Genomic DNA, 115,343 nt, shown 5'->3' with positions numbered 1-115,343 from the left:
CTGGAAGGTTTGCGCGTGGTCGATGCCTCCATAATGCCCTTAATTATTACGGGCAACCTGAATGCGACCACCATCATGATCGGTGAAAAAATCGCCGACTGCATCCGTGGTCGTCAACCGCTGCCGCGCAGTACCGCAGACTACTATGTTGCAGGCGATGCACCAGTGCGTAAGGCACCTGAGCGGTCAACCTGATCGCCTCCCTGACCTTAAGCCGGACAACTGTCCGGCTTATTTCTTTTTTCTGCACTTATCACCTGCATTAATCAGAATAATAGTAAGCGTCTCATCCAGACCGTCTTTTATTTTTGCCCGTGTTTTCTACCATGGACACTTTCACGAACATGGACACTACCGTGGACAGAAACACGCCTTACATCAGCAGACCCTGGATCACTACTGCACTCAGTCTGCGTTTTAACGACGCCCTGGCTTACCGTGAAATCGCTGAGCAACTGAACATCAGTACTTCCGCCACGCATAAAATGTTCAAGCGTTTCCGCCGCACGGGTATTAACTGGCCATTGCCGCTGGAATACACGCCCGAGCGCCTGGAAGAGGAACTGTACGCTTTCAATCTTGAAACAAACCTGCCTGTCAAAAAACGCCGCCCGGAATGGCCACTGGAGTTCAAAATTCGCATGGCGGAGCTGAGCATACAGCCGGGGGCCTGCGTGGCAGAACTGGCGCGGGAACATGGCGTTAACGATAATCTGGTGTTTAACTGGCGTAACCTTCATCGACAGGGACTGCTGGACCCTGCCAGCAGAGCCACCCTCATTCCGGTCACAGTGGAGCCTCTGTCGCCGCCATCCAGGCACAACGGGGCCGTATCGGCAGACCTGACACCGGTCATCAGTTGCAAGCTGACACTGCCGGGCGGCAGCCTGAGCCTGACCGGGCCATTGACCCCAGAGCTTCTACGCGTACTGGTCAGCGAACTCAGGGAGGGTGAGTCATGATCAACTTTCCGGTTGGCTCGCGCATCTGGCTGGTCGCCGGAGTGACGGATATGCGCTGCAGCTTCAACGGGCTGGCGGCGAAAGTGCAGAACACGCTACGCACGAACCCGTTCAGCGGTCATCTGTTTATCTTTCGGGGCCGACGGGGCGACCTGATAAAGGTGCTGTGGGCCGACCGGGACGGCCTGTGCCTGTTCACAAAACGCCTGGAGCGCGGGCGCTTCGTCTGGCCCGAGACCCGCGGCGGTAAAGTCCACTTGACGCCGGCGCAGCTGAGCATGCTGCTGGAGGGTATTAACTGGAAACATCCGCAGCGGACGGAACGCCCTGGTCTGCGGATATAACCTGCTGTAAAGTGGAGGCATGGACACCTCATACCCTGATGAAAATGCCCGCCTCAGGGCTCTGCTGCAGGAACAGCAGACCACCATCCGCAAAATGGCGGAGTATAACCGCCTGCTCTTGCAGCGGGTGGCTGCGTACGCCAGCGAAATCAACCGTCTGAAGGCGCTGGTCGCTAGGCTGCAGCGCATGCAGTTCGGCAAAAGCTCCGAAAAGCTGCGGGATAAAACGCAGCGTCAGGTGCGCGAGGCTGAGGAGCGCATCAGCGCCCTGCAGGAGGAAATGGCGGAGGTCCTGGGTGAGCAACATGACCCGGCACTCCCGCAGCCGCTGCGCCATACTTCCGCCCGTAAACCACTGCCGGCCTCACTTCCCCGCGAAACCCGCATTCTGCCGCCCGCCGAAATCGCCTGTCCGGCGTGCGGCGGCAACCTCATAGCGTTGGGCTGCGACGTGTCGGAGCAACTGGAGCTCATCAGTAGCGCTTTTAAGGTTATTGAAACGCAGCGTCCGAAGCTGGCCTGCTGTCAGTGCGACAATATCGTTCAGACCCCGATGTCCTCAAAACCCATAGAGCGCAGCTATGCAGGTCCCGGTCTGCTGGCACGCATCGTTACGGCGAAGTTCGCCGAGCACACGCCGCACTACCGCCAGTCGGAAATATACCGTCGCCAGGGCGTGGAGCTGAGCCGTGTCACGCTAGGGCGCTGGTCCGGTGCGGTCAGCGAGCTTCTGGAGCCGCTGTACGACCTGCTGCGGCAGTGCGTGCTGATGCCGGGTAAGGTGCATACAGACGATATCCCTGTGCCAGTGCAGGAGCCGGGCAGCGGTAAAACCCGCACGGCCCGCCTGTGGGTCTACGTCCGGGATGACCGCAACGCGGGTTCACAGCTCCCGCCTGCGGTATGGTTCGCATACTCACCGGACCGGAAAGGCGTTCATCCACAACAGCACCTTGCCGGGTACAGCGGTGTCCTGCAGGCGGACGCGTACGGTGGCTACAACGCACTGTATGAAGACGGTCGCATAACGGAAGCGGCCTGCATGGCCCATGCCCGGCGAAAAATCCACGACGTTCACGTCCGTACCCCGACCGATATCACAACCGAAGCGCTGAGGCGCATCGGTGAGCTGTATGCCATCGAGGCGGAGATACGCGGCAGTCCGTAAAGCGCAGAGCGTCCCGCTGATGCAGTCGCTGTACGACTGGATACAGGTACAGATGAAGGTGCTGTCGCGCCACTCTGATACGGCGAAGGCGTTCGCGTACGTGCTGAAACAGTGGGACGCGCTGAACCTGTACTGCAGCAACGGTTGGGCCGAGATAGACAACAACATCGCGGAAAACGCGCTGCGCGGCGTTGCCCTGGGCCGGAAAAACTGGCTGTTCGTCGGTTCAGATGAGGGCGGAGAGCGTGCTGCTGTACTGTACTCACTGATCGGCACGTGCCGGCTTAACGGCGTGGAGCCGGAAGCATGGCTGCGTTACGTCATCGGTCATATCCAGGACTGGCCGGTAAACAGGGTGCGTGATTTGCTGCCGTGGAAAGTTGATCTCGCATCTGCTGTATTAGCTCAGAGTTGACCTTAAAACTCTATAGCATGCTTCGAGTAGAGTTCATCAATGGCTCCAGGCCATCCGGGCTGGATGGTCATCAGCATGACAGAAAGTGGTGTGTGCATTAACATCACCGGGGCGGCGCAAACACCTGCGGTTGCCTTATCTGTCGATATCCAAACTGATCTTATCGTACCTGACCTTTGCCGCTGATGCGATTGGTGGTTTGAGACAATGGTCCGGAGAGACAATGCCGTGCCACACGCATTTTTTTGCAAAGAATTCCCGGTAGCAACCTTCCGGAAACTCAGCTATTAACGTCCTCGATCGCGTTTCAGGACGCATTAACCGGGCGTTCGTGACCACAATGCGTCTCTGTTTACTTACCGGAGATCGTTATGTTACGGCCCCTTTTTTGCTTTCTTTTTTCTCTTGTCTTTAGCATCACATCGTATGCCAACACGGCTTTTCGGCAGCTAAATATCCACGAGGATAATTCCCGTCCTCTCGATATCGCTATCTGGTACCCCACAGTGGCAACCGGCTCGCCGGAAAAAATAGGTGACAATATAGCCTTTTACGGCACCTCTGTGCTGCGCGACGCTGCACCGGAAGCGGGCGAGCATCCGTTACTACTGCTTTCTCACGGCTATGGTGGCAACTGGCGCAATCTGAACTGGCTGGCAACGGAAATGGCGGCTCAGGGGTATATTGTGGCGGCGGTCGACCATCCCGGCACGACAACACTTAACAAACGGCCGCAGGATGCGAAGGAACTCTGGCGCCGGCCGCAGGATCTCCGACGGGCGATGGTGAAAATTATCTCAACTCCCTCTCTTGCCGGAAAAGTTGATACGCAGAGAATCGCTGCCGCCGGACACTCTCTCGGCGGCTGGACGGTGCTTGAACTGGCTGGGGCACGCTTTGACTCCGCACGCTTTCAGAATGATTGCCGGGCACACGTCAGGCTGGCTGGCTGCAAGTTAATACAGACGCTGGGTATCGATGAAGCTGACGGGCGGCTGAACGCAGACGAAGGTGAGCCGGCAATCAAAGCGGTTGTCTCACTCGATCTGGGGCTGGCCCGTGGATTCACGCCAGAATCACTTTCTCAGATTGCAGTACCGGTGTTGATTATGGCGGCTCAGGCGGACAGTGATGAGCTACCCGCCAGGCTGGAATCGGGCTACCTGGCTCAGTATATCCCTGCCGCAGTAAGGCGGATAGTAAATGTCGAAGGGGCCACGCACTTTAGTTTTATGCAGCAGTGTAAACCGGGTGCGATGGCATTAATCGCAGAAAAAGAACCGGGCGATGAGATTGTCTGCCAGGATGGCGGCTCCCGGAGTCGCGCTGCGATTCACCGTCAGCTCGCCCTGGATATCAGCGCCTTCCTCAATCAGGCTCTCGAGTTTCAGCCGTGGCCCGGCGGTAATCCGTCGGAGTCACACCGCTGATACGAAGAAACTCGCGATGAAAGTTTGATTTGGTAGCAAAACCGGCCTCCAGCATCACTTCCGTTACCGGCAGGTCTGTATTCCGTAGAAGCTGCTGTGCATAGTCAATGCGCAAGCCGTTAATCCACTGCGAGACATTGCAGCCGCACGTCAGGTTCACCGCTTTTGAAATCTGGCGGGCGGGGACCCCGGTTTTTCTTGCCAGCGTATTCAATGTCAGGTCGGGATTCAGATACAGATTCTGCTCACTTATCAGCGCGTTGACCCGCTGATAAGTCGGGACAAATGCTTCACTATTGTTCTCTTTACGCTCTTCGGGTGGCAATACAGATTCCCCGGCCGGAAATGACGGACGGCCGCTACCGACAATGGCAAAACAGACAAATGGCAACAGAATAGCCTGCGAGGTTGCGACCAGCTGCGGTGCCTGCTGGCCCTGACAAAAATGGAAGTTGAGTGCGATGGTCAGATCGGTCAGTCCGGAAAAACAGAGAAAGCATCCTGCGATAAAAGCAAGTGATGAGGTTGAAGTGCTGTCGCTAAGTCGTCTGAAAATGAACGTATCGCTTCCCGACAGCGCCGTTCGAATCAGGGCACAACCATAGCCGATATAGAGCAGCATCAGTACTACATCCGTGGTTGCCGGAGCAGTAAGGTTCAGCACCAGAGCGAGTGTCGGCGGTCCCACAAAAGTGGCGACTTTTTGCTGTAAGCGCTGTCCTGTAACGCAGGCAAAGCAGTGCCAGGCAAGCGGTGGCAGGGTGATCGCGATGACAGACTGCAGCTGGCGCAGCAGAATAAGATCGAACTGCCAGCGCAGGGCTGACATCATGACCAGCAGCGAACAGCCCGCAATAAAGGTAGCGCTGTTGCGATAGCCTGTGGGGCGTTGCCGGCAAACCTTCAACAGTAAAATAAGTAAAATAGACAGGGTGAACCAGGGAAAGGGAATGGCCAGCATGTGATACCTGTACGCAAAGCATTTATATCAAGGAATATGTTGTGCCATAAACAGGCACAAAAAAACACTACCAGGCATATAAATCGTCAACAATTCAACATGTCCCCCTCTTTCTACGCTTTCCAGACTTATGAATTCGTCATTTTGAATAACGTAAGAATCTGTGTGCTCCCCCCAGCCTGAAATTAATATCCAAAACAGTGCATCAGCTTAAGTCTGAGAAAACACATATCTGCGTATGTATATATACGGTCTAAATGTGACGCTTACGAATAATAAGCATGATTGCTCTGATTTATGTCAATTCAACTTACAATATCGCGCTGTGCTTTTAACGCCAGTAGTGGTATAAAGTGTGGGTGTTTATTACCGGAGGCTTTACCCGTCCACTGAAGAGAAGCAATAACGTGGATGCATTGTGAAATTATGAGCAGGATGTTCATTCCCCGTTTTACCGCCCTTTCGTTCCTCGCATTACTCAGCGTTAACGCCCTCGATCAGCACTGGCGCAGCGCGCTTTAGTCCCCTTTCCGCTCGTTTATTCCTTTCTGCCGTGGCATCACGGTGGGTTAATTACGACGCTAGTTGTGGAGAAAAAACCATGCGCGCATGGGGATTATTAGCACTCGCTATTGTTGCGGAAATCATGGGTACCCTGACCATGAAATGGTCCAGCCTGAATCAAAGCCAGAGCGGCTATCTGATTATGCTGGGCATGATTGCCTGTTCGTATATCTTCCTGAGTTTTGCCATCAAACGTATCGCACTGGGGGTCGCTTATGCCCTCTGGGAAGGTATGGGCATTATGCTGATCACGCTGTTTAGCGTGCATCTGTTTGATGAAACCGTATCGCCGCTGAAAATCTGCGGTCTGGTCACCTTGATTGTCGGCATTCTGCTGATGAAAACCGGCAGCAAGAAGGAGGCCGATCATGACCCTGCCTGATCTGATTCATTTTGCCTGGCTGGCACTGGCTGTCCTGCTGGAAATTGCCGCCAATATCATGCTCAAGTACAGCAACGGTTTTAAAAAGCCCCTGCCCGGCATCGCGTCGTTGGGCTGTGTGCTGCTGGCATTCAGTGCGCTGTCGCAGGCCGTGAAAGGTATCGATCTTTCCGTGGCTTACGCGCTCTGGGGCGGGTTTGGTCTCGTCGCCACCGTTGCTGCAGGCGGCATTCTCTTTGGTCAGCGCCTGAACCGCAAAGGCTGGGCGGGCCTGGCTCTGCTGTTGCTGGGCATGGTTATACTGAAACTGGCCTGAGAACAGGGGACGCAGACGTCCCCTTTCCGCCCTTTACCCGTACGTCTGCAATGCCGTCCTGCCCTGCTGTTTATGAAAATACGTCCCTCTTATCCCCAGTGGCAGGCACGTCTGAGAAAGGGATTGACCTTTGCCATCGACAGTCACTTCTGAGCCACTCAAAGGTGTGTGTATTATCACGCAGATCGATTATTCATCATAATGTCAGAATCCTCTTACTTTTATCATTGCAGGTGGACTTGATCCGACTGTTAGGGCTTAGTGATGCCTTTGGATCCAGTATAAATAATTGATTAACGAGGTTTTACCATGTCTGCAACGCGAGGATGGTCCACGGAACTGGAAGGGTTACGGGGGATTGCTTCTCTTTGGGTACTGCTGGGACACATAAGCTTGCTTATCCATTGCCATATCACTCTACTCTCTTCTCCGGGGATTGGTGTGGATCTGTTTATCCTGCTTTCGGGCTACCTGATGGCAAAAAACTATGTCGAACGTCAGGAAAAAGAGCCGTGGCAAAGCCCGGAAACCATCAAGAAATTCTGGCTACGGCGTTTTTTTCGCATCGCCCCGCTTTACTATCTGCTGCTGGCGGTCGCGCTCATCTCTGGCCCCTGGTTTGGCGAGATGCGCGACACGATCGCACACGTTTATTCGGGCACAGCGACCGATGCCTCGCGCTATGCCGATCAGTCACTCATGAATGTCGTGACGCATTTCTCTTTCCTGTTTGGCGTACTGCCCGCCTATGGCTTTAACACCACGCTGCCCGACTGGAGTATCGGGCTGGAAATGCAGTTTTATCTGCTGTTTCCCTTTATCATGCTGGCGGTTATGCGCTTCGGTTATGCTCCGGCATTGCTGTGCATCATGGCGCTGAGCTGTGCCGGCCGTTATCTGCTGCCTGACTATTACGAAGCTTTTGAAATGCCGTCCATGATTCTGATTAAACTTAATATGTTTATTTCGGGCATGCTGCTGGCGGAGGCCGTACGGCGCAAGTCCCTACTCTATGTGGTCTTTGCCCTTGCTGGCCCGGTGGTCAGTGTGTTTATCGGGTTAGGCGCGATCAAACTTCAGGTGGTGATGGAAGCCTTGATGATTATCGGCATGGCGGCGGTGCTGTGGCAGTATCAGGAAAACAGTCTGATGGCGCGCCTCATTCAGCTTCCACGTAAGGTGTTAAACAACCGCCTGAGTACATGGCTGGGCGATGTCTCTTTTTCCGTGTATTTGCTGCATCTGTTGATTGTGATTCCGGCTATCGCGCTGTTGCTGAAACAAACGGATATTGCTTACCAGAGTGATGTCACGCGTTTCCTGATTGTCTGTGCCGTATCTCTGCCGCTGACGTATGGCCTGGCCTCTTTGCTGTACCAGTATGTTGAGAAACCGGGCATCAGACTGGGCAAAAAAGTGCTGGCTCCCAAACCTGCCCTGTAATACCAATATGGCTCGCCAGGGCGAGCCATTTTTATCCTCACATCATAATGCGTTGCCTACATCATGCTGCTTTTCCCTCACATGCTCATCCGGTGATTCCGGCGTATCGGCAAGGCTACTGTACGTTTTCAGTCCGACGAGATGCGTCGGATCGTGCCTGCTGTGTACCAGGCTTTGTGCGGCAGAACCAAACGAGACAATCAAAAACATCCAGGCCACTGCTAATGATTTCCGCATTGTGCTATCCCATGCTGTGAATGGAGTCGCTATGGTGAAGAAATCAGGGTAAGGGAGTGTCTGATAAACTTAAAATTTTCGTCAATATTGTTACCTGCCTCACATATTTTCAGTCACCCAGGGGACACACATGACGGTCGCGGCCCTGTGCGGGCTCGGGATAATCGCCCCTCACACTTCAGCAAAAAGACAGGCGCGTCCCCCTTACGCATCGCAAAAACGTGCTGAGCTTAACGTTTTTCGGGTCCGGATTCGGCCCAGGCTGTACGGCGCATCAGGGTTAGGGAGGAATCACCACTTATATTTACCTATCATCCCAAAAACACATCCTTTCGCGATGTAATACATAAAGAAATTCTTTGTTTTTCATCATTCATCCCCCTGTTTCACAATGAAATCCTTTTATATGACCATTTATTGATTAAGATCATTTTCAATGGTGCGAAATAAAATATTAACGATATTTATGTAAATTTTGCATTTTCCATTAATTATTTATGCTTCTGATGCCGATAGAGAACGAAACCGCTCCTTATCAGGAATCTTATTATGAAAATCTCTACACGGCTTGCGACGGGTTTCGGCCTGCTCATTCTCCTTTTGATCCTCTGTACTGCCGTTTCTCTGACCTCCCTGCATCATGCCAAAACGGGCATGGACGATGTCGTGAACAGCAAAATGCGAAAATACCAACTTATTCTGGATATGCGTGGCGGACTGCGCGATCTGGCGATAGCCGTGCGAAATCTGGCCCTGCTCACCGACGACAAAGAAATGCAGCCAGAGTTACAACGCCTTAATACGCAGAAAGCATTGTTCATTCAAAACCGCGAGACGCTTGAAACCATGATGCAGACTCAGTCTACAGCGGAAGAACAGGCTGCCTTGAGTCATATCAGGGAACTTGAAGCACCGATGATGGCGTCCTTCGTGACGGCCGGGCAACTGGGACTAAAAAATGAGCAAACAGAAGCGACGCGCTATCTCATGACGACCCTGCGTCCACTGCAACGCAATATGCTGGATGCGCTTAATAAAACCACCGATATTCTGATGCATAGCAGCCGTAACGCCGTAGAAGTTAACAGCCAGTCCACCAGCCGGGCGTCGGTAACGCTGGTGCTGCTAGCCGTGCTTTCTGTCCTGTTCTCGGTAGCAACCGGCTATGTGATTACGCGTGTGCTGATGCGTCAACTGGGCGGTGAGCCCGCCCAGGCGCAGGCGCTGGCCGCTGCAATTGCGGCGGGTGACCTGACATCCAGCGTTTCGCTGCGTCGCCATGACACCACCAGCCTGCTTGCGTCCCTGGATGGTATGCAGGCGAAGCTGCGCGGGCTGGTCTCAGAAATTAAACAAACGTCGGGCAATGTTGCCCTGGCGGCAGAGGAAATCGCCCAGGGAAATACCGAACTCTCCTCGCGTACTGAACAGCAGGCTGCTGCCTTGCAGGAAACGGCGGCCAGCATGGAGCAGTTAACTGCGACGGTAAAAAGTAATACCGCCGGTGCTCAAACTACGGCCTCAACGGCGCGTGAAACGGCAGAGCTGGCCCGCAGCGGTGAGAGTGATGTCCACCGGATGTCAGAAACCATGAACGATATTTCCCTGAGCGCCGCCAAAATTCGCGATATCACCGGCGTGATAGAAGGCATTGCTTTTCAGACCAATATTCTTGCGCTGAATGCCGCCGTTGAAGCCGCGCGGGCGGGTGAACAGGGACGCGGGTTTGCGGTCGTGGCAGGCGAAGTCCGCACGCTGGCCCAGCGCAGCGCCACTGCCGCAAAAGAGATAAAATCTCTGATTGAGCAGGCGGTGGAGCAAGTGGGAAGCGGCGTCAAAGTGGCCAACGGCACGGGTGAAAGTATCCTGAAAATTGTCAGCATGGTGGGCGACCTCGCGAGTGCGATGGATGAAATTTCCCTTGCCTCCGCCGAACAGATGCAGGGCATTTCACAGGTCAGCGTCGCGGTGAGTCAGATGGACAGCGTAACGCAGAATAACGCGGCACTGGTGGAAGAATCGTCTTCGGCTTCACAATCTCTGTCCGAGCAGGCCCATGCGCTGCGCGGCATGGTAGAAGCCTTCCGCGTGTAACGCACGCCATTGCGCCACGTCATCGCAGGTAAGGTATGACGTGGCACGACGTTATTTTACTTTCTCGACTGACGGGGACGAGGCCAGAACAAGGCGGCCTGCCCCCAGTCCGCTTCGTGTTCTTCTGACTGCCAGACTTCACCCTCGTAGATGGTGAAGGTCTCACCCTGTTTATTGACGCGCGGGCCACTATAACCTGTGGCGGTGCCATTGCGCCTCACGCTGTCCAGCAAACGCTGCCGCTCCGCCCTGTCGGCAGGCCCGGCGCTGAGCCGTGAGGGCAGTTGCAGCATCTCCGCCAGGCTGTAGTGAAAACAATCCAGCGCACAGCGGTTGGCATAGACAAAAACCGGATCGGCCTCACGGTTATGCGCGAGAATACTGTACGGCGCATCCTCGTGGAGCCAGCGGTAACGATCGGCTACGTGCTCAGGACAGTATAACCCGCTGCCGGTCAGCATCCGGTAGCGGTCATCAATGCGTTTCAGTAAGGCGATTTGCTGTTCAGACGACATGCTTCTCTCCGTAACGAAAATCAGAATGCGAAACGCTAATGTGGCGGGATTACAGGGGGAGATCAAGGGCGGGAAGATGACAGTGCCTGGTGCGTTCCGGCTTATTGGCGACCGGGATAGATATTAAGACGCGTCGGGTATAAAAAAAGACCGAACACTATTCCAGGTATTCGGTCCAGGGAAAGGGCTCTCAAGGAGCCGTGCGCTAAAAGTTGGCATTCGTTCAGGCTTTCGCCTTGCCTGTAAAGCGTAGGCCAAGACAGGAGATTTTCCAGCCAGCGCAGCGGCGCTGTGCAAAAAACCGACAGGTTTGTGATCGGCTAAACAATTTTGCCGACAACCCTGCTGTATCGCGTGTTATTTCGCGCACAGCGCCTGAGCACGATCGACGATGGGCTGCAGACTCATCATCTGACCCGGATGGGCTTTATCCGGGGCCTGAATCACGCTGATCGGCTGCGCTTTAACCTGACCGGCCTTGAACTGCGCATCCGCTTTGTCGTTGAGGGGATACTGCATCAGCGTGCTGGGGTTAATCGCAAACAGCGCGCCGTCTTTCTCGCAGGTTAACATCACCTCTTCCCGGTTAAAGGGCCACTTCTCTTTGCCAATTTCGAAGCGGCTGACGGTGATAATTTGTGCCGCCAGCGCCTGGCCAGCCAGTGTGAATAACAGCAATGCAGGGATCGCTTTTTTCAGCAACATAACGTTCCTTTCTTGAATGTCGGTCATTTCAGGTTGGCGACAGCGTAGCAAACACACTCACCAACCCCACTACGCCGCATGCCAGCACAATTTCCAGCTGAGTCATGCGAATAAACTGCTGCTGTGCGCCCAGGCCAGCGACATGAAAACGCGGAACTAATCGGTAGCGGTTCCAGAGCGCAATCATCACCATAAGGCCCACCAGCGCGACTTTACAGAGCAACAGTACAACATAACGGTTAAGCGACCAGTCACCCGGCCAGCCTGCAATCAGCAGGCTGTTTACCAGTCCGGTGACCAGCGTCAGGGCCACAGCCAGATGCCCGTAGCGGGAAAAACGCATCATCGTGCGGATTGCGGTGGTTCGGAAGGCAATGTTCCGTGCCATCTGCATCAACACCAGTAACGGCACCAGGCCACCCGTCCAAAAAGATGCGGCGATCAGATGTACAACGTGATTACCTTGTTGCGCGATGCCAGCTAACCCCTCCCGCATCGCGGCATGGCCGATGAGCGCCAGACAACCACACTGTAGCAGACTGGTCAGCCACCCGATCCACTGCCGCTGCGGGTCACGCATCAGGATAGCGGCTACGCTGCACAACGAAAAGAGGAGTTGCCATTGCCACACCGCGCCCCAGTGTGTAGACAGCACCGCCATCCATACGTCCGGCACGGCCAGGTTGTGCCAGTCGCCACTCATCAATGCCGTCTGCGCGGCCAGCATACACAGCGCAGTCAGGAGTGCCAGGATTGCACTGCCTGTCATCAGGCGTGACAGGCGCGATATCAGCGCCGCCCGTAACGAAACGGGCGCCAGCAGCGTCGTACAAAAATGGCTGCCGACCAGTACTATAACCGCCGTAAAATGCAGTGCCCGCAGCACCACCCACAGTGTCGTCACAGGATTACTTCACGGTGAACGTATAATTTCCGTTTGTTTTATGCCCGTCCACGGACAGCACATGCCAGTTTACCTGATACGCGCCCTGAGTCAGCGGCTGAGCGAAGTTAACCCGTAACTGGTTATGCCGGGCTTTATCGCGGCTGATCTTGCCCGCAATCGTTTTATGCTGAGCATCCACCACCTCAACGCCGCTGAACGCGGGCTCAACATCTTCCGTAAAATTCAGGGTTATCTGCTGCGGCGCGGGCGATATTTCGGCTTTTGCGGCGGGGACAGAGGACGTAAGATGCGCGTGCGCCAGCGCGAACGGACTAAAAGCCAGTGTCGAGGTCGCAAACGCGATCATTGCGCCATGCGAAAGTAATGTTTTCTTCATAACATCATCCTGTTAACGCCTGGTAAGGCCATAAACGTGGCGCAAGAATACGCCGCTGCAATTTAACTGTCGAGGCCAGCAATGCTATCCTTTACCTTGCGTATGGCGGAGGAAAACATTACTTTTGCGCACGCATATCAGGAGAATATCATGAGTCATAACCTTGCCTTGCTGTCGCAGGAAGAGAAAGACAAAGTCAACGTTGATCTGGCGGCGGCAGGCGTTGCATTTAAAGAACGCTATAACATGCCTGTGGTGGCTGAAATGGTGGCCAGTGAACAACCCGAAGCCCTGCGCGACTGGTTTCGTCAGCGCTTGATGCACTATCGCCAGGCCTCTCTGAATCTGTCCCGCCTGCCCTACGAGCCTAAACAGAAATAATGTTACGTGTCATTGATACAGAAACCTGCGGGCTGCAAGGCGGCGTTGTCGAAGTGGCATCCGTGGATGTGATTGACGGCCAGATCGTCAATCCTATGAGCGATTTGGTTTCACCCGACCGCCCTATCAGCCGCCAGGCGATGGCCGTTCATCGCATCACTGAAGCGATGGTGATGGGTAAGCCGCCGATTGAAGATGCCATTACGCGCTACCACGGCAGTGCATATTATGTCGCGCACAATGCCAGCTTCGACCGCCGGATGTTGCCTGAGATGGCCGGCGACTGGATCTGCACCATGACGCTGGCACGCCAGCTGTGGCCAGGCATCAAATACGGGAATCAGGCGCTGCGGCACAGTCTGAAGCTGGAAGTGACGCCGCCCGCAGATTTACATGCTCACCGCGCACTTTACGACTGCTATGTTACGGCGGCCCTGTTGATCCGCATTATGGACCTGTCTGGCTGGAGCGCCGCTGAAATGAGCCAGCGCTCTCAGCCTGCCGCCCAGCGCGATGATGTACTGCCGTTTGGTAAGTATCGCGGCCAGGCGCTGGCCGTTATTGCCCGCAAAGATCCGGGTTATCTGAAATGGATGCTGGAGAACGTCAAAGATTTGCGCCCGCCATTGCGACAGGCGCTGCGTAAATATCTCAGTCAGCTTCCCTGAGGTCAGGCGGGGGCAGACTCCCCTGGGCCAGTGCAATGATAAAGGTCAGCTCCAGCGCGACGCCTTCGTAGGCTTTATAACGCCCTGACTTGCCACCGTGCCCCGAGTCCATATCGGTACAGAGCAGGAGCAGTGTGTCATCCGTTTTATGTTCACGCAGTTTTGCGACCCATTTCGCCGGTTCCCAGTACTGCACCTGTGAATCGTGCAGGCCTGTGGTAACCAGCAGATGAGGACAGGGCCGGGCGTCAATATTGTCGTACGGGCTGTACTGACGAATAGCGTGGTAATACTTCGCCTCATTTGGGTTGCCCCATTCGTCATACTCGCCCGTAGTCAGCGGAATTGATTCATCAAGCATGGTGGTTAACACATCGACAAACGGCACCTGCGCAACGACGCCGTGATACAGGGTCGGTGCGAGATTAATGACCGCCCCCATCAGCAGTCCGCCCGCACTGCCGCCCATGGCATAAAGCCGGTCCGGGTGCCCGAAACCCCTTGCCACCAGTTCATGGGTAACGTCAATAAAATCGGTAAAACTGTTCATCTTGTTGAGCAGACGACCGCCGTCATACCACTGTTGCCCCAGCTCACCGCCGCCACGCACATGCACAAGTGCATAGACAAAACCGCGATCCAGCAAACTCAGCCGGCTGACGCTGAAGTCCGCATCCATGCTGCTGCCATAGGCACCATAACCGTAAACCAGCATCGGATTCTGTCCCTTCTGATAGTACTTGCGGTTATAGACCAGCGAGACCGGCACTTCGGTGCCGTCAGTCACGGTAATCCAGTGATGTTCGCTTTTGTACTCATCCGGATTGAAGTCTTTGACGCTGCTCTGCTTTAAAATACGGCGTTCACCCGTGTCCATATCCAGTTCGAACAGCGTGGCAGGCGTGGTCATGGAGGAGTAGCCATAGCGCAGTTTACTGGTGCGTGGCGTGGGGTTGTAAGCCAGCCAGGTTACGTACGTAGGATCGTCAAATGCGATACCGCTGGTTTCGCCCGTGTGCCAGTTCATTTGCCGCAGGCTGGTGAGGCCGCGCTGGCGTTCCTCGACAACCAGCCAGTCACGGAAGAGCTGAAAGTCTTCCATCACCACATGGTCACGCGCGGGGATTACGGTTTCCCAACGCGATTCGTCGAGGTAACGCGTGCGGTACAGGCCAAAATTTTTGCCTTCACGGTTTGAGCGTATAAAAAACGTAAAGTCATAGTGGTCGAGGCTGTACTCGTGATCGCGTCGCCGTGGCAGAAAGACCTGTGGAAGGGCATCCGGCAAATCGGCGTCCAGCAGCTGAATTTCACTGGTATTGGTACTGTCCAGTACGATCAGGATGAACTGTTTTGAGGTGGTTTTATGAATGCTGAGGTGAAACGTATCATCCTTTTCTTCATAAACCAGCTGGTCATCGCTTTGTGGCGTGCCCAGTTCATGCCGCCAGAGCTGGTAAGACAGCAACGTTTGCGGATGCTTGCGCACATAGTAGAGCGTGCGTGAATCATTCGCCCAGGCAAAGCTGGAAGAGGCATCATTCAGCACCTCAGGATACCAGCTCCCGTTTTCCAGATTGCGAAAGCGAATGCCGTACTGGCGGCGGGAAAGGAAATCTTCTGCCAGGGCCATGACCTGATTGTCCGGGCTGATATGCAGCGCGCCCATAGTATAAAAATCACTGTGTGAAGCCCGCTGATTGGCATCCAGCAGCAACGTCCATTCATCAGTTTCCTGATAACTGGCAGGCTGCCGGTAATAGGCGGCGTATTCGTTACCACTTTCATAACGGCTTTGGTAGCGGTAGCCATTTTTTACGTAGGGAACGGAATGGTCCTGAGGCGGCAGTCGGTCAATGATCTCGTGGAGAATACGGTTTTGTAATGGCTCCTGTGACGCCATGATTTTCTGACCATAGTTGTTCTCAGCACGCAGGTAGTCCAGCACATCGCTGTTTTCGCGTTTGTCATCACGCAACCAGTAGTAGTTATCGACCCGCGTCTCGCCATGCAGCGACATCTCGTAAGGTATTTTTTTCGCGTCAGGTGCTTTCATATCATCCATCCTGCTGAACATCATCAACATTAAGGGTGGCACTAATGTCTTCAGATGCCAAGTCAGGGATAGTGAGTATGAGCGTGTTCAGGGCCCTGTTACGGGCCCGGACATGAGTTAACTGGCCTTCTGCTGATCAATATCCTGCTGGATACCTTTTCGGACATCCTGCGGAATTTTTAGCGCGTCGCCCAGTGCCGACAGGTAGCTGCGCTCCATAAAATGGTCGACATCAATGGCGGCACAGCTGAGAAAATAGAGTTCCAGTGCTTCTTCTTCATTTTTAACATCCGCCGCCAGCCATTCGGGGTCCAGCGGCCGCTGCATGGCCTGCTGGATCAGTTTCTCCGCATCCTGACCATAGCCTGCCTGATGAATGTTCTGCTCAATCGCCGCACGTTCACGGTCATCAATATGCCCGTCGCTTTTGGCGGCAAACACCAAGGCCGTGACCAGTCGTTCTGCGCGCTGATCAACCGGCGTCTGTAACTCACCAAAACCCGGTTCGTCCTGATGGGTTTCACGCACCCGCTGTTTGTATTTGTTCCACAACACCGCGCCCGCTGCTGCCCCGCCGCCGATGATTAAGGCTTTGCCGCCATATTTAGTTAACAGCTTGCGTGATGATTTACTGGCCACCAGCAATCCCGCCAGGCCACCCAGCGCACCGGGGGCCAGCATCTCACTCAGCCCGCCGCCGGATTTGCCGTCACCGCTCTTTTTTGCCAGTACTGATTGAATCTGTTGCAGCCAGTTATTCATTATTTACTCCCGTTACCATCCAGAAACATCATCATTACCAAAAAGATGTCAGGAAACGTCAGAGCAGGAAAAGTAGCGCAAACGAGATGAAATGTGCGCAAGGGGTGAGAACGCAAACGTTTTCGTTTATACTGCGCGCGAATTTTGACTGGTTGACTGCTTAGGTGAAATGATGACGACTCTCGGAACTGCGCTACGCCCTGCTGCCACGCGCGTCATGCTGTTAGGCTCAGGAGAACTGGGCAAAGAAGTCGCGCTGGAATGTCAGCGTCTGGGTGTGGAAGTGATTGCGGTTGACCGCTACGCCAATGCGCCTGCGATGCATGTAGCGCACCGTAGTCATGTGATAAATATGCTGGACGGCGACGCACTGGCCGCCGTTATTGCCCAGGAGAAACCAGACTTCGTGGTGCCTGAGATTGAAGCCATCGCAACAGAGAAACTGCTGGAGCTGGAGCAGCAAGGTCAGCGCGTCGTGCCCACTGCCCGCGCTGCCCGCCTCACCATGAACCGCGAAGGCATTCGTCGTCTGGCCGCAGAGGAGCTGGCGCTGCCCACTTCAACCTACCGCTTTGCCGACAGCAAAGAAAATTTTGTCGCTGCCGCCGCCGGGATTGGTTTTCCCTGCATCGTCAAACCCGTTATGAGTTCATCCGGCAAAGGCCAGAGTTTTATTCGCGATGCCAGCCAGCTGGATAAGGCCTGGGATTATGCGCAACAAGGCGGTCGCGCCGGGGCGGGACGCGTTATCGTTGAAGGCGTGGTGAAGTTTGATTTTGAAATCACCCTGCTGACCATCAGGGCCGTTGACGGCATTCATTTCTGCGCCCCTATCGGTCATCGCCAGGAAGACGGCGATTACCGTGAGTCATGGCAGCCGCAGCAGATGAGCGCCCTGGCGCTACAGCGTGCCCAGCATATCGCGGAAACCGTGGTCAACGCACTGGGTGGCTATGGATTATTTGGTGTGGAGCTGTTTGTATGCGGCGACGAAGTGGTATTCAGTGAAGTCTCTCCGCGTCCGCACGACACCGGCATGGTGACGCTGATCTCGCAGGATCTGTCAGAATTCGCCCTGCATGTCCGCGCGTTCCTGGGGCTGCCTGTAGGGGCCATTCGCCAGTACGGCCCTTCTGCTTCAGCCGTTATTCTGCCGCAGTTAACCAGCCAGAATGTCCGGTTTGCGAATGTAGAAGCAGCACTGGGGGCGGGTTTGCAGTTGCGCCTGTTTGGCAAGCCCGAAATTGAAGGTCAGCGTCGTTTAGGTGTTGCTCTGGCCTGCGCCGAGACAACGGAAGAGGCTGTTGCGCGCGCGGTAGCCAGTGCGGCTGCCGTCAACGTTCAGGGGTAAGTGAGTGCGGTGAGCCTGCGGGCTCACCGTCTGCCCGTTAGCGGGCCCCCGCGACGGCCTCGCTGGCCAGTTGCGTAATACGCTGCCAGTCCCCTGCTTCCAGCGCCTCGTTCGGCACCAGCCAGGAGCCGCCGATACAAAGTACGCTTTTCAGCGCCAGATAATCACGGTAATTCGCTGGTGAGATACCGCCCGTCGGACAGAAACGCACCTGAGGGAAAGGCCCACCGATGGCCTGTAGCGCTTTTACCCCGCCGTTGGCTTCGGCCGGGAAAAATTTAAACTCTCGCAGACCGTAATCCATGCCGGTCATTAATTCTGACACCGTGCTGATGCCGGGAATAAGCGGAACTGGCCCTTCAACGGCGGCCTTGAGTAAGGACTCGGTGATACCAGGGCTGATTACAAACTGTGCGCCCGCTTCCGTCACTTCCTGGAGCTGCTGTGTGTTCAGCACCGTCCCCGCACCGACAATAGCCTCTGGCACCTGTTTGATAATGGCGCGTAAGGCATCCATCGCAACGGGCGTGCGTAAGGTCACTTCCAGCACCCTGACGCCGCCGGCGACCAGCGCCTGAGCCATGGGAACCGCATGTTCCAGCTTGTTAACCACGATTACCGGCACGACCGGTCCGGTTTTCAGAATCTGTTCTGCACTCGTTTTCCAGTTTTTCATCACTTCCCCTGGTAAATAACATTGTGATCACTGCGCCGAAGCCTTTACAGCGCCAGTCCGGTTAACAGCACGACTACCATACAGGATTCTCCGTTTCACCGTCCATCAACGGATAAAATTTTTAAAACAGCAGTTCATTTTTGAGAGATGGTGCAAAAAAAAGCCCGCATTATGCGGGCTGGGAAGGGATTATTCGAATTCATTCCAGGAACGGCCGTCTCGCGTGATCATCGCGACGGACGCCACCGGTCCCCAGGTGCCGGCCTGATAAGGTTTGGAGGAATCACCATCTGCGGCCCAGGCGTTGATGATGGAGTCAACGTAAGTCCAGGCGGCTTCCACCTCGTCACGGCGCACGAACAGTGCCTGAATGCCGCGCATCGATTCCAGCAGTAAACGCTCGTACGCATCCGCCAGATGAGACTGGTTAAAGGTTTCTGAGTAGCTCAGATCCAGCTTGGTCGTCTGCAGTTTGTGTTTGTGATCCAGACCCGGCACCTTATTCAGGATCTCAATGTCCACCCCTTCATCCGGCTGCAGACGGATGGTCAGTTTGTTCTGCGGTAACTCGGAGTAAGAGTCTTTAAACAGGTTCATCTCCGGGTTTTTGAAGTACACCACGACTTCAGAACACTTGGTCGGCAAACGCTTACCGGTGCGCAGATAGAAGGGCACGCCCGCCCAGCGCCAGTTGTCGATATCGACGCGAATGGCCACAAAGGTTTCCGTAGAGCTGGTTTTGTTGGCGCCCTCTTCTTCCAGGTAGCCGGGGACTTTTTTGCCCTGCACAAAGCCGGCGGTGTACTGACCCCGCACCGTTTTCTCACGGACATTCGTCTGATCGATAGGACGCAGCGAACGCAGCACCTTCACTTTCTCATCGCGTATGCTGTCGGCACTGAGATCGGAAGGCGGAGACATTGCTATCATGGTCAGCACCTGTAACAGGTGGTTCTGGATCATATCGCGCATCTGCCCGGCTTTATCGAAATAACCCCAACGGCCTTCAATACCCACCTCTTCAGCCACGGTAATCTGCACGTGATCGATGGTGCGGTTATCCCAGTTGTTCACGAAGATGGAGTTTGCGAAACGCAGCGCAAGCAGATTCAGAACCGTTTCTTTCCCCAGATAGTGGTCAATACGGAATACCTGACTCTCATCGAAATACTCGCCTACGCTGTCGTTGATTTCTTTTGACGTTTCCAGCGACGTGCCGAGCGGTTTTTCCATCACCACGCGCGCCGGTTTCGCATTGAGCTTGGCCATGCCGAGGCCCTGACAAATGGCCCCGAAGGTGCTGGGCGGCATGGCGAAATAGTTAATCGTGGTGCGGTTTTTCTGATCCAGCATCTTACCCAGTCTTGGGAAATGCGAAGTATCGTTGACATCAAGGTTACAGAAATCGAGACGGTTACTGAGCTTATCCCAGAGCGCTTCGTCAATCTTTTCCTTCATGAAGGTTTCTAACGCCTCACGCACCACTTTGGTGTATTCAGCTTTATCCCACTCTGCACGGCCAACGCCGATAATCCGGGTTTCTTCATGAATCTGACCCGCTTTCTCTAACTGATACAGCGAGGGCAACAGTTTACGACGGGCGAGATCGCCTTTGGCGCCGAAAATTACCAGATCGCATGCCTGGGCTATTTGTGTTACCGCCATTTTCCTCTCCTCGTTGCAGGATAGTCCCGGTGGCGATGCATCCTGAGCACCGGGTCCATGTTGTTATTTACTTTCAGCACAATGTACTTTTTTCCCCAGGCCAGGTAAACCAGCCCGCGGCGTCACCCTACTTACTCTGCGCGTAATTCGCGTCTGTGGTAGGTTGACCCGTGCGCTTTCGCTTATTTTTCTGTGTCAAAAATTGTCTGGCTGCAGCTAGTGCGACGCTGATTATGGCAAAAAAAGGGCCAGCCGACTTATCAGACCTTGCCCCGCGGCTGATTCTACAGGGTCACCCCGGCAGCATTGCCTTTCATCTCAGCATTTATCCATTCTAACAGATATTTACTCCCTATCTGGTCGGGATAATGCGCCGGTGCAACACTTGCCGCTTTGCGCTTTTCGCTGTTTACACCGGCTTCGTGGGCCAAACAACAGACGATGCCTTCCCCACCGGCAAACAAACGACCGCAACACTCTGATCTGTTACGCGCGGCCCGGCTGTAACTACGATACAGATGAACGGGCTGTTCAGCCTGCCGCGTTGTGACACGCAGAATGGCTGCGTCACTTGCGTCTGGTCAATTAAGCTGGCGCTAGCGTCGAAGGGGGGATGACTTCCTCGGTGAGTCTCAGTATTGTATCTGACAAAAGCGCCTTTACTGGACGTCTTCCGGGCGCAGTGCCACAGTTCTGACACACTCGAATGTATAATAATACCTCTGTGTGGTAATCAGTATCTGACGGGCTAATACCTTAAAAAGTAACGATTCAGCTCAGTTCCAAAATTCAAAGGAATCTCTATGTCCCGACGTTTAAGAAGAACCAAGATCGTAACCACTCTCGGCCCAGCCACTGACCGCGACAACAATCTCGAAAAAATCATTGCTGCTGGTGCCAACGTTGTGCGTCTTAACTTTTCACACGGTACGCCCGAAGATCACCAGATGCGTGCCGATAAAGTGCGTCAGATTGCGGCAAAACTCGGTCGACATGTGGCCATTCTGGGCGATTTGCAAGGCCCTAAAATTCGTGTCTCCACCTTTAAAGAAGGTAAAGTCTTCCTGAACGTGGGCGACCGATTCCTGCTTGATGCGGCGCTGGGCAAAGGCGAAGGCGATAAAGAACGCGTCGGCATTGACTATAAAGGTCTGCCCGAGGATGTGGTACCCGGCGATATCCTGCTGCTGGATGATGGTCGCGTCCAGCTGAAGGTGCTGGAGGTTCAGGGCGTCAAAGTGTTTACCGAAGTAACAGTAGGTGGCCCGCTTTCTAACAATAAAGGCATCAACAAACTGGGCGGAGGCCTGTCGGCTGAAGCCCTGACGGAGAAAGACAAAGCCGATATTATCACGGCCGCCAAAATCAACGTGGACTATCTGGCGGTGTCCTTCCCGCGTTGTGGTGAGGATATGCACTATGCCCGCCGTCTGGCGCGCGATGCGGGCTGTGACGCGTTAATGGTCGCGAAAGTAGAACGTGCCGAAGCGGTCGCCTCGCAGGAAGCCATGGATGACATCATTCTGGCCTCTGACGTGGTGATGGTTGCCCGTGGCGACCTGGGCGTGGAAATTGGCGATCCGGAACTGGTCGGGATTCAGAAAGCCCTTATCCGTCGTGCGCGCCAGTTGAACCGTACCATCATCACCGCGACACAGATGATGGAATCAATGATCACCAATCCTATGCCGACCCGCGCTGAAGTCATGGACGTCGCCAACGCCGTGCTGGACGGCACCGATGCGGTAATGCTGTCAGCCGAAACCGCTGCCGGTCAGTATCCGGCGGAGACCGTTGCCGCCATGGCAAAAGTCTGTCTGGGTGCCGAGAAAATCCCAAGCGTGAATGTCTCTAAACACCGTCTGGATGTGCAGTTCGATAATATCGAAGAAGCGATCGCCATGTCAGCCATGTACACGGCGAACCACCTGCAGGGCGTGACCGCCATTATTACCATGACGGAATCCGGTCGTACGCCATTGATGACCTCACGTATCACATCAGGTTTGCCGATCTTTGCCATGTCGCGCCACGAACGTACGCTGAATATCACCGCGCTGTATCGCGGCGTGACGCCCGTGTTTTTCGACAGCGATAACGAAGGCGTGGCCACCGCCCATGACGCCGTTAATCTGCTGCGTGACAAAGGCTTCCTCGTCTCCGGTGATTTAGTAGTCGTCACGCAAGGGGATGTGATGGGGGCAACCGGCACGACTAACACCGGCCGGGTGCTGCGCGTCGATTAATACCGCTTTTCATACACATCTGTATTACCATTTAAACGCGGCTGCCTTGCAGTCGCGTTTTTTGTTTTTTCATAAGGAGGCCAGATGGCCCGTTATCAACCCATCCGCCAGTTGACCGGACGCGTGATGCTGTTTCCGCTGGCGATGGTGCTTTATGAGTTCGCCACCTATATTGCTCACGATATGATCCAACCCGGCATGTTGCTGGTCACCGCCGAATTCGACGTAGGCGATCAGTGGGTTTCCACCTCTCTCACGGCCTATTTACTGGGTGGCGTGGTTTTACAATGGCTGCTTGGCCCGTTGTCCGATAAATATGGCCGCAGGCCTGTGCTGCTGTCCGGCATTCTGTTTTTTGCCGCCGCCTGTATTCTGACTACCTGGGTCAGCGACATTGAGCAGTTCGTCAGTCTGCGTTTCCTGCAGGGAATTAGCCTGTGTTTTATTGGTGCGGTCGGCTATGCAGCCATTCAGGAAGCGTTCGAGGAAGCACTGGCCGTGCGCATTATGGCGCTGATGGCGAATGTCGCCCTGCTGGCACCGCTCGCCGGGCCTCTGGCCGGCGCCGCCTGGCTCACGGTCGGAAGCTGGCGCAGCATGTTCTGGCTGTTTGCCGCCTGCAGCGCCGTGGCGTTTATCGTACTCTGGCGGGTCATGCCTGAAACCGCCGGCGATCGTCACCAGTCCATTGCGCTGCCGGTGCTGGCGCGCAATTATGGCCGACTGATAAAAGATCGTCAGGTGATGTTTGGTTCCTTTGCCATCGGACTGGTTTTCATTCCCATTCTGACCTGGGTGGCCCTGTCCCCGGTCATTCTGATGCGTGATGAAGGACTTTCACGAATGGAGTACGCCATGCTCCAGCTGCCGGTATTTATGGCAATGATTGCCGGTAACCTGACCCTGAGCAAACTGGTTGGCCGGATGCCGATTGAGCAACCCGTGAAATTTGCCGCCTGGCCCATATTACTCGGGTTAAGCCTTGCTTTATTTTCCACGCTGATAAACACACACAGCTATTTGTTGATTACCGCAGGATTAAGCCTGTACGCGTTCGGCGGCGGGATGGTGAATGCCGGACTTTACCGGCTGACGCTCTATGCCAGCGATGAAGGTAAAGGCAGCGTCGCGGCCATGCTGGGCATGATCAGCATTTTGACACTGGCTACCGGCATTGAGCTGGCGAAGCACTTCTATTTTAGCGGTGGGGTGATCTGGTTTAGCCTGATCAACTTTATCAGTGGTGTCCTGTGGTTTGGCCTGGTGCTGATGTTTCTGCGGGAACGCAGGCGTCACGCCAAAGTAACGCCCGTCTAAATCAGAAAGGCCGCCATGCGGCCTTTCTTTATTTACGAGGATAAAGCTCGTCTCGCGAGTAGGGTTCGACATCACCCGCTTTTCGGGTTTTAAGCAGTTTCAGTATCCAGGTATATTGTTCCGGATGCGGACGCACAAACACTTCTACCTCTTCATTCATCCGGCGCGCCAGTTGACGGTCATCCGCTTCGAGTAAGTCATCCATCGGCGGACGAACGTAAATTTCCAGCTTATGCCTTGCTCCGTTATACACCGGAAACAGCGGCACGACGCGGGCGCGACAGACTTTCATCAACCGGCCAACGGCGGGTAAGGTAGCTTTGTAAGTGGCAAAGAAGTCGACAAACTCACTGTGTTCCGGCCCGTGATCCTGGTCAGGCAGATAATAGCCCCAGTAGCCCTGACGGACCGAACTGATAAACGGCTTAATGCCATCGTTGCGCGCATGCATACGACCACCAAAACGACGGCGGACACGGTTCCAGACATAGTCCACCAGCGGATCGCTCTGGTTATGGAACATCGCGGCCATTATCTGTCCCTCTGAGGCCAGCAGCATGGCCGGAATGTCCACAGCCCAGCCATGCGGCACCAGAAAAATCACGTTCTGCTTGTCGGCCTGCAGTTGATCAATGATTTCCCGACCGTGCCACTCAACCCGCTGTCGGATCTGTGCCGGATCGCGCATACCCAGCTCGGCCATCATGGCCATGGCTTGCGGTGCGGTGGCAAACATCTGATCGACGATCGCGTCACGCTGAGATTCGCTTAATTCAGGCAGGCAGTAATAGAGATTGATGAGCGCACGGCGACGCGCGCCCTTCGCCAGCTTACCAGCAAACTTGCCGAGCCCTCCCAGAAGCGGATCGCGCACGCGAGGCGGCATCAATGCAATACCCGCCAGCGCGCCAATGGCCAGCCAGCTGCCCCAGTATTTTGGCTTTAAAAAAGAACGTTCAAAAACGGGAATAAATTCAATGTTATTTTTTTTACGGGTTTCCATGCACTCGCCTCAATCAATGACGGGCTAATGATAGTGGCGACGAGTAAATTTGCAATCATCCTGCGCCAGAGATAAAAAAGTCGACGGCCATGCCGTCGACGTTATCAAAGTATTTACTTCATCCCCAACTGCGGTAACCAGCCTTTGACCTGAGCAAGATACTGCGAACGATCTTTGCCCGTCAGACCTTCCATGCGCGGCAGCTTGGCCGTCAGGGGATTAACAGCCTGATTATTAATCCAGATCTCAAAATGCAGATGCGGTCCGGTTGAACGGCCGGTATTGCCGGAGAGCGCAATACGATCGCCACGCTTTACCTTTTGCCCCGGTTTCACCAGCACTTTTTTAAGGTGCATGTAACGCGTCATATACTGACGGCCGTGACGGATGGCCACATAGTTACCGGCGGCACCGCCGTTTTTGGCCACCACGACTTCGCCATCGCCCACAGCCAGCACAGGCGTACCAACCGGCAGCGCGAAATCGACACCTTTGTGTGGTGCAATTCGGCCCGTCACCGGATTAAGACGGCGCGGATTAAAGTTCGACGAGACACGATACTGTTTCACAGTGGGGAAACGCATAAAGCCCCGCGCCAGGCCCGCACCGCTGCGGTCGTAATATTTGCCGTCTTCGGCCCGGAACGCGTAATAATCTTTGCCGCCGCTGCGCAAACGCACACCCAGTAGCTGGCTTTGCGCGCTCTTGCCTTCCAGCATTTCGCGCGACATCAGCACGCTGAATTTATCGCCCGCGCGTAACTTACGAAAATCCATCTGCCACTGCATGGCTTTGATCACGCTGCTGGCCTCTGCACTGCTTAAACCGGCACGCATAGCGCTGGCGGCAAAGCTGCCGCGGACTTCGCCCTGAATCACACTGTTGCGCCATTCACCCTTTTGCATCTGCGACTGCATGCTAAAGCCACCTTTATCGGTGCGCGTATAGGTGCGGGTTTCACGACGCGAGATTTCCCAGGTAAAGGTATCCAGTGCGCCGGCATCATTGAGCGTCCAGCTGAGCTGCTGACCGACCTGCAAATTACGCAGATCTTTATCGCTGGCCACCAGCGCATTAATGTCGCTCATGTCGATGCCATACTGGTTCAGTGCGCTGCTGAGCGTGTCACCAGAGGAGACGGTGTAATCGTGCGTGCCTGCCGTATCGGCGACATCCTGATCGACGTCGTCTGAAGGCAGTTCTTCATCGGGTTCGGGCGTGGTTTGATCGATAGGTTCACTGGCTTCAGGAAGCAGTGTGCGAAACTCGTTTTTGTCTAACTCAATGGCTTTGACGATGGGCGTAACATCATCATTCGGATGGTAAACATAAGGCCGCCAGACTGCGACGGCCAGAGTAACAACGGTTAACGATCCCAGCATAACGCGGTGGGGGCGCGGCAAATTATTAAATGCGAGGGCGACAGAGCGGGCTATCTGCTGCACGTTAAACTATTCCTCTATGCTCCTTTCAGGCAGGTCTCATACTGGCTCGACAGCTGTGAGAGGAATTTCACATAGCTGTCTTTTCCTAAGCTGATGTCTGTGCCCAGTGGATCGAGCGTGCCTTTACGCACCTGCGTTCCACGGGCAACAGCATCGATGACCGCCGGCCTGAATTGTGGCTCAGCAAAGACGCAAACGGCCTTTTTCTCAACCAACTGTGTTCGAATTTGATGTAAGCGCTGTGCACCCGGTTGAATTTCTGGGTTAACGGTAAAATGCCCGGTGGGCGAGAGACCGTAGTGTTTTTCAAAGTACGTGTAAGCGTCGTGAAAAACGAAATACCCTTTATCTTTAACGGGGGCAAGCTGTGAGATAATGCGCTTATCTGTGTCCGCTAATTCTGCCTCAAAATGCTGCAGGTTGGCGTCAAGTTTGGCTTTATCCTGCGGCATAAGTTCCAATAATTTTTCATGGATTGCAACCGCGGTTTTTTGCGCGATTTCAGGTGACATCCACAAGTGCATATTAAACTCACCGTGATGGTGATGATGCTCTGCATCGTGATCGTGCTCTGCTGCCTCATGGTCATCGTGATCATCGTCTTCACTGCCCCGCAGCAGCATCGTTTTTACGCCGGGAATTTGTACTATCTCAAGATTCTTTTTTTCTGGCAGGGCGGCGGCTGATTTGGTCATAAACGCTTCCATTTCTGGTCCCACCCAGACCACTAAGTCCGCGTTTTGTAAGCGTTTTACATCAGACGGACGCAGGGCATAATCATGTTCGGATGCGCCATCAGGCAGCAAGACCTCCACCGGTGTTACCCCGTCCGCAATCGCAGAGGCAATGAAGCCAACAGGCTTAATGGAGGCCACTACATTGGCATGAGCGGGCAAAGCAACGGCGGTAGCAAAAGCAAGCGCAGCCAGGGTAAAACCCACCCCTTTTTTATTATGTAACATAATGCGTCATTCCTTCGTCATCAACAGATTGGATGTGATATTATAACATTCGAAATTCTGCGCAACCTGTAAATCTTATGCCATCACTTGTCACACTTGAAAATGTCTCCATCCAGTTTGCTCAACGCACCGTCCTGTCTGGCGTGAGCCTGGCGCTTCATCCTGGTAAAATTTTGACGCTGCTGGGTCCCAATGGCGCGGGTAAATCGACGCTGGTGCGCGTGGTACTCGGCCTGCTCGCGCCCTCATCCGGTCAGGTGCATCGCAGTGCGAACCTGCGTATTGGTTATGTGCCTCAGAAACTGCACATCGATCCGACGTTACCGGTTACCGTCGAGCGTTTTATGCGTTTGTCACGTGGCGCACGTCATCAGGACATTCTGCCTGCGCTCAAACGCGTTCAGGCCGGTCACCTGCTGACCTCTCCCCTGCAGAAACTGTCCGGTGGCGAAATGCAGCGCGTCCTGCTTGCGCGTGCGCTGCTTAATCAGCCACAGTTGCTGGTGCTGGATGAGCCGACACAGGGCGTGGACGTCAATGGTCAGGTCGCGCTCTATGATTTGATTAACCAGCTTCGTCATGAGCTGAACTGTGCGGTATTGATGGTCTCTCATGATTTGCATCTGGTCATGGCCAAGACAGACGAAGTGCTGTGCCTCAATCATCATATCTGCTGTTCCGGCACGCCCGAGGCTGTCTCTCAGCATCCGGAATTTATTGCCATGTTTGGGCCACGCGGCGCACAGGAACTGGCTATCTATCGTCATCACCATAATCATCGTCACGACTTAAAGGGACGTATCGTACTTCGTAAGGGACCGGGTCCACTATGATTGAATTATTGCTACCGGGCTGGCTGGGCGGCGTCATGCTGGCGCTGGCTGCCGGTCCTCTGGGTTCGTTTGTCGTCTGGCGCAAGATGTCTTACTTTGGCGACACACTGGCGCATGCCTCACTGCTGGGCGTTGCGTTTGGTTTAATGCTGGATGTAAATCCTTATTATGCCGTGATTCTGGTCACGGTTTGTCTGGCGCTGGGGCTGGTCTGGCTGGAACGCCGACCGCATCTGGCCATTGATACCTTGCTGGGCATTATGGCGCACAGTGCGCTGTCACTGGGACTGGTGGTCGTCAGCCTGATGTCGAATGTGCGGGTCGATTTGATGGCCTACCTGTTCGGCGATTTGCTGGCGGTCACCCCTGCCGATCTCGGGGCAATGGCTGCGGGCGTAGGTTGTGTTTTAGCGGTCATGGCCTGGCAGTGGCGCGCGTTGCTGTCGATGACCATCAGCCCCGAACTGGCGCAGGTCGATGGGGTGAATATTCAACGCACCCGGTTAATCCTGATGCTGGTGACCGCGCTGACTATTGGCGTGGCGATGAAATTTGTCGGGGCGCTGATCATCACCTCGCTGCTGATTATCCCGGCTGCGACGGCGCGACGCTTTGCACGTTCACCGGAAATGATGGCCGCAATTGCGGTGCTGATCGGGGTAATGGCAGTGACCGGCGGGTTAACCTTCTCGGCGTTTTATGACACGCCTGCGGGGCCGTCTGTGGTGCTGTGCGCAGCCATACTGTTTATCGTCAGTATGGTGCGCAAACCGGCGCTGTGATTACGCCTCTTTGGTGATACCGAAATGACGGTAAGCATGCTGCGTGGCCATCCGGCCGCGCGGTGTGCGTTGAATAAAGCCCTGCTGAATCAGGAAGGGCTCGATGACATCTTCGATCGTTTCCCGCTCTTCACCAATCGCCGCCGCAAGGTTATCCAGACCCACCGGCCCGCCGGTGAATTTATCAATAATCGCCAGCAGCAGTTTACGATCCATATAGTCGAAACCTTCGCTGTCAACGTTAAGCATGTCCAGCGCGGTCACTGAGACTTCGCCGCTTAAGTTACCGTTTGCCCGCACTTCTGCAAAATCACGCACCCGGCGTAACAGTCGGTTAGCAATACGCGGCGTGCCGCGAGAGCGACGGGCGATTTCAAGGGCCCCCTCCTCGCTCAGCGCCAGGCCCAGACAGGCGGCACTGCGCCCGACAATATGCTGCAAATCTTTCACCTGATAGAATTCCAGCCGCTGCACGATACCAAAACGATCGCGCAGGGGCGACGTCAGTGAGCCCGCGCGCGTAGTGGCACCAATCAGCGTAAACGGCGGCAGATCAAGCTTAATCGAGCGCGCTGCCGGACCCTCGCCAATCATGATATCCAGCTGATAGTCTTCCATCGCCGGATACAGCACTTCTTCAACGACCGGTGACAGGCGGTGAATCTCATCAATAAACAGCACATCATGCGGCTCAAGGTTAGTCAGCATCGCCGCCAAATCGCCCGCTTTCTCCAGCACCGGACCGGAGGTGGTGCGCAGATTGACGCCCATCTCATTAGCCACAATGTTCGCCAGGGTGGTTTTTCCCAGCCCGGGTGGGCCAAAAATCAGCAAATGGTCCAGCGCATCGCCACGCAGTTGGGCCGCTTTGATAAAAATTTCCATTTGCTCCCGCACCTGCGGCTGGCCGACATACTCGGTCAGCATCTTAGGCCGGATGGCGCGGTCGAGGCTCTCTTCTTCGCTAACGCTGGCGGCGGAGATCAGGCGATCGGCTTCAATCATGAATTACCTCAAATAGCGGCGCGGAGCGCTTCGCGAATTAATGTTTCACAATCCGCGTCAGGGCGACCCACTTTGCTGATCATGCGGCTCGCTTCCTGCGGTTTATAACCCAGGGACACCAGCGCTGCAACCGCTTCCGCTTCGGCGTCGTTGGTTTCGGGTTCCGGGCCCGGCGTGGTCAGCGTAAAGGCCGAGTCACCGCCAAACAGATCGCCATGCATCCCTTTAAAGCGATCCTTCATCTCGACAACCAGACGCTCGGCGGTTTTCTTGCCCACACCCGGCAGTTTGACCAGCGCGGCAATCTCTTCTTTTTCCACCGCCGTGACAAACTGCTGAGCGGACATGCCCGACAGAATAGCGAGCGCCAGTTTCGGCCCAACGCCGTTGACTTTTATCAGTTCGCGAAACAGGGCACGTTCCTGTTTGCTGTTAAAGCCGAACAGCAGTTGCGCGTCTTCACGAACCACAAATTGCGTAAAGATTATCGCTTCGTGATTAAGCTCAGGCAGTTCATAAAAACAGGTCATTGGCATATGGACTTCATAACCAACGCCATGCGCCTCCAGCAGGACCAGCGGTGGCTGCTTTTCCAGAATGGTTCCCCGTAAACGACCTATCACCTGATGCCTTCCTTATTCAACGTATGTGGCGGAATTTATACCATAAAAAAGGCTGGATGAATATCCAGCCTGACGGGCATATTGCGGGGATTACCGTTAGCGCTGCCGCAGCCGGCCGCGGGTCAGCACCAGCGTGTTCTCACTCATGCGCGCGGCATTCTGTGCAACATGGCAGTGCGTAATCGCGATAGCCAGCGCATCGGCGGCATCAGCCTGCGGACTGGCTGCAAGCTTCAGTAAAGATTTGACCATATGCTGAACCTGACTTTTTTCTGCCCCGCCGGTTCCGACAACCGTCTGCTTCACCTGACGTGCGGCATATTCGAACACCGGCAGGTCATGGTTTACCGCCGCGACGATGGCGGCACCGCGCGCCTGGCCAAGCTTCAGCGCCGAGTCGGCGTTCTTCGCCATAAACACCTGCTCGATGGCGAAAAAATCAGGCGAAAACTGCGTGATAATTTCGCAAACGCCAGCATAGATCAGCTTCAGGCGCGCCGGCAATTCTGTCGTATTGGTGCGGATACAGCCGCTGCCCAGATAGGTGAGCTGGCGGCCGGTCTGACGAATCACCCCGTAACCGGTGACGCGTGAACCGGGGTCAATCCCCAGGATAATAGACATGACGCGTCTCCAGCCAGCGATGAAAGCGGTACAGCATTACAGCGTTTCCGCCACCTCATCGGAGATCTCACCGTTGTGATAAACCTCCTGCACGTCGTCGCAGTCTTCCAGCATATCGATCAGACGCAGCAGTTTCGGTGCGGTTTCCGCATCCATTTCCGCTTTGGTTGACGGAATCATCGCAACTTCCGCCGTATCCGCTTTCAGACCGGCGGCTTCCAGCGCATCGCGCACGGTGCCCATCTCTTCCCAGGCGGTGAAGACATCGATAGCGCCATCATCATACGCCACCACGTCCTCTGCACCGGCTTCCAGCGCGGCTTCCATCACCGCATCTTCATCCTGGCCTGGCGCGTAAGAAATCACGCCTTTTTTGCTGAACAGGTAAGACACGGAGCCATCGGTTCCCAGGTTGCCGCCGGTTTTGGTGAACGCATGACGCACTTCACCCACCGTACGGTTTCGGTTATCACTCAGACACTCGATCATGATGGCCGATCCCCCCGGACCGTAACCTTCATAGATGATGGTTTCCATGTTGGAATCATCTTCGCCGCCCACGCCGCGTGCAATCGCACGGTTCATGGTATCGCGTGTCATGTTATTAGACAGCGCTTTGTCCATGGCAGCACGTAAACGTGGGTTAGAACCGGGATCGCCCCCACCCAGTTTCGCGGCGGTCACCAGCTCGCGAATGATTTTGGTAAAGATTTTACCGCGCTTGGCATCCTGAGCAGCCTTGCGGTGCTTGGTATTCGCCCATTTACTATGTCCAGCCATCTTGCATATTCTCCGATCTTAACAATCGCACGGGCTATCTGACTTACGATCCGCCTCCCGACAGTGCCTGCCATCCTCACGTCGTTATAAACGTTCCGGTTGCACTGCACTGACGGTCGCGGCTTCGCGATACCGATGATGCCCGACTCTTCAATTTTAACGGCGCCGGTTTATCACCGGCACCCGGTTTAGGGAACGAAGGATGAGCTTCGTCGAATTCGTGAAATTTAACGTTACTGCCGTCTGAAAAACGCGTTACGGCAGGCATTCAGATAAATTCCTCAATCGCCTGGCGGTTACTCCAGGACTTGGTCAGGGCAGCAGCAGCGGCGGGCTCAAGCCAGCGCGCGGCAAGATGCTCGGTGAGCAGCAGGTCGCGCTCTGCGGGTAACGCCAGCCTGAACCAGTGTTCACGGTTATGCGTAATGCCCGGTGCGTAACGGTGGCGATAGTGCGGGAAAATTTCAAACTCGATCTGTTTGTGACAGTCTTCCAGCACTAACTTTTCGTCCGCAATGTTGATGGACAGCTCCTCTGACACCTCACGCTCGGCCGCCTGGCGCGGGGTTTCCCCGACTTCCAGGCTGCCTGTGACCGACTGCCAGAAGCTGGCATCATCACGTCGCTGCAGCATTAACACCCGGCCAGTATCTTGCGCAAAAATCACCACCAGCACCGATACCGGATGTTTATTGCCCATTACTTGTTCTCTGACTTTTCTTTCTTCGGCGCCACCAGAATGCCCAGATCCAGCAACGCGGCAGGATTGGCTTCGCTCGGTGCTTCGGTCATCATGCACGCGGCGGCGGTGGTTTTCGGGAATGCGATAACATCGCGAATGTTATCGGTGCCGGTCAGCAGCATCGTCAGACGATCCAGACCAAATGCCAGGCCCGCGTGCGGTGGTGTACCGTATTTCAGCGCGTCAAGCAGGAAGCCAAACTTCAGGCGCTGCTCCTCTTCGGTGATCCCGAGGATACTGAACACCGTCTGCTGCATTTTGCTGTTGTGAATACGCACGGAACCGCCGCCCACTTCGTAGCCGTTAATCACCATGTCGTAGGCATTTGCCACCGCCTGAACCGGATCGCTGGCCAGCGCCTCTGCGGTCATGTCTTTCGGTGAGGTGAACGGATGGTGCATCGCAGCCAGACCGCCTTCTTCATCTTCCTCAAACATCGGGAAGTCGATTACCCACAGCGGTGCCCAGGCGTTTTCGTCGGTGATCCGCAAATCGCGGCCGACTTTCAGGCGCAGCGCACCCAGCGCATCCGCCACGACTTTCGCGCGATCGGCACCGAAGAAGATCAGGTCGCCATCCTGTGCGCCCGTGCGGTTCAGTATCGCTTCCACGATGTCGGCACTGAGGAACTTGGCCACCGGACTCTGCACGCCCTCGAAGCCGTTGGCACGTTCGTTAATCTTCATCCACGCCAGCCCTTTGGCCCCGTAGATTTCAACAAACTTGCCGTATTCGTCGATTTGCTTACGCGTCAGCGCCGCACCGCCGGGCACGCGCAGCGCAGCTACGCGGCCTTTCGGGTCATTTGCGGGACCCGCAAAGACCTGGAATTCGACGCTTTTCAGCAGATCGCCTACGTCCACCAGCTCCATCGGGTTGCGCAGGTCAGGCTTGTCCGAACCAAAGCGATGCATGGCTTCGGCAAAGGTCATCTTTGGAAACGCCCCCAGATCCACCCCTTTGATGTCCATCCACAGTTCACGAATCAGACGCTCCATCTTCTCACGCACCTGTTCGGCGGTCATGAAGGAGGTTTCAACGTCGATCTGGGTAAACTCTGGCTGACGATCAGCACGCAGGTCTTCATCACGGAAGCACTTAACGATCTGATAATAGCGGTCGAAGCCGGACATCATCAGCAACTGCTTGAACAACTGCGGTGACTGCGGCAGCGCATAGAACTTCCCTTTGTGCACACGGCTGGGCACCAGATAGTCGCGCGCGCCTTCTGGCGTTGCTTTAGTCAGCATCGGCGTTTCAATATCCAGAAAGCCTTCGTTATCCATAAAGCGACGCACAAAGCTGGTGATTTTCGCACGGGTTTTCAAACGCTGCGCCATCTCCGGACGACGCAGGTCCAGATAGCGATACGTCAGACGCGCTTCTTCGCTGTTGGTCTGGTTAGAATCCAGCGGCAGAGGGTCAGCACGGTTGATGATGGTCAGCGCGTGGGCGAACACTTCCACGTCGCCGGTCGCCATGTCGCTGTTTCGGTTCTTTTCGTCACGGGCACGGACGGTACCGGTGATCTGGATACAGAATTCGTTACGCAGTTCAGATGCCAGCTGGAACGCTTCTTGATGATCGGCATCGAAAAACACCTGGGCGATGCCTTCACGGTCGCGCATATCGATAAAGATCAGGCTTCCCAGATCGCGACGGCGATTGACCCAGCCGCAAAGCGTAACTTGCTGACCCACATGAGACAGATTGAGCTGTCCACAATACTCTGTACGCATAACACTATCCTTTTAACTTCGCCGCTGCAGCAGACAGCACCAGGCCGCGTAACCTTATTAGGTGCTGTCGCAAAAAAGGCCGCTATTATAATGGAAAAAGGCTGACAGGATAAGTGGAGCCACGCTAAAGCACGGCATTTCCTGTTCCCTTTTCACCGGGTTGCGTCAATATACTGCCTTACAGGATAATTACCATCACACTCAACGACAGGAGTCAGGCGTGACACTTCGTATCGGTTTGCCGCAATGGCACCACGCACACTGGAAACGCTGGGGAATTGAAACCCTGGCGGACTACGCGCGTTATTTCCAGACCGTTGAGGGCAATACCACGCTGTATGCACTGCCGGATCCCGAAACCGTGTTGCGCTGGCGGGATATGACGCACGAACAGTTTCGCTTCTGTTTTAAATTCCCCAGCACAATCAGCCATCAGGCAGCACTGCAAAACACCGATGACTTACTGACCGACTTTTTTCGCCTGATGCATCCGCTTGCCGATCGCATCGGTCAGTACTGGCTCCAGTTGCCTGCCAGCTTTTCTCCCGCCCAACTCAGCGATCTGTGGCGTTTTCTGGATAGTCTGCCCGCCTCTTTTTCCTATGGCGTGGAAGTGCGGCATGCCGCTTTTTTCGCGAAAGGTGAGGCTGAGCGCGCGCTGAATCGTGGCCTGCTCCAGCGCGGCGTCAATCGTGTGGTGCTGGACAGTCGTCCGGTTCACGCCTCAACGTCACAAAGCGCGGCGGCGCTGCACGCCCGCCAGCAAAAACCGCGCGTCCCGCCGCATGCGCTGTTAACAGGACCGCGCCCGATGATCCGCTTTGTCGGCAGCGATAGTCTTGAAGAAAGCCTGCCGCTGTTTCGCATCTGGCTGACGAAACTGGCTGAATGGCATACGCAAAGTGAACCGCTGGTCTTCATTCACACGCCCGACATGGGCCAGGTCTTTCCGCTGGTGCAGGCCTTGTGGCCTGAACTGCAAAAAATTGATGCCAGCATCGGTCCCGGGCCGGACTGGCCGCAACAGGATTCGCTATTCTGATAGCGACCGGCAGCATCACACCTCTGGCAAAAGTAAAAATAAGGAATCAATAATGATAAGCGCGTTATATGTGGTGATCGGGGCCTTACTGATCATGAAATTTACCCTGAATGTTGTGCGCTTACGGCGACAGCATCATGTGGCTTATGGCGATGGCGGTCATCACGATTTACATATGGCCATCCGGATTCACGGCAATGCCATTGAAACGATCCCGCTGGGGTTATTATTGCTGATTGTGCTGGAGATGAACGGCGCGAATATCTGGATGGTGCACCTGACCGGCATCCTGTTTTTCATTGGCCGGGTGTTGCATGCACAGGGCCTGCGCAGCGATGTCATGAGCAAACGCAAATATGGCATGATGCTGACGTTATTCTCGCTGTCCGGTATGGTAATTTTTAACCTGATTTACCTGCCCTGGCCACTCTTGCTCAGCTTGCGTTAATGTTAACGGCGTAAAGGGTGCAGGCCGCGGCAGTTTCTGCCAGAATAGCGCCCTTTCCGCCGTCTCTTCGGATTTTCGTTATGTCTGATCGCGATCAACTCTTTTCTGCGCCCATTGAAAAACTGGGCGACTGGACGTTTGACGAGCGCGTGGCTGAAGTGTTTCCCGACATGATTCAGCGCTCAGTGCCGGGCTATTCCAACATCATTTCGATGATTGGCATGCTGGCAGAACGTTTCGTCCAGCCCAACAGCCAGGTATTTGACCTGGGCTGTTCACTAGGCGCTGCCACGCTCTCGGTGCGCCGCAATATTCACGTGCCCGGCTGTCAGATTATTGCTGTGGATAATTCGCCGGCCATGGTGGAGCGCTGCCGCCGTCATATCGATGCGTTTCGGGCGGATACGCCGGTTACGGTCGTCGAAGCGGATATCTGCGATATCGCCATTGAGAACGCCTCACTGGTGGTGCTCAATTTCACCCTGCAGTTTCTTGAACCGCCAGCCCGCCTGACGTTGCTGACCAAAATCTGGCAGGGGCTGAATCCCGGCGGCGCGTTGGTGCTCTCTGAGAAGTTCAGCTTTGAAGATCGTGACGTCGGTGAACTGTTGTTCAACATGCATCATGACTTTAAGCGCGCCAACGGCTACAGCGAACTGGAAATCAGCCAGAAACGCAGCATGCTGGAAAATGTGATGCTCACCGATAGCGTAGAAACGCACAAGGCGCGCCTGAAACAGGCCGGCTTTTCTCATGCTGAGCTGTGGTTTCAGTGTTTTAATTTTGGTTCGTTGGTGGCATTAAAATGATCGACTTTGGCCGTTTTTATCAGCAAATCGCCGTGGGTCCCCTGGCAAAATGGCTGGAGGTGCTGCCTGCGCAAATCAGCGAGTGGCAGCGTGAAAATCTGCACGGGCACTTCCGTGACTGGTACAAGTCGCTGGAATATTTACCCCAGCTGGAACCTCAGCGGCTGGACCTGCTGCACAGCGTCAGCGCCGATCGGGACGATATCAGCGATCGGCACCGTCAGGGCATTGAGAAACTGCTGCGCAATCTGATGCCCTGGCGCAAAGGCCCCTATTCGCTTTACGGCACCGAAATTAATACGGAATGGCGCTCAGACTGGAAATGGGATCGCGTGCTGCCACACATCTCCTCGTTAGCCGGACGCACTGTACTGGATGTGGGCTGTGGCAGTGGCTACCATATGTGGCGCATGATCGGGGCAGGCGCGCACCTTGTGGTCGGTATCGATCCCATGCAGCTGTTTCTGTGCCAGTTCGAAGCCGTCCGCAAGCTGTTAAATGACGACCGCCGCGCCCACCTGCTGCCGCTCGGCATCGAACAGCTGCCGGTGCTTCAGGCGTTCGATACCGTGTTTTCCATGGGCGTGCTTTATCACCGCCGTTCGCCGCTGGATCATCTGATGCAGCTGAAAAATCAGTTAGTGAGCGGCGGCGAACTGGTCCTGGAAACGCTGGTGATTGAAGGCGATGTGAATCAGGTGCTGGTGCCAGGCGAACGCTATGCTCAGATGCGCAACGTCTACTTTATCCCCTCCGCCGAGGCGCTGAAAAGCTGGCTGGAGAAATGCGGCTTTGTCGATGTGCGCATTGTGGACTTTGCCGTAACGACCACAGATGAACAGCGCCGGACCGACTGGATGACCAGCGAATCGCTGGCGGAATTCCTTGATCCTGCGGACAGCAGCAAAACCGTTGAAGGTTATCCCGCACCGCTGCGTGCGGTGCTGGTCGCCACAAAGCCGTAATGCTCAGCGGCGAGACAGCGCCAGTTTCGCCGCGAAGCCAATAAAGACGCAGCCCGTCAAACGATCCATGATTATTAACACGCGTGGCTTCCTGAGCTGTGCCGCAAAATAGTGACTGCTGCCAATCAGCACGCTGCTCCAGATCAATCCAGTCACCATATGTGTCAGGGCCATCAGGGTGCACCAGACCGGGACCGAACCGCCCTGAGGGATAAACTGCGGTAAAAATGTTACGTAGAAAACGCCCACTTTAGGATTCAACAGATTCCCCAGTAACCCACGCAGAAAGCAGGCCAGATGCGTTTGCTGCGACGGCGTTTCGGCGGGCAGCGCTGCATTCTGGCGACGCGGATGCCACAGTAACCTGACGCCCAGCCAGAGCAGATAGGCTGCGCCAGCCCACTTCAGCAGGTTATACGCCGTTTCCGATGCCAGCAGCAGCGCCCCCAGCCCCAGCCCTACCGCAATGCCCCACGACAGACAGCCCGTCGCCACGCCCAGCGCGGTCGCACTGGCTCCTCGCCAGCCCTGTGCCGCCGCCGATCGCAAAATTAATGCCGTATCGAACCCCGGCGTCAGGGTCAAAATGATGATCGCAAACAGAAAAGAGAGGAATGAAGTCGTCACAGGCGTACTCCTGATTAGAAGTGCTTAACAATAACAAGCGTTTTTCACGCTGTACAGACAGCCAGGCGCGATTAACTGCTACGCTTTTTAGTGGCGTTATTAGCGGGCCGGTAACGGTCTCAATTGAAAAACCAGGAGCTACGATCATGAGTAAATTTATTTTCTCTTCGCCTCGCAAATATGTACAGGGTGCGGGCGTGCTCGATGAACTGGGAGAGTATGTCACGGAATTGGGCAATCACGCTTTCGTGGTGGCTGACGATGTCGTCTGGGGGCTGATTGGTGAGCGGGCGCAGTCTACGCTGGAAAAAGCAGGCATTACCCTCAGCCGTCAGCAGTTCAATGGCGAAGCCTCCAGTAATGAAATTACCCGGTTAAGTCAGCATGCGCAGCAGCAGGGCTGTAACGTGGTGATTGGTTTGGGTGGCGGCAAAACGCTGGATACGGTAAAAGCCGTGGCCGATGAACTCAAACAGCCGGTAGTGATTGTGCCCACCATTGCCTCAACCGATGCGCCCTGTAGCGCGCTGTCTGTTATCTATTCCGACAGTGGCGTTTTTGAAAGCTACCGTTTCTACAGTAAAAATCCCGATCTGGTGTTAATTGATACCGCCGTGTGCGCCGCCGCGCCCGCCCGCCTGTTCGCGTCCGGCATCGCCGATGGTCTGGCGACCTGGGTGGAAGCCCAGGCGGTGGCCCGTAGCCATGCGAAATCGATGGTCAATGGCGATCCGACTATTGCCGGTCTTGCCATTGCCCGGGCCTGTGAAGAGACGCTGCTGACGTGGGGCTACAGTGCCTATATCGCAGTCTCGGAAAAACGCGTCACGCCAGCGGTAGAAGCGGTAGTGGAAGCCAATACATTGCTGTCCGGTTTAGGCTTTGAAAACGCCGGTCTGGCAGGTGCGCACGCGATTCATAACGGATTCACCGCAATTGACGGCGATATCCACCATCTTACTCACGGTGAAAAAGTGGCCTACGGTACGTTAACTCAGATGGTGCTTGAGCAGCGTCCCGATGAAGAAATTGCCCGCTACATCCGCTTCTACCGTTCGATCAATATGCCGACCACGTTAAAAGAGATGCATCTGGACGGGGTGAGCTGGGAAGATCTGGTAAAAATCGGCGCGCTGGCGAACAGCGAGGGCGATACGCTGAAAAACCTCAATCCTAACCTGGCACCGGAACAGATCGCCCATGCGCTGCTGGGCCTGGATGCGTTCAGTAAAACGGTAAAATAGGGGCTATTCCGTCGCCTCAGTGGGTTTGTCCCAGTACTGATACTTATAAACCGCACTGAGGTGACGCTGCACCGTGCCTTTCTCAAAAACTTCGGTTTCATTCAGGTAACTCAGGGTGCAGTTGCCCTTGTCATCCCAGAACTGGCATTCATCCACGGTACGCAGAGTGCTGACGTCGGTTGATGCCGTGCCGTTGAGGCGCAGCTCCCGCCCTTTATCGTCATAGGTATAGGTGTCTTTTCGCCGGGCAGAGGTGGTGCGGGTGACGAGGCCCTGCGGACTCCACGCGTAACGGTATTCCCCGTTGCTGACGGGATCGGTTCCGCGCGCAATGCTTTTCAGCAAACGATAGTGTTTATCGTAGCGGTACGTGGTGTCCGTGAATCCCGATTTGCCCATGCTGATGAATTTGTCTGAAGCGCTGATAATATTGCCGTTTTTTCCCTTGTGCCAGTTGATGGTGCCTTGTCGGTTATCCACCACCACTTCCTTTCCCTGTTTCAGCACTTTTACCAGATACGCATATTCGGCCACCCAACCTTCCTGCACACGCACCAGATGTTGTTCCATGCTCAGAATGACGTTACGCTCATTTTTGTCATAACTGATATCCGCCACCAGCAGGTCGCCACAGGGATCAAACTGCCCCAGCACCCGCTTTTGCGAATTGACGTCTTTGCCAAACTCCCCTGCGACAACCTGACGTACCGCCCCTTTCGCACTGCCGCCCAACAGAATCCAGTTATTACTGTCAGAGACCGCTTTACTGTTTGATTTGCACGCGGCAAAGGTTAAGGGCGCATGGCATCCCATCACGGTGAGAACAGCGGAAAGCAGAATGCATCGCATGGCAGGGCCTCTGACATCAATGTCGATTAGGGTTAAGCTGATGACCCGCAAACGGGGGAACAGAACAGGGAAAGCAAAGCCGCGTTGACGGCAAACGGCGACACAGAATGCACGCAATGCGTTGTTTCATCATCCACTATAGCGGAATACCGGACAAAAAATACCCCAGCAAATGTGCTGGGGTTTGGTACTTGCAAACATCACGTCATCAATCGGCGTGCTGCGCGGCAAAACTGGTTATGAGTCAGGCCACCCGGGCGGTATTCATTTGCATGACACTTTTCATTGCCTCTACAACATCACCATCGACGCAGTAACGGCTGAACTCATCAATTTCGGCTTCGGAACACATGGAAACACCCGCTTTGCGGTAACGCATCGGTGATGCCACCAGGTGGCTTGCCGAGCTGTGTACCTCACGAATATCTGCATCAAGAAACTTTTGCAGGTTACTTAATCGAACGCCAGCACCTGCCATAATGATAGGACCGCTGCTGTATTCATTAAGTTCCCTCAATAATGCAATTCCGTTTTCCGCGCTCTGCTGCTGCCCGGAAGTGAGGATACGTTTCACGCCAAAATCGGTTAAAACATCGAGCGAACGTTTTGGCCGGTGGCAGAGATCGAAGGCGCGATGGAAGGTCACCGCCATGCCGTCGCACAGCGCCATGATCTGCCGCATCTGCCCCACATGAATATGGGCATCTTCATCCAGCATCCCTAACACTACGCCCGGAAAGCCCAGTTCGCGAATCCGCGCGACATCCGATTTCATTGCCTCGAACTCCCGGCTGGAATAGCAAAAATCTCCGCCGCGCGGGCGGACAATAGGATGCACCGGAACAGAAATGTCACGACGGGCGACTTCCAGCATGCCAGCAGAAGGTGTCAGGCCGCCTTCACGCGGTGCCGCACAGAGTTCAATTCGATCGGCCCCCGCCTGTTGAGCGGTTAAGGCACAATCCACCCCATAGCAACAAATTTCCAGTGTGGTCATTCTCTTCTCCTTTACATGACGTCCTGTTCACGCCAAATTCGTCAGGTATGCTTATCCCTTAGAACAGTTTACGTGGAAAACTAACTATGACATTCAATTTTGACCAACGGATAGACCGCCGTCACAGTGATAGCCTTAAATGGCACAAATATGCGGGCCAGGATATTCTGCCGTTGTGGGTAGCGGATACGGATTTCCGATCGCCTGCCCCCATCATTGAGGCCATTAAAGCCCGCGTTGATCATGGTGTTTTCGGCTATGGCGATAAGCCTCAGGGATTTATCGATGCGCTGATTGCCCGCTGTAAATCACGCTATCGCTGGGAAGTTAAACCGGAATGGGTGGTCGTGTTGCCCGGCGTAGTCTGCGGGTTAAATCTGGCCGTGCGGGCGTTTACCGCGCCGCACCAGGGTACCGTCGCGCCGCATCCCATTTATCCCCCTTTCCGTTCAGCCGCGAAGCTGGCTGAACGTGATCAGTTGAATCTGCCTCTGACGTTGCAGGAAGGCCGCTGGGTCATGGATCTCACTGCAGCAGACGGCCACATGCAGGACAAAACGTTGCTGATGCTTTGCAATCCGCAAAATCCTGGCGGCACGGTTTACCGCCGGGAAGAACTTGAAGCGCAGCTGGCCTTTGCGCAGCACCATGATTTAATCGTCTGCTCTGACGAAATTCATTGCGATTTACTGTTAACGCCGGGGCTGCAACATATCCCCTTTGCCTCCCTGAGTGATGATGCGGCCCAACGGAGCATTACGCTGCTTTCGCCATCCAAAACCTTCAATATTGCCGGGCTGGGCGCTTCCGTCGCTGTGATCCCGGATCCTGAACTACGGGCGCGATTCACCGCCGTGCGCCAGGGCATTGTGCCCTCAGTCGATATTCTGGCCCTGGTTGCGGCGGAAGTCGCCTGGCGGGCCTGTGATGACTGGCTTGATGCTCAGCTTGATTATCTGCGCGGCAACCGGGACTGGCTGGTTTCCGAAGTCAATGCGCTGCCCGGCCTCAAAATGACCTCTCCGGAAGGCAGTTATCTGGGCTGGATCGATGCGCGTGAACTCCAGGTTGCCAGCCCGGCGCTGTACTTTGAAAAACACGGGCTTGGCTTCTCGCCAGGGCGCGACTTTGGTGATGACGGCTTTGTACGGATCAATTTCGGCTGTCCCCGCGCCTTGCTGGAAGAAGCCGTCAGACGGCTCAGACGCGCGGTTGAAGCCCGGGGCTAACGCTGTTCACTGGCCACAATCTCGTCCAGTCGCCATGGGTGAAACTTAATCGTGGTTTCCCCATCGGTCACTGCCAGCGTAGGATTCGGCAGACGCTCGTTTTCCCCTTTCGGTGAGCTGGTTTTGAATGAAATACCCGGCTGTGTGAGTGCCTGATCGGACAGCAGCGCCATGGCACGCATGCCCAGTGTTTCAGGCTCGCCTCGTAATACCACCTCAATATGTTCCCAGCGCTCGTGGCGGTAACGTTTTTCACCCGGCCAGGGCAGCTCAACGACGTCTATCGCCCAGCCGGCAATCATTAACGGTTGGTGCAGCTTAAATAAACATACCGGTCGTCCGTTAATCATCGCCGCCGAGAACTGCTCCCCGAGTTGCAAAAACCCCTTTTGCCAGCGTTCGGCCGTCGCATTCTGATGACACCGCACGGCCACATGATCGACGTCGAGGTCTGTGGGGTTTAATCCCAGACGCTGTGAAAAATTTTGTAACCGTTCTTCGAAAGCCGCTAAATCGGCCTGTAAATCGTCCAGTTCGGGTGGAAATATCATGCTCACCGTAAGCTGTCTCCTCACTTTTTTATGACCAGGGAATGCCGTAACTCATTGTTACTGAACTATCGTAATGAACAAAAGGGTAAGATTCATCTTATTTGGCGGGCGTTTTACGAGAAAAGCAAAAAATTAACGCTTTTAATTCAGATTAATCTTCTGTTTAGATCCACCTTTTCGTTGACAAAAGTAACTTAAGTTACTGTTTTGTATGGTTATCATTAACACAATAAGATAAGTCTTACTTAACAGTGGCATGATTGCAGCCTGCATAACTTTCTATTAAATTTGCATTAACACTATTATAAGGAAAGTTTTTATGACGATGCTCATCGTAGTTGCCATCTTAATTGCACTGATGGGGTTTGCCCTTGCGCGCCACTGGAAGGTACGTGCAGACAAAAGTGTTAAAAACGCGCGCCGCGCGCGTCGTCGCTAATCTCTGCGGGAAACATCTTCGGCTCTGTTTCCCTGCCTTTATCCCGCTACTGACTCACGCTGACAATTCACGTATACTTTTTCCCTCATTTTTTCCTTTTGCCGGGCCAGGACCTGTGGTCATTGCACCCGGCAGAATCATGACGACAGCCCGCTGCCCAAATAGCGTGCTTTTCTCTGCATATGTAAGGTAACCCGGTGAATATTCAGGCGCTTCTTTCCGCAAAAGTCAGTCAGGCAATGGTGCTGGCTGGTGCTCCCTCCGATTGTGAACCTCAGGTTCGTCAGTCGGCTAAAGTTCAGTTTGGTGATTATCAGGCTAACGGCATCATGGCCGTGGCGAAAAAACTGGGCCAGGCGCCACGACAATTAGCTGAAACCGTGATTCAACATCTGGACCTCACTGGTATTGCCAGCAAAGTGGAGATCGCGGGGCCGGGCTTTATCAACATTTTCCTGGATCGTCAGTGGCTGGCCGACCATGCCCGGCAGGCGCTGAATCATCCGCGCCTTGGCGTGAACCCGGTCGAACCACAGACAATCGTCGTGGACTACTCTGCCCCCAACGTGGCGAAAGAGATGCACGTCGGCCATGTGCGTTCCACTATCATTGGCGACGCCGCGGTGCGCACCCTCGAGTTCCTGGGCCACAACGTGATCCGCGCGAACCATGTGGGCGACTGGGGTACGCAGTTCGGCATGCTGATTGCGTTTCTTGAAAAACAGCAAAATGAAAACCACGCGGAGATGGCGCTGGCGGATTTAGAAGGTTTTTACCGTGAAGCCAAGCGCACTTACGATGAAGATCCTGAGTTTGCAGAGCGTGCGCGCGGCTATGTCGTGAAGTTGCAAGGCGGTGACAACTACTGCCGTCAGATGTGGAAAAAGCTGGTTGATATCACCATGACGCAAAACCAGCATATCTACAACCGTCTGAACGTCACCCTGACGCGTGATGATGTGATGGGTGAGAGCCTTTATAACGACATGCTGCCGGAAATTGTGGCCGATCTGAAAGCCAAAGGTCTGGCCGTCGAGAGTGAAGGCGCCACCGTGGTATTCCTGGAAGAATTCCAGAATAAAGAAGGTGAGCCGATGGGCGTGATCATCCAGAAAAAGGATGGCGGCTATCTTTACACCACCACCGATATTGCCTGTGCCAGGTATCGCTATGAAACCCTGCATGCGGACCGCGTAATTTACTACATCGACTCACGTCAGCATCAGCATTTACAGCAGGCGTGGACCATTGTCCGTAAAGCCGGCTATGTGCCTGCGTCCGTTCCACTTGAACATCATGCGTTCGGTATGATGTTGGGTAAAGATGGCCGTCCGTTTAAAACCCGTAGTGGCGGCACCATTAAGCTGTCAGATTTGCTGGATGAAGCCTATGAACGCGCGTACACGCTGGTACGCGAGAAAAACCCGGACATGACGGAAGAGGAAGTCAGCACGCTTGCGGAAGTCGTCGGCATCAGCGCCGTGAAATATGCCGATCTGTCAAAAAGCCGCACCACTGATTACATTTTTGACTGGGATAATATGCTGGCGTTTGAGGGCAATACGGCGCCTTACATGCAATATGCTTATACGCGCGTGCTGTCCGTGTTCCGTAAAGCCGGTATCGACGCCGATGCGATTCAGGCAGAAATCGTGCTGACGGATGACCGTGAAGCCCTGCTGGCAACGCGTTTGCTGCAGTTTGAAGAGGTCATTACCCAGGTGGCACGCGATGGCACACCGCATGTGATGTGTGCCTATTTGTACGATCTGGCGGGCCTGTTCTCCGGTTTCTACGAGCACTGTCCGATTCTGGCCGCAGAGGACGACGTGACGCGCCTGAGCCGTTTACAGATTGCGGCACTGACCGCAAAAACCCTGAAACTGGGCCTGGATACGCTGGGGATCAAAACGGTCGATCGCATGTAATCTGTTAAGGCGCTGAGAGCTGACTGTTCTCAGCGCCTGCCTCAACCTCGCCCTTCCCGCTCTGCCCGTCACCCGCACAATTTTCCTTCATGTAGCGTCATCTTTGCCATTGCCCTCCCTGACTCCACGATACAAAGGCGTTAATTCGTATTTCAGCACCAGAGATGATCGCAGCACGCGCCGTGCAAACCCGCTCAGGCAACCCTGATGTCGCGTATATCAAGGTCCTGTTGGGACAAGATTCTTTTCTTATTCCCGCGCTCTACTATAAGCCCGCGTTTTATCAGGTTTAACGTGTTAACGAGAAAGGAAGAATAAGTTGATGTTAAGAAAAGCGTTTGCCGAGCTGTTCGGCACCTTCTGGCTGGTATTCGGAGGCTGCGGCAGCGCCCTGCTCGCCGCGAATTTTCCCCAAACCGGGATTGGGTTTGTGGGCGTGTCTCTGGCATTTGGCCTCGCCGTACTGACAATGGCCTTTGCGGTAGGCCACATTTCGGGCGGTCACTTTAATCCCGCCGTCACCCTGGGCTTATGGGCCGGTGGCCGCATCGACAGCAAGCCCATCTTGCCCTACATCGTGGTACAGATGGCTGGCGGTATTGCGGCGGCGGGCGTGCTGTATCTGATCGTCAGTGGTCAGGCTGACTTTACGATGGCAGATAAGGGTTTCGCTGCCAACGGCTTTGCGGCGCACTCGCCAGGCGGCTATTCCCTCTGCGCGGCCGTCATCACTGAACTCGTACTCAGCGCGTTCTTCCTGGTGGTTATTCAGGGTGCGACGGATAAACGCGCGCCGGCGGGTTTCGCTCCCATTGCGATTGGTCTGGCATTAACGCTCATTCACTTAATCAGTATCCCGGTAACCAATACCTCGGTGAATCCGGCACGCAGTACCGCGATGGCTGTTTTTCAGGGAGGCTGGGCGTTACGGCAGCTGTGGGTTTTCTGGCTGGTACCGATAGCGGGTGGCGTTGCAGGGGGATGGCTTTACCGCTTTCTGCTGCAAAAAGACGCGTAGCCTGAACCGCGTTATGACATCGGGAGTGATCGGGCAGACCGACAGCATCAGTCTCTTGATGATGCTTGTCAGTCTGCCATGAACAGGGCGAAAAAGGCTTAGTGGTAGTTGACCGTCACCGCTGTGCTGACGACCTTCAGCCCCGGCGGCAAACTTCCGCCACCGGCGAAGCCAAACACCATATGTAACGTTTCACCGGCGGCGACCTCAGCCAGACCGCGTGTGCTGCCGCTGGCACCGTCCAGTTCGGTACAACGCTGTTCTGCACAGAGCCGGACCTGTAAACCGGAAGGCACCGGTTGGGTAAACTGATAACGCCAGTTCACCACGGTGATCGCCCCACTGACCTGACCTGGCGGGGTCAGCGGCTGCGACGACTGCCAGCTTCCCCTGTTCGCCATCAGTGGACCCGCCGCGCTGGCGCTCCAGGCACCGTCAGCGGCCTGAGCAAACAGCGGAAGCAGCAGCGAAAACAGCATTAGCGATCTCATTGTTTGCCACCGATGGTTGCGGTCATGCGAATCTGACGGTTATCGCTTAATTCCATATTGGACAGCACCACCAGCTGCGGCATGTTACGGCGCAGGAAGCGTGCCAGTAAGGCGCGTAACGGATGATTGACCAGCAGGACAGGCGGCGCGCCCATCATTTCCTGCCGTTGCAGGGCCTCCTGCGTCTGGGCTAACAGCCGATCGGCCAGGCCTGGCTCAAGTCCGCCACCGCCCTGCAAGGCCTGCAGCAGCAGGCGCTCCAGTGTCGCATCCAGGCCAATCACCTGCACTTCACCCGTGCCAGGGAACCACTGCTGCGTAATCGCTCTGCCCAGCGCCACGCGCACCACGCTGGTGAGTTCCTGCGGATCGCTTTGAACCGGCGCATGCTCTGCCAGGGTTTCAATAATGGTGCGCATATCACGAATCGAAACGCGCTCAACCAGCAGGTTCTGCAGGACTTTGTGCAGTGTTGTCAGCGTAATCACGCCAGGCACTAAATCTTCGGTCAGTTTCGGCATCTCTGAGGAGACGCGGTCCAGCAGTTGCTGCGCTTCCTGACGGCCAAACAACTCACTGGCGTACTGGCCAATCAGATGATTAAGGTGCGTCGCCACAACGGTACTGGCTTCTACTACGGTAAAGCCCTGAATCTGGGCCTGCTCTTTGAGCGCACCGTCAATCCACACCGCCGCCAGGCCAAAGGCAGGATCGACGGTTGCTTCACCCGGCAAGGTACCCGCGGCTGTGCCGGGGTTAATCGCCATCCAGCGTCCGGGATAGGCATCACCGCTGCCGATCTCCACGCCTTTCATTAAAATGCGGTAGCGCGCGGGTGGCAATTCCATGTTGTCACGGATATGCACCACCGGCGGCAGAAAGCCGACATCCTGCGCCACTTTTTTACGGATACTGCGGATACGACCAAGCAACTCACCGTTCTGGTTGTGATCGACCATCGGAATCAGGCGGTAACCCACTTCCATGCCCAGCGTGTCTTCAAGCTGCACATCAGTCCAGGAGGCTTCGGCAGAGGCAGGCGTTTCCATGGATTTTGCGATGCTGCTCGGCGATTCGACATTCTTCTTCGGCTGCATCTCGCGGCCACGTAACCACCACGCCAGCCCCAGTAAGGCCGCCGTAAACAGCAGGAACACAAAGTTAGGCATGCCAGGCACAAGCCCCAGCAAACCGATTACGCCGGCACTCAGCATGAGGACACGCGGATCTTTGAACAGTTGCCCGACCATCTGCTCGCCGACGTCCTGGTCGGTTGCCACGCGCGTCACGATAACACCCGCCGCGGTAGAAATGACCAGCGCAGGGATCTGTGCGACCAGACCGTCACCGATGGTTAACAGCGTATAGGTTTCTGCCGCGTGGCCCGCATCCATACCATGCTGAACGATCCCCACCAGTAAACCACCGATCACGTTAATGACCATGATCAAAATACCGGCGATGGCATCCCCGCGTACAAACTTACTGGCACCGTCCATCGAACCGTAAAAGTCCGCTTCCTGAGTCACTTCGGCGCGACGACGCTTCGCTTCATCTTCGCCAATCAGACCCGCATTCAGGTCGGCGTCGATAGCCATCTGCTTACCCGGCATCCCGTCAAGCACAAAGCGCGCACCCACTTCGGCGATACGGCCCGCACCTTTGGTGATAACCATAAAGTTGATGATCACCAGGATGATAAACACCACGATCCCGATGGCGAAGTTTCCGCCAACCAGGAAGTGGCCAAAGGCTTCCACCACCCGTCCCGCCGCCGCGGCACCGGTATGCCCTTCCAGCAAAATAATACGCGTAGAGGCTACGTTCAGCGACAGGCGCAGCAGGGTCGAAAACAGCAGAATGGTGGGAAAGGCCGCAAACTCCAGCGTGCGCTGGGTAAACATGGCGACCAGCAGCACCATAATCGACAAGGCAATGTTAAAGGTAAACAGCAGATCAAGGATAAACGGCGGTAAGGGCAGAACCATCATCGACAAAATCATGATGATCAGCACCGGACCCGCAAGGACCTGCCATTGCATGTCTTTGAAGTTGCCTGGAAGGCGTAGTTTAGCGGCCAGATTAGCCATCGTTTTTGCTCTCTCCTGCAAAGTCCATCTCTGCCGGGACCGGCAGGTCTTTAGGTTTTACGGGCACCAAGCCACCTTCGCGCTTCCAGCGGCGAAGCTGCCAGACCCAGGCCAACACTTCCGCGACGGCCGCATAAAGGGCGCCAGGAATGTGTTGTCCGATTTCGGTATGACGGTATAACGCACGCGCCAGCGGCGGTGCTTCCAGAACCGGAATGCGGTGTTCTGCGCCCAGTTCACGAATGCGTAAGGCGATCTCGCCAGCGCCTTTGGCAATAACCCTGGGCGCACTCATTTTCTTCTCGTTATATTGCAGCGCAACCGAATAGTGTGTTGGGTTGGTAACGATCACGTCGGCCTTGGGCACATCGGCCATCATGCGACGACGGGCTGCCGCGCGCATCTGCTGACGAATGCGCCCTTTCACGTGCGGGTCACCTTCCTGCTGCTTGTGCTCATCGCGAATTTCCTGACGTGACATCCGCAATTTTTTAAAGTGGCTGTAAAGCTGCCAGAAAACGTCGTATCCCACCATGGGGATCAGGCCGAGCATGACCAGCGCACAACAGATAGCGATCATGTCCATGCCATGGATCAGGGCTGTGGTCGGCGACTCGGCAATCAGCCGAAGCATATCGGGCCAGTGCGTCCAGATGTACCAGCCTGCCACGCAGCCCACCAGAATGGTTTTCAGAATGCCTTTAAACAGCTCCGTCCAGGCCTGCGCGGCGAACATGCGTTTGAAGCCTGGCAACGGGTTCAGCTTGCTAAAATCCACTTTAATAGATTTGCCGCTGATGACCACACCGCCCAGCAGCATCGGTGAAGCAATGGCCACCAGAACCAGCCCGCCCAGAAGCGGCAGAAGCGCGGCAATGGCCTGCATGATCAGATTACCGACGTGGGCGATGATAATTTTGTCATCGGTCACCATGCCGTGGTCGAAACTGAGTCCGGTTGACACCATTGCCGCCAGTCGATGGGCCATTGCCGTTCCGCCAACCCATAAAATCATGATGCCTGCCAACAGCATCAATAGTGAGGTTAACTCGCGCGAACGCGGAATCTGGCCCTCTTCACGCGCTTTTTCAAGTCGGTGGGCCGTGGGCGATTCTGTTTTGTCCTCATCACTGTTTTCTGACACCACAAACCTCGGTTGGCAGGAATTCTGAGCATAGAATGCCAAATTTGAGTTTGGTTAAAGCGTGGATAAAACGTGAAAAACACATGCTCTTTCACGGATAGCAAAAGAGAAAAGCGGAGTGGCCCGCGGTGAGCAGGCCACTTTTCAGAAGGGACCATCGCAACGTCGCGATGGCGAGACAGCCAGGTGATTAGAAACCGAGGCTGTCCAGCAGGTCATCCACCTGATCCTGGTTCGCAACAATGCCAGGGGCGGCAGCGTTAACCTGAGGACCGTTAAGCAGCGTAGTGCCAACCTGACGTTTTTCGGCGCTCACTTCTGGCATGTTTTCCAGCAGCACCATTAACAGCTGGCGCTCGATCTCCTGAATCACATCCATCATGCGTTTGATCACCTGACCGGTGAGATCCTGGAAATCCTGCGCCATCATGATGTCGAGCAACTGCTTGTTAGTAAAAGAGGTGTGCTCAGGCACTTCCCCTAAATACTGACGCGTATCCGTCACCAGCTCGCGCGCATCGGCAAGTTCAATAGGATTCTCAAACCATGCATCCCAGCGTCCTTTAAGCGCAATCGCTCCCGCTTCCATTTTGTCCTGGTGCGGTTGCGCTGCTTCGACGCTGTTCAGCGCCCGGTCGGCCGCCTGAGCGGTCTTTTGCACTACATAGTCCAGACGATCACGGGCGTCAGGAATGGCTTCAGCAGCTTCTGCAATGGCCTGATCCAGCCCCAGCTCACGCAAACTATCACGCAGCATGCGTGTCAGTGAACCGATGCGGGAAATGATATCTTGTGCCGCGGCTTGCTCAGCTGATTTCGGAAGGTCGCTCATCACATCTCCTTACATACCCAGTTTTTCAAAAATTTTGCCCAGCTTCTCTTCAAGCGTGGCGGCCGTAAACGGCTTAACGACATAGCCGCTTGCACCCGCCTGAGCGGCAGCAATGATGTTTTCTTTTTTCGCTTCAGCCGTCACCATCAACACAGGCAGACTGGCCATGGCCGCATCTGCGCGAATGGTCTGCAGCAGTTGCAGGCCATCCATGTTAGGCATGTTCCAGTCGGAGATAACGAAATCGAAACCACCTGCCTTGAGTTTGGTTAACGCATCGACGCCGTCTTCCGCTTCTTCTACGTTATTGAAGCCCAGCTCTTTCAGCAGGTTACGGACAATACGACGCATCGTATTGAAGTCGTCCACCACTAAAAAGCGCATATTTTTGTCAGCCATATCTACTCCTGTGTTATCTCGCCCGGCAGGACGGGCCTGTTAAATACGCAATGCCTGTCCGGCGCTAATTTTCGCCAGCATGTGCTGGCTGATGTTGCTTAAATCCACTACTTCGCTCACACCGCCGCTGGCTATCGCCTCGCGTGGCATGCCAAAAACGACACAACTTGCTTCATTTTGCGCGATGGTCCAGGCGCCGGCACGATGCATTTCCAGCATGCCTGCTGCCCCATCGTTACCCATACCGGTCAGGATCACGCCAACGGCATTTCGCCCGGCGTTGATCGCCACCGATTTAAACAACACATCGACTGACGGTTTATGACGGTTAACTGGCGGACCGTCGTTCAGTTTCACGACATAATTCGCACCACTGCGACCCAGCTCCATGTGCATCGCGCCGGGCGCGATATAAGCATGGCCAGGAAGAATACGCTCACCATCTTCGGCCTCTTTCACCGTAATCTGGCAGAGCTTGTTTAGCCGCTCGGCAAACGAACGGGTAAATCCCGGTGGCATATGTTGCGTAATCAGCAGCGCAGGGCTGGTGGCCGGTAGCGGCTGCAATACGTGGCGGATGGCTTCTGTACCGCCCGTAGATGAACCAATCGCAATCAGCTTTTCACTACTCAGCAGCGGACCGGCTTTCAGCGTGACCGGGGCAGGCATGGTGGTGCGCACATGCAGACGTGCCCGGGCAGCCGCGCGAATTTTATCGCCAATCATCTGGCTGTAAGCCAGCATACCTTCACGAATGCCTAGCTGTGGTTTGGTCACGAAATCCACCGCACCGAGCTCGAGCGCGCGCAGCGTGATTTCTGAACCCTGCCCCGTCAGTGATGACACCATCACGACCGGCATCGGGCGAAGACGCATCAGTTTTTCAAGAAAATCCAGTCCATCCATGCGCGGCATTTCAACATCCAGCGTCAACACCTGCGGATTAAACTGTTTAATTAAATCGCGGGCCACTAATGGATCCGGGGCCGTCGCCACCATTTCCATATCAGGATGACTGTTGATGATTTCTGTCATCAGTTGCCGCATCAGCGCAGAGTCATCCACGCACATCACGGTAATTTTGCTCATCATCTTTCCTTCGTCAGTCCATAAACGGTTTGCCCACGCAGCCAGAACTCTTTACTAATCTGGCTAAAGTTTTCTGAGTGTCCGGCGAACAGGATGCCGCCAGGCTTAAGCAGTGGAACAAAACGACGTAGAATTTTTTCTTGTGTTTCTTTATCGAAATAGATCATTACGTTACGGCAGAAAATGGCATCGAACGGACCCGGCAGGTTCCAGTCGTTGGCCAGCAAATTCAGCTGACTGAAATTCACCATATTCGCCAGTTCGGGGCGCACACGCACCATGCCAGCATGCGGGCCCGTACCCCGTAAAAAGAAACGTTGTAGCTGTGCAGGCGACAGCGTCCGTAATTCTTCCTGGCGGTAAACGCCCGCCACGGCTTTTTCCAGAACCTGGGTATCGATATCACTGGCATGGACCTGGAATTTACCGGGTCCGGTTCCCAGCGTTTCGGCCAGGGTAATCGCGATAGAGTAAGGTTCTTCGCCCGTTGAGGCGGCCGTGCTCCAGACGCTGAAATTGCCCTGACGTTTACGTGCATGTTCCGCCAGGATAGGAAAATGGTGCGCCTCGCGGAAAAAAGCGGTCAGGTTAGTGGTCAGAGCGTTGATAAACGCCTGCCACTCAGCACTGTTAGGATCGTTCTCCAGCAGGGCCAGGTAGCGACCAAAATCATCAATATTCAGCGTGCGCAGACGACGTACCAGACGGTTGTAAACCATCTCGCGCTTATGATCGGCCAGCACGATACCCGCGCGCTGATAGATGAGCTGGCTGATACGGCGAAAATGGGTATCGGAGAGGGGCAGCCGCTGCACCATCTGTGAGAGCAGCGTTGTCGCCTCTGGTTGATCTAATAACGTCGATTTCTTCATCTTTGCACCTGGCCTGAACTACACCTGTTAAACGTCTGCTGCTATGCCCAGCCGCACATCAGCGGTTGGGCCATCCAGGCAATTAGAAGGTTTCCCAGTTCTCATCACTGCGTGATGAGGGTTGGCGAATGCCCTCTGACGGACTTTCTAAACGTAAACTTTTTGCCGCCGTTGTCTTGTTAACGGCCTGCGTGACAATTTCTTTACCAATATTGAAGACAGAAACCGCTTGTTTTAAGTTGCTGGCCTGATCTTCCAGTGCCGCAGCGGCGGCGGCCGACTCTTCAACCAGCGAGGCGTTCTGCTGTGTCACGCGATCCATCTCGGTCACGGCCAGGCCAACCTGGTCGATGCCACGGCTCTGTTCGTCTGAAGCAGAGGCAATCTCTCCCATGATGTCGGTGACGCGTGTGACGGCGCTGACGATTTCGTTCATGGTATCGCCTGCGCTTTCAACCAGGACTGAACCGGTATTCACACGACTGACGGAGTCCTCAATCAGCCCTTTAATCTCTTTCGCCGCCTGTGCACTGCGCTGTGCAAGATTGCGCACCTCACCGGCAACCACCGCAAAGCCACGGCCCTGCTCACCTGCGCGTGCCGCTTCCACGGCCGCATTCAGTGCCAGGATATTGGTCTGGAAAGCAATGCCATCAATCACGCTGGTGATATCGGCAATTTTTCTGGAACTGCCCGCAATTTCTTTCATCGTGGTCACGACACCGTCCACCACTTTGCCGCCCTGCTGTGCGGTTTCAGAGGCATTCAGCGCCAGCGTCGACGCCTGACGGGCGTTTTCAGCATTTTGCTTCACGGTCGCGGTAAGCTGTTCCATGCTGGCAGCGGTTTGCTCCAGCGAAGCCGCCTGCTGCTCTGTTCGCGACGACAGATCGTTATTCCCTACGGCAATTTCGCTGGCGCCGGTATAGATCGCATCGGCCCCATCACGGACGGTGCTGACCGTACGGACCAGTTCACGTTGCATCTCCTGCAGAGACGTCAGCAAATCGCCAATTTCATTACGTACGGTAATGGCGATAGGCTGCGTCAGGTCACCCCGTGCGATATGCTGGATATGATCGATGCTCTGTTTTAAAGGGCGAATCAGCAGGCTGCGCATAAGATTCCACACCAGCACGATCACCAGCAGCGTAACGACCAGCGTCCCCGCAACCAGCATAATCATGCGCTGATAAGCGGCATTATTGGCATCGATGCCTTTCTGGCTCAGTACCAGGTTGTAGTTAAGCCAGTCGTCATAATCTTTTTGGAATTTGTCCTGATAACTTTGTGTCGGCTGATCAACAAACCCTTTAAAGTTGCCGTTGCCCAGAAACACAATCAGTTCTGCCAGACCATCGTGGAATTGTTTGTAATTGGCCTGTAGCGTCAGCACGTTAGCCGCACTTTTTCCTTTCTCTGACAGGTTGGCATTGAATAATTCATAGCCCTTTTCAGCCTGTTTCAGCTCACTGTCAGCCAGCGCCACCAGCTCTTTTACGGTGGCTCCCGAACCTGCCATCTGCCCATCCTGCAAATAACGAATGCCCGCACGGTTTAAGGTATTACGTGCCTGGACAAGCGCAACCCATGACGTTCCCATGGCGCGTTGCAAGGTGCTAAGACGCTGGTTATAAGCAAAGTTTTCTTTATCTTCCGTAACCGTTTTGAAAAATACCCCACCCGAGAAAACCTGCAGCAAGGCAAAAAGCCCCAGTACACACAGGAGGCCGGTGACAACGCGTACTCGACTAAACATAGAAACCTCATTCATTAGCAATTCGATTCTGTTTATCGGCCCGCGCAGGCGGAACTTTACTGACAGCGTGAATTGATCATCACGCTGGCAGTAAAAACTGTCAGAACGCTTAAGTACGGGAGATTTTGAAGACGGAAACGGCCTGGGACAGTGAGCTCGCCTGTTGCTCCAGCGCGGCGGCGGCGGCGGCAGATTCTTCCACCAGCGAGGCGTTCTGTTGCGTCACGCGATCCATTTCTGTCACCGCCTGCCCCACCTGATCGATACCGCGGCTTTGTTCATCCGATGCCGAGGCAATTTCACCCATGATGTCGGTCACGCGGGTGACGGCACCCACAATATTATTCATGGTGCTGCCCGCGCTCTCGACCTGCTGCGAACCACTGTCAACGCGGGCAACAGAATCTTCAATCAGCCCTTTAATCTCTTTGGCAGCCTGCGCACTGCGCTGCGCCAGGCTACGTACTTCGCCGGCGACAACCGCGAAGCCACGGCCCTGCTCGCCTGCACGCGCCGCTTCGACGGCGGCGTTCAACGCCAGGATATTCGTCTGGAAAGCAATACCATCGATCACACTGATAATGTCAGCGATTTTCTTAGAACTGTCTGCAATTTCTTTCATTGTGCTGACGACGCCATCCACAACTTTGCCACCCTGCAAGGCGGTTTCAGATGCGGTATGGGCGAGTTGTGAAGCCTGACGCGCATTATCCGCATTTTGTTTCACCGTGGCGGTCAGTTGCTCCATGCTGGCGGCGGTCTGCTCAAGCGAGGCCGCCTGCTCTTCCGTGCGTGCGGACAAATCGTTATTGCCCGCGGCGATTTCGCTGGCACCCGTAAAGATCGCATCGCAACCGCTGCGGACTTCACCCACCGTTGTCACCAGAGATTGTTGCATCTCACGGATCCCGGCGGCCAGTTGGCTCATCTCATTACGGCCTTCTACCTTCACTGGCTGCGTCAGATCACCGGAGGCAATCGTGCGGATATCCACCAGCAGACGTTGCAGGGGATAAATCAGCACCTGGCGCAGGCCAAACCAGCAACCGATGATCACCACGACCACCAGGGCGCCGACCATGCCCAGCAACCACATCATCTGAGTAAAGGCTTGCTGGTTTTGTTCTGCACCGTGGGAAGACAGCTCGCTCTGCTTAAGACGCCAGGCCGTATAGGTGGCCTGCATGGCCTGTTGCTTCTGTTCAATGTTCTGTTTGAACATGCCTTCCAGATCTTTGGCTTTCAGGCTGGCGATCATCCCGCGCAGACCGGTCAGATAGGCGGCAAAATGGTTTTGTAACTGATCGCGCATTTCGGTATCCGCGCCTGGCGTTTCCGGAATGGCATTAAACTCGGCAAGATACTGCTCACCTTTATTGGCTTCGCTAATGGCTTTGTCCGTCAGGCTGTCCAGCTGACCGCCGTTCATTTGCGATGCCAGACTGGTTTGTAACCGCAACATGGCGCGGTTGAGCGTAGTACGTGACTGGTTCAGAGCCATATAGGCATCCGTCATGGCCGCCACGTTGCGTGTTGAAATCTGCGACAAGGCAAACGCCGCTTTATCATTATTGAGCGCTGACCAAAACAGGCTGCCTGACAGCAGTTGCAGGGCACCGAAAAGCATCAGTACCGTAATCAGACTGGTCACCACTTTTATCCGTTTTAACATCTTTTTCCCCGACTAAATAAGTAACGTGCAGGGGCTGTATCGGCGGCAACGCAGGATGTTTTAGCCATTCCGCTTTTAAAAAGGGGTTCAAATGACTTTTGTAATTATTGAAACCAGAGCAATATGCTAATCCTGGAGCAGGATCACAGACAGCGTGTTTTTTGAAAGGTCGACGGGTGAAGGAAAGGCGGTGATGACAGGTTCGGCGTGCAGAATAACAACACGGGCCAGCGTTGGCTGGCCCGTGTTTAACGATTACGCGGTACGCAGGTTGTCGACCAGCGCCATCTCTTCGCTGCTCAGCAGCTTTTCGATGTCGACCAGAATCAACATGCGCTCGCCCAGTGCACCCAGACCTGTCAGGTACTCTGTTGACATAGTCACAGCGAACTCAGGTGAAGGACGGATCTGTTCCTGCGTCAGCGACAGGACATCCGACACACCGTCAACCACGATACCGACGACGCGGTTTTCGAGATTCAGCACGATCACCACGGTATTTTCGTTGTACTCAACGTCTGGCTGTGAAAACTTCACGCGCAAATCGATAATTGGCACGATAACGCCGCGCAGGTTTGTCACGCCGCGAATAAAATCAGGCGTGTTGGCAATGCGGGTTACCTGATCGTAACCACGAATTTCCTGAACCTTCAGAATATCGATGCCGTACTCTTCATCACCCAGCGTGAAGACCAGGAACTCCTGTCCAACGGTTTCGCCAGCAATTTTTGTCACGGTTGCCATTCCACTCATGTTATTTACCCTTTCGTTATCAATCAGGCGGCAGCGCCGGCCACACGTTTTTCACGGTTAAGTGATTGCAACGCCGAAACGTCCACAATCAGCGCCACGCTGCCATCGCCGAGGATGGTAGCGGCTGAAATACCTGGAACTTTGCGATAGTTGCTTTCCAGGTTTTTGACCACAACCTGGTGCTGACCGATTAACTGGTCCACCAGCAAAGCGTAACGCTTGCCCGCGCTCTGCAGAATCACCACAATGCCCTGCGTCGCTTCGGTTTTCGCCTCTTTCACGTCAAAGACGTTCCACAGTTCAACCAGTGGCAGGTATTCGCCGCGCACCTCCAGAACACATTCGCCGCCCGCCAGGGGTTTCAGCTCTTCAGCACGCGGCTGTAACGATTCCATCACCGCATTCAGCGGCAGAATAAAGACTTCGTTCGCTACGCGCACTGACATGCCGTCCAGAATCGCCAGCGTCAGCGGCAGCAGAATACGGATGGTGGTGCCTTTGCCTTGTTTTGAGGCAATTTCAACATGGCCACCCATTTCCTGAATGTTACGTTTCACCACATCCATGCCCACACCGCGGCCAGATACGTCGGTGACCTGCTCTGCCGTTGAGAAACCTGGCGCGAAAATCAACATGCCGACTTCTTCATCGCTCATGTTTTCATGCACCGGCAGGCCCGATGACAGAGCTTTTGCCAGGATACGTTCGCGGTTAAGGCCCGCACCGTCATCTGACACTTCGATACAGATGTTGCCGCCCTGGTGTTCTGCTGACAGCGTCAGATTACCTGTGGCAACCTTACCTGCCGCAATACGTTTTTCCGGGGTTTCGATGCCGTGGTCAAGACTGTTACGCACCAGGTGCGTTAACGGATCGATGATACGTTCGATCAGACTCTTATCGAGTTCCGTCGAGCTACCCAGTAACGTCAGTTCAACTTCTTTGCCCAGCTTGCTGGCCAAATCACGCACCAGACGTGGGAAGCGACTGAAGACGTACTCCATAGGCATCATACGAATCGACATCACAGATTCTTGCAGGTCACGCGCATTACGCTCAAGCTGCCCCATGCTGTTCAACAGTTCGCCGTGCGCGACCGGGTCCAGTTCACCTGAACGTTGTGCCAGCATTGACTGGGTAATCACCAGTTCACCCACCAGGTTAATCAGCTGATCGACCTTCTCAACCGCAACACGGATGCTGCTTGATTCGCTGGTCTTCGCGGGCGCGGCAGCGCGTTTGCTTTCGCGTTTCACCGCGGCAACCGGCAATTCGGTCACGGTCGCAGTCTGAACATCGGCAACCGCAGGCGCATCCACGCTTTCGGCTACCGCCGCGGCAGCGTCAGCACCCGGGAAGCGAATCTGCGCTTCATCAATAACGAAACACAGCACAGCAATAATGTCGTCTTTGCCTACGCCGGTAATGTGGCACTCAAGCGTATTGCTGCCTTTCTTCACGTTGCTGAGCGTGCCAAGATTACCCAGCTCTTCCAGCATCAGGTCGATATCTTTTTCTTTCAGGTCGACCAACTGCAGGTGAACACCTTCAGCATCAGAGGGGGCGGATTCTGCCTGACTGACAGGCGTTTCAAGCGCAACCACGACCGGTGCTTCAACCGGCTGACCTTTCGCCTCTAACGCCAGCTGGCGTAATGCTTCACAGATATACTTGAAGCTTTCCGCGTTAGGCTCTTGCGCGGTTTTATAAGCATCTAGCTGTTCCTGCATAATATCTTTAGTTTCCAAAAACAGATTGATGATGTCGGTGCTGAGCTGCATCTCGCCGCGACGAGCACCATCCAGAATGTTTTCCAGGATGTGGGTTGTTTCCTGTAAAACCGTAAAACCAAAGGTTCCGGCTCCGCCTTTAATCGAGTGGGCGGCGCGGAAGATGGCGTTAAGCTGTTCAGAGTCTGGCTCCTGGGGATCGAGTCCCAACAGGTGTTGCTCCATATCCGCTAACAGCTCATCGGCTTCATCAAAAAACGTCTGGTAAAAATCGCTGATGTCCATGCTCACGGGAATCACCTCGGCTGTGAGGGGGCTGCTGTATTCACCGCACCTGCCGAAGACGCTGGCGGTGCGGAGGTTGTTTTCGTTGCATCCGCCGGTAGGGCTGACGGTGCAGGCGTTATTGTTGTTACCGCACGAACCGAAGAGGCTGACGATGCGGAGGCTGCTGTTTTCACCGCGCTCGTCGATGACGCTGACGAGGCGGCGGTCGCGGCTTTCTCTGCGCTCGTCGATGCGGCTGACGGTGCGGAGTTCGCTGTTTTCACTGCATCCGCCGACGTGGCAGTTGCAGGTTTGGAAGATGTTTTATCAGCCGCATTACTGCCGGGTGCTGACGGCGCGGTCACTTTTTCTAAGGCAGAGGGATCGCTAATCTGAACCGCGTCACTTTCTGCGTTCTCTTTCTCAATCGCGGCTTCGGTATCATGGTTCAACACCAGCAAACTGATACGACGGTTAACGGCATCATCGCCGCCGCGATTTTTCAGTTTCATGGTATCCGCCATGCCGACGATACGCAGAATCTTTCCACCATCCAGCCCACCAATCACCAGTTCACGACGTGACGCATTGGCACGGTCCGCTGACAATTCCCAGTTGCTGTACCCTTTATCACCGGTCGCATACTGAATGTCATCCGTATGGCCCGCGATACTGATACGGTTAGGGATGTCATTCAAAATCGGTGCAATCGCGCGCAAAATATCACGCATATAAGGTTCAACTTCTGCACTGCCGGTCTTGAACATCGGGCGGTTCTGGCTGTCGATGATCTGAATACGCAGCCCTTCATCAACCATATTAATAATCAGGTGCGGACGCAGCGCTTTCAGGCGCGGATCAGCTTCGATTAACTGGTCGAGCTTTTCACGCAGGCGGTTGAGGCGAATTTCATCCAGCTTGCGTTTCTGCGCATCCATATCCACAACCTTTTTGACTTCACCTTCTTTCTTCGTAGCATCGTCTCCTCCGCCTGGGATCGGGCTGCTACTGTCGCTACTTCTCTGTCCACCCGTCAGCGCCACTTTTAAGGGCGTCTGAAAATACTCTGCTATCTGGATAAGCTGTTGTGGGCTGGCGATCGACAGCAGCCACATCACCATAAAAAATGCCATCATCGCCGTCATAAAGTCGGCATAGGCGATTTTCCATGAGCCATGTCCTCCTTCATGTTTTTTATGTTTGCGCTTTCTAATCAGCACAATTGGGCGATTGCCATGTTTCATGAGGTCTGATCCGAAGTCTGTTTAGCCGGGTTCTTCGCGTTGCGAACGTGTTCTTCCAGTTCGCTGAACGATGGACGCTCAGCTGAATAAAGCGTTTTACGACCAAACTCGACGGCGATCTGCGGTGCATAACCGTTCAGGCTGGAAAGCAATGTCACTTTCACACACTGCATCATCTTGGTCGTTTCAGCACACTTCTGACGTAATACCGACGCCAGAGGCGAAATAAAACCGTATGCCAGTAAAATCCCGAGGAACGTTCCCACCATGGCATGTGCCACCAGTGCGCCCAGCTCGGCGGCTGGACGGTCAGCTGACGCCAGGGCATGAACCACGCCCATTACCGCCGCAACGATACCGAAAGCGGGCAGGCCATCGCCGACGGCAGCGATACTTTGTGCCGGCACTTCACACTCGTGTTCATAGGTTTCAATCTCTTCATCCATCAATGCTTCGATTTCGAAAGCATTCATGTTGCCGCTCACCATCAGGCGTAAATAATCGGTGATGAAGTCGACTAACTGTTTATCGGCTAAGATGCGGGGATAATTAGCAAAAATTTCACTCTGGGCGGGATCTTCAATATCACGCTCAAGCGATAACATGCCTTGCTGGCGAGATTTCGCCATCAGCCGGTAAAGCAGTGCCATGAGATCCATGTACACCGCTTTGTTGTATTTCGAGCCGCGGAACAGGAGCGGCAGAGCTTTGAGGGTCTTCTTGATCGATTTACCGTTGTTGCCCACCAGAAACGCGCCGACGCCCGCCCCGGCGATCATCAGCAGTTCTGCAGGCTGGTAAAGCGCGCCAAGATGGCCGCCCACTAAAGCGTATCCGCCCAACACGGAACCTAATACAACGATGTAACCTAAAATTATCAGCACAGAAAAATCCTTACGTCCGTAACGTGTTGGTCGACGTTAAGCCAGAGAAACCGGAGATGTTCACCCTGTGGAGGCAAAAAAAAAGCAGCGGGATTAACCGCTGCTGGATGACTTCCACATTGCGAACAAATTTAAACGGCGTGTTTAACCTGTTCATCCAGCAGTTGTGGAAAGATATCGGCAGTATCTGCAGAAAGTTTACGTCTTTTTACGGCACGTGATGGTGGCTGGCACAGGCTGCAGACAAAGCTGCCAACAGGCTGATGTGCATGATTAATAAAGCTGCCGCTGCAGCATTTACAATCTGATAATTCCAGCATACCGCTTTCAACGAATCGCACCAGGGTCCAGGCGCGTGTTAGCGCCAACAGCGGGCCCTCGTCCGATTGCGGGCACTGCTCGAGATAAAGGCGGTAGGCTTTAATCACCGCATCAATCCCTTTGCTCAAACCGGTTTTCAGTAAAAACGTCCAGGCATTACAGAACATTGAGGCATGAATGTTCTGTTCCCAGGTCATGAACCAGTCAGTCGAGAATGGCAACATACCTTTAGGGGGTGGACTGCCACGCAACTCTTTATAGAGTTTGATCAAGCGACCGCGGCTCAGCTGCGTCTCGCTCTCCAGCATTTGTAAGCGCGCACCCAGTGTGATCAGCTCCATAGCGAGCTGAATATCACGCGCTTCCTGAACAATACTTTTCTCACCCATTATACCGCCCTCTTTTTAGTAGGCGCGGCGTCTTTCGACGCACTGCGTAATAAACGGCTGGATAAAAGAATCCCGGTATGGATTTGTTGTAAATCATCCACACGTGATTCCTGCGTCAGGCGATTAATAACGGTGCTATCGGTGAAACGAAACTGACACACAAGTTGGTTGGTCTCAGCTAATTTCACCATTTCAGGTAAGGTTAATTCAGACAATGCGTCAGCCATCTTTTCATCGATCCCGAGGCGAAACATCGCAGAAGCTTTTTCCTGGTTAATTAATCGCTGCGCGAGCAGTAAATATGACAAGTTGATATCGTAAATATGTTTTAGTAATTCAGATGTACCCATTTTTCCATCCTGAGAGACGCGACGTAACTTACCGCAGATGACATCTCTGCGTATCGAGCTGCTGGTTGGTAAATCTAAAGATGGCAAAATAATTAAACATAAAAAGCAATGGTTCTGAGTTCTGCTTCTTTTTGCGACCCTGTCTGTCCGGTCAGAAGTCAATCTTTTCAGTCCACCTTATTCTTAAGTCGATAACCTTCTTCCCTGAGGCTTGCTTGCTTTTTTTAAGACTAATCCGAAAACAAGGCAAATCTATATCGGATGATCCTTACATACAACGACAGTTCGGTGAAATTTTAGATAAAGTGTGACGCAGATCACACTTTTGCCTCTATTTTCTTCAGTAACGCTTTATTATCCCTTCCTCACTGTCTGTTTTTTGCGCAATTTGACGTTTTTTTTACAGGGATTTGTCCTGAGCTGGACTTAATTGGCTACAAAAATCAGGGATGATTCTGTAAGGCAGGCAGAATTCCTGTTTATCTCAATGAATGGAATTTGCACCCTATTTAGAACCAGCCAAAACCATAAAACCAGTGGAATATGCTACCCATGGCGCGCATTATTTGTATTTAAATTAGTCAGTTAGGTGATAAGACAAAAAGAAGGGAAAACAGGGGCAGAAGGCCGACAATTCTGATTACGCGCTTTCTGACAATCCGTCGTAAAGGCTGAAAGCAACCCGTTTAGAGAGCGTACACCGATGTAACAAGGAGTTACATTAAGGATATGAATGAATTGCAGGCAGGAGAGTTTTATGCATTTTAACTATCGGCAGGAACGAAGAGAACTTTAGCTTAAACAGGTAAAGAAAGTGAATGGCGGTGTTAATTGCACATTTTTACGCCACTTTGCCGTCAGACGGACGCCTGGCGACGCAAAAGCGCTTTTGAGTTAGGGGACAATCATTAGCAACAGCGTGTATGCAAAAGCGGCGGGATGTAACGCACAGCAAGCCTTCCCTGGCTTGCTCTGCTGTCAGGCGAGTTTCGGAAAGGTGGCAACCTTGTTTGCCATGCCGTGATCGGCACTCCGCGGGGCAATCTTCTCAAGATCACGCAGGAAGTTTTCGCGCCATGCGGTGATGTCGTTTTTACGCAGTACCGCCATCATATCGTTATAGCGTGAGATACGCTCGGTACGGGGCATGGTAATCGCTTTATCCAGCGCCGCGGCCACTTCATCGCGGTCATAAGGGTTCACGATAAGCGCGGACGTCAGCTCGTTAGCCGCACCGGCAAAACGGGACAGTACCAGCACACCCGGATCGTCCGGGTCCTGCGCCGCCACATACTCCTTCGCCACCAGGTTCATCCCGTCACGCAACGGCGTCACTAAGCCGACATCCGTTAAACGGAAAATTTTCATCAATAAACGACGGTCAAAGTGCTGGTTAAGATAATAGAGTGGCGTCCAGCCCAGGGTGCCGTATTTCCCGTTGATGCGCCCTGCCTCGGTTTCTAACTGATGACGAATATCCTGATAGGCCTGCACATCGCCACGAGACGTTGGCGCAATCTGCGAGTAACGAATCTTGCCGTGATGCTGCGGGTAGTTTTCCAGCAGCGCTTCATACGCCAGGAAGCGTTCCGGCAGGCCTTTCGAGTAATCCAGACGTTCGCAGGCAATGATATTGCGCACATCGCCCAGCTCTTTCTTCATCGCCGCCATTTTGGGTGGCAATGGCCCTTCAGCCATCTCCTTAATGCTGTCAGGTTCAATCCCTATCGGGTAAACCTCCGTCATAAAAGTATTGCCATAGGCGCGATGTTTTTTGTCACCTTTATTCTGCAACTGCGTCAGCTGGCTCACACTGTCGAGGAAGGCGACGCGATCAGATTCCGTCTGGAATCCTAACAGATCGTATTCGCACAACATTTCCAGCAGTTCTCTGTGCGGCGGCAGCGCATTGAAAATTTCGGGCGTCGGGAAAGGAATATGCAGGAAGAAACCGATGCGGTTGTTGATGCCTGCCCGGCGCAGCGCGGCGGCAAACGGCAGGAAGTGGTAGTCATGAATCCACAGAATGTCGTCAGGCTTGATCAGCGGTTTCAGCCGCTGCGCGACGGCATCATTAACTTCGCAGTATCCTTCCCAGGCTTCACGCTGGAACTGCACCAGATCTAAACGGTAATGGAAAGCAGGCCAGATAACGGTATTAGAAAACTGACAATAATAGAGATCGTACTCGTTCTGGCTCAGCGGGAAGGAGGCATATTCAATACCATCATGCTCCGTTACCGATACCGGGTTTTCTTCCTCACCCGAAAATTCACTTATCTCACCGTTCCAGCCAAACCACAGTCCACCCGTGCTTTTCAGCGCATCCAGGATGCCAACGGCAAGGCCGCCCGCGCTGGTTTTGTTCCCATTTGGCATGGCGATACGGTTAGATACAACAACTAAACGACTCATAACCTAAACTCCTTACCAACGTTATCTTGCTCTAATTGTAATCGTGTTCTTTCCAGCCAGGCATAGACATCCGTAACGTCATGTAAACGATAACGTGCCTGGCTTTCGCCTTCTCCCACTTTCACGGAAATCCCGTGCATGGCATTGACGGCGGCAAAGCCTTTCTCATCGGTCAGATCGTCACCGATGAACACCGGAATACGTCCCGCGAACGGGGCTTCCTGCATAAATGCCTGCACAGCCGCGCCTTTATCAATGCCGGTCGGTTTAATTTCAACCACACACTTTCCGGGCTGCAACGTCAGACCCGAGAAACGTTCGACGGCGGCCTGCGCAAGGCGCAATATGTCCTGCTCATGTGCCATCGCCCGACGATAATGGAGGGCAAACGCCATCCCTTTCGCTTCAAGCTGCGTATCTGGCCAGTGGGCCATTTCGGCTTCCAGCATCTGTTTCAGCTGACGTTCAGTCTCTTCGGGCAGTGACACGCGGTGCACCTTGCCCTCCGCGTCACGACGCTCAGCGCCATGCACGCCGGCAGCCGGCGCGTGCAATGGTGCCGCAAGCGCATCCAGTTGCTCAACAGGACGACCTGATATCAGCGCCAGCGCGCCGTGGCATAAAGAAGAGAGGCGTTGCAGCTCTGCTACAACCTGTTCTGGAATGAAAGCGGCATCCGGCTGGGGCTGTATCGCTGCCAGCGTGCCATCAACATCAAAAAAGAAGGCATACAGACCGCCGCTCAATGACGGAAACGAGGCATTACTTTCTGCCGTCTGGGTCACGTGTCTTCTCCTGTAAACGGGTTCATCATCAGGACATCGCAGCAGAGAGCGTTCAGCAAGAGGTCGGCGCAAGGCCGAATGAAGTAAGAAGACTACGCGGTAAAACCCTGCAATTCGGTAACTCTTTCTCCAAAAACATACGCGTTAAGTGCTGAAAAACTCACTGACTGTCGTTGTCGCCCCATAAAGTGTAGACGCAATCCTGTATTCTGCCAGAAATATGCATTTCCTGTGCCAGCCGTCACGCTTAATTCTGCTGCTGGCAATAACGGCGATTACCGGCCTGCTCACGCCGACTTATTTTGCGCCCGCAAAAAAGAAATAAAAATGTAATAAATGGTCCTGTTTAAGGTTTTCCTAATCTTTCTTATCCATACTGTTCACTTATTACCGTCTGACTTTCATTGTTGCGCGTTAATGCGAATGTATTAGCGCAATAATAATGGAGACATTCACTAATGATTCAACCCGGATAAAATAACATTTTTTATTATTCCGCCTTTATATTGATAGTCCGCCCGTCATGTTGCCCTTTCGCATTTGATAAAACGTCTTATTACGGGCTAAGGCATTATGCCGGGCGCGACAAAAAGGGGCAGATTTGCAGCCCTTTATCTCATCTTTAATTAATGTTTCCACTGAGCTAAGTTGAGTGACAACATTCGTCATGTCAGCAACAATCCCGGCATGTTTGCCCAAAGCAGGCACAGCCGACGAAACCGGGACGGCCTGCCTTATCCGCTTGCCGGACAAGGTTGTCAAGGCGAGTTCGCGGACGAGCGACCCGTTATTGCTGTGTCCGGTCATCGGTATTGATACAAAAGAGGTATCCTGTTAAGCGCTTATGAAAATATTAATTGTTGAAGACGATGCTCTGCTGCTGCAAGGCCTTGTTCTGGCGCTGGAAGGCACGGGCTATGTCTGCGATGCGGTTTCAACGGTCCGTTCCGCGGAAGCCCATCTTGCCAGCGGGCTTTACAGTTTGATCGTGCTGGATGTCGGCCTGCCGGATGAGGATGGACTGCACTTTCTGCAGCGTCTTCGCCGTCAGAAGCAGATGCAGCCTGTATTGATTCTTACCGCGCGTGACACGATTGATGAGCGCATCGCCGGGCTGGATGCAGGTGCCGATGACTATCTGATCAAGCCTTTCGCGCTGGATGAACTGCTGGCAAGGATTCGTGCCCTTATCAGACGTCATGTTAACCAGGGGGATACGCGCGTGGAGGTGGGCAACCTGTCGCTGGATATGACACATCGCCAGATTCATCTGGATAACGCCTTGCTTGATCTCACCCCTAAAGAGTTTTCGATTCTGTCTCGCCTGATGCTCAAAGCGGGCCATCCGGTGCACCGCGAATTGCTGTATCAGGATATCTATAATTTTGATAACGAGCCTTCGACCAATACGCTGGAAGTGCATATCCACAACCTGCGTGACAAGATCGGCAAAAGCATGATCAGAACGGTTCGCGGCTTCGGCTATGCCCTGTCCCCCTCCCAAACCGATAACGAGATGCCCGAGACATGAATACTGACCGCACCGGGACGACCATGCGTTTTCGGCTGCTTCTCACGATTGGCCTCATTATGCTGTTTTTCCAGCTCATCAGCGTGGCCTGGCTCTGGCATGAAAGTCAGGAACAGGTGCAATTTTTAGTTGAGGCGCATCTGCAGAACCGCAACATGGACCGGCATGTTCATAAAGAAGTCCGCGAAGCCGTGATGAGTCTTGCCCTGCCCAGTCTGGTGATGATTACGCTGACGCTGCTTCTGTGCTATCAGGCGGTACGCTGGATTACCCGCCCGCTCTATCAGTTGCAGCGTGAACTGGAGAACCGGAGCGAGGTAAACCTGGAACCTATCACCTTTTCCGGATCGGTGCAGGAGATTGACGCTGTTACGCACTCTGTGAATCGCCTTGTCGCACGTCTGACAGACAGTCTGGAACGTGAACGCCTGTTTACGGCCGATGTGGCCCATGAGCTGCGAACGCCGCTGGCAGGTTTACGCTTACATCTTGAGTTGCTACAACGAAATCAGGCCGTCGATACGCAACCTTTATTACATCGTCTGGATCAGATGACAGGAAATGTCGCCCAGTTGCTGCAGCTGACCCGTGCCGGCCAGCAGTTTACCTCGGGCAGCTACCAGCAGGTTGCCCTCATCGATGAAGTGATTGTGCCTATGGAAGCGGAGTTGAGTACGATGCTTGCCGTGCGTCATCAAACGTTAACCCTTGATGTTGAGCACAGCTTCAGGGTGAAGGGCGATGCGATCCTGTTACGAATGCTTCTGCGCAATCTGGTGGAAAACGCCCACCGTTACAGCCCATCTGAAAGCAATATCACCGTGCGGCTTGAAAACACACCAGGCCCGGCGCTGATCGTGGAAGACGAAGGTGACGGCATTGATGAAAGCAGGCGCGGCGAGTTAAGCAAAGCCTTTGTCCGCATGGACACGCGCTATGGTGGCATTGGGCTGGGCCTGAGTATCGTCAGTCGGATTGTGCAGTTACATCATGGCCAGTTTCTGCTGGAAAATCGCCCTGACCGTTCAGGTTGCCTGGCCAGGGTCCTTTTCGCGGTGGACTGATTCAGTTCACAAACCAGCAGGCCAGAAAGCTGATGACAGCGCTGACGGCAAGAATAACGGCAACGTACTCGCTGAATGGGCGTGATACGAAAGAGGTGGCGGTAACAGTCGTGGTTTTCATAGCGTCTCCTGTAGAATCCACCTCAGTATCGCTGCCCTGTGTTAAGGAAACATTAAGCGCTACATTCCCTGTCGCTGCTTAAACCTTCCCGACAGAGTGCCCACCGCTTGCCCTGTTCCCTGCTACGCTAAACGCATTGTGTGACAAAAAGGCCCCACATCAGACGGCGTTTAACGCGGCTCTCTTTACGCTGACGTCTTCAGAGATGTTGAAAATGCCTGACGTCATCCCCACCTCTTTCCTTCAGACCAGACAGGAGTAACATTTATGGCAATCGAATATGCAGTAATCGCAGGCGGCTGTTTCTGGTGTACAGAAGCGGTTTTTAAAGACGTGATTGGCGTTGAGTCAGTCGAAAGCGGTTACACCGGCGGCGAGCGCCCTAATCCGACCTATGAGCAGGTCTGCAGTGGCGCCACCGGTCATGCAGAAGCCATTCGCATTGGCTTTGATCCTGAGAAGGTCAGCTATGGTGATTTGCTGGACATCAGCTTTGCCACGCATGATCCAACACAGCTTAATCGCCAGGGCAACGACATCGGCACTCAGTATCGCTCCGCCATTTTCCCCGAAACACCCGAGCAGGAAGCTGAAGCCCGTGCCGCGATTGCACGCGCTCAGCAGGATCATGATAAACCGATTGTCACAACCATTGAGCCATTAAAGGCCTGGTATCCGGCAGAAGGTTATCATCAGGACTACTGGGAAGGTGCCGGCCAGCGAAACGGCTATTGCATGGCGGTGATTCCCCCTAAACTGCAAAAGCTGCGTAAGAGTTTTGCCAGTCGGGTTAAAACCGCCCAGTAACCGCCTGCCGCTGAGCGGACTTTACACTGCGTAAAAACGGGCGTTTTGTGATTAAAAAACCCGATTTTGCGCAGCCTTAACGCGATTCGTTCAGAGCTTAAGCGAATAGAAAAAAAGAAAAAAATAGTGCTTGACCGTTTCAGGTCGACTCCCTATAGTAGCGCCCCGTTGACCCAGCGCGGTCAGCAACAATTTGCGGTGAGGTGTCCGAGTGGCTGAAGGAGCACGCCTGGAAAGTGTGTATACGGCAACGTATCGGGGGTTCGAATCCCCCTCTCACCGCCACATTCAAAGAAGAGTCCAGACTAATCTCTGGACTTTTTTTTTGCCTGTTCTCCTGAGAGGGGGATGAGAACCCCCGACCGGGGGCGACAAAACGGCAACGCCGTTTTGCATGGCCGCCAGGCCACCCGAAGGGCGAGCGCAGCGAGTGAATCCCCCTCTCACCGCCACATTCAAAGAAGAGTCCAGACTAACCTCTGGACTTTTTTTTTGCCTGTTCTCCTGAGAGGGGGATGAGAACCCCCGACCGGGGGGCGACAAAACGGCAACGCCGTTTTGCAGGGCCGCCAGGCCACCCGAAGGGCGAGCGCAGCGAGTGAATCCCTCTTTATCGTCCTCTGTCGCACCCAATAAAAAAGGCCTGCTGGTTCACCCGCAGGCCCTTAAAGCACTCGCGCTCACGCGTTACTGCTTATCCCGTGCCCACGTCGCGCTGCTGACATTCACCTTCACCGGCAACAGACCGATCTGGGTAAATTTATCGGCCAGCGCCTGCTGTTCGTTAAACACGTTGGGCGTCATACGTTCCGCCCCAAACGGCATGCGGGCCAGCGCGCGCTGCCAGATGGGTACAGGCAACCCCGTGGAGCCGGAAAGGATTTTTGCGGCGTCAGCCTGATGACTGTTTGCCCAGGTGCTCAGCTGACTCAGCGCGTTCAGCACCTGTTTCGCCGTCTCGGGATGACCATCAGCAAATTTGCGGCTGGCCAGGAAAAAGGTGTAATGCGGCACTAAGCCTTCGGCATTTTTCAGCAGGCGCGCATGGGCCGTGGTTTCGACTTCGGCCAGATACGGATCCCAGATAACCCAGGCGTCGACAGCACCGCGCTGGAAGGCGGCCCGGGCATCGGCAGGCGGAAGATAAACCGGCGTAATATCTTTATAGGTCAGCCCCGCCTGCTCCAGCGCAGTCACCAGCAGATAATTAACATCCGATCCTTTGTTCAGCGCCACGCGCTTGCCTTTCAGATCCTTGACACTTTTGATCGAGGAGTCGGCCGGCACCACAATGGCCTCGGTCTGCGGGTTGGCCGGCGAGTGGCCAAGGTAGACCAGATCGGCCTGTGCCGCCTGCGCGAAAACAGGAGGCGCATCGCCGGTGGCCGCCAAATCGATACTGCCTACGTTAAGCCCTTCCAGCATCTGCGGGCCTGCCGGGAACTCCACCCAGCGCACATCAATGCCCTGCTTTTTAAATTCGCTGTCGAGCGTGCCACGGTATTTCAGCAGCGCAAAAATATTCGCTTTCTGGAAACCGATATTCACGACCTGGGGTTTGTCTTCCGCCTGTGCTGTCACGAAGGTGCCAAGTTGAGCGAGCGCAATCAGTGCGCTTATCACTATTTTTCTCATTTTTCTGTCCTGAACGAAGGTGTTGTCAGCGCAACATAACAAATCCGTGCCTGAGGGCTTAATGCGTATAAGTTCTGTCCTTAGCCATAAAACGTCATTGCGGCCAGACTCTGTCCCGGACGTTGATGGCGCGGGGAAACAGACCGAGCGCATAGAAACGATCGGCGATTCTCTGCTGCTCGCGAATAATCGCTAAGTTCATCGCCTGAGTGCGATGACTACGCCGCGCCAGCGCCTGACGTAATGCGCTGTCGGACATGCCCAACTCCTTTGCCAGTAACCCGGCAGCCTCGGCCGGATGGGCATCGATATACTGGCCAGTCTGCTCCAGCGCGGTCATCAACAGGCGCAGTAAATCGGGTGAATGCGTAGCAAACTGGCGATCCGCCAGATAGAACTGATGGTTGCTGACCCGGCCCACGCCATCGGCAATGACGCGCAGTTGATCGCCACGTTCGGCCTCACTCAGTAAAGGGTCCCACATCATCCAGGCATCGACCGCATTCAGGTCGCTGGCGGTTAACGGATATTTCGGTGGGGCATACACAATACGCACGTCGTCCAGCGTCAGGCCTGCTTCATCGAGGATCTGCAGCAGCAAAAAATGGACGTTAGAACCTTTATTCACCGCAATGCGCTTGCCTTTGAGATCGGCAATCGTCGTGATGGCGCTGTGTCTGGCGACCATCAGGGCAACACTTTGCGGCGCAGGCGGTTCCCAGGCCACATAGACCATGGTGCCCTGATCGGCCTGGGCAAACAGGGGCGGAACTTCGCCTGTCGTACCAAAGTCAATTTCCTGATCGCGCAGAGCATGCAGCAACTGTGGCCCCGCAGGAAATTCACTCCACAACACGCGGACATTCTGGCCCACCAACTGCTGCTCAAGATGCTGACGGGCTTTGAGAATGCCAAGATTGCCGAACTTCTGGTAGCCAATACGCAACTCGCGCTCCTGCACCACAGAGTCTGTCAAAGCACGCGATGGCGCGATGACGCTGCTGCGGCGCGGCTTAATGATGCCGCAATGGCCCAGATGGGTGCGCAGGCTGTGACGGCTGATCCCCAACAGCGCTGCCGCCTGGAGCTGATTTCCCTGACTCAGCGCATAGGCATTGCGCACTAAGGATTCAATAATTCTGGGATACAGGGGCGTTTCACTGTGCTGTAGTTGCTGCCGGATAAACTGATCAATCACATCCTGTTCAGGCACCGGTTCAGCCTCAGTCACGTGGCCCAGACGCAGATGCCCGGGGCCAATGAGTGTTTCCTGGCTGAGCAGAACAGCATTATGTAATGTGTTTTCCAGCTCCCGAATATTGCCCGGCCAGGCGTACCGGCTTAACGTCGCGATCGCCTCCTCACTCAGACGCAACTGAGGTCGGCCCAGTCGGCGCGCATAGTGTTGCAGAAAATACGCGGCCAGCACCGGTATATCCTCACGGCGCTCGCGCAGAGGCGGCAGCGCCACGCTGGCCACATTCAGCCGGTAATAGAGATCCTCGCGGAAGCGCCGTTCGGCAATCGCACCGGTCAGGTCGCGGTTCGTGGCGGCAAGCACCCGAACATTTACCTTTATCGCCTGAGATGAACCTACCCGGGTAATCTCTCTCTCCTGCAATACGCGCAACAGTTTTACCTGGAGCGGCAAACTGAGTTCACCGATCTCATCCAGCAGCAGCGTGCCGCCCTGCGCCGCCTCGAACCAGCCACGATGACGTTCCGTGGCACCGGTAAACGCGCCCTTCTCATGCCCAAACAGTTCTGACTCGGCAAGACTTTCCGTCAGTGCGCCGCAGTTCACGGCGACAAAGGGCGCGCGGCGGCGCGGGCTGTGGTGATGCAGATAGCGCGCCATCACCTCTTTACCGGTGCCGGTTTCGCCAATGATTAACACCGTGGCATCCGTGGGTGCCAGGCGATCCAGGATACTTTTGAAGGCCAGAGAAGCCGGGTCAATTAAATCGGGACCAGCGTGTTCCATAGCGAATACCTGCAAAGTGACTGAGCGCTCACGATAACGCTAAGCGTGAAGGGAAACGAGCCACGGGCTGAGCCCCTGTGCTGCAAATGCAGCACTGAAGTTCAACGCCTGCTGCATTTGCAACAGCGCGTACCTGAAAGCTGAAATCATAACGCTATAAATTCAAAGGAAAAAATGACCAGACACAGTTGGCACGTATTCTGCTAATGGCTTTATAACTGAAAGATTGCTTTTCATTTGCCAATTTCAAATATCGTTATAAAGGAATCTGCTAATGTCTGAAAACATTAATCTGTTCTGGTTTTTACCCACCCACGGTGACGGACGTTATCTGGGGACCACCCAGGGCGGAAGAGCGGTCGATCTGCCCTATCTGCAACAGGTCGCCCTGGCGGCAGACAATCTGGGTTTCTACGGCGTACTGATCCCCACGGGTAAAAGTTGTGAAGATTCCTGGCTGGTGGCGGCGGCTCTGGCCCCCATCACTAAACAGCTGCGTTATCTGGTGGCGGTCAGGCCGGGGTTGCAGCCGCCGAGCCTGGCGGCGCGCATGGCGGCAACGCTGGACCGTCTGTCAGACGGGCGCTTACTGATCAATGTGGTGACGGGTGGCGATCCGGTGGAAAATAAAGGCGACGGTATTTTCCTGAGTCATGCCGAACGCTATCAGGTCACGCGGGAGTTCCTGGAGGTCTATTCCCGTTTGCTGAAAGGCGAGAAAGTGGACTTCCACGGTGAACATATTCGTGTGGAGGGCGCTGAAATTCTGTTTCCGCCTGTGCAGGCCGACGGTCCACCGCTCTACTTTGGTGGTTCGTCAGACGATGCGGTCGACGTGGCCGCCAGTCAGGTCGATACTTATCTCACCTGGGGCGAACCCGTTGAGCAGGTTGCCGCCAAACTGGACGTTGTGCGCCAGCGGGCGCAGGAACGTGGCCGGGCGTTGTCCTACGGCATTCGACTGCACGTTATTGTGCGTGAAACCGAAGAGGAAGCCTGGGCAGCAGCCGATAAACTGATAGCTCATCTGGATGATGAAACCATCGCATCCGCTCAGAAGATCTTTGCCCGTATGGATTCGACGGGCCAGGCGCGCATGAGTGCACTGCACGGCGGTTCACGCGAAGGCTTACGCATCGGCCCCAATTTATGGGCAGGCGTCGGACTGGTGCGCGGCGGCGCGGGCACTGCACTGGTCGGCAACCCTCAGCAGGTGGCAGCGCGGATTCGGGAATACCAGGCGCTGGGCATTGATAACTTTATTCTGTCGGGCTATCCGCATCTGGAAGAAGCGCACCGGGTAGCCGAGTTACTGATGCCACTGCTGCCGCTGTCGACGCACGCCGGGAAAGCACAGCGCAGCGTGAATACAGGTCCCTTTGGTGAAACTATCGGTGGCGATCGTCGTCCCGAAAAAAGCGCCAGTGCCAGCTAACAAATGAGGCGGTTTATGTCAGAGCAGCATATTGTCATCGTGGGCGGTGGATTTAGCGGGACAGCGCTGGCCGTGCATCTGGGTCGTCTGGGCCAGACCAGACTGCGTGTCACGCTCATCGAACCCCGGTCGCAGCTGGCGCAGGGCGTTGCCTACTCGACGGCCGATCCGGCTCACCGCCTTAATGTACCCGCGTCACGCATGCAGCTGGCGGGAGAGGAAGAAGGCAGCTTTGATCGCTGGTATCGCGCCTCTGATGCATATGTCAGCGATCCCGCCGCGCGCTGGCACGATGGTCATGTCTATCCTCAGCGCAGGCAGTTTGCCCGTTGGGTCAATGCACAGTTCGAGGCGGCACAACGTGAGTCGCCTGTCGTTCTGGCGCATCTGCAGGATCGCGCTGTGGCTTTCCGGGACGGCACGGTCAGCACCGCCGCCGGCAAACACCTTGCCGCCGACATTGTGGTCCTGGCCGTCAGTCATCCCGCGCCGTCGTTGCCTGGCGCGTTAACCGCACTGGCTGACCATCCCGCCATCATCGCCGATCCCTGGCAGGAGAACGCCCTCGCCTCTGTCGGTCCGGAGGAGCGCATCGCCATTGTGGGCAGCGGTTTAACGATGGCGGATATGGTGGCCACGCTGGATCGCCAGGGGCACCGCGGCCCTGTCACCGTGTTTTCACGCCGTGGACAACTTCCCCGGCCCAATATCAGTCAGCATGACCTCAGCTGGTCGCTTGAAGGGCACCTTGCCAGGCCAGCGGGTGTGCGCTGCTGGTTACGGCGCATCCGCCAGGACATGCGTCAGGCGGCGGCGCGCGGGCTGCCGTGGCAGGTCGTCTTTGATGAGGTTCGTCGGCAGGGCCAGACCCTCTGGCAGAGCCTGCCACTGAATGAGCAACGGCGCTTTCTGCGCCATCTGCGGCCGTGGTGGGATGTGCACCGCTACCGCATTGCGCCACAGGCAGGCCAGGTGCTGAACGCGCGGCAGGAAAACGGATCGTTGCAGGTGATGGCGGCGCGGCTGACGGCGGCAGAGTCCAGCCATTCTGCGGTACGGCTGCATCTGCAAACTCGCTCGGGCGAAGTCGTGACGCGGGAGGTGGATAAGGTGATCGTGACCACCGGCCCGGCGCACGGGAAACTGGTACAACATGATGCCCTGCTACGCCAGTTGTGTGATGACGGCGTCATCCGGCCCGATCCTTTAGCGCTTGGCATTGATGTCAATGCCCTGTCGCAGACGCGAACGGCACAGGGCCACAGCAATTCCCATCTGTATGTGGTCGGTCCCGCGGCACGCGGTCGGTTTGGTGAACTGATGGGCCTGCCGCAGGTGGCAATGCATGCGGAAGCGGTTGCCCGTCAACTGCTAAATCTCACAACCGCTACGCTAAACGAGCGATGTCCCCTTTCACTGACTGACTAATCACTTACCTGTTTATTATCCCCCTAAAAAGTGGGCGGCACCGGCGTGCCGCATCCGCTCAGGAGCCTGCTATGCCTAAACAACGTGAAATCCGCTTAAATGCCTTTGATATGAATTGCGTGGGTCACCAGTCACCCGGCCTGTGGGCGCATCCGCGCGATCGCTCCTGGCAGTACAAAGACCTGGAATACTGGACAGACTTAGCCGTGCTGCTGGAGCGCGGTAAATTTGACGGCCTGTTTATCGCCGATGTACTGGGCATTTATGATGTCTTTAACGGCAACAATGATGCCGCCCTTCGCAGTGCCTCTCAGGTGCCGGTTAACGATCCGCTGGCGCTGATCACCCCAATGGCGATGGTCACTCAGCATCTCGGTTTCGGCCTGACCGCCTCACTTTCGTTTGAACATCCTTATCCGTTTGCGCGCAGGATGTCGACGCTGGACCATCTTACCAAAGGGCGGATTGGCTGGAACATCGTCACCTCCTATCTGGAAAGCGGCGCACGCAATCTGGGCCAGGCCACGCAAACCCGTCATGATGCCCGTTACGATTATGCAGATGAGTATTTGCAGGTGGTTTATAAACTGCTGGAAGGCAGCTGGGAAGACGACGCCGTTATCCGCGACCGGGAGCGCCATATCTTCAGCGATCCGAACAAAGTCCATCCGATCAACCATCAGGGCACCTTTTTCCAGGTGCCGGGCATTCACCTGTGTGAGCCGTCACCACAGCGCACGCCGGTGTTATATCAGGCGGGTGCCTCCAGCCGCGGTAAAGCTTTTGCCGCGCAACATGCCGAGTGCGTGTTTGTTGCCGCGCCGTCTAAGGTACTGCTCAGGAAAACCGTAGCCGATATTCGTCGGCGCGCAGAGGAGGCCGGACGCGATCCGCGCAGCATTCTCATTTTCAATATGCAAACCGTGATCGTGGGCGAGACCGATAAGCTGGCCCAGGCCAAATGGCAGGATTACAAACGTTATGTCAGCCACGAAGGTGCCCTTGCCCTGATTTCCGGCTGGACCGGCATTGACTTTAGTCAGTATCAACCCGATCAGGTGTTTAAACATCTTCATACCGATGCGATTCAGTCTGTTGTAGAGAGCTTCTCGACCGCCGATCCGCAGCGTGAATGGACGGTGCAAAACATGGCCGACTGGGTAGGCATTGGCGGCTTTGGGCCGTTGCTGGTGGGCAGCACCGAAACCGTGGCAGATGAACTACAGAGCTGGGTGGAGGAAACAGACGTTGACGGTTTTAATCTGGCTTATGCCGTTACCCATGAAACCTTTGCTGACGTCGTGAACCTGCTGGTGCCGGAACTGCAAAAACGCGGCGTATATAAGCAGGATTACCAGCCCGGCACGTTACGGGAGAAGCTTTTTGGGCTGGGCGATCGCCTTACTCATCCTCATCCTGGTGCCAGCTACCGACGCACGCCCTCGTCAGCGGGCCTGATCGTCCCTGCTGAAGCCTCATAACATAACGAGACGGCTTCGTTAGCCTGATTCACCCAACCCATACCGGAAGCGTGCCCACGTTTCCGGTCTTTTTCATGCCTGAGAATAAAAAATAACTTATTGAAATTAAAGCATTCCTTATCACTTTTTCTTGTTTGTTTACTGCGTATGCACTGCTTATAAAGGCAGCACCTGTACAGACAATAACGAGGATAACATGAGCACTCTCAATATCGATGATGATGTGGCGATTCCCTCGCCGCCTTCCACACCGGTTCGCTCCGTCAACGATGTGGCCCGACTGATCAATACGCAAAGTGACAAAAACAGCTATGCGCGCTGGATCGTGTTTCTGGCGCTGGGCGGCGTTTTTCTGGATGCCTATGACCTCACGACGCTGTCCTACGGCATCGATGATGTCGTTAAGACGTTTAGCTTAACGCCAACCTTAACCGGGCTGGTCACCTCCTCCATTATGATCGGCACCATTGTGGGCAACCTGGCTGGCGGCTGGCTGACCGATAAATACGGTCGCTATTCGGTGTTTATGGCAGACATGCTTTTTTTCGTCGTTTCTGCCCTCGCTGCCGGTCTGGCTCCGAATGTCTGGGTACTGATCGGGGCGCGCTTTTTGATGGGCATTGGTGTAGGAATGGATTTGCCTGTGGCCATGGCCTATCTGGCCGAATTCTCGAAGTTTTCGGGTAAAGGCAACAAAGCTGCGCGACTGGCGGCCTGGTGCCCGATGTGGTATGCCGCCTCGTCGGTCTGCTTTTTCATCATCTTCGCCCTCTACTTCCTGTTGCCAGCCCAGCACATTGACTGGCTGTGGCGGGCATCGCTGTTGTTTGGTGCCGTGCCTGCCCTGCTGATTATTGCCGTGCGCAGCAAGTTTATGAACGAATCGCCTTTATGGGCGGCTAATCAGGGAGATTTACGCGGTGCGGTCCGTATTCTGCGTGAGTCCTATGGCATCCAGGCACATGAAGATAAGTCCCCTGCCATCGAGCCTGTCGCACCGGCGGTCAGTTTCCGCGTGCTGTTCCAGAAGCCATATCGCGAACGCACTATCGTGGCAGCGGTGATGAACGCCTGTATCGCTTTTGAATATACGGCTATCGCATTTTTCCTCCCCTCGATTCTGGCGCAGTTTCTGGGCGCGGGCGTGTTCGAAACCATTGCCGCCTCACTGGGACTTAATGCGCTGTTCGCATTTACCGGCGGCCTGCTGGGCATGCGACTGGCCTGGAAATTTCCCTCTCGTCATGTGGCCATCGCAGGGTTTGCGCTACAGTTTATCGCCCTGATTTCACTGGCCTTGATCGGGCATCCTGAAGCCACTTACGGTGTGGTCTTTGCCATTCTGCTGCTGGGAGTGTGGCTGTTTGCCGAAGGGTTCGGACCCGGTGCGCAGTTAATGATCTATCCCGCCCTCGCCTATCCCACATCTATTCGCGCCACCGGCGTCGGATTTAGCCGTTCGATCTCTGGTGCAGGAAGCGCACTGGCACTGTTCATTCTGCCGATATTGCAGGCGGCTTATGGCACCAACCTGTTCTGGATCGTGTCACTGGCCGCTCTCATCCCCATCATTTTCCTGCTTGTGGTGCGCTTTGAACCGACGCGCCACGATATTGATGACCCGTCAGCCCAAGGAGAACACCATGTCTGAACCTGATTATACCCGTCTGGCAGAACGCTTTCGTCCTGTTTTTGCCCGCATCGCCGACGGGGCCGCTGCACGCGAACGCGACCGGACACTGTTGCATGAGCCGATAAACTGGCTTAAGGCGACGGGCTTTGGCACGCTGCGTATCCCAACGGCTAATGGCGGCCTGGGAGCCTCGCTGCCGCAGCTTTTTCGTTTGCTCACCGAGCTGGCAGAAGCGGATTCCAATCTGCCTCAGGCTCTGCGTGCCCATATGGCCTTTGTCGAGGATCGCCTCAATCAGCCTGACAGCGAAGGCCGTCAACGCTGGTTTCGCCGCTTTGTTGATGGCGACATCGTCGGCAGTGGCTGGAGTGAAACGGGCAGCGTCAGGCTGGGAGACGTGAATACCACCGTTTCCCCTACCGGGCACGGTTGGCAACTGACGGGCGAAAAGTTTTACAGCACCGGCACACTCTATGCCGACTGGATTGATGTGTACGCTAAGCGCACCGATAACCAGCGCGACGTGATTGCGGTGGTGAGCACTCATCAGGACAGCGTTGAGCGGGACGATGACTGGGATGGGTTTGGGCAACGCCTGACCGGTAGCGGCACTACGCGCTTTCGCGAGGCGCACGTGGAGCCTGCGCATGTGTATGACTTTAGTGAACGCTTTCGCTATCAGACGGCTTTTTATCAGCATGTCTTACTCGCGACCCTGGCCGGCATTGGTCGCGCTATTGTGCGGGATGTGTCCCGGAGCGTTGCACAACGAAAACGCATTTACAGCCACGGTAATGCCCGCCAGGTCAAACAGGATGTGCAGGTGTTGCAGGTTGTCGGCCAGATAAGCAGTTGGGTCTGGGCGACAGATGCCGCCGTGCAGCAGGCCACGCCGTCGCTCCAGCTTGCGTTTGATGCGCACCAACAAGGACAAGCAGAAAGCCTGATTCACGCCGCCAACGTGCAGGCCGAAGTGGAGGCCGCCAAAGCGCAGGTCGTCGCCGTAGAATGGATTACCCGCGCGGCCAGCGAGTTATTTAATGCGCTGGGCGCGTCAGATACGCGGGTGATAAACGCGCTGGACAGGCACTGGCGCAATGCCCGAACCATCGCGTCCCACAATCCGGTGATCTACAAGAGCCGAAATGTCGGCGACTGGGAAGTGAACCGGCGCGATCCGACCTTTATCTGGCAGATCGGCAGCGGTGAATGATCGCGGCCAGACGGCGAATCTGAGACACAAAAAAACCCGGCCGGAGCCGGGTTTGGTCGCTACATGACTCAATCGAACGCTAGCTGTACGCGTGCAGAGTGCGCTGACACAGCGCGGAACGCACACAATCCTCTTTGCCGAAACGGACAATGCCAACCATCTCGTCCTCTTCGAAACGCGCCAGCGCGTCTGCGAGACCGGAAGGCACCCCAGCGGGCAAATCGCACTGGGTAATATCGCCGTTAACAATCACCGTGACATTTTCGCCAAGGCGGGTCAGGAACATTTTCATCTGCGCAGCCGTCACGTTCTGCGCTTCGTCCAGAATCACTACCGCATTTTCAAAGGTGCGGCCGCGCATATAGGCAAAAGGCGCAATTTCCACTTTGCCGATTTCCGGACGCAGACAATATTGCATAAAGGATGCGCCAAGACGTTTAACCAGAATGTCGTAAACCGGGCGGAAATAGGGGGCAAATTTCTCTGAGATATCACCAGGAAGGAATCCCAGATCCTCATCCGCCTGTAGCACCGGGCGCGTAACGATAATCCTGTCGATATCCTTATGAATCAGGGCCTCTGCTGCTTTCGCAGCACTAATCCAGGTTTTGCCGCAGCCCGCTTCGCCCGTGGCGAAGATAAGCTGTTTTGTTTCTATGGCGTTAAGATAATGCGCCTGAGCTTCATTTCGGGCTTCAATCGGCGCCCGGTCACGCACATCGCGTGCCATGCCAATTGCATCAAGCCCACCCATTTGCACCAGCGAAGTGACCGATTCTTCTTCACGCTGACGATGACTGCGTGAGTCATTACGAAGCACTCGTCTTGCTTCTCGACGCGCTTTGATCACTGCTTTCTGTCTTCCCATAGTGGCACCTTACAGTTGGTTTCATTTCCCGCTTCAGGCAATACGCCCGTTGCGATTACGTGAACGCTTTAGAGGTTTCAGTTGGCTTCCTTTAGAGCCGTGACAGGCCATGACGATTGATATCCGGCAGCAAAACAGCCTGACCGTATACCGGTAAAAAAGGAGTGAAGTTGAAGAGAGAAAACACATTGAGATGTAAAAGCGGTTGAGGAAGAACGTCCCTCACGGGTGAGTGCGATATTGTTTACTGCTAAACGGCTGTAAAAACATCTATCCATGCGCGAACTCCAGTGTGAGACATCAACACGCCCGATTACGCTTTCATAGTAAAGTGAACCATCTTATTGGTATTTTGCAACAGTATTTTCACTTTCATGAAAAATAAATATTCAACCGGCCGTTAACGAAGACCTTACTTAAATTAAATTACGTATTTATTACAGAGGGTTAGTATATTTTACGTCACGTTAAAAAGCGTGTTAAACGGGGCGATAAAAAAGCCGTACGGGGAAAAAACGGCAATATGAAAACACGGCACGCTGCGCTGTCAGACACAGAATGCCGTGCCTAAAATTTAATCAACTTTCCAGTAAGGACTGGCCTAAATAATGGTTTTCATTCACCACGCCGGGTAAGACAAAAAAGTAACCGCCGCCAAACGGACGTATATACTCTTCCAGCGCTTCGCCATTTAAGCGGTTCTGGACGGTAAGGAAACCCAATTCCAAATCATGCTGATAGCAGACGAAGAGTAATCCCATCTCCAGTTGACCTGAAGCGGAAACACCGGACGAATAACTGTATCCCCGGCGCAACATCAGGCTGCTTTCCATGGCGGGCGTACGGGGGTTTGCCAGACGAATATGCGCATCCAGCGCAATTATCTGGCCATCCGGATCGTTACGGTAATCGGGAACGTCATGTTCATTTTTCATACCCAGCGGCGCGCCGCTCAGCTTTTCGCGACCGAAAATGGTCTGCTGTTCGCCCAACGGTGTGCGATCCCACATTTCCACGTGGAAACGAATCAACCTTACCGCCTGATAGCTGCCATTCCGCGCCCAGGCTGGCTCGTGCTGATCCTCGGTGACCCAGAGCAGCTTATCCATCAAGGCGTGGTTGTGCGTGTCCGGATTTGCCGTGCCGTCTTTAAAGCCCAGCAAGTTAATGGGTGTTTCTTTGCCCGCGCTGCGCGCGGCATGATCGGAGATAAAGCCTTCCCGCCGCCAGCGCACGCCCAGCAGATCCGGCGTATGTTTAATGATATCGCGCAGCGCGTGGATCACCGTGTCCTGGGTATTGGCGCAAATCTGCAACAGCAGATCGCCATGGCACTGACTGGCATCCAGCGAATCATTAGGGAACCGGGTCATCGGCTGCAGTTTCGCGGGTTTGAGCGCAGCCAGACCGAAACGCCCGTCAAACAGCGCGTTACCGACTGACACCGTGATGGTCAGATTATCGGGGGCAATCTCGGCCCCCAGGATACCGGAATCCATCGGTGGCAGCTGTGGGTTGACCACGGCGGGGGCCTTGCCGCCCGCCGTTAAAAACGCAATGCGCTGTGTCAGCAGTTGAAACAACCGCTGCAGCTCACGCCTGTCGCTGGTCAGCACATCAAACGCCACCAGCATCATGGCGGCCTGCTGTGGGGTAATAATGCCCGCCTGATGCACGCCATAGAAAGGCTGTCGTTGCTGACGCGCGTTCGGCGTAACCGTGCCCGGTGCAAAACTGTCGGGCTGCTCAGCAGCCCCGGCATGAAACGGACAGCCCGCGCCTACCGCAGCCGCGCCGCCCAGCATGCCCAGCCCTTTTAATAAACGCCGCCGCGCGGGCTGCTGTAATTCCTGATCCTTGTCCATGATTAGTTCAGGCCCAGTGTGCCACGCAGTAGGGAAAGATCTTCAGCCAGAGCGGTGATCGGCCCTTTCAGCGCCGTGCGGTCAGCCTGGGTCAGTTTTTCATAGGATTCATAACCTTGCTGCGTGCGGTATTTATCCAGAATCGCATCCACTTTACTGAAGTTAGCGTCTATTTTTGCTAAAAGCTGTGGGTTCGCCTGCTGCAGTACCGGACGTAAAAGTGTGACAATTTTTTGTGCGCCATCCACATTCGCGCGGAAATCCCACAGATCCGTGCGGCTGTAGCGATCCTCTTCGCCAGAGATTTTGGTCGCTGCCACCTCTTCAATCAGCCCGGCGGCTCCGCCCACCACTTTCGCCGGAGGAAATGCCAGTTCACTCACGCGTTGTTGCAGGTCATGCACATCGTGATTTAACTGGTCGGCATAGCCTGCCATGTCTTTCGTCGTGTTATCTGCAAACAGGGCTTTTTCGAGACGATGGAAGCCGGTAAATTTCGGATCGTCGGCTTTTTTCTCGTAATCATCTTCGCGGGCATCAATACGACCATCAAGGTCAGAAAACAGCTCCGCGATCGGCTCAATGCGCTCGTAGTGCTGACGGGTGGGCGCAAATAACGCTTTGGCTTTAGCCACATCACCGGCTTTCACCGCATCCGTAAACGCCTGCGTGCCGGATACCAGCTGACTCACTTCCTCAGTGACATAGGCTTTATAGGCATTAATGGGGCCCGCCAGTTGCATCAGTTCGGGTTTGCCTTGTTGCGCACTTTTGCTCCCGGTGCCCTGCACGATCAGTTTGCCTTTCGGGTTCGTCAGCAGGCCACAGGTCATGTCATATTCCCCGGCTTCCAGGTTGGCCGTCAGTTTCTGGCTAAAGCCCGGCGCAATATTTTCGCGCTCTTCGACCACCATCACGCCTTTGAGAATTTCCCATTCCAGCGCTTTTTGGCTGTTATTTTTAATCAGAAACTGAGTTTTACCGGCCTGTACCGTAACTGACATGGGCTCACACTGTTTGTCCGTCACAGTGACGCTGACCTGCGGAATGGCTGCAGCCAGTGAAGAGCCAGAAAACGCCAGCAGAGAAGCCAGTACCGCATTACGGTTAAAACGCATCATCATATTTTTTCCCTGTTCAGTCAGAGGCGCGGCTGACGCGCCGGGTAAACGCGTTAGCGCGCAGCTGCTGAGGTATCAGCGCGTGCAGGCATAACAAACAATAATAAAGCGGGGATCAGATAGAGCAGCCAGACAGCGACTTCACTGACGCTGGGCGCTTCCTGATAGCCAAGCATGCCTTCCAGCACTGTGCCAAACAGCGAATGCGTGGACAAGATCGGGCTCATATCAAAGGCCACCTGCTGAAAATGGTTCCACAGCCCTGCCTCATGAAAAGCGCGAATAGCCCCTGCCGCCAGGCCCGCTGCCACCAGCAGAATGAACATGCTGGTCCAGCGGAAAAAGTGCGCCATGTTGAGCCGCAGGCCGCCCCAGTAGATCAGCATGCCCAGCACCACCGCCGTGGCCAGCCCCAACACCGCACCCAACGGCGGCGCATAACCGACATCCTGTGTGAACGCGGCCAGCAGAAAGAACACTGATTCCAGCCCTTCGCGTGCGACGGCCAGAAACACCATCATCACCAGCGCCAGGCCGCCGCCGGCCGATTTATGCAATGCCTCGTCGACGGCGTGTTCAAGTTCCCGTTTGATATTGCGCGCGACCCGGCGCATCCAGAACACCATCGAGGTCAGGATAACGACCGCGATTACCGCCACGATACCTTCAAACAGCTCTTGCTGTTTCTGCGGGAACTCACCCGTGGTCTGGTTGATAAAGATACCCAACCCAAGGCAGAGTGCGGCGGCAATAAAGACGCCTGCCCACATCGCAGGAAACCACTGAGTGCGCTGAGTGCGCTTCAGATAACTGGCGATCAGGCTGACGATCAACGCGGCTTCAAGCCCTTCGCGCAGCATAATGAGAAACGGAACGAACATCGCCAACCTCTTAAATGTTAACCGGCGTCAACGACGCGTAAAGTTACGTAAAAACGAACGATACCGATTATCATTACCACTCAAAAAAATACAAGTTCCACAACGAAATAATTTCGTAACTGTCTGAGCCAGATAACGGGCAAAAAAAAGCCTGCCCTCACGGGGGCAGGCGGTGGAAAAAAGAAGGCGATTACTTCGTCTGGAACTCGGCCTCAGCGGCATCGAAACGTGCCATCGCCTGGGTTGACGGTGCGCTACTCGCCAGGCTAAAGACGACGATGGCGAGACTGGCCAGGATAAAGCCCGGAATGATTTCGTACAGACCGAGCCAGCCATACTGCTTCCAGACCACCACGGTCACCGCACCGACAACCATGCCCGCTAATGCGCCATTGCGGTTCATACGTTTCCAGCACACGCCGAACAGCACAACCGGCCCAAACGCCGCACCAAAGCCCGCCCATGCATAGCTGACCAGGCCTAATACCCGGTTTTCAGGGTTGGCGGCCAGCGCGATGGCAATCAGCGCGACCAGCAGCACCATCAGGCGACCGACCCAGACCAGTTCTTTCTGGCTGGCATTTTTGCGCAAAAAGCCTTTATACAGGTCTTCGGTCAGGGCGCTGGAGCACACCAGCAGTTGGCAACTGAGTGTCGACATGACGGCCGCTAAAATGGCTGACAGCAGAATCCCGGCAACCCAGGGGTTAAACAGAATACGTGCCAGCTCAATAAAGACACGCTCGCCGTTTTGAGTTACACCAGCGGCCTCGCCCGGGTTGTTCTGGAAATAGGCGATACCAAAGAAGCCAACCGCGACGGCGCCGGCCAGACACAAAATCATCCAGGCCATACCAATACGGCGCGCGGTACGAATTGACTGGTGTGAATCCGCCGCCATAAAGCGGGCCAGAATATGGGGCTGGCCAAAATAACCTAATCCCCAGCCCAGTAGCGACAGGACCGCAACAACATTCAGTCCTTTGAACATATCCAGGTTTTCCGTGCTTTTAGCCTGAATGACTGCCAGCGAATCGCTTAAACCACCGACGGCCATGATGACGATAAGCGGCGTCAGGATCAGGGCGAAGATCATCAGGCTGGCCTGAACGGTATCTGTCCAGCTTACCGCCAGGAATCCGCCCACCAGCGTATAGAGAATGGTCGCCGCCGCACCGGCCCATAAGGCCGTGGCGTAGTCCATTCCAAAGGTGCTTTCAAACAGGCGCGCACCGGCAACCACACCGGAAGCACAGTAAATGGTGAAAAACATCAGGATGACGACCGCAGAAATCACACGCAGAATTTTGCTGCGATCTTCAAAGCGGCTGGTGAAAAAGTCGGGCAAGGTTAAGGCGTTATCATGATGTTCTGTCTGGACGCGTAAACGACCCGCGACAATTTTCCAGTTAAGCCAGGCACCAATAATCAGACCAATGGCGATCCAGCTTTCTGAAATGCCGGAGAGAAAAATGGCACCGGGTAAGCCCATCAGCAGCCAGCCGCTCATGTCAGAGGCACCCGCTGACAGCGCGGTAACCACACTGCCCAGGCTGCGACCGCCCAGAATGTAGTCATCAAAGTTTTTGGTTGAGCGCCAGGCAATAAAACCGATGAGCACCATCCCGAGGATATAAATTAAAAAGGTCACCAGCATGGGTGTACTTACTGTCATGTGTTTCTCCGTTATTATCCGATCTCTTAAGAGAAATCTTTTCCTGCGCCACCGGAACGGGGTAGCGTCAGCGTATTACCGCATCGATAAAAGTCCCGTTTCCGTTAAGGCGCGGTATCCTGCCGTAAAGGCACGTTCTACACAATGCATTTAACACATCCGTTACATCAGTTTCACCTCTCTCCCTGTTTTAAATGTTCACAGGTTGCGCCCGCTCACACTTAAGTTGCACCTTTACCATCACAACCCTGTTTAAATTGAAGGGGGTTGCAACATTGGCGAGTTTCTTGCAGCAAGATTTGTGCCGCTTTTAAATGTTAATGGCAAAAGCGGCGGTAAAGTGTGGAAGCAAGGTCACATTTAACACGGTTGCACAAAGTTGCAACATGAGTGATAGTGCAGCCCTTGCTCTGGTAAAAAACGTTTTAAGGAACAGAAATCATGGGAACAACGACCATGGGGGTGAAGCTGGATGAAGCCACCCGCAGTCGCATTAAACTGGCGGCACAGAAAATGGATCGCACGCCGCACTGGCTGATTAAACAAGCGATCTTTAACTATCTCGTGCAGTTAGAAGCCGGTGAAACAGTGGAAGAGATTCCCCTGCAGCTCAACGAATCGGCTTCTGATGAGGTCGCTGCGGACGAGATGGTTCAGCCGTTCCTTGACTTCGCAGAGCACATCCTGCCGCAGTCGGTAGCCCGTTCGGCCGTGACGGCCGCCTGGCGTAGACCGGAAACCGATGCCGTTCCCATGTTGCTGGAGCAAGCCCGCCTTCCCGCTCCGCTGGCTGAAAAAACCCGGCAGCTCGCCTTTACCCTGGCAGAGAAGCTCAGGCACCAAAAAGGGGCAACCGGACGCGCCGGTATGGTGCAAAGTCTGCTTCAGGAGTTTTCATTATCTTCACAGGAAGGCGTGGCGCTGATGTGCCTGGCGGAAGCGTTGCTGCGTATTCCGGATAAACCGACGCGCGATGCGCTTATCCGTGACAAGATCAGTAACGGCAACTGGCAGTCGCATCTGGGCCGCAGTCCGTCCATGTTTGTTAACGCCGCCACCTGGGGCCTGTTATTTACCGGCCGCCTGGTCTCAACGCATAACGAAGCGAATCTGTCGCGCTCGCTCAACCGGATCATTGGCAAGAGTGGTGAACCGCTGATCCGTAAAGGCGTGGATATGGCGATGCGCCTGATGGGTGAACAGTTCGTGACGGGTGAAACCATCGCCGAAGCACTGGCTAACGCCCGTAAACTTGAAGAGAAAGGTTTCCGTTACTCTTACGATATGCTGGGCGAAGCCGCCCTGACCGCCAGCGATGCGAAAGCCTATCTGGTTTCGTATCAGCAGGCGATTCATGCGATTGGCAAAGCCTCCAATGGCCGCGGCATTTATGAAGGCCCGGGCATTTCAATTAAGCTCTCTGCCCTGCACCCGCGCTACAGCCGTGCCCAGTACGACCGGGTGATGGATGAGCTGTATCCGCTGCTTAAGTCGCTGACGCTACTGGCCCGCTCTTACGACATCGGCATTAATATTGATGCAGAAGAAGCCGACCGCCTGGAACTCTCTCTTGATATGCTCGAAAGGCTGTGTTTTGAGCCTGAACTGGAGGGCTGGAACGGTATCGGCTTTGTCATTCAGGCCTATATGAAGCGCTGTCCGTTTGTTATTGATGAGCTGATCGACCTGGCGCAACGTAGCCGCCGCCGTTTGATGATTCGTCTGGTGAAAGGCGCTTACTGGGACAGCGAAATTAAACGCGCCCAGATGGAAGGCCTGGAGGGCTATCCGGTGTACACGCGCAAAGTGTATACCGACATTTCGTACCTGGCCTGCGCGCGCAAGCTGCTGGCGGTGCCGAACCTGATCTATCCGCAGTTTGCCACGCACAATGCGCACACCCTGGCCGCCATTTATCAGCTGGCAGGCAATAACTACTATCCGGGTCAGTACGAGTTCCAGTGCCTGCACGGCATGGGTGAACCGCTGTATGAACAGGTGGTCGGCAAGGTCGCAGACGGTAAACTTAATCGTCCCTGCCGTATTTATGCCCCGGTCGGTACGCATGAAACGCTGCTCGCCTATCTGGTGCGACGCTTACTGGAGAACGGCGCGAATACCTCCTTCGTTAACCGCATCGCCGATACGTCACTGCCCATCGACGAACTGGTCGCCGATCCGGTTGCCGAAGTGGAAAAACTGGGTCTCAGCGAAGGAACACTGGGCCTGCCGCACCCGAAAATTCCGTTACCACGTGACCTGTATGGTGAGGACCGCGTGAACTCCGCCGGTCTTGATATGGCGAATGAACATCGTCTTGCGTCACTGTCCAGCGCGCTGCTGAGCGGTGCTACCGAAACGTATGTGGCGCAACCGCTTATCGACGGCCCTTTAACGGGAGGGGAAAGCGAGCCAGTGCTCAATCCGGCCGTCCCTGCGGATGTGGTGGGCACCGTGCGCCAGGCATCCGAACAGGAGGTTTCCCTGGCCATTGAGGCCGCCGTTAATGCCAGCCCTATCTGGTTTGCCACGCCGCCGCAGGAGCGTGCCGCCATTCTGGAGCGCGCCGCACAGCTGATGGAAAGCCAGCTACAGCAACTGCTGGGTCTTCTGGTGCGTGAAGCCGGAAAAACCTATAACAACGCCATTGCCGAGGTGCGTGAAGCGGTCGATTTCCTTTATTACTATGCCGGCATTGTGCGCCATGATTTCGATAACGAAACCCACCGTCCGCTTGGCCCGGTAGTCTGCATCAGCCCGTGGAACTTTCCGCTGGCCATTTTTACCGGCCAAATCGCCGCGGCTCTGGCGGCAGGTAACAGCGTGCTGGCGAAACCCGCCGAGCAAACGCCGTTAATTGCCGCACAGGCCGTCAATATTTTACTGAGCGCTGGCGTGCCCGCCGGTGTACTGCAACTGCTGCCGGGTCAGGGCGAAACCGTGGGGGCACAGCTCACCGGCGACGAACGGGTGCGCGGCGTCATGTTTACCGGCTCCACCGCCGTTGCCACGCTGCTGCAACGCAATCTTGCGGGCAGACTCGATCCGCAGGGCCGTCCGACACCGCTGATTGCGGAAACGGGCGGAATGAATGCCATGATTGTGGACTCCTCCGCGCTGACCGAACAGGTGGTTGTCGACATCGTGGCATCGGCCTTTGACAGCGCGGGACAACGCTGTTCCGCCCTGCGTCTGCTCTGCGTGCAGGAAGACGTCGCAGACCACACGTTAAAAATGCTGCGTGGCGCGATGGCGGAATGCCGCATGGGCAACCCGGAACGCCTGTCCACCGACATCGGTCCGGTGATCGATCAGGAAGCCAAAGCCAACATCGAACGCCATATTCAGGCCATGCGTAATAAAGGCTTTAAGGTCTACCAGACGGCACAGGATAACCCACAGGACAGCAAAGAATGGGCCACAGGCACCTTTGTGAAACCAACGCTGATTGAGCTGGATAAGGTCAGCGATCTGACCCAGGAAGTGTTTGGTCCTGTCCTGCACGTGGTGCGTTTTACCCGCAGCAACCTGCCGCAGATCGTTGAGCAGATTAACGCCACAGGCTATGGCCTGACCCTGGGTGTTCATACGCGCATCGACGAAACCATCACGCAGGTCACCGCCAGTGCCAAAGTGGGTAACCTGTATGTTAACCGCAACATGGTCGGCGCGGTCGTCGGTGTGCAACCCTTTGGGGGCGAAGGCCTCTCAGGTACCGGTCCAAAAGCGGGCGGCCCACTGTATCTTTATCGTCTGCTGGCTAACCGCCCGGATGAGGCGCTGAGCACCACCCTCGCCCGTCAGGATGCGGAACGTCCCGCAGACAACAGTCAGCGTCAACGCCTGTTAGCGCCGCATCAGGCACTGACCGACTGGGCAAAAGATAAGCCACAACTGTCTGCGCTGTGTCAGCATTATGAACAGCTGGCGCAGGCCGGTACGGTTCGTCTGCTGCCGGGCCCAACAGGAGAGCGCAACACCTTCCTGTTACTCCCGCGCGAACAGGTGCTCTGTCTGGCAGATAACAACGACGATGCGCTGATTCAGCTGGCTGCGGTAACCAGCGTCGGCAGTCAGGCCCTGTGGCCGGATGATGACCTGCATCGTACGCTGCTTAATACCTTACCGGCAGCGGTGAAGAGCCGTATTACCCTGGCGAAGGATCCGCTGACCGCGCAGTTTGATGCCGTGATTTATCATGGTGATGCCGACCAGCTCCGCAGCCTGTGCGAGCAGATTGCGGCGCGTGAAGGTGCGATTGTCTCGGTACAGGGATTTGCCCGCGGTGAAACCAACCTGTTACTGGAACGCCTGCTGATTGAACGCTCTTTAAGCGTCAACACCGCCGCCGCGGGCGGTAACGCCAGCCTGATGACGATCGGTTAACTGTCGGCGCGTTTCATTCTGGTTGTGATCAAGGTTCATGCCTGGCATGAACCTTTTTTTATGACGGATGAAAAACCCGCGGCCGTTGAGCGCCTCAGCAGTGGAGAAGTGCGAAGGGATTCGCGCTACCAGGTGGTCTCTGCGCGCACATCCCCCTCATACGCAATCCGGACGCGCCGCAGAGACAGGTGGCTGACATGCGTACAACGGTCAGGCTGCCGGAATGGAAGGCCGTTTCATCAGATGTGGCAAGCGAAACAGCGCGCGTCCCGGTCCCCGATTCAGCAATGACCAGACCGCCATGGAGCACAAGGCGCAGATCGTAACCATCACCGGAGGATAGAGACAGGCCCAAAGCCATGAAAAGCCTGTCAGTTCAAAAAGCTGGTGACGTTGCGCATATAAAATCGCCGTCATCCCGAAATATTCAATGAAAATACGGTGAATAACGTAAAGGGGTAAGGTATGGCGGCCTGTCCAGTTCAGCCAGGCCATACAGCCCAGCTGACTTAACCATCGGCAGGCGGCCACGCTGGCCAGAATGGCAATCAGACAGAGGAAAAGACGGCTGTTCAAATCAAGCAGGCCCTGTAGTACAGCCAGCAGTCCCAGTAACAGCCACGGCAACCTGTTCTCCCGTCGCCCTTCGCTCAGTCGTAGCATGGGTGCCCACCAAAATGCGCCCAGTACAAAAAAGATAAAATACTGCGCCAGACTTTGCGGTCCCCAGAACGGGATACTCTTTTCGACCGCCAGATAGTTCAGCACAGCGGCTACGATAAGCAGCGGGATTTTGTAATGTTGAAACCATTTGGCGCACAGGAAATAGAGTGCCAGACCATATAAATACCAGGCGGTACTCATGGCGAGAAAGGTCAGTCTGAGAAATTCTGAAAACGAACCGGCATAGGCCGCATTAAGATTTTGCGAAATACGCTGTCCGGTAATTTCCGTCGCGATGCCGGAAATGGATCCCCACTGAATAACGCCCCATAACAGATAAAGGTAAAACAGATTCATAATGCGGCTGGTGGCGACAGACTGCCAGGGCCGGTGAAGAATGGCATGACTGGCCAGCAGACCCGATACAAAGAAAAAGGCGGGCATGCGCAGCGGCGACAGTAGCAGGTTAAACCGGACCCACAGTTCAGCCGGGAGCAGGCCCGCGGTCAGATGTGTTACCGTATTATCAAAGCCGGGTAATACCGTGTGATACAGAATAACCAGCAGGATACACAGGCCTTTGAGTGTATTAATCCAGGCAATTTCTTCTTTTTCTTTGCTCATCATCGGCACATTTCCGCTGCGGTGGAACGGCAATTCACATCGCCTTCTCTTGTGCGAAAAGTATTCCGTATGTTCTTTCTGCTGAATGTAGCGAAAGTCTTAAATACCCGCGTTGCGGTGCGTTTCGAACCGTACTTTACACTTAAAAGGATTTATTGACACTGCGCCCGGCAAGCGCGTTATTCAGGCGCGTTTTCCTTTCCTGTCTGGTTATCCTTATGACATAAACCGAGGCTCTGCCCTGCTTTCAACAGGCGTAACTTTGGAACTGACGTAGGCGCTTTTATTCCGTTTTCCCGATAAAAAATGGCTTCACGGTCAGGCGTGCGCTGACCTGGCTCCCGGCCCGCGAGGATGTCGGGCGACTAAGAGGTAATCTGGCAGATGAAAAAGGGGCCAGCGCGCTGGCCCGGATCTTCAGGATAAGGTTTGCGTTTCAGGCTGACGCTGACTGACCAGGCGTGGATGGAGAAACAACATACGTCCCGGCCCGCGATTAAGTAACGACCAGACCAGCAGCGACAGCAGTGTGCATACCGCCACACCGGTCACCGGCATCAGCAGCGCCCAGGCCCAGCTAAAGCCGGCATTGCCGAACCAGCCGAAATGCAGGGCCAGTGTGATAGCGCTCAGTCCGAGCAGTTCGATAAAAATGCGGTGTAACACATAGATTTGTAATGTATTTCGACCGATAGCGTTCAGCCAGGTCATTCTGAAATGCGCATTGAGAAAACGACACAGCACGATGCCAAACACGATCGTCAGCAGGCTGTAAAACGGGTTTTTATAGATGCCACCTGCATGATGGGCGATGCCGACAAGTGCAATCGCGCCAAGCCACAGCCAGTGACGTCCCTTGAGGGCGCTCAGTTCAATTAGCCTCGCGCTGAAAAAAACGCCCAGCAGGAAATACAGAGAGTTCTGCGCCACGCTGGCCGGGCCCCATCCGGGGATCAGGTTAAACTGCGCAGCGTAGTTCGCCGCTATCGCCGCCGCCAGCAGAACCCTTTTCTGTTGATGGAAAAGCTTAGTCACCAGGAAAAACCCTGCCAGCGCGTACAGGTACCACAGGCTGGTCATCGACATCATCAGCAGCTTAATAAACTCAAGAGGCGAATCCGCATAGGCGGTATTTTTGCTACTGGACAGCCGTTCGCCTAAATGGGTGGAAATGTAGTGGATACTCAGCCACTGAATCACGCCCCACAGCAGGTAGAGGTAAACAATATTGCTGAATTTTTTCGTAAACACTTCCTGCCAGCTTTTCTTCACGACCGCGTTAGCGGCCAGTAACCCAGACACAAAGAAGAAAGCGGGCATACGCAACGGCGAGAGCCAGGTATTAAACGCCACCCATCCTTGTGCCGGTAGCAGACCCGCGGTCAGATGATGAAGCGAGGGTGCGAACGTGGTGATGATGGCGTGATGCAGTACGACAAGTAAAATGCACCCTCCTTTGAGGGTATTGATCCAGAGGATTTCCTTCCTGGGGTGAGTCATTATAACGTCCCGATAGCGCGATGAATTTGTGAAGAATTATTAATATTTTCACTATCACCTCAATCGGGGAGGTCTTAAAATTTACACTCTGTTACGTCATTGAAACATCACTCCGTATAACCGAAGCGATAACAACAGGTTAAGGAAAGACCAGCCGTAAATTTTCAGAAGAAACTGAGCGCGCAGGCAGGAAAAAAATAAATAAAACGCCGCCCGTGTCGGGCGGCATTTTGGGGATTATTGATTAAGAAATTTATCCAGAAACTGTCGGGTACGCGCCTGCTGAGGAGCGCTGAACAACGCTTTGGCCGGGCCCTGTTCTACCACGCGGCCCTGATCCATGAAAATCGCCCGGTCAGCGACATCACGGGCAAAGCTCATCTCATGGGTCACAATCACCATCGTGCGCTTTTCCTGCGCCAGCGCCCGGATCGTATTCAGCACTTCGCCCACCAGCTCGGGATCCAGCGCCGAGGTCGGTTCATCAAACAAAATGACTTCAGGCCGCATGGCAAGCGCGCGGGCAATGGCAACACGTTGCTGCTGTCCGCCGGAAAGACGACGTGGATAGCTGTCTTCTTTACCCTGCAATCCCACTTTTTCGAGCAGGCCACGCGCCCGCGCGACCGCGTCCGCTTTGGTTTCGCCTTTGACGATGACCGGTCCCTCAATAATGTTTTCCAGCACCGAGCGATGCGGAAACAAATTGAAGTTCTGAAACACAAACCCCACCTGCTGACGGAGTTGGCGCACCTGTTCTTTCTGCTTATTGATCCCCAGACTGGCGTCAATCGTAATATCGCCGACTTTGATGCGCCCGGACTCAGGCACTTCAAGCAGGTTGATGCTGCGCAACAGCGTCGTTTTACCGGATCCGCTCGGGCCGATAATCGCCACAATTTCACCCGGCGCAACATCCAGATCGATGCCGTGCAGTACCGTTTGGCCGTTAAACTGTTTCACCAGTTGGCGCACTTCAATGGCACTCATTTCGCCTCCTGATCCTGACGGTTAACGTGTGCTTCGAGCCGGTTCTGTAAGGCAGACAGCACGGTAGCCATGATCCAGTAGATAACCGAGGCCGCCAGATACATCGTGAATACCTCCAGCGTACGTGAGGTAATCAACTGGGCCTGACGAAATAACTCCGGTACCTGAATGGTCGCCGCCAGTGAGGTATCTTTGACCAGGCTGATGAAGCTGTTACCCAATGGCGGTAAGGCGGTACGGGCAGCCTGAGGCAAAATAACCCTGCGCAGCGTTTGCCATGGCGTCATGCCAATGCTGGCCGCCGCTTCCCACTGGCCGCGCTCAATCGCCGCAATGGCACCACGAAGTGATTCCGATGCATAGGCTGCTGTATTCAGCGACAGGCCAATCATCGCGGAAGGAATTGGATCCAGCTCAATGCCAAACTGGGGCAGACCGTAGTAGATCATAAACAACTGAGCGATAAGCGGCGTGCCACGAAAAATCGACACGTAGATACGTGCCAGCCAGCTGATGGGCCAAAAGCGCGACAAGCGCATCAGCGCCAGCACAAAGCCCAGTATCAGCCCAAAAAACATCCCGCCAATACTGAGCTGAAGCGTAAACAGCGCGCCTTTAAGAAGGAATGGTGCTGACTCCAGCACCAGTTGTAAACTTTCCTGCATTATTGCGTAACGTCCGCGCCAAACCATTTCTCAGACAGCTTTTTGAGCGTGCCGTCTTTCTGCATCTCTGCAATCGCCTGGTTAATGGCTTTCAGTAAATCTTCGTTACCTTTACGCAGTGCAACGCCCGCTTCAAGACGCGAGAACGCAGGGCCAGCAACGGCCATCGTGTCACCGGTTTTCTTCACCAGATCCAGTGCCGCCAGACGGTCCACCAGAATCGCATCAACGCGACCTGAACGCAGATCCTGGTATTTGGTAGGATCGTCATCATAGGTACGAACATCGACACCTTTCACGTTTGCACGTAACCACTGCTCGTAGTTGGTGCCCAGACCGACACCCACTTTTTTACCTGCCAGATCTTCGGGGTGGGTGATGCTGCCGGCATTTTTCTTCAGCGTCAGCGCCTGCACGCCCGAAATGGTGTACGGCGTGGAGAAGTCATATTTCTTTTTACGCTCATCGGAAATGGTGACCTGATTAATCACCACATCGATACGTTTGGAATCCAGCGCGGCCAGCATGCCATCCCATTTTGTCGGTTTCAGCACGGCTTTCACACCCATGTGTTTCGCCAGGTCCTGGGCGAACTCCACCTCAAATCCGGTCAGCTTGCCTTTTTCATCCTGGAAACTGAAAGGCGGATAGGTGCCTTCCAGGCCCACACGCAGTTCGCCTTTACTTTTCACTTGCTGCAGCAAATCTTCTGCGGCAAAGGTTTTAACACTAACGCCAGCAACCAGCGCAACCGCCATCATTCCCGTCACCAGCTGGCGACGAATCTGTGAGAAAGCCATGTGTACCCCATTTATTATTCGTGAGTGTGCTGTTGAGCGGCTAAACCCCGTTTGCCGCTCTGTCATTATGGGCGTTATTTACCTGAGACAGCAAAATAACGGCCGGATTATAAACCTTTTTTTCGCGACGTCTCAGACCGAAGGGTGATAAGCAAATAACGCGGGCGCACCGCCGGTATGCACAAACAGGAGCGGTCCTTCGCGGCGGAAACGATTCTGACTGATCCCATCAATTAACCCCGCCATCGCTTTGCCAGTATAAACCGGGTCGAGCAGGAGGCCTTCCAGCCGGGCCAGCAGCTTGATCGCCTCTGTGCCCTCTTCATTTGGCTCGCCATAGCGTGGCCCAAAGTAGTCATCCCACAGCGTCACCGGGGCCTTTGCCTCTACCGACAACTGCGATGCCAGCGCCTGACGAATAGCGTCCACTTTCGGCAGCTGTTCATCACGCTGACGCGATACGGTCACGCCCACCAGCTCGGTTTGCGGCATGAGGTGTTCCAGCCCAATGGCCAGCCCCGCATGCGTTCCGGCACTGCCAGACGCGACAACTACCGCAGCAAAATCCACCACGCCTTCACTTTGATGCACGATCTCCTGGGCGCACTCTACGTAACCCAGCGCGCCTAGCGCGTTTGATCCACCAACAGGCAGGGTATAGGGTCGAAAGCCCTGCGCCTCAAGGCGTTCCGCCTGTTCCGCCAGTTGTGCGGCAGGATCGGTCAGTGCATCAACCATCACTACTTCAACGTCCATCAGTTCCAGCAGCAGCCGGTTACCGTTAGTGAGGTAATTCTCGCTCTGGGTCGCGATGGGGTTTTCAAGTAATGCCACGCATTTCAGCCCAAGTTTGGCCGCGACCGCAGCGGTCTGACGCACGTGGTTGGACTGGATCGCACCGGCGGTGAGCAGCACATCGGCCCCCTCACGCAGCGCATCGGCCGCCAGGAACTCCAGCTTGCGCAGTTTGTTGCCGCCCAGCGCCAGCGGCGTTACATCGTCGCGTTTGATAAAAATGTCACGACCTAAGAAGTCCGACAGACGGGGCAAAAATTCCAGAGGCGTGGGCGCACCCAGAAGTTCAATACGGGGAAACTGATGAATAAGATGTAAAGACAATGCGGCCTCCAGTCAGGCACAGAGCAGTTATCATTACAGTGTTACAGAAGATGAAGAAAGGATCATCCTGAATTGAGGTCAGGAACGTGGAAGACGGGAATGCACAACATCCCCACGTTTCTTCCGATGGTGAGAAGAAACGTGGGGCGGGAAATCGACTGACCGTGCATCCTGTGCCCGGCATTTTTCCCTTAACGTTGCTGCCAGCCTAAGAACTGGTCATATTTGCGCAGCGCAATTCGATAATTATTGTTGCCTGCATCGGGTAAATCTTCTTCTAGGCATTGATGCCAGCTATTGCCTTTCAGTTTTTCTGCCGGAAAATTTCGCGCCTTCAGCATATCGTCAAGCCGACGTAACCGAACCACATACTCACGAATCGTGCTTGGGCTCATTTCCGTCTGCTCGAACAGATATTGTTTAAACGCCATAATGTCAAAATAGTTAGGATGTGTATTACAAAAAATATCGCTGCAAAAACGACAAAGTGCCGTTAATTCTGGCTGCAGTTTTAGCCAGAGTGGCTCATCAATCATTTGGTCCATCCGTGCGATGGCCTCTTTATTGATGATCTGGCCACGAAAAACCAGCGCCATTCGGTCTAGTACTTTGCCACAGTGTGAACAATTGGTTTGGCTGTGTTTATAGTCTTTAAGATAGCGACTTAAAGGTCTGGCTTTGGTTTTGGCTCCCACTGTTGAGTCCCCGATTTCTTATATTTATAGATCTCCAGGAACTGAGCCTTCTAGCGCGCTCCCGTAAGTCGGGCACGCAAGCGTTTAATCGCCTGACTGTGCAGTTGGCTGACCCGGGATTCCCCGACATCAAGTACCGCGCCAATCTCTTTAAGATTCAGTTCTTCCTGGTAGTACAGTGTCAGCACCATTTTCTCGCGCTCAGGCAACGCCTCGATCGCTTCTATGACGCGTTCACGCAGACTCCCTTCCATTAACTGATGAAGTGGATTGGCCTCTTCGTGCCCTTCCGTCACCAGCTCCGCACTGTCACCGTGTTCTTCCCGATACTCGTCGTATGAAAAGAGCTGACTGTTGTTGGTATCCAACAGAATCTGCCGGTACTCTTCTATCGAAACATTCAACTGTTGCGCGACTTCCTGCTCGGAAGCGGCCCGACCCAGCATCTGCTCAACCTGATGCATGGCTCCGGCTACCTCACGTGCATTACGTCTGACGCTGCGTGGCGCCCAGTCCCGGCTGCGAAGCTCATCAAGCATTGCGCCACGAATGCGCTGGACTGCATACGTGGTAAAGGCGGTACCCTGAAGCGCGTCGTAGCGCTCCACCGCATTCAACAGACCAATGCCCCCGGCTTGCAGCAGATCGTCAAGTTCCACACTGGCAGGCAGGCGAACCTGCAAGCGCAGTGCTTCATGACGCACCAGTGGGACGTAGCGCTGCCAGAGCGAATGTTTGTCCATCACGCCTTCGGCGGTATAGAGATCGTTCACGTTGACTACCCTGCGTTAATGAAGTTATCGGCATGATTATGCAATTCTGTAGGACTTTCGATTGGCAGAATAGGCGGGATAAACCGAGGTTATTTCAAATTTGTGATGTTTCAGAGCGGAAGATTCCGCTCTGTCTCAACAGGCTAACCTAATGACAGTAAACGTTGACGAGTGGCGGAGGGCACGCGGTCCCATAAAGCACAAATCTGCCCTTCCATTTCCTGATAAAAAGGGCTAATGCTTTCGCGGGTTTTTTCATCCCCATTAAAACGGACTTTGCCGGAATCACCATCAATACTAATCATTCGGTTAACAAAAAGTCGCTGTAAATCGCTGCGCAGGAACAATCCGTTATCCACACTGTTATCCGCCAGAAAACCTTCATCATTCTCTCGCGTATCAATATGGCAGGCTTCCACCCATGGCCACTGATGCTGATCGATCAGGCTGGTGCCGGTAATGACACAGGCACCATAACGGGCTTTCACGGCGGCCATAAATTCGGCCTGGCTGGCTCGCTGCAGCACTTTAGCCTTTACCCGCCGCCCGACTTCAGTACCAGGCATCACTGCGGCGGGTGTTTTATGTCCGGGTGTACTCAGTACCACAATAAACTGGATACGCTGTGATTGCGGAAAGCACGGGTTGGAGTGCATGTTAAACAACTGCCACCAGGCATCGTCGCCGTCTTCTCGCATCAGCACCAGTTTGTATCCCCGGCTGTTGATCAGGTTCTGCGCCTGTGCTGAATGGGGATCGATCATGGCATATACGTAGCTTTGGCCAATCACTTTCCACAAATTCTCCGCTTTGTCCTGCTCTCCCCGGCGGAAATAGTGAAAAGGAGCCTGCTGCTTCAGGTAATACTCAAAACGGCGCAGGTAATTTTTACGTTCATTGTCGTTCGCAATAAATAACAGGTCTTCCAGCGGACTGTTGCTCTCTTCCTGTGCGAAGACAGCACGAATCTTTAGCGTCCGAAAGCTGGTCGAAGGACTCAGCAGCGCTCGCGCTGTTAATTCTTTCTCCTCAGGGTATTGCTGTGCATAGCGCCGGGCGATCTCCTCGAAGGAAAGCCGTTCACCCGGTAGCAGGTCATAGTTGAAGCGCATAACCACCCCAGAACACGCGAAGTTGTAGCCAAATTAAACTTATCCTGAAGAGTGTTATCGGCACCATCTGTATGAACTGTAACGTTTATCCAACTTTTATCGCGCCGAAAACTCTAATCCACAATCACTTCCTTCTGGTTGACGCGATTTGCATTACTGCGCGATAAAATGTGCCCGCTTCGCTTATGCTGATTTATTTCATTAGCCGCTATGGATGCGGGGACGGACTTATCCTTGACTTTACCCGCTTTTTTGTCGGTTATTCGTGCCATTACTTTCACTCGAACACTCGTATTCTTTCACCATCACGCTGCACGCGCAGACGAGTTATGAAGGAAGCGAATGATGAAAGGCATAGTACTGGCAGGCGGAACCGGTTCCCGACTGCATCCGGTGACCTGTGGCGTCTCTGAGCAACTGCTGCCGGTCTATGACAAGCCCATGCTCTCTCTTCCCCTTTCACTCTTGATGCACTTGCATCCATTCGTCTCGCGCCCGGACATTGCTGATTTTGAATATACCTGTCCTCACTATGACAATCCTAAGGATGAAGCCTGCCTGATGTGGAATGCCCCTGATGTTGCGATTCAATGGTTTGTCGAACAGCCGATATTATCGGTGAAAAATCAACAAGGACTCTCATTGCAGGAGTTGGTGTAATGCGCGTTTTACTTACAGGTGCTTATGGTCAGTTGGGGCGCTGTTTACTGGATCGTTTTCCCGCCGACTGGATTACGCTGGCATGTGGTTCGGCGGAACTGGATATTACCGATCGCGTTGCCGTTGTGCGCGTGGTTAAAAAATTTAAGCCCGATGTCATTATGAATGCAGCGGCTTATACCGCCGTTGATAAAGCAGAAACCGACCGGACACGAGCCTTAAAGATCAATGCGATTGGCCCTGAAAATCTGGCTCAGGCCGCCAAAATGATCGGGGCGCGTTTCATTCATATTTCCACAGATTATGTTTTCGACGGGGTGAAAAAAACGCCCTATACCGAACAGGATCCGCCCTGCCCGATTAATTTTTACGGCCTGAGTAAGTGGGAAGGTGAAAAGCGCGTCTTTGAGGTCCTGCCCGAGGCGATTGTGATTCGTACCTCATGGATGTTCAGCGAATACGGTAATAACTTCGTCAGTACCATGCTTCGTCTGGCGCAGACGCGTTCCGAGTTACATGTGGTGAACGATCAGTATGGCTGTCCGACCTACGCGGGTGATTTAGCCCAGGCCATGATCACGCTCGCCGACATGCCCGAAAAGCACGGTCTTTACCATTATTGTGGCGACGTTGCCGTCAGCTGGTGCGAATTCGCTCAGACAATCTTTGTCGCGGCGCAACAGGACGTGGTCGTGCATGGCATTATCAGCTCGCACTATCCGTCTGCGGCGATTCGGCCGGCGCGCAGTGTGATGAACAGTGACGCTCTCAGCACCATCGGCATCCCCCCCTCAGACTGGCAGGATAAACTTCGCCTCTGTCTGAATCACCTGGCAACCCCCTTTCCCTACGCGAATACTTTATAAGGAGATAATGTAATGAAAGTAGCAACGATTGGTAACTGTCAGCTCGAAGTCGTTGGTCAGTTATTAAGTAATTATTCTGAGCTTCATCGTGGCGCAATAACACACGTTGTTAATACACCTCTGTATAAACTTGATGCTCAGCGAGACATTATCAATCTGATGCACGAACTTGAAAGCTGCGATCATATTTATATGCAGTATCATTCTGAACGCTGGGGTTTGCTGTCAACCGCGAAACTGACCGAGTATTTCGATATCCGCATATTACCCACAATGGAATCAAGCGTATCAGCACCGCAGCTAGGGTATTATTCTGCTGCCGTGCCCGATTTAATGGTGTATGTTGATTACCGTTTTTTGCATCTCTATTTGACCGCACATGCCTGTGCGGATGCCGTTGCTGCGTACCACAATGTCAGTTACGACGAGGCCAGGCAGCATAACATGATCATGGACGACGCTAATCGCTACCAGCGGTTGTTCAAAGAAGGTAAGGTGGCGTTTGATTATTCAGACTTTTATCGGGACGCCCTGTTAAAAGATAAACATTGCTACAGCACGGTAAGCCACCCCAATAACAAACATTTAAGCATTTTCTTTAGTGCAATCTTTTTTGATTTATTTAAAGAGAATAAGAACTTCGATCTTGGCGGCAACGATTTGCTTAAAAACTATATTGCTCCAGAGGTAGGCAGTGGCGAACAGCATTATTTCATGATGCGCGAAACAGGGCTTTCTCTGGCCTGTAAAATTAACTATCACTTCTTTTCTTCACAACCGCGTGAACAACTCTCAGAAGCCTTACTGCGTTCCACTTATTATCGTAGCCTGAAATCCGGCTATCAAAACCTCTGAGCCTTTGCTGTAAGCCTGAAGATGCATCTTATCGATCAGGCTTGTCAGCACACAAAACAGTACCATTCAGTCACGGCGGCAATGCAATCAATACTGCGATGTTGCTTTACTGTATTAATACAGCGTTATATCGCTTTGTGGCGTCTGCCTGTCTCTGCCATTCCGGTCATTATGACTCTGCATAAAACATTCACATTGCCGCCAGAAAGAAGCGCGGTTCCTGACGAGCCTGCCTGTCCCCGTTTGCGTTAAATACACACTAAAAAGGGCTTTATTTACGGCATCAGTTCGGCCTGCCGGGATTACAATCTGCTATAAAAGCGCGCCTGGCACCCCATCCATACCAGGAAAAAACTTTGCCAGCTAAACAATGTGTTAGCTGCACCACCTCAGGCAAATCATAATGAGCAGTAATAAAAAAGCACTTATGCTGGATGCCGGTTTTGCTGCCATGCCTCTTTTGATGGCACTTAAGCATTCCGGTTATGAAACAGCCGTATGCAGCGGCAAACCGCAGGATCCGGGTCATCAACTCGCGGCCCACTCTTTTTGCCTGAATTATGCCAATGTACAGGACGTACTGACCCTGGCGAAATCACTCAATATTACATCACTTCTGCCTGGTGTTACCGATGTGTCTTACCTTACGGGTGCCAGTGTCGCTGAGGCAATGGGCTTACGCGGTTTTGATCGCCCTGATGTAGCAGAAATTATTTTTAAAAAAGACGTCTTCCGCCAGTGGGCACAGAATAAGGGTTATCCAGTCCCTGTGGCCGTGAGCTGTCCTGAAGAGGCGGCGCAACTTCCGTTACCGTTGATGATAAAACCTGTCGATTCCTACAGCGGATTAGGGATTTCACTGGTGGCTGAGCGCGAACACATCTCCGCCGCCTGGCGAGACGCCTGTGCGGCATCATCCTGTGGCCAGGCACTTATAGAGCGCTGGATAGCCGGTGATTTACACAGCCACTCCGCTTTTATCGTGAATGGAAAAGTGGCGGTCGAATATTTTGTTGATGAATTTTGTACCGTTTATCCCTGGCAGGTAAACAGTAGTAGCCTCAGCCTCAATCTTCCTGCGTCGATAAAAGACCAGGTCAGCGACTGTATACAGGCACTCGTTGATGAGCTCGGGCTTTGTGATGGTTTACTGCACACTCAGTTTATCTCGGATGGTAAAAGCTTTTCTCTGATAGAAATGACACGCCGATGCCCGGGTGACCTGTATAATCAACTCATTGAATATTCTACAGACACGCCTTATTCACTCTGGTTCACCCATGCCTTTACCGGCACACCTTTTACGCCAGCCAATCGGCGTCCCGAACATGTCAGATTAATCGCTCGCCATACTGTGTCTGTTGATCAGGAACAAACCTTTACCTCCGTCAGCTTCGCAGCATTACCGGCCAATATCCTTTCTTTTCTGCCACTTAAGAAAACAGGCGAGAGAATCCAGCGCGCGCCTCACGATCGCGCCGCGCTTATTTTTGCTGAATTCCACCAACGTGATGAACTGGCCCGCTTCACACCACAGTTAAAAAATTTTTTTACGCTTGGTAAGTACTAGGAAACCGATATGAAAAAACGACTACAACTTGGTTTTATTGGCGGTGGCGCGAATTCGGCTATTGGTCTTACCCATAAAATTGCCTCACAGCTCGACGGGGATTTTACGCTTGTGGCGGGCTGTTTTAGCCGCAATCCTGAGCAGAATCGTCACACGGGTGAGAGCTGGAATATTCATCCTGAACGTATTTACGAGAGTATTCAGGCGTTTATTTTGCAGGAGCGCCATCATCTTGATGCAGTTGCGGTGTTAACACCCACCCCTGACCATCATGAAATTATCACCGCCTGTTTCGAAAACGGTCTGGCTGTAATTTGCGAAAAGGCGATGGTTGAAAGCCATCAAAGCGCTTTGCACATCATGAACAGCGAGCACCAACATCAGGCAAAATTGTTTGTCACTTACAATTACAGTGGCTATCCCATGGTGCGCGAACTGCAAAAGCGCGTACAGCGCGGCGATTTCGGGGCCATTCAGCAGGTCATGGTTGAAATGCCTCAGGAAGGTTTTGCACGCCATAATCAGCATGGCGATGTGCCAAAACCGCAGAGATGGCGGCAGCAGGATGCCGTCATTCCAACCGTTTCGCTCGATCTTGGCGTTCATGTTCACCAGCTTATTGAATTTATCACCGGGGATCACGCCGTCGATATTTATGCGATCAATGATACGTACGCCAAAATTCCCGGCGTTATCGACACCGTACATATCTTATCGCGTTATCAAAGCGGTATGACGTGTAATTACTGGTATGGCAAAGCCGCTCTGGGATACCGAAATGGCCTGCGGATTCGCGTCATGGGAAGTCAGGGCAGCGCAGAATGGCTCCAGATGGATCCTGAATTCCTGTATGTCAGCGGTTTGCAAGGCAGTCGTTCTGTTATTGATCGCACAGCCAATGACAACATTGTTGCTGCTGATGCACGTTACTGCCGTTTTAAAGCGGGTCACCCTGCTGGCTTTATTGAAGCATTTGCCAATTATTATGCTGACATTGCCTCTGCATTGAGAGGGGAACCTAACGATTACGTGATGGGTTCAGACGTTGCGGCTCGCGGGCTTCACTTTCTTGAAAGTGCCGCGAAAAGTGCAACAAGTCAGCAAAAATGTACCCTTTAAACAATAAAAAGATAAAATATAACGGAGTTCCTCATGAGTTTTCTTAGTGAAATAGTCGAGAAAAATAACCATTTTCTCGTTACGCTGGAGAAAATGTACCAAAACGGTAATCCGGTAGTCCTCATTGGCGCAGGCTGTCTGGCTACCAAGACCCGTGAATATATGGCGCGTAATCACTTGCATATCGATTATGTAGCGGTCAATGAAATGTATTTTTCTCCTGGTCAAACGTTAAACGAACTGACTGTTGTCCCTCTGGAAAGTTTGCTCAACACCAATAAAAAATATAATTTTATTATTGCACTACAGTATGTGGAGCAGGCGTTTTTAAATTCATTATCAGACGTTCAATCTGAAGTGCTGGTCTATGACCCCTCTTTTACGGGCGTAAACACCGAAGATATTATTTCCTATGATTTTTGTCAGACCCATGCTGACGCCCTGCATTCCTTATATGAAAGTCTTGGTGATGATAAATCTCGCGAGACGTTTATCGCATTCATGAATCAGCGTATTAGCGCACGCCCTGACTATATTAAAACAGTGTATGATGAGAACCATTACTTCCCAACCGACATTGTCGCGTTGAGTAAGTCCGAGGTTTTTGTTGACTGTGGTGCTTATAATGGTGACAGCGTGAATGCTTTCGAAGCCGCACTGGCCACCCGCGGACTCCCTTCGCCGAAAAAAATCTTTGCCTTCGAACCTGACGACGTCAATTATCCGTTGCTGTGTGCCGCTACAGCGGATAAAGCGTATTGTGAATGCCACCAGGCAGGCGTATGGAGTGAAGAGACAACGCTGTATTTCGACTCAGGAAAAGCGTTGGATTCAAAAATTACTGAAAAGGTCACGACTAACAGTATCGCATTAACCACACTCGATAGCGTTATTGCGGACAGTAAGGTGACGTTTATCAAAATGGATATTGAAGGCGCTGAGCTTTCTGCGCTGGAGGGGGCGAAAAACAGTATTCAACGCTGTTACCCACTGTTGGCAATCAGCGCTTATCACAAACCGGATGATCTTATAAAGATTCCTGCTTATATCAAAAGCATTATGCCCGGGTATCGATTTTATCTCCGCGCCCATCATCCTGTTCATGCTTTTGAACTGGTGTTGTACGCGATTCCTGCCTGATTTTTTCTTTGCATCAGCCCGGCTCTCGCGTATCAGCCGGGCAGAGTTGTTCTCATTACCTGTATCCGTCGTCTGTGCCCTTCCCGTTTCTTTTTCGATATACCGCTGTCAGCAACGATTTTTTGAGATGAGAAACGATTAAGAAAGCAAGATCGTGCAGATGGAAAGCATGTGAGATGTGCAGCGTCAGGCAAACGCATGTTCCCTTTTGCCTGACGGGCTTGTAAAGATCCGGATTGAAGCCTTACGCAGCATTCACATTGCTGGCGCGCATAATAATGTTAATAATCTCATCCTGATCCGCTTCCGCCAGGTTTGGATGCACCGGTAAACACAACACCTGCTGAGAAATTTGACTGGCCACCGGCAAATTTGAAGGAGCCGATGATTCATAGCCTTTGTACATCGGGAAATCGGAGATGAGCGGATAAAAATACCGTCTGACATAAATATTTTGGCTTTTGAAGTGATGATACAGTTCATCACGCGTCATCGGGAATAATCCCGCGTGAACAAAGACCGGGCAATACGCATAGTTCCAGTCGGTTTCATCAACGAGCGGTAGTAGCGTAAGTCCGTGTATATGCCCTAATGCCTGCTGATATTTTTCGTAGATGACTTTACGCTTAGCCAGCGCTGAATCCACATGCTTCAGCTGGAGTAATCCAAATGCCGCCTGAACTTCATTCATTTTGCCATTGATACCCGGCGCAACCACCGTGGTTTCATCGGCAAAGCCAAAATTCTTTAAATAATCAATACGTCGTTTGATTTTTTCATTCGGGCAGATAATGGCGCCGCCTTCAAACGTGTTAAATACCTTTGTCGCATGGAAGCTTAAAACAGAAAGATCGCCGTGATTCAGGATACTGACGTTTTTTTGTTTAACACCAAAACAGTGCGCGGCATCGTAGATGACTTTCAGACCGTAATTGTCGGCAATACGTTGAATGCGGTCGACATCGCAGGGAATGCCATAGCAGTGAACGGGTAAAATTGCACTGGTGGTAGGCGTAATGGCGGATTCGATTTTTTCAGGATCGATATTGCAGGTAACAGGATCAATATCGACGAATATGGGTTTTATGCCGTTCCATAATAAGGAATGGGATGTCGCGACGAAAGAATAGGGAGTGGTAATCACCTCCCCCGTGATTCTGAGCGCCTGAAGCGCAGTCACCAGCGCCAGGGTACCGTTCGCGAACAAACTGAGGTGCTCGACACCGAGATAATCGGCAAGGGCCCGTTCCAGCTCCTGGTGATACGGACCACCATTTGTGAGCTGTTTACTGTCCCAGATACGTTCTAAATAAGGCAGGAACTCTTCCAGGGGCGGCAGAAGAGGACTTGTCACCAGCACATTTGATGAGGGTTTGTTTATCTTCATCGGATAACTTCCTGACCTTAAATAATTGTTGAATGCGTACAGGGCTTTTATCTGGCGCGCTGTCTCTGCACGTCATTTATGCCTGAGTGGCTTCAGATAACGCCTGTATCCGGCCGAAAAGTGTCATAAGCGCGTCCTGGTTTACCTCGTTATACGCTTTTTCTTTCAATTGCTGACTGAGCGTGTCACTCAGCGACGTATCAGTACAAAGCGTTGCGATAGCCTCTTTCCAGGCGTTCGGGTTATGTTTTACTCTCCAGCCGGGAACGGACTCACCGAATGTAGGATGATCGCTATACATCGCCGGTATCCCCATTACTGCTAACTGCATGAGTACGTTGTTATCTTTGTAACGGTTTTCATCATTGTTGCAGCGCGGAAGCACGGCGATATCGGCGTCACAATGCAGCAACTGCGCGACCAGGCGGGCCTCAGTCTGAAAACGGTACGTTTCCCTGATATAAGGCAGCCATTCCGGCGGACAATGTCCAATGACAATCCAGTCAAGCTTTTCCGCACTTGCCGTTATCGCTGGAGTCAGTAATTCATAATCTTTCTTCCTGAGATCGTATGTGAAACACACGACACGGCATTTGTCTTTTTTCTGCTTAACTCTATCCTGACAGGGTTGTACTAAAACATTGGGAAGAATAACGACAGGTTTATGGCGCTTTTTGAGCCAATTGGCCAGTGCATCGCTGTACGTTAGCCAGTTATCGATAACATTATCTTCAATTAATTTTTTATATTTCCGCGCATTCGGATCGTCCTGAATAAGATAATGAACACGACAGGTTATGGCGTTTTTGAGTTGCCTGATTGTCTGGCAGGCGAGATCCGTCAGTTCGCCGCTGATAACGAGCTCGTCAGGATGATGCCGCAATAATTCTGGCGCGGAGGGTATCTGTTCAAGAAGCACGCTTTTGACGCCACCGGCATTCATCAGCCTGTCCAGCGCGGTGGTAAATCGCTGCACGCCAGTATTATTCTGATCCTGCGCGATAAAAATGACGGTACGTGTTTCGCCAGGTTTGAGCGGGTTCCAGCCCGTGACTAACGTGCTGTCTGCGGTAAAAAGGGTTCTGTTCAGGCTTAAATTTTTATTATAAGCCGGATCATCTGCCAGAACAGGGAGCCAGGCGTGATAGAAACGGTCAAGTTCCTGTGAAGGCGACAACGCATATTCTGGCGGAAAGTCCGTCACGGCTTCCTGTTTTGCTACAACGCTGTAAGGTGTGCATATTGCCCGACCGCCCTGCTGAACCAGTCGCAGATTCAGGTCCAGTCTGGCCAGCAGAGGTTGTGTATAAGCCGTATCAAATCCACCGACCTCCAGCCATCTGTCTTTTCTGATTAACAGACAGTCTGTGGCCAACGTCGAATAACTACAGTCGCTTTGATAGCGTGACAGGTAGCCTGCATTGCCCCATCTTTCGGCATAACCAACAGGGAAGGCCAGGCCCCTGACCCCAAGAATTTCTCCGGCACATAAGATCTGACTGTCCAGGTTGATAATATGAGGCGCGACGCAGACAACATCATGCCGCAGGGCATGACATGCCAGCGCCTCCAGCCAGCCGCGGCTGACAAATAAAACACGGGGATCCAACAACAGCAGAAACTCGCCTTCTGCCTGCCCTACTGCCTCATTAATCGCCGCTTCCTGGGTTTGGCTGCCATGACTTTTCAGGATGTTGATGTTAACCGACGCTGTTGACAAATTTGTCGTCAGCCAGGCCGTGATGGCCTCAGAGGTCGCCGGCGTCACAATAACAATCAACTGGCATACCGGTTGATGGGTTTGTTCAAATAACGTAGTGATGCAACACTGCAGTTGATGGATATCTGTGCCAGCGACAAGTATGATGCTGAGCGAAATAACCGGCTCCGTGCTGTATCTTAACCGCCACGGCTTACCCGGCTGGTGCTCCACTACACCCTGGCTGAAGCCCTGCTGCTGAAGATAAGATTGCAACACAGCATGTTCCTGCTGCAGATCCTGTGCCACACAGCTTTTCAGAGGCGTCACGGTAAAGACCTCTGAAACATGACCAAACACGTTGCTATCGCGCGTAGCTAACAGTCGCGTAATCGCATCCAGCTCATAGCACGCGGATAAATCAGCATTAAACCCGCCGATAGCCATCAAGGCGTTTCGCGCGAAGATCCCGCGCTTAAGGTAGAGTGAAGGCTGACTCAGAAAAAGGTCCGGGCAAAATGCAGGCTTAAAATGAGGATGAATTTTCCCTTCCTTGTCAGAGAGGCCTTCATCCGCGTAAACAAAGGCGCATCCCGTTCTGCTGTGCAAGGCCTCAGCAAGGAGTCGTAAACTTTCCGCTGTAAACTGACACCCGGCAGGAACGACGTATATCCAGTCGTAAACGTTCTGATCCAGATGACAATTCATTTCATTCAGCCACACATCAGACCGAATCTGAAAGACACGATCGTCAGAAACGTGGCACGTTTCCTGCGGCGTCGCCAGTAAAACGGCGCATCCTGTTACCTGATCTAACTGAGGCAATAAGGCATTCAGCGTCGAGGTCCTGTCCGCTTCGCTGCCTGGCTGGACGGCAATCAGCATTCTGAGGAGTGGCAGTGATGAAGGACTCTGCACCTCTTCAGCAGGAGCCGGAAGTTGCCGCTTATACAGCCAGTCATTCAAAGCGTGTCGCTTATCCTGCGCGGCACGTTGTTCGGCCTTTTCTTGTGTCAACGTAACGAAGTTTTCAAACTGTTGCTGACTTCTCGCGCGTCGGACCAGAAAATAGTCTCGCATCTTCCATAAATTCTGGCGCTCGGTATCAATAGCTTCCTGGGTGTTTTCCCAGCAAAATCCAGCGCCACCGTTGTCACGCACGGTTTCCTGCGTAATGGCATACTTTTCATAACCCGGTGCGGTTAACGCAACTACAGGACTTCCGCATAAAATCGCCATTGCGCAGGTGCCCGAGGACTCATACGAATAAAATACGCGCGTACGCTTGAGCACAACGGCAAGTTCTTTCAGCGTCAATGGGTTTGCCATGGACAAGATTTTGGTATCCGCGGGTAGCTGGCTGAAATCAACGACCGACTCAGGCACACGATTCAGGTAGAGGATATTCAGGTCTTTCTGCGGGTTGTCGTCACAAAATAATTGCAGATCAAAGGATTCGATTCCCAATATTTGTGGGTCAACGGCTTTTTCAGCAAACTCATTGCGGTACCAGAAAAATAAATCATCCGGTCCTTCATGGATCCGGTTATTCATGATCACGCCTTCCCGGTTCAGCATATAGCGAACACATACGGGCGCGGAAAGAGGATTACCCGATACGATTTCAGGGTAAATGGCAATCCAGGGTTGCCCGCTGTTTTGAATAACTTTCCAGTCTTCACTGTTTATCACCGGCGTATTCCATTCTGGATTCACGCGGCAATTAACCATCCAGGCTTTACCGCCCTGTTCATTAATCATGTGACAGAGCTGATGGATAACCTGAACGCCGGATGAAGATTCGATGTAATCCGGTGCCAGAAGTAAGTAAGGAAAGGTGAACCCACGCATAACAGCCTCTTTTTCTACAGGCGCGACAATGAAAAGCTGGCGTTGCCTGAACGTTGTGTGTCTCTATGGAGACGTTATGTCCGGTCATGTAACGACGGCGTCATCATCAGGACGACGCGCCGCCACTGTCTCAGGCAGAAAGCCAACCTCTCTGCCATTCGTTTAATCCCTGCTCCCTCAGGTACCAGTCCTGATGGACCGCCGCGCGAAGTTGATCGCCCAGACGACGAGTGGCATCCATATCCGCAAGGTGCGCGCGTATAGCGCTCATCCAGTCTTTAAAGCGGTTTTCAACGAGCGTGACGGGCAGGCCACAACGATAGGGTTCGATACTGGTGGCAATGATCGGCACGCCACAGGTGCCGATCTCCAGTAACCGCAAATTACTTTTGCATTCATTGAACTGGTTGACTTCGAGCGGCACCAGCGCCAGATCCAGGTTCAGGCTGGCCAGCTTTTCGGGGTACATATCAAACGGCACGCCAGTGTGGAACTCACAGTGCACGCCCCGTGGTTTCATTCCCATGAAAACCCATTCAACCTTGTCTTCCAGCTCCTTGATAAGCGGCAGCAAAATTTGCAGGTCACCGGCATGTGTACTGCCGCCCGCCCAGCCGATACGCACTTTACGCCCCACGCCGCGCTGGCTGGTCAAATGGCCCCACTGACCTTCTGCGAGACGGTTCTGTGCAATGCGGATGTCATGATGGAAACGGCTGTAGGCATCCGCTAACGGTGCGGTTGACACAACCACCCAGTCCGCGCACTCCATTACTTTGCGAAGATTTTTGACAATCTGTTTAGGGAACTGGTTACGGTTGCCATTTTTTACCGGTACGTTGAGCAGGTAGTCGTCGTACTCAACCACAATTTTGGCATCGCAGACGTCGCGATATTGCGCCATGACCGACGGGAAACGGCCGCCACTCAGCGACTCCAGCACAATAATATCAGGCTGTAAAAGTGCGACTTCCATTACGCCGGGAATTTGCTGAGTGAGTCCGCCCTCAAGCAGCAACTGACTTTCCATGGCCTTGAACGGTTGCAGGATGCGGTGATTGCCACATCCCTGCCAGTCGACATGGTGTGCGAGCACGACAGGCAGTGGCCTGCCCGGCAGCGGCTGCTGAAAACGCGCCGTCCCTGCACCCAGCGTAAACGGTTTACCTGCCCGCTGCATCAGCGGATGGTTACTGGGATCCTTTAACAGCGTGGCGCGCCACTTCTGGCGAAGCCGACTATAGTCATGCTGAAACGGCCTTTCCTGTACGTTGAACTTTTCTGGCATCAACCGCGTTGCACCGCCCATATGGCGAACACGCGACCACGGCGTCCAGACGTTTAAGTAACCTTGTTGCTGCGCACGTAACCCCAAATCGACATCCGCGAAGTAAAGCGGGAAATCGTTCTCAGCAAAGCCACCCAGACTGAAGAACACGTCTTTGCGGACCATCATGCAGGACCCACTCACTGCAGCAAGATTGTGCTCCGTTTGCAGATAGCTCTGGAAACCTCTGGCATGTTCCTGCATCCCCTCCCACGGACTGTCAACGCCGTTCTGTACACCCAGCAGATAACCGCCGTGCTGAACCCGGCCATCGTGGTATTCAAGGCGCGCCCCGACTAATGCGACCTCTGGCCGCAGTGCATGCTCCAGCAGCGCATCCAGCCAGTCAGGTTGCGTAATCTGGCAGTCGTTATCCAGGAACAACAGGACATCGCCCTTCGCCTGCTCTGCCGCGCGATTATGCATGGCGGCGAAATTAAACGGCGCGTCGTAACGCAGTACCTTAATCTGTTCGATATTGAGTTTGTCGAGATCGTTGAGAAAGGTACAGGCCTGCGCATCCACGGACTGATTGTCGACGATCAGTAATTCATAATAGGGATAACGCGTTTTCTCCATCAACGTATCGATGCAGGCACGGAGTAAGGCGGCATGGTCACGCGTGGGGACGATAATGGAAATGAGAGGCTGCGTGTCCCACTGATAGCGCACCCGTGCAAAACCGGGATTCACGCCGGCATCAAGTGATACTTTTATCCCTAAACGCTGTAAATGCGCCTCGACAACGCGCCGATAGCCGGCTTCACAGGACTGCGCTTCATGCCAGCGCCCGTTCTCTTTTTGGCCTCTGACTACGACATCTGACACATGTCCAAGCGCGCCCGGTCCCTGATTTTCAATGCAACGCCACAGCCATTCATACATGATCAGAGGATTGACGGCATCCTCGCCCTTCCCCGCCGCCTGCACTTTCCGGCGGTCAAACAGTAACGTGCGGCCTACGTAAGGCGTACTTCTTAACAGATCGATATTGGGATCGGGACGAAGAATCGCTCCCGGCTCATTCATATCATCATTAAAGGTTTCATCGACATACCACACAGCCGTTTCCGGGCGTCGCAAACGCTGCTCTGCCAGCAACAGCAACGCGTCAGGCAAAAGCTCATCCCCTGCCATCACCAGCAGCAGCGCGGCTGGCCCGGTTTCGTGATAAACGACCTCGTTAAGTTCAGCGACCCAGCCTGAGGCACAGGCGGTTATCGTCCCCTCATTTAACGCAATATCGACATCGCTCAGTAACATGACCGTCGCGGGCGGCAATGTTTGCTGCCTGACGGCGGCAAGGGAACGTTCACAGGCTGCGGCATCGCCGTTTTCATCAATAATAACAATGCCGATATCGCCACTTTCGGGCACAGACTGAATAAATGACTGTAACGCTGCGCGTCGGGCTTCGGTAATTGACCTGTCTTTCAGCCACTGTTCAATGGAGTAATTTTTATCGGCCCAGGACAGGACGGACTGTCTGTGGAAGCGTAACGCATGTTGCGCCCTGTCATCCATGGACCAGCGTTTGGGCGCAGGGAGCTGGCTGAGAATAGTCTGGAGCGCAGCAGGCATCGTCCATTTATCGCCAAAGCGGCCCTGGTTCGCCCGGGTCCATGCCACGGCTTCACTGAAACCCCGTTTGAGTGCGGCGATCCACTCCTCCGTCTCCGGGCAAAACTGCAGATTCACCACGGTAAAATGCGATTGTTCAAACTCCTGAAGGTTATGCGCGTTCAGATAACCTTCCACGCCGGTTGTAGACGCTAAAAATACCGGAATACCCAGTATTAATGCCTTGGCCACAATTTCATCGCCACCCATGACCATATCGTAGTTATCCAGCCACTCAGGCTCAATCCGACTCACAGGCTGGCTACAGTCGAACCATTCCAGCGTAATGGACTGACTTTTCAGTTGCTGTTGCAGCTCATACATTTCGGCGGAAATATCCGGGGCGTAATAAAGTATGCGTTTGAGCGCAGTGCGGGCATTACGAGATGGATAGCAACTGAATGCGGAAGGAACGGTAAACGGCAAAACAGCGATCTGACTGGATAGCAGTCCGTTTTGCAGCAAACGTTCTGATACCACAGGCGACAAACTCAATGACAGGGAGGCGAGCTGATTTTCCAGCTCAGCGCCCCACGGCATATAAATGTCATGATAATCATAAAAGTGGCGGAAAATAACCGGGGCCGTGCCTGTTAACGTTTCCAGCACGGGTAACAATTTTTGTGCAATAAAACCCTTATAGACCCAGATGAGGCTATAAGCATCAGCGAGCGTGCCTTGCTTATCACTGATAATGCGGAAAGCCGGGTTGGATTTGTACTTTTCCAGTTCAAACGACAGCGTTTTACCATAGGTACTGGTGACAATATCCACCTGCCATCCCCAGGGTAAAAAAACATCAATGATATCGAGCGCCTCATTCACGTGAAGAGAAAACTGCTCAACTCGGTCAATGCTTATTAAAAGCCTGTTCATCTGACATCCTCTGGTTGTGCATAGCACTATCCTGCACGTAAGTACCTTACCTGTTTCAGACTATTGTAAATTTTTGGGTATTAATTTAGGGCGGGAAAAGCTATAGCAAAGCGGGCTAATTAGACCGATTAAGAAAAAACGCCCTCATTTCTGAGAGCGTTTTTAATCTGACGGGCTGTGCGGCGATTAACGC

Annotated in this window: 97 protein-coding genes, 1 tRNA gene and 2 pseudogenes (1 of these 100 running past the window's edge); 41 read left to right on the top strand and 59 right to left on the bottom strand. The window is 54.0% G+C overall.

Features of this window, described 5'->3' with window-relative positions:
* The 5 genes and pseudogenes from betA to RAC60_RS00480 form a co-directional block, all read left to right on the top strand.
* Positions 1 to 195 carry the 3' portion of a choline dehydrogenase gene (gene betA / locus RAC60_RS00500; RefSeq protein WP_033741949.1) on the top strand. Its footprint begins 1,488 nt before the window's first position, so the window shows 195 of its 1,683 coding nt (coding positions 1,489-1,683); its start codon lies off the left edge, out of view; its stop codon occupies positions 193 to 195.
* A gap of 161 nt (positions 196 to 356) precedes the next feature.
* Positions 357 to 962, top strand: a complete 606-nt coding sequence (gene tnpA / locus RAC60_RS00495; RefSeq protein WP_375092433.1) for an IS66-like element accessory protein TnpA — start codon at positions 357 to 359, stop codon at positions 960 to 962.
* Positions 959 to 1,306: an IS66 family insertion sequence element accessory protein TnpB gene (tnpB, locus tag RAC60_RS00490; protein ID WP_039343117.1), complete on the top strand. Its 348-nt coding sequence runs from the start codon at positions 959 to 961 to the stop codon at positions 1,304 to 1,306. The genes tnpA and tnpB overlap by 4 nt, the downstream gene beginning before the upstream one ends.
* Before the next feature lie 19 nt (positions 1,307 to 1,325).
* Positions 1,326 to 2,889: pseudogene (locus tag RAC60_RS00485) on the top strand (IS66 family transposase).
* Between the two features lie 371 nt (positions 2,890 to 3,260).
* On the top strand, positions 3,261 to 4,319 hold the full coding sequence (locus RAC60_RS00480) for an alpha/beta fold hydrolase (protein ID WP_039343124.1): 1,059 nt from the start codon (positions 3,261 to 3,263) through the stop codon (positions 4,317 to 4,319).
* On the opposite strand, the gene RAC60_RS00475 is transcribed toward RAC60_RS00480, so the two are convergent.
* Positions 4,258 to 5,280: an AraC family transcriptional regulator gene (locus RAC60_RS00475; protein ID WP_039343127.1), complete on the bottom strand. Its 1,023-nt coding sequence runs from the start codon at positions 5,278 to 5,280 to the stop codon at positions 4,258 to 4,260. The genes RAC60_RS00480 and RAC60_RS00475 overlap by 62 nt on opposite strands.
* A 601-nt stretch (positions 5,281 to 5,881) precedes the next feature.
* Between RAC60_RS00475 and mdtJ the strand changes: the two genes are divergently transcribed.
* The 3 genes from mdtJ to RAC60_RS00460 all read left to right on the top strand — a co-directional run bounded on the left by mdtJ (position 5,882) and on the right by RAC60_RS00460 (position 7,985).
* Complete coding sequence (gene mdtJ, locus RAC60_RS00470) at positions 5,882 to 6,226, top strand: multidrug/spermidine efflux SMR transporter subunit MdtJ (protein WP_375092432.1); 345 nt, start codon at positions 5,882 to 5,884, stop codon at positions 6,224 to 6,226.
* A complete protein-coding gene (gene mdtI, locus RAC60_RS00465) occupies positions 6,213 to 6,542 on the top strand; it encodes a multidrug/spermidine efflux SMR transporter subunit MdtI (RefSeq protein WP_375092431.1) in 330 nt (109 codons plus the stop codon). The genes mdtJ and mdtI overlap by 14 nt, the downstream gene beginning before the upstream one ends.
* Before the next feature lie 309 nt (positions 6,543 to 6,851).
* A complete protein-coding gene (locus RAC60_RS00460) occupies positions 6,852 to 7,985 on the top strand; it encodes an acyltransferase (RefSeq protein ID WP_263757919.1) in 1,134 nt (377 codons plus the stop codon).
* Positions 7,986 to 8,027: 42 nt separating this feature from the next.
* Here RAC60_RS00460 and RAC60_RS00455 read toward each other — a convergent pair whose 3' ends face one another.
* Positions 8,028 to 8,222, bottom strand: coding sequence for a hypothetical protein (locus RAC60_RS00455; RefSeq protein WP_006120296.1), 195 nt, complete (start codon positions 8,220 to 8,222; stop codon positions 8,028 to 8,030).
* Between the two features lie 549 nt (positions 8,223 to 8,771).
* Between RAC60_RS00455 and RAC60_RS00450 the strand changes: the two genes are divergently transcribed.
* Positions 8,772 to 10,316, top strand: a complete 1,545-nt coding sequence (locus RAC60_RS00450) for a methyl-accepting chemotaxis protein (RefSeq protein ID WP_375092430.1) — start codon at positions 8,772 to 8,774, stop codon at positions 10,314 to 10,316.
* A gap of 56 nt (positions 10,317 to 10,372) precedes the next feature.
* Here RAC60_RS00450 and RAC60_RS00445 read toward each other — a convergent pair whose 3' ends face one another.
* From RAC60_RS00445 to copC, 4 genes are all read right to left on the bottom strand, one after another.
* Entirely contained in the window at positions 10,373 to 10,831 is a 459-nt protein-coding gene (locus tag RAC60_RS00445; protein ID WP_375092429.1) for an MEKHLA domain-containing protein, read from the bottom strand.
* Positions 10,832 to 11,188: 357 nt separating this feature from the next.
* The gene (locus RAC60_RS00440) at positions 11,189 to 11,536 is read right to left on the bottom strand and encodes a YebY family protein (RefSeq protein ID WP_006120293.1); all 348 of its coding nucleotides are present in this window, start codon (positions 11,534 to 11,536) and stop codon (positions 11,189 to 11,191) included.
* 28 nt (positions 11,537 to 11,564) lie between these two features.
* Positions 11,565 to 12,440, bottom strand: a complete 876-nt coding sequence (gene copD, locus RAC60_RS00435; protein WP_033741956.1) for a copper homeostasis membrane protein CopD — start codon at positions 12,438 to 12,440, stop codon at positions 11,565 to 11,567.
* Positions 12,441 to 12,444: 4 nt separating this feature from the next.
* On the bottom strand, positions 12,445 to 12,819 hold the full coding sequence (gene copC / locus RAC60_RS00430; protein ID WP_033741957.1) for a copper homeostasis periplasmic binding protein CopC: 375 nt from the start codon (positions 12,817 to 12,819) through the stop codon (positions 12,445 to 12,447).
* Positions 12,820 to 12,969: 150 nt separating this feature from the next.
* On the opposite strand from copC, the gene RAC60_RS00425 reads away from it, so the two are divergent.
* Positions 12,970 to 13,200: a DNA polymerase III subunit theta gene (locus tag RAC60_RS00425; protein ID WP_006120290.1), complete on the top strand. Its 231-nt coding sequence runs from the start codon at positions 12,970 to 12,972 to the stop codon at positions 13,198 to 13,200.
* Entirely contained in the window at positions 13,200 to 13,868 is a 669-nt protein-coding gene (gene exoX, locus RAC60_RS00420) for an exodeoxyribonuclease X (RefSeq protein WP_033741958.1), read from the top strand. The genes RAC60_RS00425 and exoX overlap by 1 nt, the downstream gene beginning before the upstream one ends.
* On the opposite strand, the gene RAC60_RS00415 is transcribed toward exoX, so the two are convergent.
* Together RAC60_RS00415 and RAC60_RS00410 are read right to left on the bottom strand one after the other, a co-directional pair.
* A complete protein-coding gene (locus tag RAC60_RS00415; RefSeq protein ID WP_058701796.1) occupies positions 13,852 to 15,924 on the bottom strand; it encodes a prolyl oligopeptidase family serine peptidase in 2,073 nt (690 codons plus the stop codon). The genes exoX and RAC60_RS00415 overlap by 17 nt on opposite strands.
* A gap of 117 nt (positions 15,925 to 16,041) precedes the next feature.
* Positions 16,042 to 16,686 carry a tellurite resistance TerB family protein gene (locus tag RAC60_RS00410; protein ID WP_205951952.1) on the bottom strand — a complete coding sequence of 215 codons (645 nt, stop codon included), beginning with the start codon at positions 16,684 to 16,686 and terminating at the stop codon, positions 16,042 to 16,044.
* 172 nt (positions 16,687 to 16,858) lie between these two features.
* Here RAC60_RS00410 and purT point away from each other — a divergent pair, with 172 nt between their 5' ends.
* Positions 16,859 to 18,037 carry a formate-dependent phosphoribosylglycinamide formyltransferase gene (gene purT, locus RAC60_RS00405; protein WP_375092664.1) on the top strand — a complete coding sequence of 393 codons (1,179 nt, stop codon included), beginning with the start codon at positions 16,859 to 16,861 and terminating at the stop codon, positions 18,035 to 18,037.
* A 37-nt stretch (positions 18,038 to 18,074) separates the two neighbouring features.
* Here the strand turns inward: purT and RAC60_RS00400 are convergent, their stop codons facing one another.
* Positions 18,075 to 18,713 (bottom strand): bifunctional 4-hydroxy-2-oxoglutarate aldolase/2-dehydro-3-deoxy-phosphogluconate aldolase, encoded by a 639-nt coding sequence (locus tag RAC60_RS00400; protein WP_033741962.1) that lies wholly within the window; start codon positions 18,711 to 18,713, stop codon positions 18,075 to 18,077.
* Positions 18,714 to 18,902: 189 nt separating this feature from the next.
* Positions 18,903 to 20,378 carry a glucose-6-phosphate dehydrogenase gene (zwf, locus tag RAC60_RS00395; protein ID WP_006120280.1) on the bottom strand — a complete coding sequence of 492 codons (1,476 nt, stop codon included), beginning with the start codon at positions 20,376 to 20,378 and terminating at the stop codon, positions 18,903 to 18,905.
* Between the two features lie 803 nt (positions 20,379 to 21,181).
* Between zwf and pyk the strand changes: the two genes are divergently transcribed.
* A complete protein-coding gene (gene pyk / locus RAC60_RS00390) occupies positions 21,182 to 22,624 on the top strand; it encodes a pyruvate kinase (protein WP_033741964.1) in 1,443 nt (480 codons plus the stop codon).
* A gap of 84 nt (positions 22,625 to 22,708) precedes the next feature.
* Positions 22,709 to 23,941 carry an MFS transporter gene (locus RAC60_RS00385; RefSeq protein WP_375092428.1) on the top strand — a complete coding sequence of 411 codons (1,233 nt, stop codon included), beginning with the start codon at positions 22,709 to 22,711 and terminating at the stop codon, positions 23,939 to 23,941.
* A gap of 28 nt (positions 23,942 to 23,969) precedes the next feature.
* On the opposite strand, the gene lpxM is transcribed toward RAC60_RS00385, so the two are convergent.
* From lpxM to znuA, 3 genes are all read right to left on the bottom strand, one after another.
* Positions 23,970 to 24,944 carry a lauroyl-Kdo(2)-lipid IV(A) myristoyltransferase gene (lpxM, locus tag RAC60_RS00380; RefSeq protein ID WP_375092427.1) on the bottom strand — a complete coding sequence of 325 codons (975 nt, stop codon included), beginning with the start codon at positions 24,942 to 24,944 and terminating at the stop codon, positions 23,970 to 23,972.
* A gap of 113 nt (positions 24,945 to 25,057) precedes the next feature.
* Entirely contained in the window at positions 25,058 to 26,389 is a 1,332-nt protein-coding gene (gene mepM / locus RAC60_RS00375) for a murein DD-endopeptidase MepM (RefSeq protein WP_033741971.1), read from the bottom strand.
* A 14-nt stretch (positions 26,390 to 26,403) separates the two neighbouring features.
* Entirely contained in the window at positions 26,404 to 27,351 is a 948-nt protein-coding gene (gene znuA, locus RAC60_RS00370; RefSeq protein WP_375092426.1) for a zinc ABC transporter substrate-binding protein ZnuA, read from the bottom strand.
* A 77-nt stretch (positions 27,352 to 27,428) separates the two neighbouring features.
* Here znuA and znuC point away from each other — a divergent pair, with 77 nt between their 5' ends.
* Positions 27,429 to 28,184 carry a zinc ABC transporter ATP-binding protein ZnuC gene (gene znuC, locus RAC60_RS00365; protein ID WP_033741975.1) on the top strand — a complete coding sequence of 252 codons (756 nt, stop codon included), beginning with the start codon at positions 27,429 to 27,431 and terminating at the stop codon, positions 28,182 to 28,184.
* Positions 28,181 to 28,966, top strand: coding sequence for a zinc ABC transporter permease subunit ZnuB (gene znuB, locus RAC60_RS00360; RefSeq protein WP_033741977.1), 786 nt, complete (start codon positions 28,181 to 28,183; stop codon positions 28,964 to 28,966). Before znuC ends, znuB begins: the two co-directional genes overlap by 4 nt.
* Here znuB and ruvB read toward each other — a convergent pair whose 3' ends face one another.
* The 6 genes from ruvB to aspS all read right to left on the bottom strand — a co-directional run bounded on the left by ruvB (position 28,967) and on the right by aspS (position 34,479).
* Positions 28,967 to 29,971, bottom strand: a complete 1,005-nt coding sequence (gene ruvB, locus RAC60_RS00355; RefSeq protein ID WP_006120271.1) for a Holliday junction branch migration DNA helicase RuvB — start codon at positions 29,969 to 29,971, stop codon at positions 28,967 to 28,969.
* A gap of 8 nt (positions 29,972 to 29,979) precedes the next feature.
* Complete coding sequence (gene ruvA / locus RAC60_RS00350) at positions 29,980 to 30,594, bottom strand: Holliday junction branch migration protein RuvA (protein ID WP_006120270.1); 615 nt, start codon at positions 30,592 to 30,594, stop codon at positions 29,980 to 29,982.
* A gap of 96 nt (positions 30,595 to 30,690) precedes the next feature.
* Positions 30,691 to 31,218 (bottom strand): crossover junction endodeoxyribonuclease RuvC, encoded by a 528-nt coding sequence (ruvC, locus tag RAC60_RS00345; protein WP_033741979.1) that lies wholly within the window; start codon positions 31,216 to 31,218, stop codon positions 30,691 to 30,693.
* Between the two features lie 36 nt (positions 31,219 to 31,254).
* Entirely contained in the window at positions 31,255 to 31,998 is a 744-nt protein-coding gene (locus tag RAC60_RS00340) for a YebC/PmpR family DNA-binding transcriptional regulator (RefSeq protein ID WP_006120268.1), read from the bottom strand.
* Between the two features lie 268 nt (positions 31,999 to 32,266).
* Entirely contained in the window at positions 32,267 to 32,698 is a 432-nt protein-coding gene (gene nudB / locus RAC60_RS00335; RefSeq protein ID WP_006120266.1) for a dihydroneopterin triphosphate diphosphatase, read from the bottom strand.
* Positions 32,698 to 34,479 carry an aspartate--tRNA ligase gene (gene aspS, locus RAC60_RS00330; RefSeq protein WP_375092425.1) on the bottom strand — a complete coding sequence of 594 codons (1,782 nt, stop codon included), beginning with the start codon at positions 34,477 to 34,479 and terminating at the stop codon, positions 32,698 to 32,700. The genes nudB and aspS overlap by 1 nt, the downstream gene beginning before the upstream one ends.
* A gap of 220 nt (positions 34,480 to 34,699) precedes the next feature.
* Here aspS and RAC60_RS00325 point away from each other — a divergent pair, with 220 nt between their 5' ends.
* The 4 genes from RAC60_RS00325 (at position 34,700) to cmoB (ending at position 37,743) form a co-directional block, all read left to right on the top strand.
* Positions 34,700 to 35,521, top strand: a complete 822-nt coding sequence (locus tag RAC60_RS00325) for a DUF72 domain-containing protein (RefSeq protein ID WP_058701781.1) — start codon at positions 34,700 to 34,702, stop codon at positions 35,519 to 35,521.
* A gap of 52 nt (positions 35,522 to 35,573) precedes the next feature.
* Positions 35,574 to 35,969: an MAPEG family protein gene (locus RAC60_RS00320; protein WP_058701780.1), complete on the top strand. Its 396-nt coding sequence runs from the start codon at positions 35,574 to 35,576 to the stop codon at positions 35,967 to 35,969.
* An 80-nt stretch (positions 35,970 to 36,049) separates the two neighbouring features.
* Positions 36,050 to 36,778, top strand: a complete 729-nt coding sequence (cmoA, locus tag RAC60_RS00315) for a carboxy-S-adenosyl-L-methionine synthase CmoA (protein WP_006120262.1) — start codon at positions 36,050 to 36,052, stop codon at positions 36,776 to 36,778.
* Positions 36,775 to 37,743, top strand: coding sequence for a tRNA 5-methoxyuridine(34)/uridine 5-oxyacetic acid(34) synthase CmoB (cmoB, locus tag RAC60_RS00310; protein ID WP_006120261.1), 969 nt, complete (start codon positions 36,775 to 36,777; stop codon positions 37,741 to 37,743). Before cmoA ends, cmoB begins: the two co-directional genes overlap by 4 nt.
* Positions 37,744 to 37,746: 3 nt before the next feature.
* On the opposite strand, the gene RAC60_RS00305 is transcribed toward cmoB, so the two are convergent.
* The gene (locus RAC60_RS00305; RefSeq protein WP_324030508.1) at positions 37,747 to 38,370 is read right to left on the bottom strand and encodes a LysE family translocator; all 624 of its coding nucleotides are present in this window, start codon (positions 38,368 to 38,370) and stop codon (positions 37,747 to 37,749) included.
* 146 nt (positions 38,371 to 38,516) lie between these two features.
* Between RAC60_RS00305 and RAC60_RS00300 the strand changes: the two genes are divergently transcribed.
* Positions 38,517 to 39,614 carry a glycerol dehydrogenase gene (locus RAC60_RS00300; RefSeq protein ID WP_033741989.1) on the top strand — a complete coding sequence of 366 codons (1,098 nt, stop codon included), beginning with the start codon at positions 38,517 to 38,519 and terminating at the stop codon, positions 39,612 to 39,614.
* Between the two features lie 3 nt (positions 39,615 to 39,617).
* On the opposite strand, the gene RAC60_RS00295 is transcribed toward RAC60_RS00300, so the two are convergent.
* Together RAC60_RS00295 and cutC are read right to left on the bottom strand one after the other, a co-directional pair.
* Positions 39,618 to 40,463: a hypothetical protein gene (locus RAC60_RS00295; RefSeq protein WP_058701778.1), complete on the bottom strand. Its 846-nt coding sequence runs from the start codon at positions 40,461 to 40,463 to the stop codon at positions 39,618 to 39,620.
* A gap of 244 nt (positions 40,464 to 40,707) precedes the next feature.
* The gene (cutC, locus tag RAC60_RS00290) at positions 40,708 to 41,460 is read right to left on the bottom strand and encodes a copper homeostasis protein CutC (RefSeq protein WP_033741990.1); all 753 of its coding nucleotides are present in this window, start codon (positions 41,458 to 41,460) and stop codon (positions 40,708 to 40,710) included.
* Between the two features lie 86 nt (positions 41,461 to 41,546).
* Here cutC and RAC60_RS00285 point away from each other — a divergent pair, with 86 nt between their 5' ends.
* Positions 41,547 to 42,689: a MalY/PatB family protein gene (locus RAC60_RS00285; RefSeq protein ID WP_039343170.1), complete on the top strand. Its 1,143-nt coding sequence runs from the start codon at positions 41,547 to 41,549 to the stop codon at positions 42,687 to 42,689.
* Here RAC60_RS00285 and RAC60_RS00280 read toward each other — a convergent pair.
* On the bottom strand, positions 42,686 to 43,246 hold the full coding sequence (locus RAC60_RS00280; RefSeq protein WP_006120255.1) for a VOC family protein: 561 nt from the start codon (positions 43,244 to 43,246) through the stop codon (positions 42,686 to 42,688). The genes RAC60_RS00285 and RAC60_RS00280 overlap by 4 nt on opposite strands.
* A 630-nt stretch (positions 43,247 to 43,876) precedes the next feature.
* Here RAC60_RS00280 and argS point away from each other — a divergent pair.
* A complete protein-coding gene (gene argS, locus RAC60_RS00275; RefSeq protein WP_375092424.1) occupies positions 43,877 to 45,607 on the top strand; it encodes an arginine--tRNA ligase in 1,731 nt (576 codons plus the stop codon).
* Positions 45,608 to 45,929: 322 nt separating this feature from the next.
* Positions 45,930 to 46,625 (top strand): aquaporin Z, encoded by a 696-nt coding sequence (gene aqpZ / locus RAC60_RS00270; RefSeq protein WP_324030617.1) that lies wholly within the window; start codon positions 45,930 to 45,932, stop codon positions 46,623 to 46,625.
* Between the two features lie 98 nt (positions 46,626 to 46,723).
* Here the strand turns inward: aqpZ and RAC60_RS00265 are convergent, their stop codons facing one another.
* From RAC60_RS00265 to otsB, 17 genes are all read right to left on the bottom strand, one after another.
* Positions 46,724 to 47,116 (bottom strand): flagellar protein FlhE, encoded by a 393-nt coding sequence (locus tag RAC60_RS00265; RefSeq protein ID WP_033741996.1) that lies wholly within the window; start codon positions 47,114 to 47,116, stop codon positions 46,724 to 46,726.
* Positions 47,113 to 49,206 (bottom strand): flagellar biosynthesis protein FlhA, encoded by a 2,094-nt coding sequence (gene flhA, locus RAC60_RS00260; RefSeq protein ID WP_033741997.1) that lies wholly within the window; start codon positions 49,204 to 49,206, stop codon positions 47,113 to 47,115. The genes RAC60_RS00265 and flhA overlap by 4 nt, the downstream gene beginning before the upstream one ends.
* A complete protein-coding gene (flhB, locus tag RAC60_RS00255; protein WP_375092423.1) occupies positions 49,199 to 50,350 on the bottom strand; it encodes a flagellar biosynthesis protein FlhB in 1,152 nt (383 codons plus the stop codon). The genes flhA and flhB overlap by 8 nt, the downstream gene beginning before the upstream one ends.
* Before the next feature lie 190 nt (positions 50,351 to 50,540).
* The gene (cheZ, locus tag RAC60_RS00250) at positions 50,541 to 51,182 is read right to left on the bottom strand and encodes a protein phosphatase CheZ (RefSeq protein WP_006120247.1); all 642 of its coding nucleotides are present in this window, start codon (positions 51,180 to 51,182) and stop codon (positions 50,541 to 50,543) included.
* A 9-nt stretch (positions 51,183 to 51,191) separates the two neighbouring features.
* On the bottom strand, positions 51,192 to 51,581 hold the full coding sequence (cheY, locus tag RAC60_RS00245; protein WP_006120246.1) for a chemotaxis response regulator CheY: 390 nt from the start codon (positions 51,579 to 51,581) through the stop codon (positions 51,192 to 51,194).
* Positions 51,582 to 51,620: 39 nt separating this feature from the next.
* Complete coding sequence (locus RAC60_RS00240; RefSeq protein ID WP_006120245.1) at positions 51,621 to 52,670, bottom strand: chemotaxis response regulator protein-glutamate methylesterase; 1,050 nt, start codon at positions 52,668 to 52,670, stop codon at positions 51,621 to 51,623.
* A complete protein-coding gene (cheR, locus tag RAC60_RS00235) occupies positions 52,670 to 53,542 on the bottom strand; it encodes a protein-glutamate O-methyltransferase CheR (RefSeq protein WP_006120244.1) in 873 nt (290 codons plus the stop codon). Before cheR ends, RAC60_RS00240 begins: the two co-directional genes overlap by 1 nt.
* Positions 53,543 to 53,624: 82 nt before the next feature.
* Positions 53,625 to 55,301 (bottom strand): methyl-accepting chemotaxis protein, encoded by a 1,677-nt coding sequence (locus tag RAC60_RS00230; protein ID WP_039343223.1) that lies wholly within the window; start codon positions 55,299 to 55,301, stop codon positions 53,625 to 53,627.
* A gap of 109 nt (positions 55,302 to 55,410) precedes the next feature.
* Complete coding sequence (locus tag RAC60_RS00225; protein ID WP_039343187.1) at positions 55,411 to 56,973, bottom strand: methyl-accepting chemotaxis protein; 1,563 nt, start codon at positions 56,971 to 56,973, stop codon at positions 55,411 to 55,413.
* A 255-nt stretch (positions 56,974 to 57,228) separates the two neighbouring features.
* Positions 57,229 to 57,726: a chemotaxis protein CheW gene (cheW, locus tag RAC60_RS00220; protein ID WP_006120241.1), complete on the bottom strand. Its 498-nt coding sequence runs from the start codon at positions 57,724 to 57,726 to the stop codon at positions 57,229 to 57,231.
* A gap of 23 nt (positions 57,727 to 57,749) precedes the next feature.
* Positions 57,750 to 59,741, bottom strand: coding sequence for a chemotaxis protein CheA (gene cheA / locus RAC60_RS00215; protein ID WP_205953259.1), 1,992 nt, complete (start codon positions 59,739 to 59,741; stop codon positions 57,750 to 57,752).
* Positions 59,742 to 59,752: 11 nt separating this feature from the next.
* Positions 59,753 to 60,967 (bottom strand): flagellar motor protein MotB, encoded by a 1,215-nt coding sequence (gene motB, locus RAC60_RS00210; protein ID WP_375092422.1) that lies wholly within the window; start codon positions 60,965 to 60,967, stop codon positions 59,753 to 59,755.
* Complete coding sequence (gene motA / locus RAC60_RS00205; RefSeq protein ID WP_006120238.1) at positions 60,964 to 61,851, bottom strand: flagellar motor stator protein MotA; 888 nt, start codon at positions 61,849 to 61,851, stop codon at positions 60,964 to 60,966. Before motA ends, motB begins: the two co-directional genes overlap by 4 nt.
* Before the next feature lie 131 nt (positions 61,852 to 61,982).
* Complete coding sequence (gene flhC / locus RAC60_RS00200) at positions 61,983 to 62,561, bottom strand: flagellar transcriptional regulator FlhC (protein ID WP_033742000.1); 579 nt, start codon at positions 62,559 to 62,561, stop codon at positions 61,983 to 61,985.
* Positions 62,561 to 62,911 (bottom strand): flagellar transcriptional regulator FlhD, encoded by a 351-nt coding sequence (flhD, locus tag RAC60_RS00195; protein WP_006120236.1) that lies wholly within the window; start codon positions 62,909 to 62,911, stop codon positions 62,561 to 62,563. The genes flhC and flhD overlap by 1 nt, the downstream gene beginning before the upstream one ends.
* 978 nt (positions 62,912 to 63,889) lie before the next feature.
* Positions 63,890 to 65,326 carry an alpha,alpha-trehalose-phosphate synthase gene (otsA, locus tag RAC60_RS00190; RefSeq protein ID WP_033742002.1) on the bottom strand — a complete coding sequence of 479 codons (1,437 nt, stop codon included), beginning with the start codon at positions 65,324 to 65,326 and terminating at the stop codon, positions 63,890 to 63,892.
* Positions 65,323 to 66,111, bottom strand: coding sequence for a trehalose-phosphatase (gene otsB / locus RAC60_RS00185; protein ID WP_375092421.1), 789 nt, complete (start codon positions 66,109 to 66,111; stop codon positions 65,323 to 65,325). The genes otsA and otsB overlap by 4 nt, the downstream gene beginning before the upstream one ends.
* Before the next feature lie 844 nt (positions 66,112 to 66,955).
* Here otsB and pmrA point away from each other — a divergent pair.
* The 4 genes from pmrA (at position 66,956) to RAC60_RS00165 (ending at position 69,919) form a co-directional block, all read left to right on the top strand.
* Positions 66,956 to 67,642: a two-component system response regulator PmrA gene (gene pmrA / locus RAC60_RS00180; protein WP_033742008.1), complete on the top strand. Its 687-nt coding sequence runs from the start codon at positions 66,956 to 66,958 to the stop codon at positions 67,640 to 67,642.
* A complete protein-coding gene (gene pmrB / locus RAC60_RS00175; RefSeq protein ID WP_054687672.1) occupies positions 67,639 to 68,706 on the top strand; it encodes a two-component system sensor histidine kinase PmrB in 1,068 nt (355 codons plus the stop codon). The genes pmrA and pmrB overlap by 4 nt, the downstream gene beginning before the upstream one ends.
* Before the next feature lie 388 nt (positions 68,707 to 69,094).
* Complete coding sequence (gene msrA, locus RAC60_RS00170; protein ID WP_006120229.1) at positions 69,095 to 69,634, top strand: peptide-methionine (S)-S-oxide reductase MsrA; 540 nt, start codon at positions 69,095 to 69,097, stop codon at positions 69,632 to 69,634.
* 197 nt (positions 69,635 to 69,831) lie between these two features.
* Positions 69,832 to 69,919: transfer RNA gene (locus RAC60_RS00165), tRNA-Ser, on the top strand.
* 402 nt (positions 69,920 to 70,321) lie between these two features.
* Here the strand turns inward: RAC60_RS00165 and RAC60_RS00160 are convergent.
* Complete coding sequence (locus RAC60_RS00160; RefSeq protein WP_205956512.1) at positions 70,322 to 71,269, bottom strand: sulfonate ABC transporter substrate-binding protein; 948 nt, start codon at positions 71,267 to 71,269, stop codon at positions 70,322 to 70,324.
* Positions 71,270 to 71,363: 94 nt separating this feature from the next.
* Entirely contained in the window at positions 71,364 to 73,253 is a 1,890-nt protein-coding gene (locus tag RAC60_RS00155; protein WP_375092420.1) for an aliphatic sulfonate ABC transporter substrate-binding protein, read from the bottom strand.
* 274 nt (positions 73,254 to 73,527) lie between these two features.
* On the opposite strand from RAC60_RS00155, the gene ssuD reads away from it, so the two are divergent.
* The 5 genes from ssuD to RAC60_RS00130 all read left to right on the top strand — a co-directional run bounded on the left by ssuD (position 73,528) and on the right by RAC60_RS00130 (position 80,443).
* Positions 73,528 to 74,688 (top strand): FMNH2-dependent alkanesulfonate monooxygenase, encoded by a 1,161-nt coding sequence (ssuD, locus tag RAC60_RS00150; protein ID WP_058701489.1) that lies wholly within the window; start codon positions 73,528 to 73,530, stop codon positions 74,686 to 74,688.
* Between the two features lie 15 nt (positions 74,689 to 74,703).
* Positions 74,704 to 76,116, top strand: a complete 1,413-nt coding sequence (locus RAC60_RS00145; RefSeq protein ID WP_375092419.1) for an FAD/NAD(P)-binding protein — start codon at positions 74,704 to 74,706, stop codon at positions 76,114 to 76,116.
* A gap of 71 nt (positions 76,117 to 76,187) precedes the next feature.
* The gene (locus RAC60_RS00140; RefSeq protein WP_033742023.1) at positions 76,188 to 77,597 is read left to right on the top strand and encodes an LLM class flavin-dependent oxidoreductase; all 1,410 of its coding nucleotides are present in this window, start codon (positions 76,188 to 76,190) and stop codon (positions 77,595 to 77,597) included.
* A gap of 196 nt (positions 77,598 to 77,793) precedes the next feature.
* Positions 77,794 to 79,248, top strand: coding sequence for an MFS transporter (locus RAC60_RS00135; RefSeq protein ID WP_054633624.1), 1,455 nt, complete (start codon positions 77,794 to 77,796; stop codon positions 79,246 to 79,248).
* The gene (locus tag RAC60_RS00130; protein WP_375092418.1) at positions 79,241 to 80,443 is read left to right on the top strand and encodes an acyl-CoA dehydrogenase family protein; all 1,203 of its coding nucleotides are present in this window, start codon (positions 79,241 to 79,243) and stop codon (positions 80,441 to 80,443) included. The genes RAC60_RS00135 and RAC60_RS00130 overlap by 8 nt, the downstream gene beginning before the upstream one ends.
* Before the next feature lie 79 nt (positions 80,444 to 80,522).
* On the opposite strand, the gene phoH is transcribed toward RAC60_RS00130, so the two are convergent.
* The 5 genes from phoH to putP all read right to left on the bottom strand — a co-directional run bounded on the left by phoH (position 80,523) and on the right by putP (position 86,853).
* Complete coding sequence (phoH, locus tag RAC60_RS00125) at positions 80,523 to 81,311, bottom strand: phosphate starvation-inducible protein PhoH (protein ID WP_006120221.1); 789 nt, start codon at positions 81,309 to 81,311, stop codon at positions 80,523 to 80,525.
* A 578-nt stretch (positions 81,312 to 81,889) separates the two neighbouring features.
* Entirely contained in the window at positions 81,890 to 83,176 is a 1,287-nt protein-coding gene (gene efeB, locus RAC60_RS00120; RefSeq protein ID WP_375092417.1) for an iron uptake transporter deferrochelatase/peroxidase subunit, read from the bottom strand.
* Positions 83,177 to 83,178: 2 nt separating this feature from the next.
* Complete coding sequence (gene efeO / locus RAC60_RS00115; RefSeq protein ID WP_033742027.1) at positions 83,179 to 84,300, bottom strand: iron uptake system protein EfeO; 1,122 nt, start codon at positions 84,298 to 84,300, stop codon at positions 83,179 to 83,181.
* Positions 84,301 to 84,350: 50 nt separating this feature from the next.
* A complete protein-coding gene (efeU, locus tag RAC60_RS00110; protein ID WP_006120218.1) occupies positions 84,351 to 85,178 on the bottom strand; it encodes an iron uptake transporter permease EfeU in 828 nt (275 codons plus the stop codon).
* A 190-nt stretch (positions 85,179 to 85,368) separates the two neighbouring features.
* The gene (gene putP / locus RAC60_RS00105; RefSeq protein WP_375092416.1) at positions 85,369 to 86,853 is read right to left on the bottom strand and encodes a sodium/proline symporter PutP; all 1,485 of its coding nucleotides are present in this window, start codon (positions 86,851 to 86,853) and stop codon (positions 85,369 to 85,371) included.
* 441 nt (positions 86,854 to 87,294) lie between these two features.
* Here putP and putA point away from each other — a divergent pair, with 441 nt between their 5' ends.
* On the top strand, positions 87,295 to 91,239 hold the full coding sequence (gene putA, locus RAC60_RS00100; protein ID WP_375092415.1) for a trifunctional transcriptional regulator/proline dehydrogenase/L-glutamate gamma-semialdehyde dehydrogenase: 3,945 nt from the start codon (positions 87,295 to 87,297) through the stop codon (positions 91,237 to 91,239).
* Positions 91,240 to 91,449: 210 nt separating this feature from the next.
* Here putA and RAC60_RS00095 read toward each other — a convergent pair whose 3' ends face one another.
* The 9 genes from RAC60_RS00095 to RAC60_RS00055 form a co-directional block, all read right to left on the bottom strand.
* A complete protein-coding gene (locus RAC60_RS00095) occupies positions 91,450 to 92,529 on the bottom strand; it encodes an acyltransferase family protein (RefSeq protein WP_375092414.1) in 1,080 nt (359 codons plus the stop codon).
* 414 nt (positions 92,530 to 92,943) lie between these two features.
* Entirely contained in the window at positions 92,944 to 94,026 is a 1,083-nt protein-coding gene (locus RAC60_RS00090) for an acyltransferase family protein (protein WP_375092413.1), read from the bottom strand.
* 237 nt (positions 94,027 to 94,263) lie between these two features.
* Entirely contained in the window at positions 94,264 to 95,016 is a 753-nt protein-coding gene (gene tcyN, locus RAC60_RS00085) for an L-cystine ABC transporter ATP-binding protein TcyN (RefSeq protein WP_039342600.1), read from the bottom strand.
* On the bottom strand, positions 95,013 to 95,681 hold the full coding sequence (tcyL, locus tag RAC60_RS00080; protein ID WP_006118891.1) for a cystine ABC transporter permease: 669 nt from the start codon (positions 95,679 to 95,681) through the stop codon (positions 95,013 to 95,015). The genes tcyN and tcyL overlap by 4 nt, the downstream gene beginning before the upstream one ends.
* A complete protein-coding gene (gene tcyJ, locus RAC60_RS00075) occupies positions 95,681 to 96,481 on the bottom strand; it encodes a cystine ABC transporter substrate-binding protein (RefSeq protein WP_375092412.1) in 801 nt (266 codons plus the stop codon). Before tcyJ ends, tcyL begins: the two co-directional genes overlap by 1 nt.
* 132 nt (positions 96,482 to 96,613) lie before the next feature.
* Positions 96,614 to 97,600 carry a D-cysteine desulfhydrase gene (locus RAC60_RS00070; RefSeq protein WP_058707979.1) on the bottom strand — a complete coding sequence of 329 codons (987 nt, stop codon included), beginning with the start codon at positions 97,598 to 97,600 and terminating at the stop codon, positions 96,614 to 96,616.
* Positions 97,601 to 97,791: 191 nt separating this feature from the next.
* Entirely contained in the window at positions 97,792 to 98,295 is a 504-nt protein-coding gene (fliZ, locus tag RAC60_RS00065) for a flagella biosynthesis regulatory protein FliZ (protein ID WP_039342604.1), read from the bottom strand.
* A 50-nt stretch (positions 98,296 to 98,345) separates the two neighbouring features.
* Positions 98,346 to 99,068 carry an RNA polymerase sigma factor FliA gene (locus tag RAC60_RS00060; protein WP_006118887.1) on the bottom strand — a complete coding sequence of 241 codons (723 nt, stop codon included), beginning with the start codon at positions 99,066 to 99,068 and terminating at the stop codon, positions 98,346 to 98,348.
* Positions 99,069 to 99,211: 143 nt separating this feature from the next.
* Positions 99,212 to 100,180 (bottom strand): HNH endonuclease signature motif containing protein, encoded by a 969-nt coding sequence (locus RAC60_RS00055; protein WP_375092411.1) that lies wholly within the window; start codon positions 100,178 to 100,180, stop codon positions 99,212 to 99,214.
* Between the two features lie 342 nt (positions 100,181 to 100,522).
* On the opposite strand from RAC60_RS00055, the pseudogene RAC60_RS00050 reads away from it, so the two are divergent.
* The 7 genes and pseudogenes from RAC60_RS00050 to RAC60_RS00020 all read left to right on the top strand — a co-directional run.
* Positions 100,523 to 100,651 (top strand): annotated as a pseudogene (locus RAC60_RS00050) (sugar phosphate nucleotidyltransferase); the annotation flags it as partial.
* Complete coding sequence (locus RAC60_RS00045; RefSeq protein ID WP_324030615.1) at positions 100,649 to 100,840, top strand: dTDP-4-dehydrorhamnose 3,5-epimerase family protein; 192 nt, start codon at positions 100,649 to 100,651, stop codon at positions 100,838 to 100,840. The pseudogene RAC60_RS00050 and the gene RAC60_RS00045, both read left to right, overlap by 3 nt.
* Positions 100,840 to 101,706 (top strand): dTDP-4-dehydrorhamnose reductase, encoded by an 867-nt coding sequence (gene rfbD, locus RAC60_RS00040; RefSeq protein WP_039342611.1) that lies wholly within the window; start codon positions 100,840 to 100,842, stop codon positions 101,704 to 101,706. The genes RAC60_RS00045 and rfbD overlap by 1 nt, the downstream gene beginning before the upstream one ends.
* Positions 101,707 to 101,718: 12 nt before the next feature.
* The gene (locus tag RAC60_RS00035) at positions 101,719 to 102,561 is read left to right on the top strand and encodes a WcbI family polysaccharide biosynthesis putative acetyltransferase (protein ID WP_033742047.1); all 843 of its coding nucleotides are present in this window, start codon (positions 101,719 to 101,721) and stop codon (positions 102,559 to 102,561) included.
* 403 nt (positions 102,562 to 102,964) lie between these two features.
* Positions 102,965 to 104,131, top strand: a complete 1,167-nt coding sequence (locus RAC60_RS00030; protein ID WP_058701500.1) for an acetyl-CoA carboxylase biotin carboxylase subunit family protein — start codon at positions 102,965 to 102,967, stop codon at positions 104,129 to 104,131.
* A gap of 9 nt (positions 104,132 to 104,140) precedes the next feature.
* Positions 104,141 to 105,250 (top strand): Gfo/Idh/MocA family protein, encoded by a 1,110-nt coding sequence (locus RAC60_RS00025; protein ID WP_033742051.1) that lies wholly within the window; start codon positions 104,141 to 104,143, stop codon positions 105,248 to 105,250.
* Positions 105,251 to 105,283: 33 nt separating this feature from the next.
* Positions 105,284 to 106,390, top strand: coding sequence for an FkbM family methyltransferase (locus RAC60_RS00020; protein ID WP_039342619.1), 1,107 nt, complete (start codon positions 105,284 to 105,286; stop codon positions 106,388 to 106,390).
* Positions 106,391 to 106,634: 244 nt separating this feature from the next.
* Here RAC60_RS00020 and RAC60_RS00015 read toward each other — a convergent pair whose 3' ends face one another.
* The 3 genes from RAC60_RS00015 to RAC60_RS00005 form a co-directional block, all read right to left on the bottom strand.
* Complete coding sequence (locus tag RAC60_RS00015; RefSeq protein ID WP_039342620.1) at positions 106,635 to 107,777, bottom strand: DegT/DnrJ/EryC1/StrS aminotransferase family protein; 1,143 nt, start codon at positions 107,775 to 107,777, stop codon at positions 106,635 to 106,637.
* 76 nt (positions 107,778 to 107,853) lie between these two features.
* A complete protein-coding gene (locus RAC60_RS00010) occupies positions 107,854 to 111,327 on the bottom strand; it encodes a glycosyl transferase family 2 (protein ID WP_375092410.1) in 3,474 nt (1,157 codons plus the stop codon).
* Positions 111,328 to 111,457: 130 nt separating this feature from the next.
* A complete protein-coding gene (locus RAC60_RS00005) occupies positions 111,458 to 115,150 on the bottom strand; it encodes a glycosyltransferase (protein ID WP_058701502.1) in 3,693 nt (1,230 codons plus the stop codon).
* Between the last annotated feature and the right edge of the window lie 193 nt (positions 115,151 to 115,343).

The organism is Pantoea sp. BR_17, from assembly GCF_041955125.1.
Taxonomy (GTDB): Bacteria; Pseudomonadota; Gammaproteobacteria; order Enterobacterales; family Enterobacteriaceae; genus Pantoea; species Pantoea stewartii.
This window is presented reverse-complemented; position numbering and strand designations above follow the sequence as displayed.

Excerpts from the sequence above, each read along its gene's own strand:
- exoX (WP_033741958.1), top strand. The coding sequence starts at position 13,200 with ATGTTACGTGTCATTGATACAGAAACCTGCGGGCTGCAAGGCGGCGTT.
- RAC60_RS00135 (WP_054633624.1), top strand. The coding sequence starts at position 77,794 with ATGAGCACTCTCAATATCGATGATGATGTGGCGATTCCCTCGCCGCCT.
- motB (WP_375092422.1), bottom strand. The coding sequence starts at position 60,967 with ATGAAACATGGCAATCGCCCAATTGTGCTGATTAGAAAGCGCAAACAT.
- RAC60_RS00030 (WP_058701500.1), top strand. The coding sequence starts at position 102,965 with ATGAGCAGTAATAAAAAAGCACTTATGCTGGATGCCGGTTTTGCTGCC.
- RAC60_RS00295 (WP_058701778.1), bottom strand. The coding sequence starts at position 40,463 with ATGCGATGCATTCTGCTTTCCGCTGTTCTCACCGTGATGGGATGCCAT.
- RAC60_RS00035 (WP_033742047.1), top strand. The coding sequence starts at position 101,719 with ATGAAAGTAGCAACGATTGGTAACTGTCAGCTCGAAGTCGTTGGTCAG.
- RAC60_RS00455 (WP_006120296.1), bottom strand. The coding sequence starts at position 8,222 with ATGCGGAAATCATTAGCAGTGGCCTGGATGTTTTTGATTGTCTCGTTT.
- pyk (WP_033741964.1), top strand. The coding sequence starts at position 21,182 with ATGTCCCGACGTTTAAGAAGAACCAAGATCGTAACCACTCTCGGCCCA.
- RAC60_RS00095 (WP_375092414.1), bottom strand. The coding sequence starts at position 92,529 with ATGATGAGCAAAGAAAAAGAAGAAATTGCCTGGATTAATACACTCAAA.
- cmoB (WP_006120261.1), top strand. The coding sequence starts at position 36,775 with ATGATCGACTTTGGCCGTTTTTATCAGCAAATCGCCGTGGGTCCCCTG.
- phoH (WP_006120221.1), bottom strand. The coding sequence starts at position 81,311 with ATGGGAAGACAGAAAGCAGTGATCAAAGCGCGTCGAGAAGCAAGACGA.
- znuB (WP_033741977.1), top strand. The coding sequence starts at position 28,181 with ATGATTGAATTATTGCTACCGGGCTGGCTGGGCGGCGTCATGCTGGCG.
- tcyL (WP_006118891.1), bottom strand. The coding sequence starts at position 95,681 with ATGCAGGAAAGTTTACAACTGGTGCTGGAGTCAGCACCATTCCTTCTT.
- RAC60_RS00445 (WP_375092429.1), bottom strand. The coding sequence starts at position 10,831 with ATGTCGTCTGAACAGCAAATCGCCTTACTGAAACGCATTGATGACCGC.
- ssuD (WP_058701489.1), top strand. The coding sequence starts at position 73,528 with ATGTCTGAAAACATTAATCTGTTCTGGTTTTTACCCACCCACGGTGAC.
- zwf (WP_006120280.1), bottom strand. The coding sequence starts at position 20,378 with ATGGCGGTAACACAAATAGCCCAGGCATGCGATCTGGTAATTTTCGGC.
- RAC60_RS00450 (WP_375092430.1), top strand. The coding sequence starts at position 8,772 with ATGAAAATCTCTACACGGCTTGCGACGGGTTTCGGCCTGCTCATTCTC.
- aqpZ (WP_324030617.1), top strand. The coding sequence starts at position 45,930 with ATGTTAAGAAAAGCGTTTGCCGAGCTGTTCGGCACCTTCTGGCTGGTA.
- putA (WP_375092415.1), top strand. The coding sequence starts at position 87,295 with ATGGGAACAACGACCATGGGGGTGAAGCTGGATGAAGCCACCCGCAGT.
- cheY (WP_006120246.1), bottom strand. The coding sequence starts at position 51,581 with ATGGCTGACAAAAATATGCGCTTTTTAGTGGTGGACGACTTCAATACG.
- cutC (WP_033741990.1), bottom strand. The coding sequence starts at position 41,460 with ATGACCACACTGGAAATTTGTTGCTATGGGGTGGATTGTGCCTTAACC.
- RAC60_RS00240 (WP_006120245.1), bottom strand. The coding sequence starts at position 52,670 with ATGAGCAAAATTACCGTGATGTGCGTGGATGACTCTGCGCTGATGCGG.
- RAC60_RS00285 (WP_039343170.1), top strand. The coding sequence starts at position 41,547 with ATGACATTCAATTTTGACCAACGGATAGACCGCCGTCACAGTGATAGC.
- flhD (WP_006120236.1), bottom strand. The coding sequence starts at position 62,911 with ATGGGTACATCTGAATTACTAAAACATATTTACGATATCAACTTGTCA.
- RAC60_RS00400 (WP_033741962.1), bottom strand. The coding sequence starts at position 18,713 with ATGAAAAACTGGAAAACGAGTGCAGAACAGATTCTGAAAACCGGACCG.
- RAC60_RS00475 (WP_039343127.1), bottom strand. The coding sequence starts at position 5,280 with ATGCTGGCCATTCCCTTTCCCTGGTTCACCCTGTCTATTTTACTTATT.
- ruvC (WP_033741979.1), bottom strand. The coding sequence starts at position 31,218 with ATGTCTATTATCCTGGGGATTGACCCCGGTTCACGCGTCACCGGTTAC.
- cheZ (WP_006120247.1), bottom strand. The coding sequence starts at position 51,182 with ATGAGCGACCTTCCGAAATCAGCTGAGCAAGCCGCGGCACAAGATATC.
- cheW (WP_006120241.1), bottom strand. The coding sequence starts at position 57,726 with ATGAGTGGAATGGCAACCGTGACAAAAATTGCTGGCGAAACCGTTGGA.
- cheR (WP_006120244.1), bottom strand. The coding sequence starts at position 53,542 with ATGAAGAAATCGACGTTATTAGATCAACCAGAGGCGACAACGCTGCTC.
- RAC60_RS00005 (WP_058701502.1), bottom strand. The coding sequence starts at position 115,150 with ATGAACAGGCTTTTAATAAGCATTGACCGAGTTGAGCAGTTTTCTCTT.
- RAC60_RS00385 (WP_375092428.1), top strand. The coding sequence starts at position 22,709 with ATGGCCCGTTATCAACCCATCCGCCAGTTGACCGGACGCGTGATGCTG.
- RAC60_RS00045 (WP_324030615.1), top strand. The coding sequence starts at position 100,649 with ATGCACTTGCATCCATTCGTCTCGCGCCCGGACATTGCTGATTTTGAA.
- flhC (WP_033742000.1), bottom strand. The coding sequence starts at position 62,561 with ATGGGTGAGAAAAGTATTGTTCAGGAAGCGCGTGATATTCAGCTCGCT.
- RAC60_RS00010 (WP_375092410.1), bottom strand. The coding sequence starts at position 111,327 with ATGCGTGGGTTCACCTTTCCTTACTTACTTCTGGCACCGGATTACATC.
- RAC60_RS00440 (WP_006120293.1), bottom strand. The coding sequence starts at position 11,536 with ATGTTGCTGAAAAAAGCGATCCCTGCATTGCTGTTATTCACACTGGCT.
- RAC60_RS00230 (WP_039343223.1), bottom strand. The coding sequence starts at position 55,301 with ATGTTTAGTCGAGTACGCGTTGTCACCGGCCTCCTGTGTGTACTGGGG.
- copC (WP_033741957.1), bottom strand. The coding sequence starts at position 12,819 with ATGAAGAAAACATTACTTTCGCATGGCGCAATGATCGCGTTTGCGACC.
- lpxM (WP_375092427.1), bottom strand. The coding sequence starts at position 24,944 with ATGGAAACCCGTAAAAAAAATAACATTGAATTTATTCCCGTTTTTGAA.
- RAC60_RS00480 (WP_039343124.1), top strand. The coding sequence starts at position 3,261 with ATGTTACGGCCCCTTTTTTGCTTTCTTTTTTCTCTTGTCTTTAGCATC.
- mdtJ (WP_375092432.1), top strand. The coding sequence starts at position 5,882 with ATGCGCGCATGGGGATTATTAGCACTCGCTATTGTTGCGGAAATCATG.
- RAC60_RS00130 (WP_375092418.1), top strand. The coding sequence starts at position 79,241 with ATGTCTGAACCTGATTATACCCGTCTGGCAGAACGCTTTCGTCCTGTT.
- tcyN (WP_039342600.1), bottom strand. The coding sequence starts at position 95,016 with ATGAGTGCCATTGAAGTGCGCCAACTGGTGAAACAGTTTAACGGCCAA.
- RAC60_RS00145 (WP_375092419.1), top strand. The coding sequence starts at position 74,704 with ATGTCAGAGCAGCATATTGTCATCGTGGGCGGTGGATTTAGCGGGACA.
- tcyJ (WP_375092412.1), bottom strand. The coding sequence starts at position 96,481 with ATGGCTTTCTCACAGATTCGTCGCCAGCTGGTGACGGGAATGATGGCG.
- RAC60_RS00410 (WP_205951952.1), bottom strand. The coding sequence starts at position 16,686 with ATGAATAACTGGCTGCAACAGATTCAATCAGTACTGGCAAAAAAGAGC.
- pmrA (WP_033742008.1), top strand. The coding sequence starts at position 66,956 with ATGAAAATATTAATTGTTGAAGACGATGCTCTGCTGCTGCAAGGCCTT.
- RAC60_RS00415 (WP_058701796.1), bottom strand. The coding sequence starts at position 15,924 with ATGAAAGCACCTGACGCGAAAAAAATACCTTACGAGATGTCGCTGCAT.
- RAC60_RS00160 (WP_205956512.1), bottom strand. The coding sequence starts at position 71,269 with ATGAGAAAAATAGTGATAAGCGCACTGATTGCGCTCGCTCAACTTGGC.
- RAC60_RS00090 (WP_375092413.1), bottom strand. The coding sequence starts at position 94,026 with ATGACTCACCCCAGGAAGGAAATCCTCTGGATCAATACCCTCAAAGGA.
- msrA (WP_006120229.1), top strand. The coding sequence starts at position 69,095 with ATGGCAATCGAATATGCAGTAATCGCAGGCGGCTGTTTCTGGTGTACA.
- otsA (WP_033742002.1), bottom strand. The coding sequence starts at position 65,326 with ATGAGTCGTTTAGTTGTTGTATCTAACCGTATCGCCATGCCAAATGGG.
- RAC60_RS00300 (WP_033741989.1), top strand. The coding sequence starts at position 38,517 with ATGAGTAAATTTATTTTCTCTTCGCCTCGCAAATATGTACAGGGTGCG.
- RAC60_RS00055 (WP_375092411.1), bottom strand. The coding sequence starts at position 100,180 with ATGCGCTTCAACTATGACCTGCTACCGGGTGAACGGCTTTCCTTCGAG.
- efeB (WP_375092417.1), bottom strand. The coding sequence starts at position 83,176 with ATGGACAAGGATCAGGAATTACAGCAGCCCGCGCGGCGGCGTTTATTA.
- cheA (WP_205953259.1), bottom strand. The coding sequence starts at position 59,741 with ATGGACATCAGCGATTTTTACCAGACGTTTTTTGATGAAGCCGATGAG.
- RAC60_RS00140 (WP_033742023.1), top strand. The coding sequence starts at position 76,188 with ATGCCTAAACAACGTGAAATCCGCTTAAATGCCTTTGATATGAATTGC.
- mdtI (WP_375092431.1), top strand. The coding sequence starts at position 6,213 with ATGACCCTGCCTGATCTGATTCATTTTGCCTGGCTGGCACTGGCTGTC.
- RAC60_RS00265 (WP_033741996.1), bottom strand. The coding sequence starts at position 47,116 with ATGAGATCGCTAATGCTGTTTTCGCTGCTGCTTCCGCTGTTTGCTCAG.
- cmoA (WP_006120262.1), top strand. The coding sequence starts at position 36,050 with ATGTCTGATCGCGATCAACTCTTTTCTGCGCCCATTGAAAAACTGGGC.
- RAC60_RS00020 (WP_039342619.1), top strand. The coding sequence starts at position 105,284 with ATGAGTTTTCTTAGTGAAATAGTCGAGAAAAATAACCATTTTCTCGTT.
- RAC60_RS00025 (WP_033742051.1), top strand. The coding sequence starts at position 104,141 with ATGAAAAAACGACTACAACTTGGTTTTATTGGCGGTGGCGCGAATTCG.
- putP (WP_375092416.1), bottom strand. The coding sequence starts at position 86,853 with ATGACAGTAAGTACACCCATGCTGGTGACCTTTTTAATTTATATCCTC.
- rfbD (WP_039342611.1), top strand. The coding sequence starts at position 100,840 with ATGCGCGTTTTACTTACAGGTGCTTATGGTCAGTTGGGGCGCTGTTTA.
- RAC60_RS00460 (WP_263757919.1), top strand. The coding sequence starts at position 6,852 with ATGTCTGCAACGCGAGGATGGTCCACGGAACTGGAAGGGTTACGGGGG.
- RAC60_RS00225 (WP_039343187.1), bottom strand. The coding sequence starts at position 56,973 with ATGTTAAAACGGATAAAAGTGGTGACCAGTCTGATTACGGTACTGATG.
- RAC60_RS00015 (WP_039342620.1), bottom strand. The coding sequence starts at position 107,777 with ATGAAGATAAACAAACCCTCATCAAATGTGCTGGTGACAAGTCCTCTT.
- pmrB (WP_054687672.1), top strand. The coding sequence starts at position 67,639 with ATGAATACTGACCGCACCGGGACGACCATGCGTTTTCGGCTGCTTCTC.
- aspS (WP_375092425.1), bottom strand. The coding sequence starts at position 34,479 with ATGCGTACAGAGTATTGTGGACAGCTCAATCTGTCTCATGTGGGTCAG.
- RAC60_RS00425 (WP_006120290.1), top strand. The coding sequence starts at position 12,970 with ATGAGTCATAACCTTGCCTTGCTGTCGCAGGAAGAGAAAGACAAAGTC.
- tnpB (WP_039343117.1), top strand. The coding sequence starts at position 959 with ATGATCAACTTTCCGGTTGGCTCGCGCATCTGGCTGGTCGCCGGAGTG.
- purT (WP_375092664.1), top strand. The coding sequence starts at position 16,859 with ATGACGACTCTCGGAACTGCGCTACGCCCTGCTGCCACGCGCGTCATG.
- RAC60_RS00155 (WP_375092420.1), bottom strand. The coding sequence starts at position 73,253 with ATGGAACACGCTGGTCCCGATTTAATTGACCCGGCTTCTCTGGCCTTC.
- flhA (WP_033741997.1), bottom strand. The coding sequence starts at position 49,206 with ATGGCTAATCTGGCCGCTAAACTACGCCTTCCAGGCAACTTCAAAGAC.
- nudB (WP_006120266.1), bottom strand. The coding sequence starts at position 32,698 with ATGGGCAATAAACATCCGGTATCGGTGCTGGTGGTGATTTTTGCGCAA.
- efeU (WP_006120218.1), bottom strand. The coding sequence starts at position 85,178 with ATGTTCGTTCCGTTTCTCATTATGCTGCGCGAAGGGCTTGAAGCCGCG.
- znuA (WP_375092426.1), bottom strand. The coding sequence starts at position 27,351 with ATGTTACATAATAAAAAAGGGGTGGGTTTTACCCTGGCTGCGCTTGCT.
- znuC (WP_033741975.1), top strand. The coding sequence starts at position 27,429 with ATGCCATCACTTGTCACACTTGAAAATGTCTCCATCCAGTTTGCTCAA.
- RAC60_RS00320 (WP_058701780.1), top strand. The coding sequence starts at position 35,574 with ATGATAAGCGCGTTATATGTGGTGATCGGGGCCTTACTGATCATGAAA.
- RAC60_RS00340 (WP_006120268.1), bottom strand. The coding sequence starts at position 31,998 with ATGGCTGGACATAGTAAATGGGCGAATACCAAGCACCGCAAGGCTGCT.
- efeO (WP_033742027.1), bottom strand. The coding sequence starts at position 84,300 with ATGATGATGCGTTTTAACCGTAATGCGGTACTGGCTTCTCTGCTGGCG.
- ruvB (WP_006120271.1), bottom strand. The coding sequence starts at position 29,971 with ATGATTGAAGCCGATCGCCTGATCTCCGCCGCCAGCGTTAGCGAAGAA.